The sequence below is a fragment of the Paractinoplanes aksuensis genome, assembly GCF_024137025.1.
Taxonomy (GTDB): domain Bacteria; phylum Actinomycetota; class Actinomycetes; order Mycobacteriales; family Micromonosporaceae; genus Actinoplanes; species Actinoplanes aksuensis.
Map to the genome: position 1 here is coordinate 56734 of NZ_JAMYJR010000039.1, position 112280 is coordinate 169013.

Consider the following 112280-nt stretch of genomic DNA (forward strand, 5'->3'; position numbering starts at 1 on the left):
CACCGTGCCTCCGCCGCCGGCCCACGACGTGCTCGGCGAGCCCTCGAAAGAAGAGGCCACGGCGGCGCGCAAGGCCGCCGGTCCGGGTGCGGCCACTGCCGCCAAGACCGCCAGACCCCCGGTACGCCGTCCCGAGGCGCCGGAGTCGGGCCGGTGACCGTAGCGGACGCGCTGATGCTGGCTCTCGGCGCGATCGCGGTCGGCTCCGCCGTCTTCGTCGTCACCAGCTCGCACCTGGTCCGCGCCGGGTTCTACCTGGTGGTGAGCCTGGGCGCGATCGCCGGCCTCTATCTCGTGCTCGGGGCCGAACTGGTGGCCTGGGTACAGATCCTGGTCTACGTCGGCGCCGTCGTCGTGCTGTTGCTGTTCGCGGTCATGCTGACCCGGGCCCCGATCGGCCCGTCCCCGGATCTCGACCGCCCCGCCCTGCCGGCCGCTCTGATCGGCGGCGGGGTCGGGCTGGGCCTGACTGTCCTGCTGGTCGACGCGTTCCGCTGGACCGAGTACGAGCTGCCCCCGCCCGGCACCGGCCGCCGCGTCGGCGAGCAGATCTTCGGCGCCTGGGTGCTGCCGTTCGAGGTGCTGTCGATCCTGCTGCTGGCCGCGCTGGTCGGCGCGATCGTGCTCTCCCGCCCGGACATCGGCGCCCGCCCCGACCCGAACGCCCCGGCCGACACCGACACACCCCCACCCGGCCCGGTGGACGAGTCGGACGAGGTGCGGGCCCGGCTCGAGCGGATCGCCGCCCGCCAGGCCGCCGCCCAGGACAGGCTCCGGGCCCAGCGCGCCGCCGAGACGGCCGCCGCCGAGAGCACCGGCGCCGCCCCGGTGAAGACCCGCGAGGACGTCCTCAAGGAGCAGGCTCACGACGTCGTCTTCCGCGCCCGCGAGGCCGGCCCCGCCCTGGGCGCCACCCAGCCGGAAATGTCCGATCAGGCGCGCCCGCGGGTCATTGAAGGCACGAGCCGCGAGAACCAGACTCGCGCCCTCCCACGCGGCGAGGACAAAGCGCTCCCGCGTGGCGAGGACAAAGCGCTGCCCGCCCCCTCGAAGAGGGAGCTGCCGAAAGCCCCCGACCGAGACGGCGAGGAGGCCTGATGCACGCGGTCATCCCGTACGTCATCGCCGGTCTGCTCTTCGCCCTCGGCGTCTACGGCGTCCTGCGCCGCCGCAACGCGATCCTGGTCCTGATGGCTGTCGAGCTGATGCTCAACGCGGTCAACCTGATCCTGGTCGCCGCCGACGCCACCATCAAGTCCGCGCTGTCCGGTGTCCAACCCGAGGCCTGGGCCTATCCCGTCCCCGAACCGCGGGCGGGCGCGATCTTCGCACTCTTCGTCATCGTGCTGGCCGCGGCCGAGGTCGGTGTCGGCCTGGCGATCATCCTGCAGTACTACCGCCTGCGTCGCGCCGTCGTCCTCGACGACGTGGCCCTGCACGAGCACGACCACGAGCGGGTGACCGGGTGAACGCCGCCGTCCTGATCCCTGCCGTACCCCTGCTCCTGGGCCTGGCCGGTCTTCTCCTCCCGGCCGGCGACGACGCCGGCCGAAGAAGACCCGCCGCCACTCTCGGTATCGCCGGCGCCGCCATCTCACTGCTGGTGACCCTCGGCGTCCTACTCTTCGCGACCAAGCCGATCGAGCTGTCCACACACTGGGTGAGCCTCGGCGACATCGACCTCACGCTCGGTATCTCCGTCGGTCATGCCGCTCTGTATGTGGCACTGGCCGTCGCTACCGTCGCGCTCTGCGTGCAGGTCTACTCCGTGGCCTACCTGCACGACGACCCGCGCTACGCCCCGTACGCCGCCCAGATCAGCCTCTTCACCGGGGCCATGCTGCTGGTGGTGACCAGCGGCGACCTGATCGGTGTGGTCGTCGGCTGGGAGATCATGGGTGCCTGCTCGTACCTGCTGATCGGCCACGACCGCCGCCTGCCCGAGGCCCCCGCCGCGGCCGTCAAGGCGTTCCTGGTCACCCGGATCGGCGACATCGGCTTCCTGCTCGGCGTGGCCTTCCTGATCGTCGACGCCGGCAGCAGCCGCCTGGCCGACGTCCTGGCCCAGCCCCCGCACACCGCCGCCCTGCTGCTCATCCTGGCTGGGGTGGCCGGCAAGAGCGCCCAGTTCCCGCTGCACACGTGGCTGCCCGACGCGATGGCCGGCCCGACCCCGATCTCGGCCCTGATCCACGCGGCCACGATGGTCGCGGCCGGCGTCTACGTCGTCTTCCGCCTCTACCCGCTGTTCGAGCAGTCCCCGGCCGCCCTGGCCGTGCTCGGCGTGATGGCCGCGATCACGATCCTGCTCGGCGCGTTGAGCGCGATGGCCCAGGACGACCTCAAACGTGTTCTCGCCTGGTCGACGGTCAGTCAGATCGGCTACATGACCGGCGCGCTGGCCGTCGGCTCACCCGCGGCCGCCCTGTTCCACCTACTCACGCACGCAGCGTTCAAGGCCCTGCTGTTCCTCGCGGCCGGCGCCGTCATCCACGCCGTCGGCACCAACTACCTGTCGCGCATGGGCGGCCTCCGCGAGCACATGCCGGTCACGTTCTGGTCGTTCGTCGCCGGGCTGGGCGCGCTGGCCGGCCTCCCGCCGCTGGCCGGCTTCTGGTCGAAAGAGAACGTGCTGACCGCGGCCGCGCACGCCACCGAGGGCGGCGAGACCGCGCCGATCTGGGTCGGCTGGCTGGTCTGGATCGCCGCGCTCTTCGCCGTCGCGATCACCGCCTGGTACGCGACGCGCCTGCTGCTCTGGGCTTTTCTCGGCATCTCGCGCGCGCACGGCCCCGACGGCCCGGACTGGGAGGTGGGCTTCGACGACGCCCGCTACACCCAGCCCGCGGCCCCGCACGATCCGCCGGGCGCGATGCGCTGGCCGATCCTGCTGCTGGCCGTCCCGTCGGTCCTGCTCGGCCTGGCCGCCTGGGCCCCGGGCTTCCGGACCGCTCTGGAACTGGACGAACCCCACCTCAGCGTGGCCGTCGTCCTGCCGTTGATCCTGCTCGCGGCCGGCGCCACCGCCGCCTGGTGGCTCTGGCGGGCGGTGCCCGGCGTCGATCCCGCGATGGCCCTGGGCCGCGCGCGTCCCCTGCTCGCGGCCGGTTTCCGCCTCGATGAAGTTCAAGACCGGTTTTTCGTACGACCGGTTCGGGCGCTCGCCCGAGCGGTGCTCACGGTCGACACCCGAGTGGTGGACGCCGCCGTCGAAGGCACCGGCACCACCACATCGCGCGTGGGCGCCGCGCTCGCCTACGCCCACCGCCTCCCGCTGCCCGCCGCGGCCGCGGCCGTCCTCGCCGGCGCCCTGCTCCTCGGCGCCGTGGCCGTCCTGTTCGGAGCCGCCGCATGACCGTGGCCCTGCTCGCCGTCCTGGTCGTCCCGGCTCTCGGGGCGGCCGTGCTCGCGCTGCTCCCGGCCCGGCACGACCACGCGGCCCGCATCACCGGCACGGTCTTCGCCGCGCTCACCCTGATCCCGATCGCGGTGCTGCCCTTCGGCCGGAACGACGGCTGGTCGGCCCTGTCGGCCCACCCCCTCGCCGTACTGCCGTGGGTTGACCTTGACGTGGCCTGGGTGCCCGCGCTGCGGCTCGATTTCCACCTGGGCGTCGACGGCGTCTCGTACCCGCTCGTCGCGCTCACCGGCCTGCTCACGGTGCTGTGTTGCGCGTACACAACGTGGCGGGTCCCGGCCGGTGGCTCCGGCCGCACCCTGGTCGCGCTGCTGCTGGTGCTCGAGGTCGGCATCCTCGGCACGTTCCTGGCCCTCGACCTGATCCTGTTCTTCCTGTTCTTCGAGGTCGTCCTGCTGCCCATGTACGCGGTGATCGCGGGCTGGGGCGGCGACGACCGGCGGCGGGCCGCGCGCAAGTTCGTGCTGTACACGCTGTTCGGCTCGGTGTTGCTGCTGCTCGGCGTCATCACCGTCACCGCCGCGGCCGGCACCGGCGACCTGGTCCAGCTGACCGGCAGCACCGACCTGTCGCGAGGCACCCAGTACGCCGCGTTCGCCCTGTTCGCCCTGGCTTTCGCCGTGAAGGCCCCGCTCTGGCCGCTGCACACCTGGCTGCCCGACGCGCACACCCAGGCCCCCACGGTCGGCTCGGTGATCCTGGCCGGCGTGCTGCTCAAGATGGGCACGTACGGCCTGATCCGGATCGGGGTCGGCGTCACGCCGCTCGGCGCGGAGTGGGCGGCGCCGCTGCTCGGCATCCTGGCCGTGGCCGCGATCCTGGCCGGCGCCCTGATCTGCCTGCGCCAGACCGAGCTCAAGCGCCTGATCGCCTATTCCAGCGTCGGCCACATGGGTTTCGTGCTGCTCGGCATCGCCACCCTCACCACCACCGGCCTGCAGGCGGCCCTGCTCGGCAACGTCGCCCACGGGCTGATCACCGGCCTGCTGTTCTTCCTGGCCGGCGCGATCAAGGACAGGGCCCACACCGGCGAACTGGCCGATCTCGGTGGCCTGCGCGAGACCGCTCCGCGACTGGCCGGCCTGCTCGGCTTCGCCGCCATCGCGTCGCTGGGCCTGCCCGGGCTGGCCGGCTTCTGGGGTGAGGCGTTCGCCGTGGTCGCGTCCGTGCAGCGCGGCGGCGGCCTGTGGGTGACGCTGGCCGTGCTGGCGGCCGTCGGCGGCGCGCTGACCGCGGCGTACTTCCTGCGTCTGCTGCGCAAGGTCACGCACGGCCGGGCGGTCGCGGTGGCCGAGCCGTACGCCATCAGCCGCGCCGAATGGCTGGCCTGGTCCCCGCTGGTGGTCCTCACGCTGGCCGTGGGCCTGGCGCCGACCCTGATCCTGGCCGCGACGAGCGCACCCGTACGAGCCCTGACGGAGGCACTCCGATGAGGGCGCAGACCGTGGACCACATCTCGCTGCTGCCGCTGTACGCCGCGGCCGGCACCGCCGTGCTGGTGCTGCTGGCCGACCTGCTGATCGCCCGCCGGGTCGTGACCATGGGCGTCCTCGCGTCCGGCGGCCTGGCCACCGTCGTCGCCGCGATCGTCACCGGCGCCCGGGTCGGCACGTTCTGCGACCCGAACGGCAGTGCCTGCTCCTGGGTCCCGACCCCGCTGGCGGCCACCTCGGCGGTCGTGTTCGCGCTGCTCACAGTTGGGGTGCTGGCCCTCTCGGCCCCCTCTCTGGGGCTGGGCACGGCGCCCGTGGGCGAGTTCTGCTTCCTGCTGGCCGCCTCGATGACCGGCGGCGTCGTGGTGGCGTACGCCGGAGATCTGATCACTTTGATCGTCGGTCTCGAGACCCTGACTTTGCCGCTGTACCTGCTGGTGGGCCTGCGCCGATTCGCCCCCGGCGAGCGCGTCACGACCTCGGGGGCCGCCGCCTCGGTCACGTTCTTCCTGATCAGCGTGATCTCCACAGCCATCGCGCTGCTCGGCGCGGCCCTCAACTACGCCGCCACCGGAGCCCTGCACTTCGACCGCCTGATCGAGGGGGCCGGCGTCACCGCGCCCGTGGCCACGGCCGGTGTGGCCCTGATGGTCATCGGTCTCGCGTTCAAGGTCGCGGCCGTCCCGCTGCACGCCTGGGCCCCGCCGACCTACGAGGGTTCCCCGCTGCCCGTCGCGGCCTACCTGTCGACCGCGTCCAAGCTGGGCGGCGTCCTGGCCCTGGCCGCGATCGTGACCCGCCTCGAGGCGGCCTCGCTGACCGCTTTCCTGGCCCTGCTCACCATGACCGTCGGCAACCTGGTGGCGCTGCGCCAGACCCGCATGGTCCGCTTGCTGGCCTGGTCGTCGATCGCCCAGGCGGGCTACATCCTGGCCCCGCTGGCCCTGGGCGCGGACGGCCTGGAAGCAGCCGCCGCGTACGCCGTCTTCTTCGTGGTTCTCGAGTTCATCGCCTTCGGCGTGGTCGCGGCCCTGCGCCCGCCGGGCGAGGACGGTGGCGACATCGCGTCCTACCGCGGCGCGGCGCGGCGATCCCCGTGGCTGGGGGCGGCGCTCGTGCTGGCCCTGGCCGGGCTGGCCGGTCTGCCGCCGGGCCTGGCCGGCCTGTTCGCCAAGGTCACCATCGTCGACGCCCTGATCGACCACGGCCAGACCTGGCTCGCCGTGGCGGTGGCCCTGAACGCGGTCATCGCACTGGCCTATTACGTACGGGTAGGTGCTCTGCTTTATGCCGCCCCACCGCAGGTGGGGATCTCGGTGGCCGATCCCGCCCTGCTCGAGGCGGCCCTGAACCCGCGCCGCCCGGTGACCCACCCCGTGGCCGCGGCCCTGATCACCGCCGCGGCCGCCGCCGTCGTGCTGGGCTTCGCCCCGCAGCTGCTGTTCGACGCGCTCTCCTAGAGCCCCCGGTAGCCGACGTAGTACTTGCCCTTCGAGTCGACCTCCATCCGGACCGCGATCGGCACGTTGTCCATGCCGTCCGAGGTCGCGGCCAGCCCCCGGCACGACAGCACGAGCTCGTGCTCCGACCCGGCCGGGAAAGCGAACGTCTTCCGGTTGTCCTTGTAGACCTCAAGATCGTGAACCTTGGTCACCTTGACCTTGAGTTTCGACTCCCGCGAGATCCGGACAGCCTCGTCCCCGAGCAGGTCGCAGTCGGTGTCCGTGGGCAGGGTGGCCCGCTGCTGGGCGGCCTTCTTCCGCGCGGCCGCCCGCTTCGCCGCCGCCTTCTTCTCGGCCGCCTTCTTGCGGGCCGCGGCCTTCTCGGCGGCCACCTTCTCGGCCGACCCCTTGCTCGTCGTGGCCGCCTTCTTGGCCGCCGTCTTGTCGCTCGGGGCTTTCTCGTCCGCGGTCGCCACCTCGTCGTCCGCCGTCTCCTCCTCGAGGATCGGCACCGGCGGCGGGGCAGCCTGCGCCACCGACGGCGACCCGGCGGACTTCTCGGCGATCACGCCGACCCCCACGAGCAAGCTGAGCCCCACGAGGCCCGCGGCCACGCCGCCGATGACCTTGTTCCGGGCGAGCCAGCTGCCCTTCTCCGCCCCGGCCCACATCTGGTCGCCCGGCGACCCGAGCCCCCAGGTCGGCGGCGGTGTCCGCCCACCGGGCGTCAGCCAGCCCTCAGGCGACGGCGAGGGGGAACGCGGGTCGTCGTTGCTCATCTGCCGTCCTCGGGTCGCATCCGTCCGTAGCCCCAGACGTTTCGGCCCCTACCTCGGCGATCTGAGGCCCGCAACCTCCCAGCGACCCGACGGCACCCCTGACCAGCCCACCCCACCCGACCTGGGGGCGGGCCCAAGCTATGCGACCGTCAAACGATCAAGGCGAGTTATCCACAGGCGGGCCCGGCCGGATTCGGTGATCACGTGGTCGCGTACAGCGAACTCACAGCCCGGCCCGGATGAAACCGCAGGCCGGCGGCGTTCCATCGGTGCGTGACCCCATCGGGTCGCAGATCGAAGGAGTTCCTGTTGCACAGCCATCACAACGGCCTCAAGACGGCCGCTCTGCTGGGTCTGCTGACGGCCATCATCCTGGGCGCCGGCTATTGGCTCGGCGGCAGTGGCGGTCTCGTGTTCGCGGTCTTCCTCTCGCTGGCCATGAACGCCGGCTCCTACTTCTTCTCGGACAAGCTGGCCCTGCGGGCGATGCGCGCGCAGCCCGTCAACGAGGCCGAGGCGCCCTGGCTCTACCAGACAGTGCGCGAGCTGGCGACCAGCGCCGGGCAGCCGATGCCCCGCCTGTACGTCTCGCCCACGATGCAGCCGAACGCGTTCGCGACCGGCCGCAATCCGCAGCACGCGGCCGTCGCCGTGACCACCGGCATCACCCAGTTGCTGAGCCGGCGTGAGCTGCGCGCGGTGATCGGGCACGAGCTGTCGCACGTCTACAACCGCGACATCCTGATCTCGAGCGTGGCCGGCGCCCTGGCCGGCATCATCACCAGCCTCGCCCATCTGGCGATCTTCCTGCCGCTCGGCGGTGGCGGGGACGACGAGGACAGCCCCAACCCGGCCGCCCTGCTGCTGATGCTCATCCTCGGCCCGCTGGCCGCGACGATCATCCAGCTGGCGATCAGCCGCAACCGCGAGTTCCAGGCCGACGCCGACGGCGCCACCCTCACCGGTGACCCGCTGGCCCTGGCCAGTGCGCTCGAGAAAATTTCGTACGGTGCTCAGCGCCTGCCGCTGCCGGCCGACAACCGCCTGACCAGCGCCGCGCACCTGATGATCGCCAACCCGTTCCGGGCCGGCGGCATCTCGAAGCTCTTCTCGACCCACCCGCCGATGGAGCAGCGCGTCGCCCGTCTGCGTCAGCAGGCCGGCGCCATCCAGTTCACCCGCTGACAAAGTTCCAGCGCAGGGCCGTCCCGCTCGCCGGGGCGGCCCCTTGTGTTTCCGCACACCACTCCCCATTTTTCGGATGTGTTGCGCCCACCCCCGGCGTTAAGGTCCGATAGCCCGTTGAGTCATTACCGAGGAGAGTGTGAAGTGACCGCGCTACGTCAGTACCTGGGCGTTTGGCATCTGCCGGGCGGACGGGTCCTCCTGAGCGTCGGGATCTTGGCCCGTCTCGGCATCGGCATGACCCCGCTCGCGTTGCTGCTGCTCGTCGAGCAGGCCACCGGCAGCTACGCCGTGGCCGGCCTGGCCGGCGGCCTGTACGCCCTGGCCGGCGCGGCGATCAGCCCCGTCGCGGGCCGCCTGGCCGACCGCATCGGCCCGTCCCCGATCCTGGTCACCACCGCGATCCTGCACCCGCTGGCCCTCGTCACGCTCGTGCTGCTCGGCACTCAGTCCGCGATCTTCGTGGCCGCCGCGGTGGCCGGCGCCACCTACCCGCCGCTGACCGCCGCGATCCGTCGCGCGTGGACAGACATGACCGAGCCCGGCAGCGGCCGGCACCATCTGCGGGGCGCCGCTATCGCCGCCGAGACCTCACTGTTCGAGCTGGTCTTCGTCCTGGGCCCGATCCTGGTGGCCGGCTTCGTCGTCGTCGCCAGCCCCGCCGCGGCCCTGCTCGGCGCGGCGGTCGCCACCCTGATCGGCACGCTGGTGATCTCCCGGCTGCCGGTCATGCGACGCCACCACCGCCACGCGGACGCCGCCGAGGCCCGCGGCCTGGGCCCGCTGAAGGTCTCCGGCTTCCCGGCCCTGCTGGTCTGCGTGATCGCCCTCGGCATCGGCTTCGGCGCGGCGGGCGTGATCGTCCCCGCCTACGCCGGCCAGCACGGCGGGGGCGACGGCCTGGGCGGCGTACTGCTGGGAATCTGGGGTGTGGGCAGCGCCATCGGCGGCATCTGGTTCGGCACCCGGCGGCCCGCGATGGCCCTGCCCCGGCAATTCGCCTGGCTGCTGGGCGGCGTCGCGCTGAGCTTCCTGGTGCTGGCCTTCATGCCCAGCCCTCTGTGGCTCGGGGCGGCGCTGGTGCTGGGCGGCGCGGTGATCGCCCCCGCCCTGACCGTCGAGACCAACCTGGTCGGCCGCCTCTCCCCACCGGCGATGCTGAACGAGGCCTACACGTGGGTCGTCACCGTCTCCGTGGCCGGCAGCGCCGCCGGCGGAGCCATCGCCGGCGCCATCGTCGACCAGCCCGGCGGCCTGAGCTGGGCCTTCGCCCTGGTCGCAGCCGTCCTGACAGTCGCCGCCCTGGTCGCCGCCGTCCCCCACGGTTCCATAGCCCGAGCCGACGAGCGCGCTACCGACCGCCTACGCGAAGCCCTGGCCGCCGAGCCCGTCTGACTTGGAGTTGACGGCATCGGGGGTCTTGTGACAAGTTGCTTCTTGACTAGCCTTCATGGGAAGGCGAGCTGAGCCGCTGACGGGTCAATCAGTAGATGTGGCGGCAAGTCACATGGGCGGCAACTACTACGCCGCGGTCGAGATCGCGGGTCCGGGTCAGGTGCTGACTTCGGAGGAGCCGTTCCCGTTCCGGCTCGAAGTCGCGTCGCTCCTACGCCGCCGCACCCGGTGACGGTTTGACCAGGGTCAGGGCTTGGAAGCGGCGGCCCGCCCCGTCGTCGTAGGCGTGGAAGTCGAGGATTTCGAAGGCTCGTTCGGCGTACGTCAGCAGTTGCTGGTCGGAGCGGAACGAGAAGAATCGGGGCGGCACGTGCACGTCGTCGGGGGCCACGCCCTCCTCGTCCTCGCCGCCGTAGACGCCGAGGAAGAACAGCCCGCCCGGCGCCAGCACCTGGCGGATCGCGGCCAGCGCGGCGTCCAGTTCCGCGTTCGGCACGTGCAGCAGCGTGTTGAGCGAGTAGACCGCGTCGAACGTCGACTCCGCGAAATCAAGAGCACGCACATCCCGTACGAAAGCCTCGAGCCCTTTCGCCCGGGCCCGCTCGACCATCGCGGGGGACAGGTCGACCGCCGTCACGGCCAGGCCCTGCTGCTGGAAGTGCAGGCTGTCCTGCCCGGTGCCGCAGCCCACCTCGAGCAGCGTCCGCGCCTCCGCCGCGCGTAAACGGTCGAGAAACGCCGCCCTTTCGTCCACTTTCCAGTGTTGCTTGACGTGGTTGTCGCGGTCGGCCGCGGCAGCGCCGTCGTACGCGGCCCGGTGCCGGGCCACCACGTCGTCGGATCCAACGTCTTCCAGGCGCAATCTCATGGTTTTCCCCCTGCCGGGCGGTCGTACGACTCCGATAGCCTGACCCGATCGACGGGGGTGCGCAAAGGAGCGGGCGTGGCGAAAGATGACATCGAGACGATGCGCGCGGCCGACACGGATCGGCAGAAGGTCGCCGACCAGTTGAAGAGCGCGCTCGACGAGGGTCGCCTGACCCTGCACGAGTACGACGAACGCGTCGCCCTGGCCTACTCCTCCAAGACGTACGAGGAGCTGTTGATGCTCCTCACCGACCTGCCCCGCCCCGGTCTGAGCGCCGCCGAGGTACGCGCCCGCCACGAGGCCGACCAGCGCCGCCGCGCCCGCCGGCTGCCGACCGCGATGCTCGTGCTGTGGACCATCTGGGCCGCCCTGGCCGTGGTCAACCTGGTCGTTTACGCGCTGGTCGCCGTGAGCGTCGAGACTGACATCTACCCGTGGCCGGTGTGGCTGGCCGTGCCCGGCGCCGCGCTGGCCGCGGTGACCGTCGGCGTCCAGGTCATCCGCAGCCAGCAGCGGCGTTAGCGCCGGGGCCAGAGGGCCTGCTCGACCACCGGGGCCAGCGCGCGGGCGTAATCGACGGTCAGGTGGCTGTTGTCCTTGTAGACCAGCGTGTTGCCGACGACGATCGGGCAGATGCCCCGGGCGCACAGCCACGGCGTCGGGTTGAGCACCCGTAGCCCTGAGGCCTGGGCCGCGTCGGCGACCAGGTCGCGCCGGGGCCGTTCGCTGATCGCCGTGGCCACCCGGCGGTCGCATTTGGCGAGCCGTCGCGCGTTCACGGCCGCGCACTCGGGGGCGTCGCCCTTGGGCAGCGGCGTGTCCTGCAGCAGCACCATCGGCGTGCCGCTGAGCCGGTGCCAGGTCTGCTGCCAGCCGCGCACCCAGAGCGGGTCGGCCCGGCGTGATCCGATCCGGCCGCCGGGTCCGATCAGGCCGCCGTTGTCGAGGTCGTTGGAGGCCATCACGACCAGGTCGGGCTGGTCCCGCACGATGCGCTGCAGCACCTGGTTCCGCCAGGTCACACATTCGGCGTACGGCCGCTTGAGCACCTCGTTGTAGGTCCGCACCTGCGGCAGCTGGCACGCGGCCTTGGTCAGCGCGATCAGCCGCCAGCCCTGGTTGCGCGCGGCCGCGTCGACGGCCGGGAACCAGTGGGCGGCGTGCGAGTCGCCGATCAGGTACATCGTGCGGGCGCCGGCCGGGTCGCCGTAGACGCAGGCCCGGTCGGGGCGCGTCTGCGTGTAGTTGAGGTGGCACTGGTCGCGGTAGATCTGCGGGCTCTGTTTCAGCGCGCCCGTCAGCTGCGGCGTCAGATTCTCGGGCAGGCGCTCGCGGCCGAGCGAGGTGGTGATCAGCTGCGTCAGTCGCGCCTGAGGTTCGTACGCCGTGGCCAGCTCGCCCCGCAGGTCGGGCGCGGCCGGTCCGGTCGGCAGGGCCGGCGTGAACTGCCCGGCGATCAGCGCCAGCACGGCCGCCGAGGCCGACAGCGCCACCCCCATCGCCACTCCCCGCCGAGCCCGCCGGCGCAGCCACGGCCGGTTCCGCACCGGGTTCTCGACCAGGTGATACGTGACCCAGGCGAGGCCGAGCGCGGCCGCCGCGAAGGCCAGATCGGACTTCACGCCGGGGTCGCGGCCGAGGGCGAGCGGCCAGATCATCAGCACCGGCCAGTGCCACAGGTACCAGCCGTACGAGAGCTTGCCGACGAACCGGAACGGCCCGGTCCCGATCACGCGACTCGCGCCCCAGCCGCCCGCGGCCGACCCTCCGGCGATCACCGCGGCGGTGCCGAGCACGGGCAGCAGCGCGGTGTAGCCCGGGAAAGGTGTCGACTTGTCGTAGGTGACGGCGGCTACGAGCACGGCCAGAAGTCCGGCCCACGTGAGCATCGCCGCCACCCCTTTCGGCGTACGCCGCAGAAAGCCCCCGGCAACGGCCACGAGCGCGCCGACGCCCAGTTCCCAGGCCCGCGTGTGCGATCCGAAATAGGCCCACGGCGCCGCGGCCGCGGTCTGCTGCACGCTGATCGCCAGCGACACCACGACCAGCACGGTCAGCGCCACCAGCACCCGGCGCCGGGCCCAGAAAGCAAGCAGCAGCAGCGGCCAGACCAGATAGAACTGCTCCTCGACCGCGAGTGACCACAGGTGCTGCAACGGCGAGGGGGCCGCGGTCGCGTTGAGATAGTCGGTGCCCTCGTAGGCCAGCCGCCAGTTGATCCCGTAGAACGTGCTGAACAGGGCGTCGGCCGAGATCGACGCGAACCGGGTGGCCGGCAGCCAGAACCAGGCCGCGACCACCGTGGCCACCAGCACCACGGTCGAGACCGGCAGCAACCGGAGCGCCCGCCGCGCGTAGAAGGCCCGCAGCGAGACCGTTCCCGTCCGGTCCAGCTCCTTGACCAGCAGCGTAGTGATCAGGAAGCCGGAGATCACGAAGAAGACGTCCACCCCGACGTAGCCGCCGGCGAACCGGTCTATCCCGGCGTGGCTGAGCACCACCAGCACGACCGCTATCGCCCGCAGGCCCTCGATGTCCGGCCGGAAACCGAGGTGCGGCCCGCCGGCCGGGCGCGCAGCGTCCTTGCCGTCGGGGGCCGGGGACGGCCGGCGCTGGCCGACGATGGTGGTGTGGACTGAGAAGCTCATGGTCTCCGTCTGGGCTGAACAGTGGCGAGCTAGGGTCGAGTCGTGACGCCGCCCGACCGTGTCCCCCTGTCCGTTCTCGACCTGGCCACGGTCCGCGAGGGGCACTCCAGTGCCGATGCGCTGCGCGGCACGATCGACATCGCACGCACCGCCGACGAGCTCGGCTACCAGCGCTTCTGGGTCGCCGAGCACCACAACATGCCGGCGGTCGCCTCGACCGCGCCGCCCGTTTTGATGGCATCGGTGGCGGCACAAACTGCAACGATTCGGGTGGGATCGGGTGGCGTGATGCTGCCCAACCACATGCCTTTCGTGGTGGCCGAGCAGTTCGCGTTGCTCGAGGCGCTGCATCCCGGTCGCATCGATCTGGGCATCGGCCGCGCCCCCGGCACCGACCAGGCGACGGCGGCCGCGCTGCGCGGGGTCTCGCCCTATCTGACCGTCGAGCAGTTCCCGGAACACCTGCGCACGGTGCTGGCGCTCCTCGGCGACGACCGGATCGACGTCGGGCCCGCCGCCCGCCTCCGCCCGACCCCGGTCGCCGAGAGCTATCCCGAGGTCTGGATGCTCGGTTCCTCCACGTACGGGGCTCAGGTCGCGGCCGCCCTGGGCCTGCCCTTCTGTTACGCGTATCACTTCGCGACCGGCACCGACGTGGCCGCCGCCCTGCAGCTCTACCGGGCCGGTTTTCAGCCGTCGCCGCGCTTTCCCGAGCCGTACGCGATGGTCAGCGCGTCGGTGATCGCGGCCGAGACCACCGACGAGGCCCACTACCTGGCCGGGCCGAGCCGGGTGATGCTCCAGAGCCTGCGTACGGGCCGTCTGGGGCCGATCGTGTCGCCCGAGCGCGCGGCCGGGATGGGCGTCGACGAGACGTTCCCCGGCACCCAGTACGCCGGCACCGCGGAAGAGGTGGTGGCCGACCTCGACGCGCTTGTCGCCCGTACGGGTGTGCAAGAGCTGATGCTGGCGGGAACGGTCTTCGATCCGGCGACTCGGCAAGAGTCACTGGCCCGCATAGCCAAGGTGTGGGGACTTTAAGGGGTCGCGCGTCACACAAAGCGACGACATGATCGCGCTATGGCCTGGCAACTGACCGAAGATGTCGAGACCTTCCACACCGCCGCGGGTGGCTTCCTGCGCTCCCGCCCGATCGAGCACACCAACCTGCTCACCCTGGTCGAGACGCTGCGGCGCGACCTGCGTTTCTACGGTCCGGAAGACCCGGTCTTCGGCTGGTGGAGCACGCCCGCCGGTCAGGTCTCCGGGGTGCTGCTCCAGACGCCGCCCTATCCGGTGATCTTCAGCGAGCTGCCGACCCCGGCCGTGTCGGCGGCCGTGCAGGCGCTGGCCGGCCGCCCGTTGCCCGGGGCCAACCTGCCCGCGAGCGCGGTCGACGGGTTCTCGGCGGGCTGGCGCACCCGGGCCGGGGTACGCACCCACGTCGTCCGGCGCACCCGCCTCTACCGGTTGGTCTCGCTGATCCCGCCGCCCCTGCCCCCGGGTGGCGTCCGCTACGCCGGTCCGGACGACGTGGACCTGCTGCGAGGGTGGTTCCGGGCCTTTCACGACGAGATCGGGGAGCGCCGCCCGGCCGATCCGGCCCGCTTTCTGGCGTACGGAGGAATTCTGCTCTGGGACGACGGCCGGAGCCCCGTCTCGATGGCGGCCCGGTCGCAGCCCGCCGCCGGAGCTGTCCGGATCCAGCTGGTCTACACACCGCCCGTGCAACGCGGCCGGGGCTACGCCGGAGCCGTCACGGTCGCCGCGGCCCGGACAGCGCAGGCGGAAGGAGCCGAAAGCGTGGTCCTCAACACTGACTTGGCCAACCCGACCAGTAATGCTTTGTATCAGCGGCTGGGCTTCCGCCCGGTCGAGGACCGAGTGATCGTGGAGTTCACGGCATGACAGACGGCAAGGTGCTCTCGGTGAACGTCGGCGTGGCCCGGCCCAACCCGGCCAAACGTTTCGGTGGCAACACCGGCATCGACAAGCTGCCGGTCGACCATGCGGTCGACGTGCGCGCCCCCGGCCCCAAGACCACCGGCCTGCACAGCGGCGTGGTCGGCGACCCCATCGGCGACGTCAAGCACCACGGCGGCGACGACCAGGCCGTGTACGCGTACTCCCGCGAGGACTACGACTGGTGGGCGGCGTCGCTGGGCCGCCCGCTGGCCAACGGCTGGTTCGGCGAGAACATGACCACCGAGGGCCTCGATCTCAACGCCACCCAGATCGGCGAGGTCTGGCGGGTCGGCGGCACCCTGGAGCTGCAGCCCACCTTCGGCCGCATCCCGTGCTCGACGTTCCAGGTCAAAATGGGCGAGAAGAAGTGGCTCAAGCGTTTCGCCGAGGCCACCCGCACCGGCACCTATCTGCGCGTCCTCACCCCCGGCCGGCTGCTGGCCGGTGACCCGATCGAGGTCGTGCACCGCCCGGCCCGCAGCATCGGCGTCTCCGAGGCCTTCGACATCTACATGCACCGCTCCGACGAGCTGGCTCGAATCCTGGACGCCGAAGCGCTGCCCGCCGACCTGCGGGAAGAGCTGGAGCGCCGCCTCGCCCGCCGGTGAAGCGTCACCCGGATGCGTGAACGCGCCCAAGCGTGAACGAGAACGGCCCCGGACTGCGTTTCCGCAAATTCCGGGGCCGTTCCTTTGCCTGTGGCGGGTAGAGGATTCGAACCTCTGTAGCTTTCGCGACGGATTTACAGTCCGCTCCCATTGGCCGCTCGGGCAACCCGCCTGGGCACACCACCACGGCTTCCCGTGGCAGCGGAGAACAGCTTAGCCGTACCGCGCGGCGGTTTCGCAACCGGGTACGGTCGGCATGTCGGAGCCCGGTCACCGGCCTCCGCCCCCATCGACGAGAGCCACCATCGCAGGAGTTCTGATCATGGCAGCGAGCCCGTCCTTCGACATCGTGAGCAAGGTCGACCAGCAGGAGGTGGACAACGCTTTCCACCAGGCGGAAAAAGAGCTCGGCACCCGGTTCGACTTCCGGGGCACCGGCACCTCGGTCGCCAAGTCGGGCGAGAACGGCATCACCATCACCTCCGAGACCGAGGAGCGGGCCGTCGCCGCGCTCGACGTCTTCAAGGAGAAGCTGGTCAAGCGGAACATCTCGCTGAAGTCCCTGGACGCGGGGGAGCCCCGGCAGTCGGGCAAGACCTACAAGATCGACTGCAAGGTCGTCGAGGGCATCGAGACCGACAAGGCCAAGGCGATCAGCAAGAAGATCCGCGACGAGGGCCCCAAGGGTGTGCAGGCCCAGATCCAGGGCGACCAGCTGCGCGTGACCGGCAAGAAGCGGGACGACCTGCAGGCCGTGATCGCCCTGCTCAAGGCCGAGGACTTCGGCGTCGCGCTCCAGTTCACCAATTACCGCTGACCGGCGCCGCCGGGGGCACAGACTGGGTGCATGAGCACCAGTGACTGGACCATGCTGGCGGGTGGGGTGGCCGGGGCCGTGCTGGCCCTGTACGGCCTGGTCATCCTGGTGACCGGCCGGGCCCCGGAGCCGACCGCGCGAACGTTCCGTTCGGTGCGGGACGCCGGTTTCTACCACTTTCTGTTCGGCACGGCCCTGGGGCTCGTGGTGGTCGCCACGGGCATCGGTCAGGGCGCCGTCTCCGTCACGATCACCGTGCTGGCGATCCTGGTGGCCGGCGTGGCGCTGGTCCGGTTCCGGCCGAGGGGCCGCAGCCGGCCGGTGAACAGACAGCTCTGACGCACGGGATCAGGCCGGTCATGGACGCCCCGCGGGGTCCACCGACCGGCCTGCCGCGACTTCGGCGCCCTGTCGTGCGTTGTAGCTCGGGGAGAAGATCGTCGAGAGGCCTTGACGGCACGCGAATTGCCCTCACTTCTCCCATTATTTCGGGCATAAAGTCGTCAATTCTGCGCTCACGCGTGGGGGAGCGAACTCAACCGTTCGGTCAGGATTTCGGAATGCGCGGTTTCGACCCGCCGATGGACACTCCCAGTCGCACAACGCGTGTGGCACCATCATGGAACCCCCCACCCGGAGCGCGTAACGAACGCAGGAGTCAAACATGTTCGCAAAGAAGCTGGGTCGAATTGCCGGCTTCGTTTTTGTGCTCTCCGTCGTCTTCGGTGGCGCCGGAGCTGCCCATGCTGATGCCGGTGACACCAACCGTGCCTCGGCCCAGGTCCAGCTCTCGAGCCAGGGAACTGACTGGGAGTGAGGCAGGTCGCTCGGCAGCCATCGGGCCTCCGCGCGCTTTGACTGACTGAGCGAGTCGATCGACGAGGAGCGTGATGGCCGAGCGGACAGCAGCACGGCCGCGTTCCCACGAGTATGCGTGGCTTCTCACCGGCCCGCTCGCCGTATTCGCGATCGCTTGTTTCGCGGGCCTCGCCCTGGCCGACCGTGACTGGTTCGATTCCTGGCAGGTGGGCCTGCTGGCTCTGGCCGGTGTCTGTCTGGTCCGGATCGGCGTCTTCAACGTCGTCATCCGAAGCAGCACCTACAGCGTCGTGCTGATCGAGGTTCCCCTCGTCCTGGCGCTCTATTACCTGCCGCCGGCCATGGTCATCTGTGTCGTGGCCCTGGGCACGATCATCACCCAGTTCCTGCGGTCGCCGGCGTTCACGCCGACCAAACTGTGGTTCAACGTCGCCAAGCACACCGCCGCCGTCGCGCTGGCCGCCCTGGTGATCGCCGTCCTGCCCGAGATGACCGACGCCGGCCCGGTGACCTGGCTGATCATCGCCGGCGCGCTGGTCGTCAACACTCTGGCCGACCTGCTCGGCACGGCCGGCGTGCTGAGCGTCGTGCAGGGCATCCGCGCTGGTCAGGACGTTTTGCGCGGGGCCGTTCCGGCCCTGGTCCTCGCCGGCATCAGTATCGTCATCGGTCTTCTGTTCCTGGTCGCCCTCGAGGCGACCTGGTGGTCCGTCGTGCTGCTGGCGCTGCTCACCGCCGCGCTCATCCTCATGCTGCAGTCGTTCGCCAAGTTCTTCCGCCAGCACCGCACTTTGGCCGACGTCTACGAGCTCACCAAGGCCGTGCGTGAGGTCAGCGCCGACGCGGGTCTGCCCGACGTGCTGCTCGGCCGGGTCCGGGCGCTGATGAGTTCCGAGTACGCGACGCTCTGGCTCGCGCCCCAGGAAAGGCACCCCGAGGTGCTGCTCACGGCCCGGGTCGAGAATCAGGGCCTGCTCGACATCTCGCCGACGCCCCCCTCGATCCGGGAGCGGGCGCTCGCCGCCGGCGGCACGATCGCCATCGGGCCACGGTTCGACGACCATCCGGACGTGCGCAAGGCGCTTCGCGCCAACAAGATCAAAGATGCCGTCATCGTGCCGTTGCGCTCGGGGCACACCACGGTCGGCACGCTCGAGGTGATCAACCGGCTCGGGGACCCCCGCACGTTCCGGGGCGCCGACGTGCAGGTGCTCGAGACCATCGCGGCCCACGCCACCGCCGCGGTCGAGAACTCGAGGCTGGTCGAGCGGCTGCGCTACGACGCCTACCACGACCGCCTGACCAGCCTGCCCAACCGCCGGCGACTGACCGACGCGCTGGCCGAGTCGGTCAAGGTGCGGGCCGAGGACGAAGTGGTCGCGGTGCTGCTGTTCGACGTCGACGGCCAGCGCGACGTCAACGAGTCCATGGGCCACGCCGCCGGCGACAAGCTGCTGGCCGAGGTGGCGAGCCGGCTGCGGGCCATCGCCGGCCCGGGCGCCCTGGTCGGCCGGATCGGCGGCGACGAGTTCGTGGTCACCCTGCGCGCCGAGAGCACGGACGCGACCGTGCAGCTGGCCACCGAGATGCGGGAGCAGCTGCGCGGCCCGATGACGGTCGGCACGCTCACCCTCGACGTCGACACCGCGGTCGGCGTGTCGGTCTATCCCGACCACGGCGGCGACCCCGAGACCCTGCTGCAGCGGGCCGAGCTCGCGGCCAATGCGGCCAAGGTCCTTCCGTACGGTGTGCAGCTCTTCCACCCCGCGCTCGAGTCCCGCGCCGTCCGGCGCCTGGGCATCGCGGCCGACCTGCGCACCGCGCTCGACACCGGTGCCCTCGACGTCTACTTCCAGCCCAAGGTCACGCTGACCGACCGGCACCTGGTCGGCGTCGAGTGCCTGGCCCGCTGGCAACACCCGGCCCAGGGCGAGGTGCTGCCGGAAGACTTCATCGCGGTCGCCGAGCACACCGGCCAGCTCTCCCGCCTGACCGAGGTGGTGCTGACCGAGGGCCTGCGGCGCTGCCGCGAGTGGGCCGACCAGGAGCGCCCGCTCTCGATCGCGGTCAACCTCTCGGTCCGCACCCTGCTCGACTCCCGCTTCCCCGACCAGGTGGCCGGCCTGCTCGAGCACTACGGCGTGGCCGCGGCCCAGGTGACCTTCGAGATCTCCGAGCCCGGCATGCTCGGCGACATCGAGCGGGTGCTGCCCACCCTCTACCGCCTGCGCGACCTCGGGGTGCGGCTCAGCGTCGACGACTTCGGCACCGGCGCCTCCTCGCTGTCCTATCTGCGTCAGTGGCCGGTGCACGAGGTGAAGATCGACGACAGCTTCGTGCAGGGCATGGCGACCGACACCGGCGACCTGGCCATCGTCCGCGCGGTGATCAGCCTGGCCCGTGAGTTCGGTCTCACCGTGGTGGCCGAGGGCGTCGAGAGCGAGCTGACCCTCGACCTGCTCGAAGAGATGGGCTGCGAGATCGGCCAGGGCTACCTGTTCAGCCGCCCCCTGCCGTACGAGCGGCTGGAGGCCTGGTTCAACGCCCAGACCGAGCCCGCGACCACCGAGACGGGTGAGGTCCGCCGGCTCCGCGCGGTCATCTGACCAGCAGCGACACGGGTTTCGGGGAGTCGATTTCACCCCCGGAGGCGGGCCGTGTAAGCTTTCGTCTGCGCGGCAAGCGAGCGATCGCGAGCAGGCGCAAGCCCCCTTAGCTCAGTCGGCAGAGCGTCTCCATGGTAAGGAGAAGGTCTACGGTTCGATTCCGTAAGGGGGCTCTACCGGGTTCGTTCCCGCCTCAGGCGCTGGACTTGATCCTGGCTCTGGCGGTGTAGCTCAGATGGCAGAGCAAGCGGCTCATAATCGCTGTGTCGCCGGTTCAAGTCCGGCCACCGCTACTGGTAACGAGGGATCCCACCCGGGGTCCCACTTTGCATGTCGGCGCTCCCAGGGCGTAATCTGGAGCGTCGTTAAGATTTCCCGTTAGCAGGAAGGCAACCCGTCGTGGCCAAGGCGACCGACGTCCGTCCGAAGATCACCCTGGCTTGTACGGAGTGCAAGGAGCGGAACTACATCACCCGGAAGAACCGTCGTAACGACCCCGACCGCGTCGAGCTGAAGAAGTTCTGCCCGCGCGACGGCCGTCACACGCTTCACCGCGAGACCCGCTGACACACCCCTCGAGCTTTCACCCTGCGCCGTCCGGTCCAACCGGGCGGCGCAGAGTCGTCTCCGGCTCCAGTAGGTTGTGGGGATGCCCCTCGACCAGTCTTTTGTCGGCCGCAGCTGGCCGGCCACCGAGCCGTACCAGGTCGGCCGCGAGAAGATCCGCGAGTTCGCTCGCGCGATCGGCGCCACCGACGCCGAGTATCACGATCCGGCCGCGGCCCGGGCCCTCGGCCACGCCGACGTGGTGGCCCCGCCCACCTTCCCCGTCGTGATCACGATGGCGGCCAGCCGGCAGATCGTCGAAGACCCGGCGCTCGGTCTCGACTACAGCCGCGTCGTGCACGGCGACCAGCGGTTCGCCTACACCCGCCCGGTCGTGGCCGGCGACGAGCTGGTCTGCGTCAACTCGGTCGACGAGATCACCTCGCGGGGCGGGCACGACTTCCTGACCACCCGCACCGAGGTCTCGACCGTGGCCGGCGAGCCGGTCGTGACGGTCTGGTCCAAGCTCGTGCAGCGAGGGGAGCACTGACATGAGCGACACACTCGAGCCGCAGACGTTCCGGGTCACCCGGGCCGACCTGGTGCGCTACGCGGGCGCCTCGGGCGACTTCAACCCGATCCACTGGAGCGACCGGGTCGCTACCGGGGTCGGGCTGCCCGGCGTGATCGCCCACGGCATGTTCACCATGGCGCTGGTCGGCCGGGCCGTCACCGCCTGGGCCGGCGCCGCCGACGCGGTCGTGGAATACAGCGTGCGGTTCTCGCGCCCGGTCCCGGTGCCCGACACCGACGAGGGCACCGAGGTCGTCGTCACGGCCACGGTGAAAGAGACCACCGACGAGGGCCTGACCAAGCTGGTGCTGACCGCCACCTGCCAGGGCGAGAAGGTTCTCAGCCTGGCTCAGGCGACCGTGCGGAAACGCTGAAGCGAGCCCGGGTTGGGCAAGGCCGGTGTGAACCCGTACACTGGTGCGCCGTGGGGCAATGACCCCTCTGAGGCACGCTGCCTCAGGGGTGTTCGAGCCTCGCACAGGGGTGTAGCTCAATTGGCAGAGCAGCGGTCTCCAAAACCGCAGGCTGCAGGTTCAAGTCCTGTCACCCCTGCGCAAACCTCCTAGACGTGCCCGCCCGGTGCGCGGTCACCATCCCCGCGCCCCGGCCCCGAGCGCCGACGGGGGACCCCCATCTCCATCGATGACGGAAGTAGGGCGCCATGGCCGAGAGGAACCGACCCGGTGACGCCGGCGACCCGGCCGACGACGAGGTGTTCAGCGACGATGTCGTCGACGACGACAAGGACGCCGCTGACGACGACGCCGAGCCGGTAGGCCGCGGCGGCACCGCCGTCGCCGAGCGTTCGGCCAAGCCCAAGAAAGAGGTCCGCCGCTCCGGCTTCTTCGGCCGCATCGGTGGTTTCTTCCGTGAGGTCGTCAGCGAGCTGCGTAAGGTCATCTGGCCGACCCGCAAGGAGCTCCTGACCTACACGACGATCGTGATCGTCTTCGTGGCGGTCATGACCACGATCGTCGGCCTTCTCGACCTCGGCCTGGGCAAGGTCATCCTCTGGGCCTTCGGCGGCTGACCCCGCTTTTGAGCAAGACTGATCTGGAAGTGAGCGAGCGTGCCTGAGTACGACGACGAGACCGCGCAGGCCGTCGACGAGCAGTCGTCCGTGGCCACGGCGGAAAACGACGAGTCGGTCGAGGCCGCTGAGTCCGAGACCGCCGACGAGGCTGTCCCCGAGGCCGCCGCCGCTGAGGTGGACGAGGACTTCGACCCGGTGCAGGAGCTGCGGCAGAAGCTGCGCTACGCCCCCGGCGACTGGTACGTGGTGCACTCCTACGCGGGCTACGAGAACAAGGTCAAGACCAACCTCGAGACCCGCATCACCAGCCTCGACATGGAGGATTTCATCTTCCAGGTCGAGGTCCCGACCCGCGAAGAGGTCGAGGTCAAGAACGGCAAGCGCCTCCAGGTCAACAACAAGGTCTTCCCGGGCTACATCCTGGTCCGGATGGATCTGAGCCCCGAGTCGTACTCCTGCGTGCGTAACACGCCTGGTGTGACCGGCTTCGTGGGTGCGACCGACCGGGTCGACCGTCCCGCCCCCCTCTCGCTCGACGAGGTGCTGAAGTGGCTCGCACCCGCCGTCGAGCAGGAGGAGAAGAAGGCCAAGCCCGAGGTCAAGGTCCTCGACTTCGAGGTCGGCGACTCGGTCACGGTCACCGACGGCGCGTTCGCCTCGCTGCCGGCCTCCATCTCGGAAATCAACGCCGACCAGCAGAAGTTGAAGGTTCTGGTCTCCATCTTCGGCCGTGAGACGCCGGTGGAGCTGAACTTCAACCAGGTCGCCAAGATCTGACCCTGTAATACAGCAGTCAGTGGGAGGGCTCGCGAAAGGGCGGGCCCGCCATCTACCACAGGAGTAAGTGAACATGCAGCGCAGCAAGGGCTACCGCAAGGGTGCCGAGACGATCGACCAGAACAAGCTCTACGAGCCGGCCGAGGCGGTCAAGCTGGCCAAGGACGCCAGCACCACCAAGTTCGACTCGACCGTCGAGGTCGCGATGCGCCTGGGCGTCGACCCCCGCAAGGCCGACCAGATGGTCCGCGGCACGGTCAACCTGCCCCACGGCACCGGCAAGACCGCCCGCGTGATCGTCTTCGCCCAGGGCGCCAAGGCTGAAGAGGCCGTGGCGGCCGGCGCCGACGAGGTCGGCACCGACGAGCTCGTGGCCCGCATCCAGGGCGGCTGGCTCGACTTCGACGCCGCGATCGCCACCCCCGACCAGATGGCCAAGATCGGTCGTATCGCCCGCATCCTCGGCCCGCGTGGTCTCATGCCCAACCCGAAGACCGGCACGGTGACCATGGACGTCACCAAGGCGATCAACGAGATCAAGGGCGGAAAGATCACCTTCCGCGTCGACAAGCACTCCAACCTGCACCTGATCATCGGCAAGGCCTCGTTCTCCGAGCAGCAGCTGGTGGAGAACTACGGCGCCGTGCTCGACGAGGTGCTCCGCTCCAAGCCGTCCGCGGCCAAGGGCAAGTACCTCCGCAAGGTTGTCGTCACCACCACCATGGGCCCCGGCGTGCCGGTTGACCCGAACGTGGTCAAGGGCCTCTCCGGCAACACCGAGGGGTAGTCCTCAACAGCACCTTCTGAACAGCCCTCGGGGGACATCCCCGGGGGCTTTTCTGTGGCAGTCTTCCGTGGTGCGTTTCGACGGGGTGTGGTTTCGGTACGGCCGGCGCACCGACTGGACTCTGCGCGAGGTGGAGGCGTCCGTCGAGCCGGGCGACACGGTGGTGGTGCTCGGTCGCAACGGCGCCGGCAAGTCGACGCTGCTGCAATTGGCCGCCGGTGTCCTGCGCCCTTCGCGCGGCCTGATCAAGGAGCGTCCGCCCGTCGTGGGCTGGGTTCCCGAGCGCTTCCCGGCCGATCAGCCCTTCACCGCCGGCGACTATCTCCACCGCATGGCCGCTCTTCGAGGCGTCAAAGCCGGCGATTGGATCGAGCGGCTCCTGCTGACCGAGCACACGGGAACCCGGCTGTCTGATTTGTCCAAGGGCACTGCCCAGAAGGTCGGCTTGGCCCAGGCTCTGATCGCACGGCCCGGTTTGCTGATCCTCGACGAGCCCTGGGAAGGATTGGACTCGGTCGCTCGCACCCTGATCCCCGAGATCGTTGCCGAGGTGACGGCGAGCGGGGGAATGGTCCTGGTCAGCGACCACCGCGGGGAGATCGACAACTTGCCGAAGGCAATCCACTGGCAGGTGTCCGACGCGCTCGTCGCGAGAGCGCCGGCTGCGCCGCCCACCGGCGAGGTGATCATCGAGGTCAAGGTCCGGCGGGCCGAGGCACCCCAGGCGGTGGCCAGGCTCAAAGCCGAAGGGCATCAGATCTTGGACGTACGCGACGTCGCCGCCCCACAACCGCACCAGGCCAGTTCCGGGCCTGGGTTGACTATCACCCCGGGTGCTTCCAGCGGCCGAGAGGGCGGCGCCGGCTCATGAGATCAGAATGGCCCGTAGGCGCGGAGCGGCCCCTGAGGGCGGAGTGGTCCCTGAGGGCGGAGCGGTTCGTCAGCGTGGAACGGCTGGTGGGCCGATGAGTGCGCTGGTCCGGATGCGGCTGGCCGGCTTTCTGCGGGGCGGGCGCATCCTGGCCCCGGCCATCGCCGTGCTGATCGTGCTCGGGGTCATCTACGGCGGGGGAGCGTCACCGGCCGCCGTCGCCTACGGGTACTCCGCGGCGGCCCTGTTCCCGGTGCTGGCGTGGCAGTCGAAGCTGCTGCTCGACACCGAGCCCGACGGGCAGCGCCGCCTGGCCCGGGTGGCCGTGGGTGGCCGCCGCGAGGCGCTGGCCGGTGTGTCGGCCGCCACTCTGCTCGCGCTGCTCGTCTGCGCCCTGGCCATGGTCGCCCCGTGGTTGTTCCGCGGCATCGAGACCGACAAAGCGGTCGTCAGCGGCGTCCTGCTCGGCCTCCTGGCCCACGTTCTCGCCGTGCCGCCGGCCGTGGCGCTCGGCGCGCTGGCCAGCCGGGCCATCACCCGCGGCGTCCGCAACGGCATCGCGGTGCTGGTCACCGCCGTCATCCTGGTCGTCGTCCTGGGCCTGCAGGGCTCGTTCGCCCCGTGGCTCGTCCCACCGGTCATGGCCACGGCCCGGGCCCTCAACGACGCCACCCCGCCGCCCGCCGCCACCCTGGCTGTGCTCATCGGCTGGGCCGTGCTCTGGGCCGTGGTCGCGTTCGGCACGTACGCCCGCCTGCGCCGCTTGCGCACCTGATTTGGCGGTCGATGCCCGGTCGCGTACAGTTGCTTCTCGAAGTTCCACCCACAGACCGCTGGTCATCGCGGTGCCGTCGTCAGACGAGCGCCGCGGTCGAAGGTCCCGCCGATGCGGGCGACCCGCGCAGGGGAGAACGGTTCGTGATCAGGCCGCGCGATTGTTCGCGCCAAGGTTCTGCTCCGCCCCGTGCGCCCTGCGCCGGGGCGTTTCTCATTGCGGCCCCTCCTTCGAGCTCGACCAGTGGTTCGAGCACTGAGAGAGGAGGGACATGGCGGACAAGCCGGTCCGGGCCGACAAGGCCACTGCCATCGCTGCGCTGACGGACAACTTCCGTAACTCGTCGGCCACCGTGCTGACCGAGTACCGCGGTCTCACGGTCAAGCAGCTCACCGAGCTGCGGCGTTCGCTGGGCGGCGACACCAAGTACGCGGTGTCGAAGAACACGCTGGCCAAGCGCGCAGCCACCGATGCTGGCATCGAAGGCCTCGACACGCTGTTCACCGGTCCTACCGCGCTCGCCTTCATCAACGGCGACCCGGTCGAGGCGGCCAAGAGCCTGCGGGCTTTCGCCAAGGCCAACCCCGCCCTGCAGATCAAGGGCGGTGTGTTCGAGGGCAAGGCGATCTCGGCGGCCGACGTCAACAAGATCGCTGACCTCGAGTCGCGTGAGGTTCTGCTGGCCAAGCTGGCCGGCGCCATGAAGGGCAACCTGACCAAGGCTGCGGGTCTGTTCCAGGCCCCGCTGTCGCAGGTGGCGCGCCTCGCGGCCGCTCTTCAGGAGAAGCGCGAGAAGGACGGTCCCGCGGAGGCCTGAGCCACCGCGCACCAGCACGACTTTTTCATCAGAAGCTAGGAAAGGTTGCCAGACATGGCGAAGCTCAGCACCGACGAGCTGCTCGACGCGTTCAAGGAAATGACGCTCATCGAGCTGTCGGAGTTCGTGAAGCAGTTCGAGGAGACCTTCGAGGTCACCGCGGCCGCTCCCGTTGCCGTCGCCGCCGCCGGTGGCGCTGCTGCCCCGGCCGAGGCCGCTGCGGAGCAGGACTCCTTCGACGTCGTCCTCGAGGGCGACGGCGGCAAGAAGATCCAGGTCATCAAGGTCGTGCGTGAGCTGACCGGCCTGGGCCTCAAGGAGGCCAAGGACGCCGTCGAGTCCGCCCCCAAGGCGATCCTCGAGGGTGTCAACAAGGAGAAGGCCGAGGCCGCCAAGGCCAAGCTCGAGGGTGAAGGCGCCAAGGTCACCCTCAAGTGATCTAACGCTCCACTGCATTCTCTTGCGAATGGCGAGGACCCGTGTACGGGTCCTCGCCATTTGTATATTTCCCTGAAAGCACCTGGTCAGGGCGTTCTGGCCGGCTGTCGGACGGCCGACGCACAAAGCGGGTCCAATCGGGCAAGCCGTGGAGTATGGTCGCTAGGACGCGCCGGGGAGTGGGCGGCGCGGGGCTGACCCGCCTCGCAGCCCTTGACTGTGTGTCCGCTGACAGGCACGCTGACAGCAGCAAGTTTCCGCGCTTGCGACAGCCACCCCGTGGGTAAGCCGGTTCCACCGGTCACTCGCGGCGGGGGCACCGAGGGAGAGTTGCCGCGTTCCGAGCGGCCCCGTGAGTTTGGCCCTGGCCATTAAGGCGCAGGTCAGAGGCCATCGGGGACACGTTCCGCAGGCGCCCTCAGGTGTGGGCTGGACAGCGGTTAGCCGAGCGGCTACACTGCTAGTTTGCGCTGCCTTCTGTCTTGAGCCCTGCTAGGACATCCATCCGGATGAATTCCTGGGGGCTCGTTGGAGTGCACGCAGACAGTTGCATACCGCAGCTGCAGCCGCATCAGCAGCACCGGTCCTCGGAAGGACGCATCTTGGCAGCTTCCCGCCCTGCGAAGACCAGCCGTACGTCGAGCGCTTACGCACCCCGCCGTGTCTCTTTCGGCAGGATCACCGAGCAACTTGAGGTCCCCAACCTCCTCGCCCTCCAGACGGAGTCCTTCGACTGGCTGGTCGGGAACGAGGCTTGGCAGGCCCGGTCGACGGACGACCCGCATGCCCACTCGGGCCTCGCAGAGATCCTCGAAGAGATCAGTCCCATTGAGGACTTCTCCGGCACCATGTCGCTGTCCTTCTCGGCTCCGCGATTCGACGAGGTCAAGGCCTCGATCGAGGAGTGCAAGGAGAAGGACCTGACTTACTGCGCACCGCTGTTCGTGACCGCGGAGTTCACCAACAACACGACTGGCGAGATCAAGAGCCAGACCGTGTTCATGGGCGACTTCCCGATGATGACCCCCAAGGGGACGTTCGTCATCAACGGCACCGAGCGCGTCGTGGTGAGCCAGCTCGTCCGGTCGCCGGGCGTGTACTTCACCAAGGAGCCGGACAAGACCTCCGACCGCGACCTGTCCAGCGTCAAGGTCATTCCCAGCCGGGGCGCCTGGCTGGAGTTCGACATCGACAAGCGCGACACGGTCGGTGTGCGTATCGACCGCAAGCGCCGGCAGGCCGTCACCGTCCTGCTCAAGGCGATCGGCTGGTCCGCCGACCAGATCCGTGAGCGGTTCGGCTGGTCCGAACTGATCATGACCACCCTCGAGAAGGACCACATCGCCGGTCAGGATGAGGCCCTACTCGACATCTACCGGAAGCTGCGCCCTGGCGAGCCCCCGACCCGGGAGAACGCGCAGACCCTGCTCGACAACCTCTTCTTCAACCCGAAGCGGTATGACGTAGCCAAGGTCGGCCGGTACAAGTTCAACAAGAAGCTCGAGATCGACGTCCCGATCGTCCGGGGCACGCTGACCGAGGAAGACATCGTCAAGACCGTGGACTACCTCGCCCGGCTGCACGCCGGTGAGGAGGGCTACGAGGCCGACGACATCGACCACTTCGGCAACCGCCGTCTGCGCACCGTGGGCGAGCTCATCCAGAACCAGGTCCGCGTGGGCCTGTCCCGGATGGAGCGCGTCGTCCGCGAGCGCATGACGACCCAGGACGTCGAGGCGATCACGCCGCAGACCCTGATCAACATCCGTCCCGTGGTGGCGGCGATCAAGGAGTTCTTCGGCACCTCGCAGCTCTCGCAGTTCATGGACCAGACCAACCCGCTGGCTGGTCTGACCCACCGTCGCCGCCTCTCGGCGCTGGGCCCCGGTGGCCTGTCGCGTGAGCGGGCCGGCTTCGAGGTCCGTGACGTGCACCCGTCGCACTACGGCCGGATGTGCCCGATCGAGACGCCCGAGGGCCCGAACATCGGCCTGATCGGCGCTCTGTCGACCTTCGCCCGCGTCAACCCGTTCGGCTTCATCGAGACGCCGTACCGGAAGGTCGAGAACGGCGTCGTCACCGACGACGTCAACTACCTGACCGCGGACGAGGAAGACCGGTACATCAAGGCGCAGGCGAACGCCACGCTGAAGAGCGACGGCACCTTCGCCGACGATCGCGTCCTGGTCCGCCGTAAGGGCGGTGAGGTCGACTACGTGCCCGGCACCGAGGTCGACTACATGGACGTGTCGCCGCGTCAGATGACCTCGGTCGCGACCGCGATGATCCCGTTCCTCGAGCACGACGACGCCAACCGGGCCCTGATGGGCGCGAACATGCAGCGTCAGGCCGTGCCGCTGGTCAAGGCCGAGGCTCCGCTGGTCGGCACCGGCATGGAGTACCGCGCCGCGGTCGACGCCGGTGACGTGGTCGTCGCCGAGGTCGGTGGCGTGGTCGAGGACCTGTGCGCCGACTACGTGACGGTGCACCAGGACGACGGTCACCGCCGTACGTACCTGCTGCACAAGTTCCGTCGCTCCAACGCCGGCTCCTGCGTCAACCAGAAGCCGGTCGTCTTCGAGGGTGACCGGGTCGAGGCCGGCCAGGTCATCGCCGACGGCCCGTGCACCGACGAGGGGGAGATGGCCCTCGGCCGCAACCTGCTCGTCGCGTTCATGTGCTGGGAGGGTCACAACTACGAGGACGCGATCATCCTGTCGCAACGCCTCGTCCAGCAGGACGTCCTCACCTCGATCCACATCGAGGAGCACGAGGTCGACGCCCGGGACACCAAGCTCGGCCCGGAAGAGATCACCCGCGACATCCCGAACGTCAGCGAGGAAATGCTCGCCGACCTCGACGAGCGCGGCATCATCCGGATCGGCGCCGAGGTCGTTCCCGGCGACATCCTGGTCGGCAAGGTCACGCCCAAGGGCGAGACCGAACTGACCCCGGAGGAGCGCCTGCTCCGCGCGATCTTCGGTGAGAAGGCCCGGGAGGTCCGGGACACTTCGCTGAAGGTGCCGCACGGTGAGACCGGCACGGTCATCGGTGTCCGCACGTTCTCGCGGGAGGACGGCGACGAGCTGCCCCCCGGCGTGAACGAGCTGGTCCGGGTGTACGTGGCCCAGAAGCGCAAGATCCAGGACGGTGACAAGCTCGCGGGCCGCCACGGCAACAAGGGCGTCATCTCCAAGATCCTGCCCGTCGAGGACATGCCGTTCCTCGAGGACGGCACCCCCGTCGACATCGTGCTCAACCCGCTCGGTGTGCCCTCGCGCATGAACATCGGCCAGGTTCTGGAGACCCACCTCGGGTGGATCGCCAAGACCGGCTGGGAGGTCGAGGGCGACGACGCCGAGTGGAAGCGCCAGCTGCGCGCGATCGAGGCGCACGAGTCCGTCGCGGACTCGAACGTCGCGACCCCCGTCTTCGATGGTGCGCAGGAAGAGGAGATCAAGGGCCTCCTCGAGTCGACGCTGGTCAACCGCGACGGTAAGCGGCTGGTCAACGGTGACGGCAAGGCGCAGCTGTTCGACGGCCGCTCCGGCGAGCCGCTGCCGGACCCGATCTCGGTCGGGTACGTCTACATCCTGAAGCTGAACCACCTGGTCGACGACAAGATTCACGCTCGGTCGACCGGCCCGTACTCGATGATCACGCAGCAGCCGCTGGGTGGTAAGGCGCAGTTCGGTGGCCAGCGGTTCGGCGAGATGGAGTGCTGGGCCATGCAGGCCTACGGCGCCGCCTACGCGCTGCAGGAACTGCTGACCATCAAGTCCGACGACGTCCTGGGCCGCGTGAAGGTCTACGAGGCCATCGTCAAGGGCGAGAACATCCCGGAGCCGGGAATCCCGGAGTCGTTCAAGGTGCTTCTCAAGGAGCTCCAGTCGCTGTGCCTGAACGTTGAGGTGCTCTCCAGCGACGGTGTGGCCCTCGAGATGCGCGAGACCGACGACGAGGTCTTCCGGGCCGCGGAGGAACTCGGCATCGACCTGTCCCGGCGCCCGAACGAGGGCGTCAGCAGCGTCGAAGAGATCTGACGGAAGCGTCCCCGGTCTCAGGCAACTGGGACCGGGGACGCCCCCGCCGGCCTTGAATTCACCCGAGCAACGAAACACGAGGGATAGTCCAAGTGCTCGACGTCAACTTCTTCGACGAGTTGCGCATCGGCCTTGCTACCGCTGACGACATCCGGCAGTGGTCGCACGGCGAGGTCAAGAAGCCCGAGACGATCAACTACCGCACCCTGAAGCCCGAGAAGGACGGACTCTTCTGCGAGAAGATCTTCGGTCCTCAGCGGGACTGGGAGTGCTACTGCGGCAAATACAAGCGGGTCCGGTTCAAGGGCATCATCTGTGAGCGCTGCGGCGTCGAGGTGACCCGGTCCAAGGTCCGCCGTGAGCGCATGGGTCACATCGAGCTGGCCGCGTCGGTCACGCACATCTGGTACTTCAAGGGTGTGCCGAGCCGGCTGGGCTACCTGCTCGACCTGGCTCCCAAGGACCTCGAGAAGATCATCTACTTCGCCTCGTACGTCGTGACGAGCGTGGACGCCGAAGCGCGTCACCGCGACCTCTCGACCATCGAGAACGAGATCTTCGCCGAGAAGCGCCAGTCGGAGAACAGCCGCGACTCGGAGATCGAGAAGCGCGCGGCGAAGCTCGAGCAGGACCTGTCCGAGCTCGAGGCCGAGGGCGCCAAGGCCGACGTGCGCCGCAAGGTCAAGGAAGCCGGCGAGCGCGAGATGCGCCAGATCCGGGACAAGGCCCAGCGCGAGATCGACCGCCTCGACGAGGTGCTCGACACCTTCCGCAAGCTCGACTCCAAGCAGCTGGTCACCGACGAGCTGCTCTACCGCGAGCTGCGGGACCGCTTCGGTGAGTACTTCACCGGTGGCATGGGCGCCGAGGCCATCAAGGCTCTGCTGCAGAACATGGACCTGGACGCCGAGGCCGAGAACCTGCGCGAGATCATTCGCACCGGTAAGGGCCAGCGCAAGATCCGTGCGCTCAAGCGCCTCAAGGTCGTCGCCGCGTTCCTGAACACCCGGAACTCGCCGCTCGGCATGGTGCTCGACTGCGTCCCGGTCATCCCGCCGGACCTGCGCCCGATGGTGCAGCTCGACGGTGGCCGCTTCGCGACCAGCGACCTGAACGACCTGTACCGCCGCGTCATCAACCGGAACAACCGTCTCAAGCGTCTGATCGATCTGGGTGCGCCCGAGATCATCGTGAACAACGAGAAGCGGATGCTCCAGGAGGCCGTCGACGCGCTGTTCGACAACGGCCGTCGTGGCCGGCCGGTGACCGGTCCGGGTAACCGCCCGCTCAAGTCGTTGTCCGACATGCTCAAGGGCAAGCAGGGCCGGTTCCGTCAGAACCTGCTCGGCAAGCGCGTCGACTACTCCGGCCGTTCGGTCATCGTCGTCGGCCCGCGCCTGAAGCTGCACCAGTGCGGTCTGCCCAAGCAGATGGCGCTGGAGCTGTTCAAGCCGTTCGTGATGAAGCGTCTGGTCGACCTGAACCACGCGCAGAACATCAAGTCGGCCAAGCGCATGGTCGAGCGTCAGCGGCCGGTCGTGTGGGACGTCCTCGAAGAGGTCATCAGCGAGCACCCGGTGCTGCTGAACCGCGCGCCGACCCTGCACCGCCTGGGCATCCAGGCCTTCGAGCCGCAGCTGGTCGAGGGCAAGGCGATCCAGATCCACCCGCTCGTGTGTACGGCGTTCAACGCCGACTTCGACGGTGACCAGATGGCGGTCCACGTGCCGCTGTCGGCCGAGGCCCAGGCCGAGGCCCGGATCCTGATGCTCTCGTCGAACAACATCCTCAAGCCGGCCGACGGCAAGCCGGTCACCATGCCGACCCAGGACATGGTCATCGGGCTGTACCACCTGACCCACGAGGTGCCCGGCACCAAGGGCGAGGGACGGGTGTTCAGCTCGGACGCCGAGGCGCGGATGGCCTTCGACAACGGCGAGCTGCACCTGCAGGCGCCGGTGAAGATCCGGCTGCGCGAGGTCATCGGGGTCGACAACGGCGCCAAGGCCGCGGCCTGGAACGCGCCCGAGGACTGGACCGAGGGCGAGCCGCTGCTCGTCGAGACCACCCTGGGCCGGGTCATCTTCAACGAGACGCTGCCCCCGGGCTACCGCTTCGTGAACTACGAGATCCGCAAGGGTCAGCTGTCGGCGATCGTCAACGACCTCGCCGAGCGCTTCCCCAAGGTCGCCCTCGCGGCGACCCTGGACGCGCTCAAGGAGGCCGGCTTCCACTGGGCCACCTGGTCCGGTGTGACGATCGGCATGGGCGACGTCATCGGTCCTCCGCGCAAGCCGGAGATCCTGGCCCGCTATCAGGTCGAGGCCGACCGCATCGACAAGCAGTACCAGCGTGGTCTGATGACCGCCGAGGAGCGTCGCGGCGAGCTCATCGAGATCTGGACCAAGGCGACCAACGAGATCTCCAAGGAGATGGAGACCGCGCTGCCGCAGGAGAACCCGCTCTGGGTGATGATCAACTCCGGCGCTCGCGGTAACCTCCTCCAGCTCCGGCAGATCGCCGCGATCCGTGGTCTGGTGGCCAACCCCAAGGGCGAGATCATCCCGCGCCCGATCACCTCGTCGTACCGCGAGGGTCTGACCGTGCTGGAGTACTTCATCTCCACCCACGGTGCTCGTAAGGGTCTGGCCGACACCGCGCTGCGTACCGCCGACTCGGGTTACCTGACCCGTCGTCTGGTGGATGTCTCGCAGGACGTCATCATCCGCGAGGAGGACTGCGGCACCGACCGCGCGATCCCGATGCAGGTGGGCGAGCGCGAGGCCGACGGCACGCTGGTCGTGCACGTCCACGCCGAGACCGGTGTGCACGCCCGTACGCTGGCCGACGACATCAAGGACGCCAACGGCAACCTGGTCGTCGCCCGCGGCTCGGACCTCAACTCGATCCTGGTCGACAAGCTCGTCGCGGCCGGTGTCGAGAACGTCCGGGTGCGCTCGGTGCTGACCTGTGAGTCGAAGCTCGGCGTGTGCGCGGCCTGCTACGGCCGTTCGCTGCCGACCGGCAAGGGCGTGGACATCGGTGAGGCGGTCGGCATCATCGCCGCCCAGTCCATCGGTGAGCCGGGTACCCAGCTGACGATGCGTACCTTCCACACCGGTGGTGTCGCGGGTGAGGACATCACCCAGGGTCTGCCCCGTGTGCAGGAGATCTTCGAGGCCCGCGTGCCCAAGGGCAAGGCGCCCATCGCCGACACCCCGGGCCGCATCCGCATCGAGGACGGCGAGCGGTCGCGCAAGATCATCGTGGTGCCGGACGACGGCAGCGAGGAGATCGTTTACGACAAGATCTCCAAGCGCGTCAAGCTCCGGGCCCACGACGGCGACCACGTCGGCGTCGGCGAGAAGCTGACCGAGGGCACCATCGACCCGCACGAGCTTCTGCGGATCATGGGTCCGCGGGCGGTCCAGGTCCACCTGACCAGTGAGGTCCAGGAGGTCTACCGCTCGCAGGGTGTGCTCATCCACGACAAGCACATCGAGATCATCATCCGCCAGATGCTCAAGCGGGTGACGGTCATCGACTCCGGCGCGGCCGAGTTCCTGCCGGGCGTGCTGGTCGACCGGGCGCTCTTCGAGTCGGAGAACCGCCGGCTCGTCGGCGAGGGTGGCGAGCCCGCCGCCGGTCGTCCCGTGCTCATGGGTATCACCAAGGCCTCGCTGGCCACGGATTCCTGGCTCTCGGCGGCCTCCTTCCAGGAGACCACCCGGGTGCTGACCGACGCGGCGATCAACTCGCGCAGCGACTCGCTCGTCGGCCTCAAGGAGAACGTGATCATCGGTAAGCTCATCCCGGCCGGTACCGGTATCTCCAAGTACCGCAACATCCGGGTCGAGCCGACCGAGGAGGCCAAGGCCAAGGTGTACTCGATGACCGGGTACCCCGAGACCGACTACGGCTTCGGGCCGGCCAGCGGGCAGGCAGTGCCGCTGGACGACTTCGACTTCGGGTCGTACCGCTAAGGGTCTGTAGTGCCGAAGGGCGACCGCGTTCTGCGCGGTCGCCCTTCGGCCTTTCTAGAATGGTTCTCGTGACGCTTCCGGCCGCAGTTCCCACCCGTCATCCGATGGACCCGGATCCGGCGCCCTCGTCGAAGGCGCGGGCGGTTTTCGCGCTGGGTCTGGCGGGCTTCCTGACCGGCGCGTTCATCGGCGGTGTGATTCCGGCCACCGTGGCCCTGATGCTGGCCCGGCAGACGGCCCGCCAGGCGTACGACTCCCAGGGCTACCTGACCGGCTCGGTGTGGGTCCGCCGCGGCCGCCGGCTGGCCTGGGCGGGCATCGTCCTGGCCCTCACCTCGCTGGTCGTGGCGTCCATCGCCGGTCTGTTGCACCTGGCCGGAGCGCCCGGTGGCCCCGACTTCGCGCCGGGCACCGACTGAGGCGGGGTGCCGTCCCCCTCGTACGAGTGACATGCTCTTCTCATGACCGTCCCACCCCAGCCACCGGCGCAGTACCCCGCCGCGGTGCCCCCACCGCCGCCCTCGGGCCGGTGGCAGCCGGAACGGGTCGACGCCATGCCCGGCACCGACTTCGGGCTGGTGCAGCTGCGGGTCGAGCCGATCACGTCCGGCCTGGCCATCGGCTCCCTGCTGGCCGGCATCGGGTCGATCCTGGTGTCGATGCTGGTGGTCTGCTTCGGCCTGGCCGGCGCCTCGGAGGGCTGGGGCGGCTGGGTGGCCGGCGCCTTCACACTGCTCAGCGTGGCCGCCGGTGGGGGAGCGGTGGCCATCGGTGTGGTGTCGCGCCGCCAGATCCGCCGGTCCGGCCAGACCGGTCAGGTGCGGTTCACCGGCGCCGGGCTGGGTATGGCAGGAATCGTATGCGGCTCGATCGGTGCGGGAATTGCTCTGCTGTCCCTCGCGTTGACCCTGGTGTTGCAAATTTCCGTGTGAGCCTGGATCCAGGCACCGCGCGTTGCCACCATCAGGCACCCGGTACACTTGTATCGGAGATATCCGTCGCGCGCTCCCAGTGCTCATTTTGACCTGGGTGCTTGTGGTAGGTAGGCTTTCCCCTCGTGCCCGGGCTTGCCCGGGCAACTCGTGCGTGCGCCCGAGTCGGTCTGCTCCAGCAGGACCAGGACGACGAGGCGGCGATGCGCCGAGCCGGCACCCCAGGGGTGTCGACCAAGACAAGACCCGGTGCGCGTGACGAACGCGCGGCGGGACCGTGAGCCGGGCGACACGCCCGACCGCGGGGGCCGGACAACTCCCCGGGTTCGGGGAGAAGACGGTGCACAGAGGAATATCTAAGACGGTGCGGCCGCCTAGGAAGCGGCCGAAGGGAGCGGAGAAACCCGGTGCCCACGATCCAGCAGCTGGTCCGAAAGGGCCGTCAGGCGAAGACGAGCAAGACCAAGACGCCGGCGCTGAAAGGCAGTCCTCAGCGGCGCGGCGTGTGCACGCGCGTGTACACCACCACCCCCAAGAAGCCGAACTCTGCGCTGCGCAAGGTCGCTCGTGTGAAGCTCAGCAGCCAGATCGAGGTGACGGCGTACATCCCGGGCGTCGGCCACAACCTGCAGGAGCACTCGATCGTGCTCGTGCGTGGTGGCCGTGTGAAGGACCTCCCCGGCGTCCGCTACAAGATCGTCCGTGGTTCGCTGGACACCCAGGGTGTCCGCAACCGCAAGCAGGCCCGCAGCCGTTACGGCGCGAAGAAGGAGAAGAGCTGACATGCCTCGTAAGGGCCCCGCTCCGCGCCACCCAGTGGTCGCGGACCCGGTTTACAACTCGCCGCTGGTCACCCAGCTGATCAACAAGATCCTGATCGGCGGCAAGCGTCAGCTCGCTGAGCGCATCGTGTACGGCGCCCTCGAGGGTGCCCGCGAGAAGAGCGGCACCGACCCCGTGGTGACCCTCAAGCGCGCCATGGACAACGTCAAGCCGACCCTCGAGGTCCGCAGCCGCCGTGTCGGTGGCGCGACCTACCAGGTTCCGGTCGAGGTCCGCACCCCGCGCCAGACCACCCTCGGTCTGCGCTGGCTGGTCCAGTACTCCAAGGCCCGCCGCGAGAAGACCATGATCGAGCGCCTGCAGAACGAGCTGCTCGACGCCAGCAACGGCCTCGGCGCTGCGGTCAAGCGGCGTGAGGACACCCACAAGATGGCGGAGTCCAACAAGGCCTTCGCGCACTACCGCTGGTAAGACCCCGCTGCTGTGGGCCCGGCTCCGGCCGGGCCGCAGCGCAAGTCGTACCGGTTCACGAGACGACGACGAAGAAAAGTAGGGATTGAAGTGGCCGCCGCAGACGCGCTCGCCAACGTACGCAACATCGGCATCATGGCGCACATCGATGCCGGTAAGACCACGACTACCGAGCGAATCCTCTTCTACACCGGTATCACGTACAAGATCGGTGAGGTTCACGACGGCGGCGCCGTCATGGACTGGATGGAGCAGGAGCAGGAGCGCGGTATCACGATCACTTCCGCCGCCACCAAGTGCGAGTGGAAGGGCCACACGATCCAGATCATCGACACGCCCGGCCACGTCGACTTCACGGTCGAGGTGGAGCGGTCGCTGCGGGTGCTGGACGGTGCGGTTGCGGTCTACGACGGTGTGGCCGGCGTGGAGCCGCAGACCGAGAACGTGTGGCGGCAGGCGGACAAGTACAACGTCCCCCGGATGTGCTTCGTCAACAAGCTCGACCGGACCGGCGCGGACTTCTTCCGCTGCGTGCAGATGATGATCGACCGGCTCAACGCCACCCCGCTGGTGCTCCAGATCCCGATCGGGCTCGAGGGCGACCACATCGGTGTCGTCGACCTGATCAACATGCGCGCGCTCACCTGGCGTGGGGAGACCCAGAAGGGTGAGGACTACGCGATCGAGGAGATCCCGGCCGACCTGGTCGACTCCGCGAACGAGTGGCGCGAGAAGCTGATCGAGACCCTGGCCGACGTCGACGACGCGGTCATGGAGAAGTACCTCGAGGGCGAGGAGCAGTCGGTCGACGAGATCAAGGCCGCCATCCGGCGCGCCACGATCGCCAGCAAGGCCAACCCGGTGCTGTGCGGCTCGGCGTTCAAGAACAAGGGCGTCCAGCCCATGCTCGACGCCGTGATCGACTACCTGCCGTCGCCGCTGGACATCCCGGCCATCGAGGGCACTGCCACCGACGGCGAGACGCCGCTGCTGCGCAAGCCGTCGAACTCCGAGCCCTTCTCCGGTCTGGCCTTCAAGATCCAGACCGACAAGCACCTCGGCAAGCTCACGTACGTCCGGGTCTACTCCGGCACGCTCGAGTCCGGTTCCCAGGTGGTCAACTCCACCAAGGACCGCAAGGAGCGGATCGGCAAGATCTACCAGATGCACGCGAACAAGCGTGAGGAGCGCGCCACCGCGCAGGCCGGCGACATCATCGCCGTCCAGGGTCTGAAGCAGACCACCACCGGTGACACGCTCAGCGACCCGGCCAACCAGGTCGTCCTCGAGTCGATGACGTTCCCGGAGCCGGTCATCCAGGTCGCCATCGAGCCGAAGACCAAGTCGGACCAGGAGAAGCTGGGCACCGCGATCCAGCGCCTGGCCGAGGAAGACCCGACCTTCCGCGTCTTCAACGACGAGGAGACCGGCCAGACGATCATCGCCGGCATGGGCGAGCTCCACCTGGACATCCTGGTGGACCGCATGCGCCGCGAGTTCAACGTCGAGGCCAACATCGGTAAGCCGCAGGTGGCGTATCGCGAGACGATCCGCGGCAGCGTGGAGAAGCTCACGTACGTCCACAAGAAGCAGACCGGTGGCTCGGGCCAGTACGCGAAGGTCGTCGTCACCGTCGAGCCGTTGTCGCTCGATGCGGACGGCCCCACGTACGAGTTCGTCAACGCGGTGACCGGCGGTCGCATCCCCAAGGAGTTCATCCCCTCGGTGGACGCGGGCGCGCAGGACTCGCTGCAGTACGGCGTCCTCGCCGGGTACCCGCTGGTCGGCGTGAAGTTCACGCTGGTCGACGGTCAGTACCACGAGGTCGACTCGTCCGAGATGGCGTTCAAGATCGCCGGCTCGATCGCGATGAAGGAAGCGGCCCGCAAGGCCGACCCCGCGCTGCTCGAGCCGATGATGTCCGTCGAGGTCACCACGCCCGAGGACAACATGGGCGACGTGATCGGCGACCTCAACTCCCGCCGTGGCATCATCCAGTCGATGGAGGAGCGCTCCGGCGCCCGCGTCGTCAAGGCTCTGGTGCCGCTGTCGGAGATGTTCGGCTACGTCGGCGACCTGCGGTCGAAGACGGCCGGCCGGGCCAGCTACAGCATGCAGTTCGACTCCTACGCCGAGGTTCCGCAGAGCGTCGCGAAGGAGATCATCGCGAAGGCCACCGGCGCCTGATGCGGTGAGGCGCGTGCGGTCCGTCGAGGACCGCACGCGCACGAGCAGTCGACAGAGTCCCCATCGCCTTATCGGGCGTGCCGGGAAAAAGTTATTCCACAGTCCACAGGAGGACACCAGTGGCGAAGGCGAAGTTCGAGCGGACTAAGCCGCACGTCAACATCGGCACCATTGGTCACATCGACCACGGTAAGACGACGCTGACTGCGGCCATCACGAAGGTCCTGCACGACGAATACCCGGACCTGAACCCGTACACCCCGTTCGACGAGATCGACAAGGCGCCTGAAGAGAAGGCCCGTGGTATCACGATCTCGATCGCGCACGTCGAGTACCAGACCGCGTCGCGTCACTACGCGCACGTGGACTGCCCCGGCCACGCCGACTACATCAAGAACATGATCACCGGTGCCGCGCAGATGGACGGCGCGATCCTGGTGGTCGCCGCGACCGACGGCCCGATGCCGCAGACCAAGGAGCACGTGCTCCTGGCCCGCCAGGTCGGCGTTCCGTACATCGTCGTCGCCCTGAACAAGAGCGACATGGTGGACGACGAGGAGCTCCTCGAGCTCGTCGAGCTCGAGGTCCGCGAGCTGCTCAGCACCTACGAGTTCCCGGGCGACGACCTTCCGGTCGTGCGTGTCTCGGCGCTCAAGGCGCTCGAGGGCGACAAGGAGTGGACCGGCAAGCTCCTCGAGCTGATGAACGCGGTCGACACCGCGATCCCGCAGCCCGAGCGTGACGTCGAGAAGCCCTTCCTCATGCCGATCGAGGACGTCTTCACGATCACCGGTCGTGGCACGGTCGTCACCGGTCGCGCCGAGCGCGGCATCCTCAAGCCGAACGAGGAGGTCGAGATCGTCGGCATCCGCGAGAAGTCGACGAAGACCGTCTGCACCGGCATCGAGATGTTCCGCAAGCTGCTCGACGAGGCCCGCGCGGGTGAGAACGTCGGTCTGCTCCTCCGCGGTATCAAGCGCGAGGACGTCGAGCGCGGCATGGTTGTTGTGAAGCCGGGCACCACGACTCCCCACACGGAGTTCGAGGGCCAGGTCTACATCCTCTCGAAGGAAGAGGGCGGCCGGCACACCCCGTTCTTCCAGAACTACCGCCCGCAGTTCTACTTCCGCACCACGGACGTCACCGGCGTCGTCACGCTGCCCGAGGGCACCGAGATGGTCATGCCGGGCGACTCCACCAGCATGTCGGTCAAGCTGATCCAGCCGATCGCCATGGAGCAGGGCCTGAAGTTCGCGATCCGTGAGGGTGGCCGCACCGTCGGCGCCGGCACGGTCACGAAGATCAACGTCTGAGAGGGCCGCTGACCCCGATTAGCATTGCCGGGGAGTTTCCGGCATACTAGTCAGGTTGCGTCCGAGCGGGGTGGTCAGCTGCCTTGTGCAGCTGGCCACCCTCGCCGGGTGTCTGGGTGTGTTTTTGGGCCACCGTGTGACACCTCAAGATCCCCGCGATCTAGAGAGCTGCCGTGCGCAGGTTTCTGAGCGACAGCGCGACACGCCCGACCGCGGGGGTCGGACAACGCAGGATTAATGGTCCTGCGGGCATGCGAGAGCCACCGCTTTCGCACGTAGCGGCATCGAAGAAAAGGAAACAGAAGCCACCATGGCGGGACAGAAGATCCGCATCCGGCTCAAGGCCTACGACCACGAGGTCGTCGACTCGTCGGCGCGCAAGATCGTCGAGACGGTCACGCGTACCGGTGCGTCGGTCGCAGGTCCGGTGCCGCTGCCCACGGAGATCAACCGTTTCTGCGTCATCCGTTCGCCGCACAAGTACAAGGACTCGCGCGAGCACTTCGAGATGCGCACGCACAAGCGGCTGATCGACATCATCGACCCGACCCCGAAGACGGTCGACTCGCTCATGCGCCTCGACCTGCCGGCTGGCGTCGACATCGAGATCAAGCTGTAGGGATCACGACTGATGGACAGGCAAGTTAAGGGGATCCTGGGCGCCAAGCTCGGCATGACCCAGGTCTGGGACAACAACAAGGTTGTCCCGGTGACCGTGGTGCAGGCCGGCCCTTGCGTCGTGACCCAGGTCCGCACAGATGAGAAGGATGGCTACGCCGCCGTCCAGCTGGCGTACGGCGCCATCGACCCGCGCAAGGTGAACAAGCCCGAGGGCGGTCACTTCGCGAAGGCGGGTGTGTCGCCGCGGCGCCACGTCGTCGAGCTGCGCACCACCGACGCCGGTGAGTACGAGCTCGGCCAGGAGATCACCGTCGAGGCGTTCGCGGTCGGTTCGCCGATCGACGTCACCGGTAAGACTCGTGGTAAGGGCTACGCCGGTGTCATGAAGCGGCACGGCTTCCACGGCCTCAAGGCCAGCCACGGTGTCGAGCGCAAGCACCGCTCGCCCGGTTCCATCGGCGCCTGCGCGACCCCCGGTCGCGTCTTCAAGGGCGTGCGCATGGCCGGTCGCATGGGTAGCCAGCGCTTCACCGTGCAGAACCTCACCGTGCAGGCGGTGGACACCGAGAACAACCTGATCCTGGTCAAGGGCGCTGTGCCCGGGCCCAAGGGCGCGCTTGTTCTGGTCCGCACCGCGGCGAAGAAGGGCGGTGCCCAGTGAGCTCGGTTGACGTGATCAACGTCGAGGGCAACAAGGCCGGCTCGGTCGACCTGCCGGACTCGGTGTTCGACGTCCAGGCCAACATCCCGCTGATGCACCAGGTCGTCGTGGCCCAGCTCGCCGCCGCCCGTCAGGGCACGGCCAAGGCCAAGACCCGCGGTGAGGTCGCCGGCGGCGGCAAGAAGCCGTACAAGCAGAAGGGCACCGGTCGCGCCCGTCAGGGCTCGATCCGCGCGCCGCAGTTCACCGGCGGTGGCGTCGTGCACGGTCCCGTGCCGCGCGACTACAGCCAGCGGACCCCCAAGAAGATGAAGGCCGCCGCCCTGCGTGGCGCCCTCTCCGACCGGGCCCGCGACGGCCGCGTGCACGTGGTCGAGGCGTTCGTCAGCGGTGACAAGCCGTCGACCAAGGCCGCGATCGCCACGCTGCGCAAGGCCACCGAGTCCACCAAGGTCCTGGTCGTGCTGAGCAGCACCGACGAGCTGAACTGGCTGTCGCTGCGCAACGAGGCGACCGTGCACCTGCTCGAGGCCGGTCAGCTCAACACGTACGACGTGCTGGTGGCCGACGAGGTGGTCTTCACCAAGGACGCGCTCGACGAGTTCCTGGGCGCGCCGGCGACCGCCGAGGGGGAGAACAAGTGAGCACCATCGCCGACCCGCGCGACGTCATCATCAAGCCGGTCGTCTCCGAGAAGAGCTACAGCGTTCTCGACCAGAACTGGTACACGTTCCTCGTCCACCCGGACGCGAACAAGACCCAGATCAAGATCGCGATCCAGCAGATCTTCAACGTCCGCGTGCTGACGGTGAACACCGCGAACCGCGAGGGCAAGCGCAAGCGCACCCGGACCGGCTTCGGTCAGCGCAAGGCGACCAAGCGCGCGATGGTCAAGCTGGCTGACGGTGACCGTATCGAGGCCTTCGGCGGCCCGGTCAGCTAAGGGGTTGTAAAACAATGGCTATCCGTAAGTACAAGCCGACCACGCCGGGCCGTCGCGGCTCCAGCGTCGCCGACTTCGCCGAGCTGACCCGGTCCACGCCGGAGAAGTCGCTCCTGGTCCCGCTGCCCAAGAAGGGTGGACGCAACGTCCACGGCCGCATCACCACGCGGCACCAGGGCGGCGGCCACAAGCGGCAGTACCGCCTGATCGACTTCAAGCGGGTCGACAAGGACGGCGTGCCGGCCAAGGTCGCGCACATCGAGTACGACCCGAACCGCACGTCGCGCATCGCGCTGCTGCACTACGCCGACGGCGAGAAGCGCTACATCCTCGCGCCGAAGGACCTCAAGCAGGGCGACCGGGTCGAGTCCGGCCCCGGTGCGGACATCAAGCCGGGGAACAACCTTCCCCTGCGCAACATCCCGGTCGGTACGACGGTCCACGGTGTGGAGCTTCGTCCCGGCGGTGGCGCCAAGCTGGCCCGCTCGGCCGGTGTCGGCATCCAGCTGCTCGGCCGTGAAGGCGCGTACGCCACGCTGCGTATGCCCTCCGGTGAGATCCGCCGGGTCGACATCCGTTGCCGCGCCACGGTCGGCGAGATCGGCAATGCCGAACAGTCGAACATCAACTGGGGCAAGGCCGGCCGTATGCGCTGGAAGGGCAAGCGCCCGACCGTCCGCGGTGTCGCCATGAACCCGATCGACCACCCGCACGGTGGTGGTGAGGGTAAGACCTCCGGTGGTCGCCACCCGGTCAACCCGGCTGGTAAGCCCGAGGGTCGTACCCGCCGCAAGGGCCAGGAGAGCGACAAGCTGATCGTTCGCCGCCGCTACGCCACCCGCAAGCGCGGGTAACGGGAGTTTAAAAGATGCCACGCAGCCTGAAGAAGGGCCCGTTCGTCGACGACCACCTGCTCAAGAAGGTGGAAGTCCAGAACGAGAAGAACTCGAAGAACGTCATCAAGACCTGGTCGCGGCGCTCGATGATCATCCCCGACATGCTCGGGCACACGATCGCCGTGCACGACGGTCGCAAGCACGTCCCGGTGTTCATCACCGAGGCCATGGTCGGTCACAAGCTCGGGGAGTTCGCTCTGACCCGCACGTTCAAGGGTCACGAGAAGGACGACCGCAAGAGCCGTCGTCGCTAGTCAGTCCACGGACAAGAAAGGGGTCACAGCGATGCCAGCAAAGAACGACGCTCCGGCGCTTCCGGGCAGTCGCGCGGTTGCGAAGCACGTCCGCATCTCGCCGAACAAGGCACGCCGTGTGGTCAACCTCGTCCGCGGACTGCCCGCGAAGGAGGCCCTGACCGTCCTGCAGTTCGCGCCGCAGAGCGCGAGCGAGCAGGTCTACAAGGTGCTCGCGAGCGCTATCGCGAACGCGGAGAACAACGAGCGGCTCGACCCGGATGCGCTCCTGGTCAGCGAGGCGTTCGTCGACGAGGGCCCGACGCTCAAGCGGTTCCGTCCGCGGGCGCAGGGCCGGGCGTACCGGATCCGCAAGCGCACCAGCCACATCACGATCGCCGTCGAGGCGGTCCAGGTCGCCCGGCCCGCCAAGAAGGCGGCCGCGGCGAAGAAGGCGGCGCCGGCCAAGTCCGCGCCCGCCGCGCAGTCCCAGACCACGGAGGAGTCCGAGTAATGGGCCAGAAAGTTCACCCCACCGGATTCCGCCTCGGTATCTCCACCGACTGGAAGTCCCGGTGGTTCGCCGACAAGCTCTACAAGGACTACATCGGCGAGGACGTCAAGATCCGCCGCATGATGTCCAAGGGCCTCGAGCGCGCCGGCATCTCCAAGGTGGACATCGAGCGCACCCGTGACCGGGTCCGCGTCGACATCCACACCGCCCGGCCGGGCATCGTCATCGGCCGCAAGGGCGCGGAGGCCGACCGCATCCGGGGCGAGCTCGAGAAGCTCACCGGCAAGCAGGTCCAGCTCAACATCCTCGAGGTGAAGAGCCCGGAGTCGGACGCTCAGCTGGTGGCGCAGGGCGTCGCCGAGCAGCTGTCCTCCCGGGTCAGCTTCCGCCGGGCGATGCGCAAGGCCATGCAGTCGGCCATGAAGAACCCGATCTGCAAGGGCATCCGGGTGCAGGTCTCCGGTCGCCTCGGCGGCGCGGAGATGAGCCGCACGGAGTTCTACCGTGAGGGTCGCGTCCCGCTGCACACGCTGCGCGCCAACATCGAGTACGGCTTCTTCGAGGCCCGTACGACGTTCGGCCGCATCGGCGTGAAGGTCTGGATCTACAAGGGCGACGCCGTGCCGGGTCGCGAGGTCGCCCCCGAGGCGCCCGCGCGTCCGCGCCGTGACCGCGCCGACCGGGCCGAGCGTCCGCGCCGTGGCCGTTCCGGTTCGTCCGGCACGACCGCCGGTGGGACCGAGGCCGGCCGTGCGGCCGCCGCCGCCCAGGCCAAGGGCGACACCACGACGGCCGAGCCGGCCGGCGACGCGGCTCCGGCCGCTGCCCCGGCCCCGGCCGAGACGCAGCAGGAGGGCTGACACATGCTGATGCCGCGTAAGCCCCCGAAGGGCTTCCGCAAGCCGCACCACCCGGACCGCCACGGCGCGTCCAAGGGCGGCAACCGGGTTGTCTTCGGTGAGTTCGGTATCCAGGCTCTGGAGCCGGCGTACGTGACCAACCGGCAGATCGAGTCGGCCCGTATCGCGATGACCCGTCACATCAAGCGTGGTGGCAAGGTCTGGATCTCGGTCTTCCCCGACAACGCTCTGACCAAGAAGCCGGCCGAGACCCGCATGGGTTCCGGTAAGGGTTCTCCCGAGTGGTGGGTGGCGAACGTCAAGCCGGGACGCATTCTCTTCGAGATGTCGTTCCCGAACGAGACGATCGCGCGCGAGGCGATGCGCCGTGCGATCCACAAGCTCCCGATGAAGTGCCGCATCGTGACACGCGAAGTGGGTGAAAGCTGATGGCAGCGGGCGTTAAGGCTTCCGAGCTGCGCGAACTCTCCGAGGAGGAGCTGGTTTCGCGGCTGCGGGAGGCCAAGGCGGAGCTGTTCAACCTTCGCGTGCAGGGCGCGACCGGCCAGCTCGACAATCACCGTCGGCTGCAGGTCGTCCGCAAGGACATCGCGAAGATCTACACGATCATGCGTGAACGTGAGCTCGGGCTCTCGGTTGCGCCGGATGAGGTGACAGCATGAGTGACGAGAGCACGGCCACTGTCCGCGCGAACCGCAAGGTTCGCGAGGGGCTCGTGGTCAGCGACAAGATGGACAAGACCGTCGTCGTCGAGGTCGAGGACCGTGTGAAGCACGCCCTCTACGGCAAGGTTCTGCGTCGCACCCGCAAGCTCAAGGTGCACGACGAGCAGAACGCGTGCGGCGTCGGCGACCGGGTTCTGCTCATGGAGACCCGTCCGCTGTCGGCCACCAAGCGGTGGCGTGTCGTGGAGATCCTCGAAAAGGCCAAGTGAGTGCGCGGGGCCGGTAACTGCCGGCCCCGCCCACCATCGTTCCGCCAAGCTTCGCCGAAACCCCAGCGGAGAACTGGCAGACATAGGAGACAGACGTGATTCAGCAGGAGTCGCGACTGCGCGTCGCTGACAACACGGGTGCCCGGGAAATCCTGTGCATCCGCGTGCTCGGTGGCTCCGGTCGCCGTTACGCGAGCATCGGCGACGTCATCGTGGCCACGGTCAAGGACGCCATTCCGGGCGCCGGTGTGAAGAAGGGTGACGTCGTCAAGGCGGTCATCGTCCGCACCGCCAAGGAGCGTCGCCGTCCCGACGGCTCGTACATCCGCTTCGACGAGAACGCCGCCGTCATCATCAAGGACGGCGGGGACCCCCGCGGTACCCGCATCTTCGGCCCGGTCGGGCGCGAGCTGCGCGACAAGCGGTTCATGAAGATCATCAGCCTGGCGCCGGAGGTGCTCTGACCGTGAAGATCAAGAAGGGCGACACGGTCGTCGTCATCGCCGGCAAGGACAAGGGCGCCAAGGGCAAGGTCATCGCGGCCTACCCGACGCGGGACAAGGTCCTGGTCGAGGGCGTCAACCGCGTCAAGAAGCACGAACGCATCCGCACCACCCAGCGTGGTTCGAAGACCGGTGGCATCGTCACCCAGGAAGCCGCGATCCACATCTCGAATGTGCAGATCGTGGACGACCAGGGCAAGCCGACGCGCATCGGTTACAAGGTCGACGAGAACGGCAACAAGGTCCGTATCGCGCGTACGACCGGTAAGGAACTCTGATGACTGCCGCTACCGAGACCAAGACTCTGCCTCGCCTGAAGCAGAAGTACCGCTCCGAGGTTGTCGCCTCGCTTCAGGAGCAGTTCAAGTACGGCAACCCCATGCAGGTTCCCGGCCTGGTCAAGGTCGTCGTGAACATGGGTGTGGGCGAGGCCGCCCGCGACGCCAAGCTGATCGACGGCGCCGTGCGCGACCTGACCACGATCACCGGTCAGAAGCCGCTGGTGCGGCGGGCGACCAAGTCCATCGCGCAGTTCAAGCTGCGTGAGGGCATGCCGATCGGCGCGAAGGTGACCCTGCGCAACGACCGGATGTGGGAGTTCCTCGACCGGCTGCTGTCGATCGCGCTGCCCCGTATCCGTGACTTCCGCGGTCTCGACGGGCGCAAGCTCGACGGGCACGGCAACTACACCTTCGGTCTGACCGAGCAGTCGGTGTTCCACGAGATCGACCAGGACCGGATCGATCGCACCCGGGGCATGGACATCACGGTGGTCACGACCGCCGACACCGACGACGAGGGCCGGGCGCTTCTGAAGCTCCTGGGCTTCCCGTTCAAGGAGAACTGAGCATGGCTAAGAAGGCGCTGATCCTGAAGGCGGCCGCGAAGCCGAAGTTCGCCGTGCGTGCGTACACCCGCTGCCAGAAGTGCGGACGCCCGCACTCGGTCTACCGCAAGTTCGGCCTGTGCCGCGTTTGCCTGCGGGACATGGCTCACCGTGGTGAGCTGCCCGGCGTGTCCAAGGCTTCCTGGTAACCCCATCCAACCGCCCCAACCGCCGCCCCTAAAGCGGACTAAAGGCTGGTTCTTGTACCACCGCTTCGCCGTAGGCCTGCCCACGGTGGGAACCCCGGCGAGAAAGGTTGACGAACACCCATGACGATGACGGACCCGATCGCAGACATGCTGACGCGTCTGCGTAACGCCAACCAGGCGTACCACGACAAGGTGACCATGCCCTTCTCGAAGATCAAGGCGAACATCGCCGAGGTCCTCAAGGCTGAGGGTTACATCGCCTCCTGGACGGCTGAGGAGCCCGAGGAAGGCGCCGTCGGCCGGCGCCTGGTCGTTGAGCTCAAGTACGGCCAGAACCGCGAGCGCAGCCTCGCCGGTATCAAGCGCGTCTCGAAGCCCGGCCTCCGGGTTTACGCCAAGTCCGAAGAGCTCCCTCGGGTGCTCGGCGGCCTCGGTGTCGCGATCATTTCGACGTCCCAGGGACTGCTGACCGACCGGCAGGCCCGCAAGCGGAGCGTTGGCGGGGAAGTCCTCGCCTTCGTCTGGTAACTGGAGACTGAGAAACCATGTCGCGAATCGGACGTAAGTCGATCCCGGTCCCGGCCGGCGTCGATGTCACCATCACGGGCCAGACCGTCAAGGTCAAGGGCCCCAAGGGCGAGCTCTCGCACACCGTCGCCGAACCGATCACGGTCGAGCAGGACGGTGCCGAGCTGCACGTCAACCGCCCCAATGACGAGCGTCGGGCCAAGGAGCTCCACGGTCTCTCCCGTACCCTGGTCGCCAACATGATCGTCGGCGTCACCGAGGGCTACAAGAAGACCCTGGAGATCAACGGCACCGGTTACCGGGTCACCGCCAAGGGCAAGGACCTCGAGTTCGCCCTCGGCTTCTCGCACCCGGTCAACGTCGTGCCGCCGGCCGGCATCAGCTTCTCGGTCGAGCGCCCCACGCAGTTCACTGTCGCGGGCATCGACAAGCAGCTCGTCGGTGAGGTAGCCGCCAACATCCGGAAGATCCGCCCGCCGGAGCCCTACAAGGGCAAGGGCGTCAAGTACCAGGGCGAGGTCATCCGCCGTAAGGCCGGAAAGGCAGGTAAGAAGTGACCGCCACGCTGCTCAAGCGTCGCAACGGCGCGGGTGTCTCCGCCAAGCGGGCTGTCGGAAAGGCGCGTCGGCACTTCCGGGTCCGTCGGAACGTCCGCGGCACCGCCGAGCGTCCCCGCCTGGTCGTCACCCGGTCGTCGCGGCACATCACCGCGCAGATCATCGACGACCTCAAGGGCCACACGCTGGCTTCGGCCTCCACGCTCGACACCTCCCTGCGGGGTGGCGAGGGTGACAAGAGCGCGCAGGCCGGCAAGGTCGGCGCTCTGCTCGCCGAGCGGGCCAAGGCCGCGGGCGTGTCCAAGGTCGTCTTCGACCGCGGTGGCAACAAGTACGCGGGGCGGATCGCCTCGCTGGCGACGGCCGCTCGCGAAGCCGGACTCGAGTTCTAGGAGGAATTGACCAATGCCTGGTCAGCAGCGCCGAGGCGGCGGGTCCGGCGGTAACACCGAGGGTGGCAACCGCCGGGACAACCGCCGTGAGGGCGGTCGCGGCAACGCGCCCGTCGACAAGACCCCGCATCTCGAGCGGGTCGTCGCCATCAACCGCGTCGCCAAGGTCGTCAAGGGCGGTCGTCGCTTCAGCTTCACCGCTCTGGTGATCGTGGGCGACGGCGACGGCACCGTCGGCATCGGCTACGGAAAGGCCAAGGAGGTGCCCGCGGCCATCGCCAAGGGCGTCGAGGAGGCCAAGAAGCACTTCTTCAAGGTTCCGCGGATCGGCGCCACGATCCCGCACCCGATCACCGGTGAAGCTGCCGCGGGTGTCGTGCTCCTCAAGCCGGCGTCCGCTGGTACCGGTGTTATCGCCGGTGGCCCGGTGCGCGCCGTCCTGGAGTGCGCGGGGATCCACGACATCCTGTCGAAGAGCCTCGGCTCGTCGAACCCGATCAACATCGTGCACGCGACGGTGGCCGCTCTCAAGGGCCTCGAGTCGCCGGAAGCGGTCGCGGCTCGCCGTGGCCTGCCGGTCGAGGACGTCGCGCCCGCCGCCATGCTGGCGGCCCGGGCGGAAGCGGCGGTGCGCTGATGGCACGCTTGAAGGTCACCCAGATCCGGTCCGGCATCGGCCGCAAGCAGAACCAGCGGAACTCGCTGCGGTCGCTCGGGCTGAAGCGGATCAACGATGTGGTGGTCAAGGAGGACCGCCCCGAGATTCGGGGCATGATCTTCGCCGTGAACCACCTCGTGACGGTTGAGGAGGTCGAGTAATGGCGATCAAGGTCCACCACCTGCGTCCGGCGCCCGGTGCCAAGACGGCCAAGACCCGTGTGGGTCGTGGTGAGGGCTCCAAGGGCAAGACCGCCGGCCGCGGCACCAAGGGCACTGGTGCCCGCAAGAACACCCCGGCCGCGTTCGAGGGTGGGCAGATGCCCATCCACATGCGTCTGCCGAAGATCAAGGGGCTCAAGAACCGGCCCCGCAACAAGGTCGTCTTCCAGGTCGTGAACCTGGACCGTCTCGCCGAGCTGTTCCCGAACGGTGGCGAGGTCGGACCGGACGAGCTGTTCGAGGCCGGCGCGGTTCGCAAGAACCAGCCGGTGAAGGTCCTGGGCTCGGGCGAGCTGGGCAACGTGTCGCTCACGATCAAGGCGCACGCGTTCAGCGAGTCGGCCAAGGAGAAGATCGCTGCAGCCGGTGGTTCCACCACCGAGCTGTGAGGCTTGTGGGGGTGCCTGCCCGGGCGGTGCGAACGCGTCGCTCGGGCAGTCATCCCCTTTGTGGCGTCTGACCTGGCCTTTTGTCGGCAGGCCAAATGCCTACGCGCGGTGCAGGCTACCGTGACACACCGCGCTCCAATAAGACTGTTAGAGTCCGTTCCCAGCTAGGGATATCGGTCGTCCGGACCGATGCCTTCCCCCACCCGCCGATTGCGGCGGTAACCTCGCGCAGGAGGAAGAAGTTGCTCTCCGCCTTTACCAGTGCGTTCCGGACGCCTGACCTGCGCAAGAAGCTGCTGTTCACGGTCTTCATCATCGCGTTGTACCGGCTCGGCGCCACCTTGCCCAGTCCCGGTGTCTCCTACACCAACGTGCAGCGATGCATCGACATCGTGAACTCCCAGAACGCCGACAACGGCGTGCTCAACCTGTTGAACCTGTTCTCAGGTGGCGCGCTGCTCCAATTGTCGGTGTTCGCGCTCGGCATCATGCCGTACATCACCGCTTCCATCATCCTGCAGCTGCTGACCGTGGTCATTCCCCGCCTCGAGCAGCTTCGCAAGGAAGGCCAGTCCGGCCAGGCGAAGATCACGCAGTACACCCGGTACCTGACGCTGGGCCTCGCGGTCCTGCAGTCCTCGGCCTTCGTGGCCCTGGCCCGCACCGGGCAGCTGTTCAACAACGCCTGCGACCAGAACGACCCGACGCTCCAGATCATCCCGGAGAACACCGGGCTGCCGATGTGGCTCACGCTCTCGATCCTGGTGCTGACCATGACGGCCGGCACGGGCATGGTGATGTGGCTCGGTGAGCTGATCACCGACCGCGGCGTCGGCAACGGCATGTCCGTCCTCATCTTCACCTCGATCGCGGCCCGCCTTCCCGGCGAGGGTTGGACGATCAAGGAGTCGAGCGGCGTCGGCAAGTTCGTTCTGGTGATCCTGCTGGTGCTGGTGATCATCGGGCTCGTGGTGTTCATCGAGCAGGCGCAGCGGCGCATCCCCGTGCAGTACGCGAAGCGCATGATCGGCCGCCGGATGTACGGCGGCACGTCGACCTACATCCCGCTCAAGGTCAACCAGGCGGGTGTCGTCCCGGTCATCTTCGCGTCGTCGCTGCTCTACCTCCCGCAGCTCTACTTGCAGTTCTTCGACCCGAACAACCTCAAGGGCTACCAGATCTGGATCCAGAAGTGGCTGGCCGACCCGACGAGTGAGCTGTACATCGGGGTCTACTTCCTGATGATCATCTTCTTCACGTACTTCTACGTCTCGATCACGTTCAACCCGACCGAGGTCGCGGACAACATGAAGAAGTACGGTGGCTTCGTGCCGGGTATCCGCCCGGGCAAGCCCACCGCGGATTATCTGGACTTCATCCTCAGCCGGATCACCCTCCCCGGTGCGCTGTACCTTGGTCTGATCTCGGTTCTGCCGAACTTCTTCTTCATCTGGCTCGACCAGCAGCAGTACCAGAACTTCCCGTTCGGTGGTACGGCAGTGCTGATCATGGTGGGTGTGGGTCTGGAAACGGTGAAGCAGATCGAGAGCCAGCTGATGCAGCGCAACTACGAAGGGTTCCTGCGGTAGTGGCGACGCGGAGCCGGGGGGCTCTTGCGTCGGGGATGTCAACAACTCACCTAAGCGAGGCGATGTAGGTGCGGCTGGTTCTGGTGGGCCCTCCGGGGGCCGGCAAGGGGACCCAGGCTGAGTTCATCGCCGCCCATCTCGCCGTACCGAAGATCTCGACCGGTGACATCTTCCGGGCCAACGTCTCCCAGGGCACGCCCCTGGGGGTCGAGGCCAAGCGCTACATGGACGCGGGCCAGCTCGTCCCGGACGAAGTGACCATCAACATGGTCCGGGACAGGCTGGCCGAGCCCGACGCCGGCGACGGCTTCCTGCTCGACGGCTTCCCGCGCACGGTGCCCCAGGCGTCGGCTCTCGACAAGCTGCTGGCCGACCTGGGCACCGCGCTCGACCTGGTGATGGAACTGGTGGTCGACGACGACGAGGTCATCCGGCGGCTGTCGGGCCGTCGCACCTGCCGGGGCTGCGGCAAGATCTGGCACGTCGAGTTCGACCCGACCAGCAAAGAGAACATCTGTGACCGCTGTGGGTCGGAATTGTTCCAGCGGGACGACGACAAGGCCGAGACGATCGCCAACCGGCTGGTCGAGTACGCCGACAAGACCGCGCCGCTGGTCGACTTCTACGGCGCCCAGGGCAAGCTGGTGGGGATCGACGCGACCGGGCCGGTCGAGGACGTCACGGTGCGTGCCATCGACGCCCTGCGGTCCTACGGGGGCTGACGTGCGCCGCCCCCAGCTGGACATCCAGCTGAAGACCCCTGAGCAGATCGAGAAGATGCGCGGCGCCGGCCTCGTCGTCGCCGCCGCGCTGCAGGCCATGCGCGAGATCGTGGCCCCCGGGGTCTCGACCGCCGACCTCGACGCGATCGCCGAGAAGGTGATCCGCGACGCCGGGGCGATCCCGTCGTTCAAGGGCTACCACGGCTTCCCGGCCTCGATCTGCGCCTCGGTCAACGAGCAGGTCGTGCACGGCATCCCCAGCGCCGAGCAGGTGCTGCGCGAGGGCGACCTGATCTCGCTCGACTGCGGGGCCATCCTCGACGGCTGGCACGGCGACTCGGCGATCACCGTGGGCGTCGGCGCGACCGACCCCGCCCTGATCAAGATGGCCGAGGTCGCCGAAGAGGCGATGTGGGCCGGCATCGCGGCCGCGGCCCGCGGTGCGGCCAACGGCCGGGGCAAGCTCACCGACATCTCGTTCAACGTCGAGAAGTCGGTCCGCAAGGCGGGGCGCTACGGCATAGTCGACGGCTACGGCGGGCACGGCATCGGCACCGAGATGCACCAGGACCCGCACGTGCTCAACCACGGCAAGCCCGGCAAGGGCCCGCGGCTGGTGCCCGGCCTGTGCCTGGCCATCGAGCCGATGATCACCCTGGGCTCGCCGCGGACGGCCGAACTGGCCGACGGCTGGACCGTGGTCACCCGCGACAACTCGATCGCGGCCCACGTCGAGCACACGATGTGCCTGTTGGAAGACGGCGTCTGGGTCACCACCGCGGTCGACGGCGGCCGGGGCAAGCTCGGCGACCTGGTCACCGCACGCCAGCCCTGATCCCGACTACCGGTCGGTGTTTCTCTCGGGCATGCTGGGACCCATGGGGCGGGAAGAGATGCGGGCCGGCGACGGCGACCGTAAGGCAGTCGCGGAACAGCTCAAGACAGCGCTCGACGAGGGCCGTCTCGACCTGCACGAGTACGACGAGCGCCTGCAGCGCACCTACGCCGCCAAGACGTACCGCGACCTCGACGGTCTGCTCGACGACCTGCCCGGCACCATCCCGGTCCAGCGCTCCCAGGTCGAGCCGGCCACCTCGGCGCCTCCGCCGGTGACGGCCCCGGCCAAGCCGAACCCCACACCGTGGCTGGGCCCGTACGCGGGCGTGGTGCTCGTGTGCACGCTGATCTGGCTGGTGACCAGCATCGCGTCGGGCGAGCTGCTGTACTTCTGGCCCGTCTGGACGATGATCCCGCTGATCCTGGGCTTCTTCGGGCAGCGCTACGGCGGCGGCCGCGGGCGCTGACGGGGCCGGACTGGATCGGGAGTGCCACCATGGCTGATGTGAGCCGGGAGCAGATGCGCGCCGCCGACGACGATCGCCGGCAGGTCGCCGACCAGTTGCGCCTCGCGCTCGAGGAGGGTCGCCTCGATCTCACCGAGTACGACGAGCGCCTCCAGGGGGCGTATGCCGCCAAGACCTACGCCGAGCTCGACCGCCTGCTGACCGATCTGCCCAACTCGGCCCCGCTCGTGCCCGCCCAGTCGGCCGAGGTCGTGGGGGTCGAGGCCGAGGGCACCCGGGCGGCCTGGCTGGGCCACGTGTGGGGCGGGTGGGCCAAGGCCGCGGTCTTCTTCACTCTGATCTGGGGCATCTCGTCGCTGGCCAGCACCGAGGCCATCTTCTACTGGCCGGTCTGGATCGTCGGCCCGTGGGGCGTGGTGCTGGTGTTCCGGACGATCGGGGGGCTGGCCTCCGGCGAGCCGCGCAAGCACGCCGCCGAGGAGGAGCACCGTCGCCGGCTGCGCGAGCACAAGCGCGACCGCAAGGCGCTCTACACGAAGGCCATCGCGGCCGGCGAGCTGCCCGACAAGCCGTCCAAGGAACAGCGCAAGGCCTTCATCGCCGAGGCCATGGCCCGCGGCGACCTGCCACCGAAGCCTCGACGGGATCAATAACCCCGTATGTCCGGTTTTTCGGGCAGCGACACACCCGACCCCGGGTAACGGCGACCTCGGTTTGGTGTCGCCGTGGAGGCGCGCGTACACTGGCTAGCTGGCGCGCAGCGTCCACTCCTGCATGTCCTCAGCGCTTCGAGGGCGGGCGGGAGCCGCGGCTGGTCCGGTGTCGGCGACGACCCGGAAAAGACGTTGTGCGGCTAGCCCCGAACCCCAATGTCAGGTAGCGGAGGACATGCCTAAGAAAGACGGAGCCATCGAGATCGAGGGCCGTGTGATCGAGCCCCTGCCGAACGCTATGTTCCGCGTTGAGCTCGCCAATGGTCACAAGGTTCTTGCACACATCTCAGGCAAGATGCGGCAGCACTACATCCGCATCCTTCCCGAGGACAGAGTCGTCGTCGAGCTCTCGCCGTACGACCTCACCCGTGGGCGAATCGTCTACCGCTACAAGTAACCGCGGGGGCGGGGGACTGCTAACCCGTCCGTACTGAGAGTTAAGGCAAACCGTGAAGGTCAAGCCGAGCGTCAAGCGGATCTGCAACAACTGCCGGGTCATCCGGCGGCACGGCCGCGTCATGGTCATCTGCAAGACCGACGCGCGCCACAAGCAGCGCCAGGGCTGAGTCCCGGCAACGCGGCCAGATCCGGCATCACGAACAAGCTCGTCCCAGCCACGCGAGTGGCACACCCCCGGCGCGGAGGCCGGGGCCCGTCCGGGCAGACGGGGTGGGAGGGGCACAGACCTCCGAACGATTCTGAGGAGCACGCCCGCTTATGGCACGTCTCGTCGGCGTCGATCTGCCCCGCGAAAAGCGGATGGAGATCGCGCTCACCTACGTCTACGGAATCGGTCGCACCCGTGCTGTCGAAGCACTGACCGCTACCGGGATTGACCTGAACAAGCGCGCCAAGGACCTCACGGACGAGGAGCTGGTCCAGCTCCGCGACTACATCGAGGGCAATTTCAAGGTTGAAGGTGACCTTCGCCGCGAGGTCGCCGCGGACATCCGCCGCAAGGTCGAGATCGGCTCTTACGCCGGCATCCGCCACCGCCGGGGTCTCCCCGTGCGGGGTCAGCGCACCCGGACCAACGCGCGTACGCGCAAGGGTCCGAAGCGCACGGTCGCTGGTAAGAAGAAGCCGGGTCGGAAGTAATAGGAGCGCACTGACTTATGCCACCGAAGGCACGCGCAGGGGCCGCAGTCAAGAAGGTCCGGCGCAAGGAACGCAAGAACGTCGCCCACGGGCAGGCGCACATCAAGAGCACCTTCAACAACACCATCGTGTCGATCACCGACCCGACCGGTGCTGTCATCTCCTGGGCCTCGTCCGGCCAGGTGGGCTTCAAGGGCTCCCGCAAGTCGACCCCGTTCGCCGCGCAGCTGGCCGCCGAGGCCGCCGCTCGCCGGGCGATGGAGCACGGCATGCGCAAGGTCGACGTGTTCGTCAAGGGTCCCGGCTCCGGCCGCGAGACCGCGATCCGCTCGCTGCAGGCCGCCGGCCTCGAGGTCGGGCAGATCAGTGACGTCACGCCGCAGCCGCACAACGGATGCCGTCCGCCGAAGCGCCGCCGGGTCTAAGGGAGAGACAGAAGCATGGCTCGTTACACAGGGGCGGACTGCAAGCGCTGCCGCCGCGAAAAGATGAAGCTGTTCCTCAAGGGCAGCAAGTGCGACGGGCCCAAGTGCCCGTTCGAGTCGCGTCCCTTCCCGCCCGGCCAGCACGGCCGCGGTCGGACCAAGGAGACCGAGTACCTGCTCCAGCACCGCGAGAAGCAGAAGGCCCGCCGCGTCTACGGCGTGCTCGAGAAGCAGTTCCGCGGTTACTACGAGGAGGCTGTCACCAAGCCCGGCAAGACCGGTGAGGTGCTGCTGCAGATCCTCGAGTCGCGTCTCGACAACGTCGTCTACCGGAGCGGCCTCGCGCAGTCCCGGGACATGGCCCGCCAGTTGGTCAAGCACGGCCACTTCCTGGTCAACGGCGTCAAGGTCGACATCCCGTCGTACCGCGTCAAGGAGCACGACATCGTGACCACGCGGGAGAAGTCGAAGGAGATGACCCCCTTCGTCGTCGCCCAGGCCCAGGCCGGTCAGCGGCCCGTGCCGGCGTGGCTCGAGCCCATCCCGAGCGAGATGAAGGTTCTCGTTCACTCGCTCCCGGCCCGGGCTGTCATCGACACCCAGGTCCAGGAGCAGCTGATCGTCGAGCTCTACTCCAAGTAGCGCTCCGGCCGGGGGCGCCGATCGTGGCGCCCCCGGTGCATCAATTGGACGGCCATCAAATAGCGGATGGCCTGACAGAAAGAAGAAAACAGCGTGCTCATCAGCCAGCGGCCGACCCTCTCCGAAGAGTCGATCAGCGAGACCCGCTCCCGGTTCACCATCGAGCCGCTCGAGCCGGGCTTCGGCTACACCCTCGGCAACTCGCTCCGGCGGACCCTGCTGTCATCCATCCCGGGCGCGGCGGTCACGAGCATCAAGATCGACGGCGTTCTGCACGAGTTCACCACCATCCCCGGTGTCAAGGAGGATGTGGTCGAGCTGGTCATGAACGTCAAGGAGCTCACCGTCAGCTCCGAGCACGACGAGCCGGTCAGCATGTACCTGCGCAAGCAGGGCCCGGGCGACGTCACCGCCGGTGACATCCAGCCCCCGGCCGGCGTGTCCGTGCACAACCCCGACCTCAAGCTGGCCACGCTCAACAGCAAGGGCCGGCTCGACATGGAGCTCACCGTCGAGCGGGGCCGTGGCTACGTCACGGCGGCGCAGAACAAGAGCGCCGGCGCCGAGATCGGCCGCATCCCGGTCGACTCGATCTACTCGCCGGTCATGAAGGTGACCTACCGCGTCGAGGCGACCCGTGTCGAGCAGCGCACCGACTTCGACCGCCTGATCATCGACGTCGAGTCCAAGGCTTCCATCTCGCCGCGCACCGCGCTGGCCTCGGCCGGTTCCACGCTGGTCGAGCTGTTCGGCCTCTGCCGCGAGCTGGACGAGACCGCCGAGGGCATCGACATCGGCCCGTCGCCGCAGGACGCGCAGCTCGCGGCCGACCTGGCGCTGCCGATCGAGGAGCTGGACCTGACCGTCCGGTCGTACAACTGTCTCAAGCGTGAGGGCATCAACAGCGTTGGTGAACTCATCGGGCGGACGGAGGCCGACCTTCTGGATATAAGGAATTTCGGTCAGAAGAGCATCGACGAGGTCAAGATGAAGCTCGCCGGAATGGGCCTGGGCCTCAAGGACAGCGCGCCGTCCTTCGACCCCGCGCACGTCGTGGATTCGTTCGGCGACGTGGACTACGACACCGACGACTACCGCGAGACCGAGCAGCTCTAAAGAGCCCCCCGGTACGCCATTAACAAGGAGCATTTGAAATGCCCACGCCCACCAAGGGAGCCCGCCTCGGCGGCAGCCCGGCGCACGAGAAGCTCATCCTGGCCAACCTGGCCACCGAGCTCTTCCGGCACGGGAAGATCAAGACCACCGAGGCCAAGGCGCGCCGGCTGCGCCCCCTGGCTGAGCAGCTCATCACCAAGGCCAAGCGCGGCGACCTGCACAACCGTCGCCGGGTGCTGGCCACGGTGAAGGACAAGGACGTCGTGTACGCCCTGTTCGAGCAGATCGCTCCGCGTTACGGCAACCGGCCGGGTGGCTACACCCGCATCACCAAGACCGGCCCGCGCAAGGGGGATGCTGCTCCTATGGCGGTTATTGAGCTGGTCGAAGAGTTGCAGGTTGCAGCCACGACGGCTCCGGCTAAGAAGGCCGCTCGTAAGGCCACCGCGCAGCAGGACAAGGTTGAGGCGCTGGCTCGCGAGGACGAGGCTCCGGCTTCGACTTCGACCTCCACCGCGGTGGGCACCGAGGCCACCACGGACCAGGACGCCGAACCGCCGGTGAACGCTTCCGGCGACAAGGGTGCCGAGGGCCCCGGCGACAAGGCCGAGGGCGAAGACACGGACGCCAAGTCCTGAGTTTTCTCTGAATCGAGCCCGGCACCGGTTGGTGTCGGGCTCTTTTCTTGTACGAGCCATGGGGAGAAACCCGCATGGGCCGGGTTCCCCCGGCTTGGTGGGTGGTTCGGGCCGAGAAGGGGCGCGGCGGCTTATGAGATCCATCCGCTTACGACTGGACGTCTCCTATGACGGCGCTGATTTTTCGGGGTGGGCGATTCAACCCGAGCGGCGGACCGTCGCCGGCGTGCTGGTCGAGGCGCTGGGCCGGCTGGTCGGGGTGGACACTGCCCTCGGGTTGACGGTCGCCGGTCGTACGGACGCGGGGGTTCATGCCTCGGGGCAGGTGTGCCATGTGGACCTGCCGGAGTCCCAGTGGGAGCAGCTGGAAGGGTCGTTGTTGCGCCGGTTGGCCGCGCTGATGCCGCCCGATGCCCGGGTCAAGGCGATCACACCGGTGCCGCAGACGTTCGACGCCCGGTTCTCAGCGACGTTCCGGCGGTACGAGTACCGGGTGGCCGACACGGTGTGGGGGCCCGAGCCGTTGCGGCGCAGCGACACGATCCAGTGGGTGCGGCCGCTCGATGTGGACCGGCTCAACGGGGGGTCGTTCGGGCTGACCGGTGAGCACGACTACGCCGCCTACTGCAAGCGCAAGGAGCACGCGACGACCATCCGGGCCATCACGCGGTTCGACTGGCGGCGCGACCCGGACGGCGTCGTCGTGGCCACCGTGCAGGCCGACGCGTTCTGCCAGTCGATGGTGCGCAGCCTGGTCGGGGCGGTGCTGACCGTGGGGGACGGGCGGCGCGACCCGGGCTGGCCGTCGACCCTGCTGGCCCTGTCCGAGCGGTCGAGCGCGGTCACGGTGGCGCCCGCGCACGGACTCACGCTGATCGCGGTCGGCTACCCGGACGAGAGCGACTATGCCGCACGGGCCGAAGCGACCCGCCGCCTGCGGGCTTAACCCGCGGCGAGCATGCCGGGCGGCCGTGGGGGAGCCGCCCGGCCGCCCAGCACCGACTCGCCGAGGTGGGTGTCGACGAGTTCGGCCGTGATCCGGGCCGCGTACGGGTCGTCGGCGGGCACCACGTGCCCGTCGGGCCGCGTGATCACGCAGTAGAGCAGGAAGTTGCCGCGGGTGCGCCAGCCGACCTGGGCCGCCGACGCGTCGCCGGGCCCGGCCGGGAAGGAGCTGAACCCGCCCTCCCCGCCTTCGACCAGCCCCCGCACCAGATCGTCGACCTCGGCCGCGCCGGCCGCGTCGGCCAGGGTGAACACCCCGGCGGTGACCTGGTAGCCGCCGTACGGCGCGGTCAGCCCGGCCCGGACCACCTGGCTGCACCCGCGCCCCACGAGCACCGGCCCCAGCCGGCCGGTGGTGGCCGTGCCGCAGTCGGCGTCGAGGTGGCGCAGCTCGATCCGGTAGGCCCCCGTGGCGCCCGCCGGTCGAACCTCGTCACCCGCGAAGACCTGGCCCAGATCGGGTTCGGCCGGGGCCAGGGTGGTCACCGACTGCCGCTGATGCCGGTCGGAGGCCAGCACCAGGAAGCCGATGGTCAGCGCGAGCCCGAGCAGGATCACCCCGGCGATGCCCTGGGTGAGCCAGAGGATGGCGCGCTGCGGCTCGACGGCCGCCCGGCGCCGGGCCGGTGACCGCCGGGCCCGCGGCGGGGGTGGCGCCGGCGGCGGCCGGTGCTGACCACCCGATCCGATGCCGCGGACCAGGAGCACCAGGCCGCCGTCGGCGGTCGCGCGGTGGGCTGGACGAGGAGGGGTGCCGTACCGCATGGCGAAGAGGCTAGGAGCGCACCGTGATCTATGGACGCACAGAATGTGCGGCACCCCGATTGCTGTTCGCGCGTTGCCCGGCGGCAGACTGGTGCGGTGACCGCCGACCATTACTTCAGCGCCGAGCCCGCCGCGCCCGAGGTGCGCAGTGAGATCGTGTTCAACGTCGCGGGCCGCGACTACCGGCTGACCGTCGCGTCCGGCGTGTTCAGCGCGGGCCGGCTCGACCCCGGCACGGCCGTGCTGCTGCGCAAGGGCGACCTGCCCGGGGCCGGCGCCGCCGGCACGTTCCTCGATCTCGGCTGCGGCTACGGGCCGATCGCCTGCGTGCTGGCCGCCGAGGCGCCGGGGGCGGTGGTGCACGCGGTCGACGTGAACGCCCGCGCCCGCGAGCTGACCAGCCTGAACGCCCAGGCGCTGGAGCTGGGCGACCGGGTCCGGGTGTACGCGCCCGACGACGTGCCGGGCGGGACGACGTACGACCAGATCTGGAGCAACCCGCCCACCCACGTCGGCAAGGCCGAGCTGCACGCGCTGATGGAGCGCTGGTTGCCGCGGCTCGCGCCCGACGGGGTGGCCTGGCTGGTGATCAACCGGAACCTAGGTGGTGACTCGCTTCACGCGTGGCTGGTCGGCCTGGGCTGGTCGGTGGAGCGAATGGCCAGCCAGCGGGGCTTCCGCGTGTTGAAAGTGACGCGAAAAACCGACTGACGTTCCCGGCCGTCGCAGGGATGATTGCGGCCATGGGTTACGTGGATGTCTCCGGGGCCGGATTCGTGCTGCCCGACGGGCGCCGGCTCTTCGGCGACGTCGCGTTCCGGGTCGGCGAGGGGGCCAAGGTCGCGCTGGTCGGCCCGAACGGTGCGGGCAAGACGACGTTGCTGCGCATGGTGGCGGGCGACCTCGCGCTGCCCGAGGGCACGATCGCGCGGTCCGGCGGGCTCGGCGTGATGCGCCAGTTCATCGGCATGATCGGCGACGACCGTACGCTCGAGGACCTTGCTTTGTCGCTGGTCAAGGCCGATCTCGGGGCGGCCGGTGAGCGGCTGGCCAAGGCGGCGGCCGCGCTCGACGACACCGAGCGCACCCAACTGGCGTACGCCAATGCCCTGGCTTTCTGGGGTGAGGCCGGTGGCTACGAGATCGAGGTGCTCTTCGACACCGTCGCCGTCGCTATTCTCGGCAAGCCGTGGGACGAGGTGCGCCACCGTCCGGTGCGGACACTCTCGGGTGGCCAGCAGAAGCGGTTCGCGCTCGACCTGCTGCTGCGCGGCGACGACGAGGTGCTGCTGCTCGACGAGCCCGACAACTTCCTCGACGTGCCCGGCAAACGCTGGCTCGAGACCCGGCTGCGCGAATCGCCGAAGTCGGTGCTCTACGTCTCGCACGACCGGGAACTGCTGGCCCAGACGGCCGGCCGGGTGGTCACGGTCGAGGGCGGCAGCGCGTGGACGCATCCCGGCGGTTTCGCGTCGTGGCACGAGGCCCGGCTGCACCGCCACGACCGCATGGAAGAGAACAAGCGGCGCTGGGACGAGGAACACCAGAAGCTGAAAGACCTGGTGTTCACGCTCAAGCAGAAGGCCACCTTCAACGACGGCCTGGCCTCGCGCTACCAGGCGGCCCAGACCCGGTTGCGCAAGTTCGAAGAGGCCGGCCCGCCGCCGGTCCCGCCCAAGGAACAGTCGCTGCGGATGAATCTGCGCGGTGGGCGTACGGCCAAGCGCGCGGTGATCTGCGAGCAGCTCGAGATGGAAAATCTGACGTTCCCGTTCGATCTGGAGATCTGGTACGGCGACCGGGTGGCCGTGCTGGGCGCCAACGGCACCGGCAAGTCGCACTTCCTGCGGCTGTTGGCGGCCGGGGGCAGCGATCCCGAGGCCGAGAACAAGCCGGTCGACGGCGCGCCGCTGTCCCATGTGGCCCATCAGGGCGTGGCGCGGCTCGGCGCCCGGGTCCGGCCGGGTCACTTCTCGCAGACCCACGACCGGCCCGAGCTGCTCGAACGCACGCTGGTCGAGATCCTGTGGCGCGGCGACGACCACCGGTCGGGAATGGACCGGGCCGGGTCGATGAAGGCGCTCAACCGGTACGAGCTGGCCGAGCAGGGTGACCAGCGGTTCGGCACGCTGTCGGGCGGTCAGCAGGCGCGTTTCCTGGTGTTGTTGCTCGAGCTGTCGGGGGCGACGGTGCTGCTGCTCGACGAGCCGACCGACAACCTCGACCTGGCCTCGGCCGAGGCGCTGGAGGAGGGCCTGAACAAGTTCGAGGGCACGGTGATCGCGGTCACTCACGACCGCTGGTTCACCCGCTCGTTCGACCGCTTCGTGCTGTTCCAGGGCGACGGCGAGGTCGTGGAGACCCCCGAGCCAGTTTGGGACGTGCGCTAGCCATCACGACGAAGGACCGGTTATGGTCGCAAGGCAACACAACCCCACGGGAGTCCGGTGCACCGGGCTGAGAGGGGGGCTGACGCGGCCCCCGACCGTCGAACCTGATCCGGATCATGCCGGCGCAGGGAGGAGCGTCCGTTGTCTTTTCCACGTCTCCATATCGTCACCGACTCGCTCGACGTCGTCCGCGGCGTGCTCGGGCACGGGCCGGTGGCCGTGCAGGTCCGGGTCAAGACCAACGACCGCGAGGCGTACGCGCTGACCGTGGCCGCCCTCGAGCTGTGCCGCCCGGCCGGGGCGCTGTGCCTGGTCGACGACCGGGTCGGGGTCGCCCTCGCGGCCGGCGCCGACGGGGTCCACGTGGGTGCCGACGACCTGCCGGTGGCCGCGGCCCGGCGCGCGCTCGGGCCGCACGCGATCCTGGGCGCCACTTGCCGCAACCCCTTCTCCGCGCGCACAGCCGTCGCCGATGGCGCGACCTACCTCGGTGTCGGCCCGGCCTTCGCCACCAGCAGCAAGACCGGGTTGCCGGATCCGATCGGGCCCGACGGCGTCGCCGCAGTGACCCGGGCCGTACCGGGAACACCGGTCATCGCCATCGCCGGCATCACTCCCGCGCGGGTCGCGGAGCTGGACTGCTACGGCGTGGCCGCGATCTCGGCCGTGGCCACCGACCCGGCCGGCGCGACGGCGGCCTTCCTGAAGGAGCTAGCCGCTCATGAGTGACATCGTGGTGGTCGGGGGCGGCATCATCGGGCTGTCCATCGCCTGGCGGCTGGTCGAGCGGGGCGCCGACGTCACGGTGCTCGACGGCGGGGACGACGGCGCCTGGCACGTCGCGGCCGGCATGCTCGCGCCCGGCGGCGAGTCCGAACACGAGGATCAGCGGCTGATCCGGCTGTTCGAGCGGTCGGCCGAGCTGTGGCCCGGGTTCGCGGCCGAGTTGGGCGTCGACGTCGGCTACGACGACACCGGCACCCTCGGCCTGGCCCTGACGGCCGACGACGTGGCCGAGCGGTCGCGCCTCTGGACCGCGCAGCAGTTGCCGTTGCTGCGCCCGTCCGAGCTGCGCGAGCTCGAACCGGCGCTTTCTCCCCGCGTACGGCTGGGAGCTCTGTCCCGGGCCGAGCGGCAGGTCGATCCGCGCAAGGTGGTCGCGGCCCTGCGGAACCGGCTCGGCTCGCGCATCGAGGCTTCGCGGGTCACGGGGTTGTCCGAAGTGGATGCCCGCACGGTGGTGGTGGCGGCCGGCTGTGGCACGGCCGCGCTCACCGGGCTGCCCGTCCGGCCGGTGAAAGGCCAGGTGCTGCGGCTGCGCGGCGAACCCGGCCTGCTGCGGCACGTGCTCGACGCGGCGGTCGACGGCCGCGACGTCTACCTCGTGCCGCGGGCCGACGGCGAGGTCGTGGTCGGCGCGACCCAGGAGGAACGCACCGACCGGCTGATCACCGCGGGCGGCGTGCACGACCTGCTGCGGGCGGCCCTGGACCTGGTGCCGGCGCTGGCCGAGCACGAACTGACCGAGACCACGGTCGGGCACCGGCCCGGCACCCCCGACAACGCGCCGCTGCTCGGCCGGCTCGACGAACGCGTGATCGTGGCGGCCGGGCACTTCCGCAACGGGGTGTTGCTGGCGCCGGTCACGGCCGAACTGATCGCCGGGCTGGTGCTCGACGGCGCGGCCGACCCGATGCTGGGCGACTTCTCGCCGAGGAGGTTCTGATGCGGCTCACGGTCAACGGGCAGAGCTCGGACGGATTTGTACGCGATCTCTCCGTACGGGAACTGGTCGAAACCCTCACCGAGGCGCGACGCGGCGTGGCGGTGGCGGTGAACGGCGAGGTGGTTCCCCGGTCGACCTGGGAGGACACCGCGTTGGCCGAGGGCGACTCGGTCGAAGTTCTCACCGCGGCCCAGGGAGGCTGACGATGCTGTTCGACCGATCACGGCTGATCCTCGGCACGGGCGGGGCGAACAGCCTGGCCGCGCTGGAGGAGGCGATCGTCGCCTCCGGGACCGACCTGGTGACCGTGGCCCTGCGCCGGGTCGACGCGGCCGGGCCCGGGCTGCTGCCGATGCTCGACCGGCTCGGCGTGCGGGTGCTGCCCAACACAGCCGGCTGCTACACCGCGGGCGACGCGGTGAAGACGGCCCACCTGGCCCGCGACGCCTTCGAAACCGACCTGATCAAGCTCGAGGTGATCGGCGACGAACGGACGCTGCTGCCCGACGGGGTCGAACTGCTGCGGGCGGCCGAGACCCTGGTCGGCGACGGGTTCACGGTGCTGCCCTACACCAGCGACGACCCGATCCTGGCCCGCCGGCTGGCCGACGTGGGCTGCGCGGCGGTGATGCCGGCCGGCTCGCCGATCGGGTCCGGGCTGGGCATCTCGAACCCGCACCACATCCGGCTCATCCGGCAGAGCGTGGACGTGCCGGTGGTGCTCGACGCGGGCATCGGCACGGCCTCGGACGCGGCGCTGGCGATGGAACTGGGCTGCGACGCGGTGCTGGTGGCGAGCGCGATCACCCGATCCGACGAGCCGGGGGTGATGGCCGAGGCCATGCGGCACGCGGTGATCGCGGGGCGGCTGGCTTTCACGGCGGGGCGGATCCCGCGGCGGTTCCACGCGCTGGCCTCCACATCGGACAAAGGGCTGGCCCAGTGGTGACGCCGGGTGGCCTGGTGGTGCTCACCGGCCGGGGTCTGGTCGGCCGGTCGCTGATTTCGGTGGTGCGGGCGGCGGTACGCGGCGGCGCGGGGTGGGTCATTCTGCGGGAGCGGGATCTGGCGTACGGGGAACGGCTGCGGCTCGCGGCGGAGTTGCGCGAAGTTGTCCCGCCGGGGCGGCTCATCGTGGCCGGGCCGGATCCGCTCGGGGGCGAGGCCGTGCACCTCGCCGAACGTGACCCGCTGCCGAGCGGCGAGGTGAGGTTGGTCGGCCGCTCCCGGCATGGGCGGCTGTCCGATGAGGACTATGCGACGTTGTCGCCGATCTGGCTGACCGGGACGAAGCCGGGGTATGGGCCGGCGCTCGGACTGGCGGAGGCGGCGCGGCTGGCGGGTGACGTGCCGTGGTTGGCGTTGGGCGGGGTCGACTCGGGGGCGCGGGCCGCGGAGTGCGCGAGGGCCGGAGCGTCTGGGGTCGCGGTGCTGGGCGCGATCATGCGGTCCGGCGATCCGGAACGGACGGCCGCCGAGTTGTCCGAAGCTTTCGCTGCGGCAGAAGCAGCAACCGCCGCCGCCCCACCCAGGGTGGGGAGCTTAGTGGGCCGCGCTGGGAAAAGCCTGAAGTTGTCCACAGGCACGCGCAGCGGCTCAACCGCGGCCGACCGGCGGTCCAAGTTATCCACAGGCGTGGTGAGGTCGTCGTGACGCCGCCGGTGGTGTTGACGATCGCGGGCTCGGATTCCGGTGGGGGAGCGGGGATCCAGGCCGACCTCAAGACGTTCGCCGCGCTGGGCGCCTTCGGGGTCTCCGTGATCACTGCGGTGACAGCCCAGAACACGCTGGGCGTGACCGCCATCCACCCCATTCCGATCGACATAGTGGCCGCGCAGCTCGATGCCGTGCTCGACGACTTCCCGCTGGCGGCGGTCAAGGTCGGCATGATCGGCGACCCGGCCGTGGCCGAGCTGATCGCCGCGCGGGCCGACCGTCTGCCCCATCTCGTGGTCGATCCGGTGCTGGTCGCCACCTCGGGGGCCCGGCTGGCTGAGACGGCCTCGGTGGCGCCCCTGGTGTCGTACCCCTGTGTGCTGACCCCGAATCGGCAGGAGGCGGCCGCCCTTGTCGGCCGCCCGGTCGAGACGGCCGAGCAGATGGCCGTGGCGGCGGAGCAGTTGGCCGATCGGGGCGCACGAGCCGTCGTGGTGACCGGGAGCGAGCTGGCTCTCGACGTGCTGCGTTTTGACGGTACGACCGAATTGCTGCGCGGGGAGACGGTGCGTACGGCCAACAATCACGGGTCGGGGTGCACCTTCTCGTCGGCCATTGCCGTGCGGTTGGCCTGCGGGGATTCGCTGCCTATTGCCGTACGTAATGCCAAGAAATATGTGACGGCAGCGCTCCTCGGTGGGCGGGCGTGGCGGCTGGGTGCGGGGCCCGGGCCGCTGGACCACTTCGTTTTCTAGGTAGTCGGCAAGAGGCGGTGCCGGGGATCCGTACGCCCTGGGGCTGCCTGGTTTGTACCGATAGGGGAGGAAACATGAGGCGCAAGGTGTACGTCGAGGGACCGGGTGTGCGGGTGCCGTTCGTGGAGGTGGGGCTGAGCGGCGGCAATGATCCCGTCCGGCTCTACGACACGTCGGGACCGGGCAGCGACCCCGAGGTCGGTCTGCCGCCGCTGCGGAAGCCGTGGGCGACCGGTCGTACGCAATTGGCCGCGGCCCGGGCGGGCGAGGTGACCCCGGAGATGGAGTTCGTCGCGGTCCGGGAGAACGTGCCGGTCGAGCTCGTCCGGGACGAGATCGCGGCCGGGCGGGCCGTGCTGCCGGTCAACCGCAACCATCCCGAGTCGGAGCCGATGATCATCGGGTCGCGGTTCCTGGTGAAGGTCAACGCGAACATCGGCACCTCGGCGGTCACGTCCTCGGTGGCCGAAGAGGTCGAGAAGCTGACCTGGGCCACGCAGTGGGGCGCGGACACGGTGATGGACCTGTCGACCGGGCCGCGCATCCACGAGACGCGCGAGGCGATCATCCGGAACTCGCCGGTGCCGATCGGGACCGTACCGATCTATCAGGCGCTCGAGAAGGTCAAGGGCGACCCGGTCAAGCTGACCTGGCCGCTGTTCCGGGAGACGATCCTCGAGCAGGCCGAGCAGGGCGTCGACTACATGACGATCCACGCCGGGGTGCTGCTGCCGTACGTGCCGCTGGCCGCCGACCGGGTCACCGGCATCGTCTCGCGCGGCGGTTCGATCATGGCGGCCTGGTGCCTGGCCCACCACGAGGAGAACTTCCTCTACACGAACTTCGCCGAGCTGTGTGAGATCTTCGCGGCGTACGACATCACGTTCTCCCTGGGCGACGGCCTGCGCCCCGGTTCCATCGCCGATGCCAACGACGAGGCCCAGTTCGCCGAACTTCGTACGCTCGGGGAACTGACCCACCTGGCCTGGGAGCACGACGTGCAGGTGATGGTCGAGGGCCCGGGCCACGTGCCGATGCACAAGATCAAAGAGAATGTGGACCTGCAGGTCGACCTGTGCGGCGGCGCGCCGTTCTACACGTTGGGGCCGCTGACGACCGACATCGCGCCGGCCTACGACCACATCACGTCGGCCATCGGCGCCGCGATGATCGGCATGTTCGGCACCGCGATGCTCTGCTACGTCACTCCCAAGGAGCACCTGGGCCTGCCCGGCAAGGACGACGTGAAGGCCGGGATGATCGCGTACAAGATCGCGGCGCACGCGGCCGACCTGGCCAAGGGGCATCCGGGCGCGCAGGCCTGGGACGACGCGCTGTCCAAGGCCCGGTTCGAGTTTCGCTGGGAGGACCAGTTCGAGCTGGCCCTCGACCCGGGGACGGCCCGCGCGTACCACGACGAGACGTTGCCGGCCGAGCCCGCGAAGACGGCCCACTTCTGCTCGATGTGCGGGCCGAAGTTCTGCTCCATGAAGATCAGCCACGACCTGAAGAAGCAGGGCATGGGCCTGAAGTCGGCCGAGTTCGTGGCCGGCGGGAGCCAGGTCTATGTGCCGTTGACCGAGGTCAGCGGCCCAGGCCGCTGACCCAGTCCGAGATCTCGCCGTCGGGGTGGCCCTGCTTCGGCGCCGGCGACGGGGGTTGCTGCGGCGTGAAGCCGTCGAACGGGGGCATCGTGATGACCCCGGTGTCGGACGGACGCAGCTCGTCGTCGGGACGCTGGGCCGCCACCGCGGCGCGGGCGGCGACGGTGGCCCGGGCGGCCACCGTCGCGCGGCCGGTGGCCACGGGCGGCAGGCCGGGGCCCGACTTGGTGGCGGCCTTGGCGATGGCTGACTCGGGCTGCGCGTCGCGCTGCGGCAGCGGCGGGCGGTCGGGAGTGGGCTCGGCCGGGGCCGGCTTCTCGGGGCGGGCGGTGGCCGGGCCGCGACCTAGCACGGCCGCCAGCACCGAACCGAGGACGCCGGCGCCGGCCGCAGTCATCGCGCCCCAGTACGGCATCTCCTGGGCCCGGGTCGAGCCGGGACCGGCGATCAGGTAGGCCAGGGTGAGCAGGGCCGGGCCGGGCAGGCCGGCCAGCGCGATCGCCACGATGGACAGTTGGCGGCGACGGGCGATCAGGCCCACGACCACGCCGCAGATCAGGGCGACGGCCGGCATGACGAACAGCGAGGCCCGCTCGGCCAGGTCGTCGGGCACGAAGCCGGCGTCGAGCACGCCCAGGCGTACGGGGGAACCCGGCTCGCCCGACCGCAGCGACGGGGCCACCGAGACGATCGCGAGCAGCCAGGCCACCGCGCTCAGCGTCAGCAGGCTCCAGCGGGCGGCGTTGCGGCCCAGGGCGGCCCAGGCGGCGAAGATGCCGGCCGCCGCGCCCAGCACCGCGCAGGCGCCGATCACGAAGACCTCGTTGACGCCGGCGACCTGGGCGCTGCGGGCCGGCTGCATGGTCAGCGGCACGATCGTGGCGGCGCCCAGACCGGCCGCGATGCCGCCGATCAACCGGGTGCCGGCCCCGGCTCGCGGGGTGAGCCGGGGCCGGGCCGCCAGCCCGCCGGCCGCGGCTGCGGTCAGGGCGAACCAGGAGACCCAGGCCAGCTCAGCGGTCCACGCGTCACGCGCGGTGACCTCGACGACACGGGAGAAGTTCAGGACGCCCAGCCCGTAGGCCAGGCCCAGCTGACCGGCCCCCACCAGCGCAGCGGCGCCGAATGCGGTTCCCACCAACTTCGCCCAGGTGCGAAAAGCCATGCCCGGCACGTTACGGTTTCCTCGCCTACGCGCTCAACAGCGGGGGTCGATTCTTAAAATCCCGCTTAGATATTTATACGGAGAGTGTCTGTTCAGGCCATCAAAAGATCATGGAGAAGCGCGCTGCTGCGCGCCACCTCGTCGGAGTGCGCCGTCCGCCCCAGGGTGCGCGGGCGGGGGATCTGCACCTCGACGATCTCGCGGACCCGGCCCGGTCGCGGGCTGAGCACGACGACCCGGTCGGCCAGCAGCACCGCCTCGTCGATCGAATGGGTGACGAAGACCGTGGTCGCTTCCTGCTCCATGTGGATGCGCTGCAGCTCGATCGAGAGCTCTTCCCGGATCAGCGGGTCGAGGGCCGAGAACGGCTCGTCCATCAGCATCACCTGAGGCTTGCCGATCAACGCGCGGCACAGCGCCACCCGCTGCTGCATGCCGCCCGAGAGCTCGTGCGGCAGCCGCTTCTCGAAGCCGGTCAGGCCGGTCAGGGCGAGCAGCTCGTGGGCGCGGTCGCGGTACTGCGCCTTGCGCCAGCCGAAGATCTGCACCGGCAGCAGCACGTTGTCGAGCACCGTGCGCCACGGCAGCAGGGCCGGGCGCTGGAACATCATGGACACGTCGCGCCGCGGCTTGATCACTTGCTCGCCACCCACGTCGACGCGGCCCGCGGTCGGCGGCAGCAGACCCGCGATCAGGCGCAGCAGCGTCGACTTGCCGCAGCCGGAGCGGCCGACCACGGCCACGAACTCGCCGTTGCCGACCTCGAGGCTGACGTCGCGCAGCGCCTCGACCGTGCCCGAGCGCCCGGTGAAGGTGCGCGAGACCTGGTTGATCCGGATCATGACGCCAGCCGCCAGCGACCGCTACGCGCGACCAGCAGGGTCAGGGCCTGCGGCATCAGCCCGGAGTGGTTGTCGGGCGTGAGGCGGATCGGACCGGACAGCCCGTCGACCTGGGAGGTCTCGATGATCTCGCGGATCCGCGGGCGGTCGGCGCCGACCCGGGCCACCGCGTCGGCGATCAGGTCGGCCGCGTCGGCTGCGAACGAGGCCACGCCCGAGTAGCTGCCGTACCGGGACGTGTAGTCGCGGAACCACTGCTTGCGCGAGGACTTGGCCGGGGTCGTCGCGATCACGTCGTCGATCGCCAGGATCTGGGTGAACACCATCGTCGCGTTGGCTGTCGCGCTTGCGGCGCCGCGCGGGATGAACAGGTCGCTCGCCGCGGCCGAGTCGAAGTACATGCGCCCGCGGAAGTCCGCGGCCCGGGCGTCGATGGCGGCCTGCTGAGCCAGGTCGGGCGGGGTGAGCACGACCAGGGCGTCGGGCTCGGTGTCGGTCAGGGTGCCGACCGACTGGGCGATGTCGCTGGCGGCCGGCTTGACCGCGCGGGTCGCCGTGACCGCGATGGTTCCGCCCTGCAACGCGTCGGTCAGGGCGGCGCTGGCGCCCCGGCCGTAGAGGTCGTTGGTGTGCAGCACCGCGATTTTTTTGTAGCGGGCCCGGTTGAACTCAGTGACCAGCGCGGCGGCGCTGTCGGCCGAGTTGGGCCCGAGTTTGAAGACGTACTGCCGCTCGGTGACCGGGTTGGTGACCTCGTCCGAGGCGGCCAGCGCGATCGTCGGGATCGTCTTGTCGTTGATCGTCTTGGCCGCGCCGACCACGCACTGGTCGCAGGTGCCGGTGACGACGGCGGCGACCCGCGGGTCGTCGGCGAACGTGCTGATGTTGCGCAGCGACGACGTCGGGTCGTTCCGGTTGTCCTGGGTGCGCAGTTCCAGTTTGCGCTCGCCCAGCTGGCCCGAGGCGTTGATCTGCTCGATCCGCAACTGCAGGGCGCGGGCGTACGCGGTGTCGACCGCCGACGAGTTGTTGAGGTCGGCCGCGATCACCACGGTGTCGCTGCCACCGTCGGCGCTGTCGTCGTCGGACGTGCAGCCGGCCGCGCCGGCGAGAAGCATCGATGCCACGGCAGTGGCCGCCGTGATGCGGGGGAGCCGCACGGGAGGTGCCTCCTAGAGGGGCGGGAAGGCGAAGGGGACGGCAGCATCGTGGTCCGGCGGCGGGCACGCCGACACGGACAGCGTGTCCGTTCGATCGCGCCAAACCTTGCCAACGTGAAGGCCCCTGGTCAAGCGGCGCCCCATCGATGGAGCGAGACGCTTGTCTCACATACTGGTAGAAAAATGGGGGATAAGCGGTGACCAGGTCGTCACTTAATGTCGCGGTCGATATATTCGTGCACGTCAAAGCGCTAATCGTGTCGAAAGTAGAACGCGCGAGTTTCCTTGCAGTCGGACACGAAGTTCGTTTCCGGGTGTTTCCAGACTTCCCAAAGGGATGTCCGTTCTGATGAAATTCCCGGGCCGCGCGAGGTTCTGCGGGCGAAGAGCCATGGGGAAGACCACGGAGGAGAAGTCTTGAGCACCGGATCCTCGACCCAGGTGGCGCGTCGTGGTGTCTTTCCTCGTCTGAGAGACGCCCGGATCCGCGCCAAGCTGGCTCTGATCCTGGTCGTTCCCCTCGTCGCCGTCGTCGCACTGGCCACCACCCGGTTGGTCGACGTCGGACAGCGCGCCGCCGAGGCGGGCACGGTCGAGGAACTGACCAAACTCGAGACCGACATCTCGGGTCTCACCCAGCTGCTGCACGTCGAGCGCATGGCGGCCGCCGCCTATGTCGGCAACCCCCGCAGCGGGGCCGACGCCTACCAGACGGCCGTCCGCAACAGCGACGCGCAGATCCAGGTCTACCGGGCCAACCGGGCCGGCATCGACGATCCGCCGGGCGCCGTCCGCGACCGCCTGGCCCGCATCGACGACCACCTGAACACGATGGACGCCACCCGCACGGCGGTCGGCGACCGGAACGGCATCGCCGTCGCCGAGGCCGTGTCCCGCTACAGCGTGGTCATCACCGACCTCGTCGCGTACGGCGAGGCGGTCAGTCAGTACGCCGGTGACGGCGAGGTGGCCGACCGGCTGCGCGCCATCGCCGCGTTCGCCCGGGCCAAGGCCGGCACGGCCGATCAGGAGGCGGTGTCGTACGCCGCCCGGATCACCAACGACCTCAGCGCCGAGCAGCGCACCGCGTTCATCGCCAGCCAGACCAGCCAGCAGGAGGCGCTGCTGGCCTTCTCGCTGGTTGCCGACCCGGCCCAGCGCTCCCTGGTCGACAACGTGGTCAGCGGCGACGCCGTCAACCTGGTCGACAACGTGGCCACCCGGCTCGCCCGGGCCGGCGCCGGCGGCTCGGTCACGGCGCTCGAGATCACCGAGTCCTTCGGCGCGGTGGTCGACCTGATGCGCTGGGCCGAGCAGGAGCTCGAGTCCGACGTGGTCGAGCAGGCCTCGGCCGACCGCGACAGCGTCGTCCGCCAGGCCGCGATCGAGTCGGCCCTGGTCGTGCTCGTGCTGATCATCGCCATCGTGCTCGCCGTCATCCTGGCCCGCTCGCTCAACCTGTCGCTGCGCCGGCTGCGGGAGGGCGCGCTGGCCGTGGCCAACCGCGACCTGCCCGACGCCGTGGCCAAGCTGCGCGACGCCCGCAACCTCGGTGAGGGCGGCGCCGACGACATCGTGCGCCAGGTCCGCGACCCCATCAAGCTGCCCAACCGCGACGAGATCGGCCAGGTCGCCCAGGCCTTCAACGTGGTCCACCGCGAGGCCGTCCGCATCGCGGCCGAGCAGGCCGCCCTGCGCACCAGCGTCTCGACGATGTTCCTCAACCTGGCCCGCCGGTCGCAGTCGCTGGTCGACCGGATGATCGGCGAGCTCGACCAGATCGAGCGCACCGAGGAAGACCCGAAGCGGCTCGCGCAGCTCTTCGAGCTCGACCACCTGGCCACCCGGATGCGCCGCAACGACGAGAACCTGCTGGTGCTGGCGGGCGCCGACTCCAGCGCCCCCCGACGCGAGGACGCGCTGCTGGTCGACGCGCTGCGGGCCTCCCAGTCCGAGGTCGAGCTCTACAACCGCATCGAGTTCGGCACGGTCGACACCGACATCTCGATCGCCGCCCTCGCCGTCAACGACGTGGTGCGCCTGGTCGCCGAGCTGCTCGACAACGCCACCCGGTTCTCCCCGCCCAACACGATCGTGGTCGCCGACGGCCGGCGCATCCGCGACTACGTGGTGATCCAGGTGGAGGACCGCGGTCTCGGCATGTCCGAGGAGCAGATGGACCAGCTCAACCGCCGCCTGGCCGAGCCGCCCAGCGTCGACGTGGCCGCGTTCCGCCTGATGGGTCTGGCCGTGGTCGGCCGGCTCGCCTCGCGCTACGGCATCCGGGTCGAGCTGCGGGCCAACATCGAGGGCGGCACGGTCGCCCAGGTCACGCTGCCGAGCAGCATCGTCGTGCTGCCGTCGCGGCGCCTCGACCCGCCGGCCCGGCCGCAAGAGCTGGGCAGCACCCCGTACTCCGGTGGCAGCTGGGACTCTCAGGTGGGCCGGGCCGCCACCGCGACGCTGCCGACGATCGCGGCCGAGCCGTGGCGCGAGCCGACCCCGCAGCCGCACAACGCGCACCCGCAGCTGCCGATGTTCCCGTCCCAGCGCCCGCCGTCCGACCCCGAGGTGCAGCCGACGCCGAACCGGCCCCCGCTGCCGACCCGGATCTCCAAGACCGTCGACGCCACGGCGAGCTCGACGACGATGAACGGCTTCGCCGCCGCGACCGCGGCCACCCCGGTCATCCCGGCCCCGGCCCCGGTCGTGCCCGAGCCGGTGTCCCCGCCGGCCCCGCCGACCGGCAGCTCCTGGGGCGCCGCGCTGGCCGCGATGCCGCCGGTGCCCGCGCCACCGCTCACCCCGACGCCGGACGAGCGCAACGACGCTCCGATCTTCGTGAAGATGCAGCAGAGCTGGTTCCGCGATCACGAGGCGGCGAGCCAGGAGGAGTGGGGCATGCCGACCGCCGGCTACGCCCCGCCCCCGAACAGCCCGCCGGCTCAGGCGAACCCGGTCCCGGAGGCCCCGGCCCCCGCGCCGGTCTCACCGCCGCCCGCTCCGCCCGCCCCAGCGGCCCCGGCGGCCGCCCCGGCGAGCACCGGGCACAATGGACCGTCCGTGCCGAAGCCGCGCCCCGCGGCCGAGGACAGGTGGCGGACAACGGCCGACGAGGGGTGGCAGAAGGCAATGGCAGCGGCGGAACCCGTCGACGCCGGCACCACGCGGTCCGGCCTCCCCAAACGAGTCCCCCAAGCGCAGCTGGTGCCCGGCGGCGTACAGCCCGGGCCGCGCAACCAGAACAGGCGCAGTCCCGACGAGGTCCGCGGACTCCTCTCCGCGTACCACCGGGGTGTGCAACGTGGACGGACGGACGGCTCCGCCGAGTCCGCCACCCAGGCTAAGGAGAACTAACGGTGACCAGGCCCCCCACCATGCAGGACATGGGCTGGCTGCTCAACAACTTCGCCAACAGCGTCGCCGGCATCGCTCACGTCGTGGCGGTGTCCGCCGACGGTCTGCTGCTGGCGGCGTCGCGCGACCTGCCGGCCGACCGCGCCGACCAGCTCGCCGCGATCACCTCCGGCGTGGTCAGCCTGACCGACGGCGCCTCCCGCATGTTCAGCGCGGGCGCGGTCAACCAGACGATCATCGAGATGGACAGCGGTTACCTGTTCCTCATGTCGATCAGCGACGGCTCCTCGATGGCCGTGCTGGCCGCCCGCAGCTGCGACGTGGGCCAGGTCGGCTACGAGATGGCCCTGCTGGTCGAGCGGGTCGGCGCCTCGTTGTCGCCGGCGGCACGCGAAGCAGTCAGTCATTAGTCGCCGGCTCGACGGAAGGGGGTGAACGCGCGTGGGCCAGCCACAGGACCCGAGAGGCAACCTGGTACGCCCGTACGCGGTCACCCGCGGACGCACGGAGCCGCGTCGGGACATCCCGATCGAGGCGGTCCTGGTCGCCAGCCAGGCCGGTCTGCAAGAGGCCCGGTTCGCCGGGCATGACAAATACCGCATCGCCGTGCTGTGCGAGGCGAAGGCGCAATCGTTGGCCGAGCTCGCAGCGCTCTCCCGGCTTCCGCTGGGTGTGGCGCGAGTGCTCGTCGCGGACATGGTGGCCGACGGGCTGCTGTCGTTGCACAGCGCCGCTCCCAAAACTGGGTTCACGGAGCGGATGGATCTGCTGGAAAGGGTGTTGAGTGGACTTCGCAAGCTCTGAGCGGGCGGGGGCGCAACCCAAAGAGATCACCTCGGCGAAGATCGTCGTCGCCGGTGGTTTCGGTGTGGGCAAGACGACGCTGGTCGGAGCGGTCTCCGAGATCGAGCCGCTGACCACCGAGGCCGTGATGACCTCGGCCGGGCAGGGGATCGACGACGCGTCCAAGGTGCCCGGCAAGGGGACCACCACGGTGGCGATGGACTTCGGCCGCATCACGATGGCCGACGACCTGATCCTCTACCTTTTCGGCACCCCCGGGCAGACCCGGTTCTGGTTCATGTGGGACGAGCTGATCCGCGGTGCGGTCGGCGCGGCCGTGCTGGTCGACACACGGCGCATCGCCGACGCGTTCGCCCCGCTCGACTACTTCGAGAACCGGCATCTGCCGTACCTGGTCGCGTTGAACTGCTTCGACGGCGCGCCCCGGTACGAGCCGGACGAGGTGCGGGAAGCCCTGGCCATTCCGGCCCACGTGCCGCTGGTCATGTGCGACGCCCGCCACCGCGACTCGGTCAAGCAGGTTTTGGTCGGGGTTGTGGAACATGCGATGGCGACACTGGTCGCTGAGCAGAGTGGTGGGTATCCGGCGACCGTCGGATAAATCAAACGCAGATGTCGTAGCGGGGCGGTGGGTGACGCCGCTCCTGCTAAGTCAAAATCGTATGTCGTGGCGGGGCGGTGGGTGACAGGCCGCTGCTCCCGCCGAGGGCCGCGGCGGGGTGAGCTGGGCGCTGGCGCGCCCAGAACGCTCACCCCACCACGGCGACGTGCGTGAATGGTTGCGCCCAAAGGCAAAGGTCAAAGACGGCAGCGTCAGACCGGCAGGCGGTAGCCGCGCTTGACCACGGTTTGCACGACCCCGGGGACGCTCAGGCCCGCGCGTAGGCGGGCCACAGCCATTTCCACGGCGTGTTCGTCGGCGCCGCGCGGAAGCGCGTGCAGCAGGGCCGCTCGGGACAGCACCCGGCCCGGCACCGCGGCCAGCGCGCGCAGCACCGCCATCGGGGCCGGCGCCAGTGGCCGAAGCTCGCCGTCGACTATGGCCGCGTGGCCCCGCAGGATCAGGGCGTGACCGGCCACTTCGAGCGACAGCGCCCGTTTCGGCAGCTCGTCGGCGATCGTGCGGACCAGCGAGCTCAACCGGGCCCGGGTCGGCGTGACCACCGGAACGTCGTGGCGGCGCAGGGGAGCGGCCGTCACCGGCCCCACGCAGGCGGCCAGCACATCACCCCGCAGGGCGGCCAGCACGGCGTCCGAGCTCGGGCCGGCCGTGCGCAGCAGTGCCTGGACCGCCGGCGCGGCGGTGAACGTGACCGCGTCGACCAGGCGGGCCGTGATCAGGTCGACCAGGCGGTGCAGCGGCGCGGGGTCGGTGGGCGCGGCCCAGCGGTACACCGGCACCTCGATCACCCGGGCCCCGGCCTGTTCCAGGGCCTCGGTGTACTCGGGCTGGCTCTCGCCGTGCAGCTGCATCGCCACGGTCAGACCGTCGAGGCCGCGGGCCCGCAGATGATCGGCGACCTCTTCGTAGCTCTCGCCCTCGGGCGACCACTGCTCGTGCAGGCCGGCCGCGCGCACCGCGGCCCGCGCCTTCGGCCCGCGGGCGACCAGGTAGGCCTGGGCGAGCACGGCCCGCAAGGGCTCGGCCAGGCCCCAGCCCTCGGCCGCCTCGAGCCAGCCCCGCATGCCGATGCCGGTGTTGACCAGCACGATGTCGGGCGGGGTGTCGAGACAGGCGCGGGTGGCCGCCCGCAGTTCGGCGTCGTCGGCGATCGGGACGATCCGCAGGGCCGGGGCGAGCACCACCCGGGCGCCGCGGCTCTCGAGCAGGTGGGCCAGCTCGTCCCGCCGGCGGTCGGCGGTGACCCCCACCGTGAACCCGGAGAGAGACGCGGCCGGCTCGGCCAGGGCGGCGGCCGGGATGATCATCCGGGCTCTTTTTTCGTCATCAGAAGTCGTGGCGGGGCCGTCCGGTCCACCGAAGGGCACGCTCGGATCCCGCCGTCCTCAGCGTCGACCCGCTCCCATGTCACGCCTGCGGTCTCCGCCGTACCTCCGGCCGGCCCGCGCCACGACTCCTCTTCGCCGGACCGGGAAGCCGGTCCAGCGGTCACCGTCAGGTCCGTCCTCAACCCTGACGGTGGCCTATCTATAGTGCGTCCCCGGCGCACGCCTGGGCCACGCTGGGCCCGCGTCGTCGAGGTGTCCGCACCATTGGCCATGCCGGAAGCGTGCCGGTGAGGAATTTCGCCCTTGCGTCCCGTTTGTTTCAAGCCTGCTAAGACGCACCGACCTGTGACCTACGTGACGCCCGATCCCGGTGTCGGGCGCGTCTCCGAGGGCGGGTATGCTTGGCAACGGTTATTCTTGGAGGTCGCGTCCGTACCCATCTGGGGTCCGTGGGCGGGGCCACCGATCGTGTTGCTCCTCGCACGTTTTGACCACGCGCCGCGCAGGCGGGTATTGTTGCCTGCTGTTGTGCGACAGCTGCGAGTCCGCCTTCACAGGTAGGCTTGACGCTCGCGTTCGCCGCGACCAGCGCGCGACCCCAGACCGACGACAAGACAAGGTAATTCTGTGCGTACGTACAGCCCGAAGCCGGGTGAGATCGAGCGTCAGTGGCACATTATCGACGCTTCTGACGTCGTTCTGGGTCGCCTGGCCACCCACACCGCCACTCTCCTGCGCGGCAAGCACAAGCCCACCTTCGCCCCGCACGTCGACACCGGCGACTTCGTGGTGATCATCAACGCGGGCAAGGTCGCTCTGACCGGCAACAAGCGGCAGACCAAGGTCGCCTACCGCCACTCGGGTTACCCGGGCGGCCTCAAGCAGGTCGGCTACGAGGAGCTGCTGAGCAAGCGCCCCGAGAAGGCGATCGAGCTGGCCGTCAAGGGCATGCTCCCGCACAACAAGCTCGCGCGGCAGATCATCAAGAAGCTGAAGGTCTACCCGGGCGCTGAGCACCCGCACGCCGCGCAGCAGCCCCAGCCGTTCGAGATCACCCAGATCGCGCAGTGAGCGCGGGAGAAGGCAGCAGCATGTCCGACAGCACCGAGCCCGAGGTCGTCGAGACCGTCGAAGAGCCCGCTGAGGCGGCCGTCGTCGTCGAAGAGCCCGCCGAGACCGTCGTCGTGGTCGAGACGCCCGCGCCGGCTGCGGTCCGCGCCCCGCGTCCCGGTGGTCGTCCGATCCAGACCGTCGGCCGCCGCAAGGAGGCCATCGTCCGGGTGCGCCTCGTCCCCGGCACCGGCAAGATCACCTGCAACAACCGCGACCTCGAGGCCTACTTCCCCAGCAAGGTGCACCAGCAGCTCATCCGTGAGCCGCTCGTCACCGCGGAGAAGGAAGAGCAGTTCGACGTCATCGCGAACCTGCGGGGCGGCGGCATCACCGGCCAGGCCGGCGCGCTGCGCCTCGGCATCGCCCGGGCTCTGATCACCAACGAGCCCGACGACCGTCCCGCTCTCAAGAAGGCCGGCTTCCTCACCCGTGACGCCCGCGTCAAGGAGAGCAAGAAGTACGGTCTCAAGAAGGCCCGTAAGGCTCCGCAGTACTCGAAGCGCTGATTTTGCGCCGAGTCTGACACGGCCGGGTTGCGCCCCCTGGTGTTCTTCAGGAGGCCGGCCCGGCCGTTTTGCGTTCCCACCCCTTCTCAGCGCACCCGGCGCGCCTCCCCTCAGGGGTGAATCCGGGGAAAGGAAGCCGCCATGGGGCGTCTGTTCGGCACCGACGGCGTACGCGGGCTCGCGAACGGCGAGCTTCTCACCCCGGAACTGGCCCTCAGCGTCGCCGTCGCGGCCGCGCGGGTGCTGGTCGAGAGCGACAGCAGCCACCAGCCGCTGGCGATCGTCGGGCGTGATCCGCGGGCCAGCGGCGAGATGCTCGAGGCGGCCGTGGTCGCCGGGCTGACCAGTGCCGGGGCCAACGTCGTGCGGGTCGGCGTGCTGCCCACCCCGGCCGTGGCCTTCCTGGTCGGCCAGACCAACGCCGACCTCGGCGTGATGCTGTCGGCCTCGCACAACCCGATGCCCGACAACGGGATCAAGCTCTTCGCCGCCGGTGGCACCAAGCTGCCGGACGAGCTGGAGGAGCGGATCGAGCAGGCCGTCGCGGACGGGCACGGGCTGATCGGCCGCCCGACCGGCGCCGGCATCGGACGGGTGCACGACCTGCTGGACGGGGCCGAGCACTACGTGAAGCACCTGGTCGGCTCGACCCCGCACAGCCTGGCCGGCGTCAAGGTCGTGGTCGACTGCGCGAACGGCGCGGCCAGCGAGGTCGCGCCGGTCGCCTACGAGGAGGCGGGCGCCGAGGTCATCGCGATCCATGCCGACCCCGACGGCCTGAACATCAACGACGAGTGCGGCTCGACCCACCTCGACCAGGTCCGCGAGGCCGTGCTGGCCGAAGGGGCCGACCTGGGCCTGGCCCACGACGGCGACGCCGACCGTTGCCTGGCCGTGACGGCTTCGGGCGACGTCGTCGACGGCGACCAGATCATGGCCATCCTGGCCCTGGCCATGCGCGACGCCGGCACGCTGACCGACGACACCCTGGTCGCGACCGTGATGAGCAACCTCGGGCTGCGGATCGCCATGAAGCAGTCCGGCATCAAGCTGATCGAGACCAAGGTCGGCGACCGCTACGTGCTCGAGGAACTGGGAGCCCGGGGCCTGGCCCTGGGCGGCGAGCAGAGCGGGCACATCGTCATGCCGGCCTACGCCACCACCGGCGACGGCGTGCTGACCGGCCTGCACCTGATGGCCCAGCTGGCGTCGACCGGCAAGTCGCTGGCCGACCTGGCCGCGGTCGTGCACCCGCTGCCGCAGGTGCTGATCAACGTCCGCGTCGGCGACCGGGACGCGGGCGCCTCGGCCCCCGCCGTGCAGGCCGCCGTGGCGCTGGCCGAGAACGAGCTGGGCGAGACCGGCCGGGTGCTGCTGCGCCCGTCGGGCACCGAGCCCCTCGTCCGGGTGATGGTCGAGGCCGCCACCGAGGAGCAGGCCCGCGATGTGGCCGAGCGGATCGCCGAAGAAGTCCGGGCGGCGTCCCCCGCCTGATCGACAGACGACGAGCACGGGCCGGTCCTTTCGAGGGCCGGCCCGTTCGCTATCCCCGGCCCAGCTTGGCCAGCCGCTGGGCCGCCTCGTCGATCACGGATTCGCGCTTGCAGAAGGCGAACCGGATCAGATGGCGGCCGGCGGCCCGGTCGTCGTAGAACACCTGGGTCGGCACAGCCACGACGCCGCACCGCTCGGGCAGCCCGCGGCAGAACTCGATGCCGTCCGTCCCGCCCAGCGGCCGGATGTCGGCCGTCACGAAGTACGTGCCGTCCGACGGCTGTACCGCGAACCCGGCCTCGGTCAGCCCCGCCGTCAGGTGGTCGCGCCGGGCCTGGAGCTCGTCGCGGAAGCCGGTGAAGTAGTCGTCGCCGAGCCCCAGCGCCACGGCCACGGCCGGCTGCAGCGGGCCGGCGTTGACGAAGGTCAGGAACTGCTTGACCCGCGTCAGGGCGGACACGAGGCGGGCCGGACCGGTCGCCCAGCCCACCTTCCAGCCCGTGCACGAGAAGGTCTTGCCGGCCGACGAGATGCGCAGCGTGCGCTCGTGCATGCCGGGCCGGCCGGCCAGCGGCATGTGCGGCTCGGCGGCGTCGGTGAAGACCAGATGCTCGTACACCTCGTCGGTGACGGCGTAGGTGTCGTGCTGCCGGCAGAGCGCGGCTATCAGGTCGAGCTCGGCCCGGGTGAAGACCTTGCCGGTCGGGTTGTGGGGCGAGTTGAGCAGCACCAGCCGGGTGCGCGGCCCGAACGCGGCCCGCAGCTCGGCCTCGTCGAACTCGTAGCGCCCACCGGCCCCCGGCCGCAGCGTCACCGGCCGCCGGACGGCTCCGGCCAGCGTGATCGAGGCGGCGTAGGAGTCGTAGTACGGCTCGAACGTGACGACCTCGTCGCCGGGCTCGCAGAGCGACAGGATCGCGGCCGCGACGGCCTCGGTGGCGCCGGCGGTGACGACCACCTCGGTGCCGGGGTCGCGGGGCAGGGCCCAGAAGCGCCGCTCGTGCTCGGCGATCGCCTCGCGCAGGGCGGGGATGCCGGGCAGGGGCGGGTACTGGTTGGCGCCCTGCTGAAGGGCCCGCGCGGCCGCGGCCAGCATCTCGGGCGGGCCGTCGGTGTCCGGGAAGCCCTGGCCCAGGTTGATCGACCCGGTGCGGGTGGCCAGGGCCGACATCTCGGTGAAGATGGTGGTGCCGAACGGCCGCATCCGTTCGACCAGCGGGTCGCTCGTCACGTGTGGTCGCCTCCTGCTCAGCAGTTCCCGCTCAGTCTTCCAGTCGCCCGCGTGGCCGGGTTCCGCGCTCAGTCGATCGCGAAGTGCGTGCACGAAGCCGTGGCCACGGTGCTCGCGCTCGACGTGCGCTGTTTGACCTCGGCCCCGTCGACCACGGCCCGGCAACTGATCGTGCCCTCCGACGTGCCGATCCGCATCGCGACCACCGAGACCAGCGTCGGCGTCTCCATCTTGGTGGTGAACTTCCACGGCAGATCGACGTTCTCGAGCCGCTTCGGGCTGCCGCCCAGCTTCTCGACGTACAGGATCTGCGACGCCTGGCCCTCGCCGGTCACCTCGTAGGTCACCGAGATCTGCCGGCTGTCGAGACCGGGGGCGGCGGGCAGGCTGGGTAGTTCGGTCGGCAGGTCGGGGATCTGCGGCGCTTCGGTGGGGAATTCCGGGAGCTGGGGCACGGCCGACGGCAGGGAGTCGACCGCCTTCTCAGCCCGGTCGGCCACGTTGCGCGCGATGAGCACGCCCGCGGTGGCCACGCCGCCGCAGAGCAGCAAGGTGATCGCCACGAGGACGGCGACGATCGGCAGCTTGCTCTTGCGCGGCGGGCGGCCGGGCGGGCCCGGATAGGGCGGCTGCGGCGGGTAACCGGGCTGGGCGTAACCCGGCGGCGGACCGTAACCGGGCGGCGGGCCGTACCCCGGTGGTGGGCCGTACGCCTGCGGCGGGAACTGGTCCGTCGGGGTGGCCGGGAACTCCGACGTCGGCGGGTAGTCGGGATTCGGCGGCTGGGGCAGCGGCGCCGACCCGGGCCGGAACGACGGCGGGCGAGGCGAAGCCGGCTCAGAAGTGCCGTCTGGCTGCCGATTGTCGGGCTGATTGCTCAACATGTCTCCCGAAGCGAGCGCGCAGTTGTGGCGCGGTAGCCGACGGTACGCCAACGACGCCAGCCGTCCGAGGGCGCCGTCGGCCTTTCGGTCTGTTCTGCGCAGACCGTGTGCTCGAAAGGGTGCTTCTCGCGCATGACGGGTGAGCATTCGTCGGCTAGAGTCGCGGCCATGTGTGGCATCGTGGGGTACGTCGGCGGTCGTCCGGCGCTCAGCATCGTTATTGACGGACTGCGCAGGCTGGAATACCGCGGGTACGACTCCGCCGGTGTCGCCGTGGTGGACGACGGCGCCCTGTTGACCGAGAAGAAGGCAGGCAAGCTCGCCAACCTCGAGAAGGCGCTGGCCGAGGCGGCCGAGCCCGGCATCGCGGCCGGTCACATCGGCATCGGGCACACCCGGTGGGCGACGCACGGCGGCCCGACCGACCGCAACGCCCATCCGCACGTCTCGCAGGACGGCCGGGTCGCGGTCATCCACAACGGCATCATCGAGAACTTCGCCCGGCTGCGGGCCGAGCTCGAGGCGACCGGCGTCGAGTTCACGAGCGACACCGACACCGAGTGCGCCGCCCACCTGCTCGCGGCCGAGATGCGCGCGCTGCGCGAGTCGGGTCAGGCCGAGGGACCGCAGCTGCTGGCCGAGGGCATGCGCCGCACCGTGCGCCGGCTCGAGGGCGCCTTCACCCTGCTCGCCATCGACGTCGAGGTGCCCGACGCGGTCGTCGCCGCCCGGCGCAACTCGCCGCTCGTGGTGGGCCGCGGCGATGGCGAGAACTTCCTGGCCAGCGACGTGTCGGCCTTCATCGAGCACACCCGTGAGGCGATCGAGCTCGGCCAGGACCAGGTGGTGCTGATCACGCCGGCCGGCATCGAGATCACCGGCTTCGACGGCTCGCCCCAGGACGGCAAGGAGTTTCACGTCGACTGGGACGCGGCCGCCGCCGAGAAGGGCGGCTACGACTACTTCATGCTCAAAGAGATCGCCGAGCAGCCCCAGGCGATCGCCGACACGCTGCTGGGCCGGCTCTCCGACCGCGGCGAGATCGTGCTCGACGAGGTGCGCCTGACCGACCAGGACCTGCGCGACGTCGACAAGATCTTCATCATCGCCTGCGGCACCTCGTACAACGCGGGCATGGTGGCCAAGTACGCGATCGAGCACTGGGTGCGGCTGCCCTGCGAGGTCGAGCTGGCCAGCGAGTTCCGCTACCGCGACCCGATCCTCGACCGCTCGACGCTGGTCATCGTGATCAGCCAGTCCGGCGAGACGATGGACACGCTGATGGCGCTGCGCCACGCCAAGGAACAGAAGGCCCGCGTGCTGGCCATCTGCAACACCAACGGCTCGACCATCCCGCGCGAGTCGGACGCGGTGCTCTACACGCACGGCGGCCCCGAGATCGCGGTCGCCTCGACCAAGGCCTTCCTGACCCAGCTGGCCGCCTGCTACCTGATCGGCCTGCACCTGGCCCAGATCCGCGGCGTCATGTACGCCGACGAGGTCGCCGCCGTGGTCGAAAAGCTGCAGAGCACCCCGGACAGCCTGCGCCGGCTGCTGGGCTCGATGGAGGACGTGCGCGCGCTCGGCCGCGACCTCAAGACCGCCTCGACCGTGCTCTTCATCGGCCGGCATGTCGGCTACCCGGTGGCCCTGGAGGGCGCGCTCAAGCTCAAGGAGCTCGCCTACATGCACGCCGAGGGCTTCGCCGCCGGTGAGCTCAAGCACGGGCCGATCGCGCTGATCGACGAGGGCACGCCGGTGGTCTGCGTGGTGCCGTCGCCGGCCGGCCGCGGCGTCATGCGGGACAAGGTCGTCTCGAACATTCAGGAGGTCCGGGCCCGTGGCGCCCGCACGATCGTGATCGCCGAGGAGGGCGACGACAGCGTGGCCGCGTACGCCGACCACCTGATCCCCGTGCCGGCCACGCCGACCCTGCTGGCCCCGCTGATGACCACCGTGCCGCTGCAGATCCTGGCCTGCGAGATCGCCTCGGCCCGCGGCCACGACGTCGACCAGCCCCGCAACCTGGCGAAGTCGGTCACCGTCGAGTAGTCCACCGCCGCGCCTCATGGCCGTCATCGCGCTGTGCCCAGCGTGATGGCGGCCATCGTGTCGAGCGAGGGCGTGCCGCGGTCCCAGTAGCCGGCGTGGCCGCTGCCGGGGGCGCTCGCGAACACCCGGGCCCCGAATTCCGGGTCGCTGGGGTTGGGGCCGAACCACAGGTCGTGCTCGGGCCGCCCGAAGGCCAGCCACGGGCCGGTCACCGGCACCGCCGCCGCCACCGCCAGATCGCGGACGAACCCGCCGGGCGCGACCGCCGCGTACTGGATGACGTCGCTGCGCGAGGTGGTCGACCAGACCTCGCCGGTGGGCATGCGCAGCTCCCGGGCCGAGTCGGACCCGACGCCGGGCGAACCGACGAAAACGACGCCGTCGGCCGCGAACCCGCCCGCGGCCGCCGCCTGACCGACCACCAGCGAGCCGTAGCTGTGGCCGAGCACCACCTGGCGGGCCGGCGGGCCCTCGTGCGCGGCCCGCAACCCCTCCTGGAAGTGGCGCAGCACGGGCCCGGCGGCCTCGGCCCGGCGCGCGCTCGCGGCCTCGTCGACGAAATCGGGGGCGTCGTAGCCGAGCCAGAGCACCGCGCTGGTCGAAGCCTGCGGGCTGAGCTCGGCGGCCCGCCCGGCCACCCGCTCGGCCCGGGCCAGCTCACCGCCGAACGAGGCCAGGTCGGCCGTCATCCCCGGCACGTGGGTCAGCACGTTGGTGGCCCGGTCGGGGTCGCCGAGCGCCACCACCGCCTGCCCCTCCTCACCGATGTCGAGACGTAGCAGGTAGGCCCGCGGGCCGGTCTCGTCGGCCAGCCGGTCGCTCAGGGCGGCCAGCCCGTCGCGCACCGCGCGCAGCCGGTCGCGGTCGCGCCCGGTGGCGCCGGCGATCGCCCGGTCGAGCTCGGCCCGGAGGTCGTCGAGCCGCAGGCGGTTGGCGATGTCCCGGTCGGCGGCGGGCAGGCCGTCGAGCCCGGCCAGCCAGGCCGCCTCGGTGGCCAGCAGCCAGTTGCGCTCCTCGGTGGCCAGCCCGGACCACCAGCGGTGGACCTCGGCCGGCGAGGTGGTGCAGTCGGGCCGGCCGGACCCGGGTGGCGGCTGCGGCGGGGTGCGCAGGGCCATGGTCAGCTGCCCGAGCCGGTCGGCGGCCTCGTGGTCGGCCCGGTCGGCCAGCGCGAGGGCGGCCGCCCGGTCGTGGCCGAGCAGCGCCCGGGCCCGGCTCAGGGCGGCCGCGAACTCGCTGGCCACCTGGTCGGCGAGCCAGCAGTGCAGCCGGAACAGGGTGAGCCGGCGCCGCAGGTCGTCGAGCCGGCGGGCCGCGGCGGCCGACGCGGCGCCCCGCCACCCGGCGCCGACCGCGACCACCCGGGGTCCGAACTCGGCGGCCAGCCGGCCGGCGAGAGCGGCCCAGCGTCGCCAGGAGAGCGCGAGGGCCTGCCAGCGCGCCGGGTCGGTGACGCGCAGGCGCAGGTGCACGGCCTCGGTGGTCATCGGGCGAGCCGCAGGCGGGAGGCGGCCCGGTCGTCGGCCCGTTCGTAGGCCGCGGCCGACTCGGCGAGTCGGCGGGCCGTCTCGGCGACCTCGGCGCCGAGCAGCGCCAGTTGTCCCCGGGCGGCCTCGGCGGCCTGCTGAGCCGCGTCGGCGGCGCCCCAGCGCGGGACGGCCGGGGTCGCCGGTTCGGCCGCCGTCGCCGCGGTGACCCGGTCACCGGTGGTGGCCAGGCCGGCCGCCGCGCGTCGCAGCGCTTCAAGGTCGACTTCGAGCTCGGGGTTCATCGGGGGCCTCCCTGGATCCGGCTTGGGGATGCGCCGACGTTAGGGGCCGCGGGGCGGGCGTGGGACGGCCTGTGGACGACGGCCACCGGTTGTCCACAGGCCGTCGTCCGCGGCTCGGCCCCGTGCTAGAGGGCGGCGACCGCTAGGGTTGTGGCCGTGATCGTGGCTGTCGGCATCGATGTGGTCCTGGTGGAACGCTTCGCGCGGGCCCTCGACCGGACGCCCTCGCTCGCGGTGCGGCTGTTCACCGAGGGCGAGCGACTGAGCGGGTCCGGCAACCCGAGGTCGGCCGAGTCGCTGGCCGCCCGGTTCGCGGCCAAAGAGGCGGTGGCCAAGGCACTCGGCGCGCCCGCGGGCATGCTGTGGCACGACTGCGAGATCGTGGCCGACCCCGACGGGCGGCCCTGGCTGACCGTCTCCGGCACCGTGGCCGCGGTGGCCGTCGAGCGTGGCATCAACCGGTGGCACCTCTCGCTGTCGCACGACGGCGGAATCGCCTCGGCCATGGTCGTCGCGGAATCCTGAGGCTGTTCCGGCCGGCGCGGGCGCGAAAATGTCGGTGCCGTGCGCTGGAACAGTCGGCATCGTCTCGTCGGAGAGGGTTGGAGGACAGGTGCGGCAGGCATGGCGGGTCGCGGATGTGCGCGCGGCCGAACGAATCCTGATGGCGGCGCTGCCCGAGGGCACGCTGATGCAGCGGGCCGCGGCCGGGCTGGCGCGGCGGTGCGCGCTGCTGCTCGAGGCCTCCGGCGGGGTCTACGGCGCCCGCGTGCTGTTGCTGGTGGGCAGCGGCGACAACGGCGGCGACACGCTCTATGCGGGCGCGGCCCTGGCCCGGCGGGGCGCTCAGGTGCGGGCGCTGCTGCTGCGGCCCGAGCGCGTCCATCTGGCCGGCCTGCAGGCGTTGCGCGCGGCCGGCGGCTTCACCGTGCGCGAGCTGCCGGAAAACGCCGACCTGGTGCTCGACGGCATCGTCGGCATCGGGGCCAGTGGCGGCCTCCGCGCGCCGGCCGCGGCCCTGGTCAAGCGGCTGGACGGGTTGCGCGGGCGGTCGGGGGCCCGAGCCGCGGTGGTCGCCGTGGACGTGCCGAGCGGCGTGGCCGTCGACACCGGCGACGTGCCCGGCGAGGCGGTGACGGCCGACGTCACGGTCACCTTCGGCTGCCTCAAGCCGGCCCACGTGGTCGGCCCGGCCGCGGTCCACTGCGGCCAGGTCGAGCTGGTCGACATCGGTCTCGGGCCGGCCATGCGGGCCGATCCCGCGCTCTCCGTGCCCGACGCGGCCGACGTCGCGCAGTGGTGGCCGCAGCCCGGTCCGGCCTCCGACAAATACACCCGGGGCGTGGTCGGCATCGCCACCGGTTCCGCCACCTATCCGGGCGCCGCGCTGCTCGGGGTCAGCGGCGCCCTGGCCGGTCCGACGGGCATGGTCCGTTATGCCGGCAGCGCCCACGAAGAGGTCGTCCGGGCCCATCCGTCGGTGGTTGCCGCGCCCCGTATGGCCGAGGCCGGGCGGGTGCAGGCCTGGGTCTGCGGCTCCGGCCTGGGCACCGACGACGAGGCGCGCACCACCCTGCGCAGCGTGCTGGCCACGTCGTTGCCGGTGGTGCTCGATGCCGACGCGCTGACCCTGTTGATCGACGGCAAACACGCCAAAGACCTGCGCCGGGACGCGCCGATGGTGCTCACCCCGCATGACGGCGAGTTCAAGCGCCTGGCCGGCGAGGCGCCCGGCGCCGACCGGGTCGGGGCGGCCCTCAAGCTGGCCGCCTGGACCAACGCGGTGGTGCTGCTCAAGGGCGACCGCACGATCGTGGCCACCCCGGCCGGCGAGGCGCTGGTCAACCCGACCGGCTCGGCCGCGCTGGCCACGGCGGGCAGTGGTGACGTGCTGGCCGGGCTGCTGGGGTCGCTGCTGGCGGCCGGGGTGCCGCCCGAGCGGGCCGCGGCCGCGGCGGCGTACGCCCATGGGCTGGCCGGGCGGCGGGCCGCCGAGGCGGGCCCGGTGACCGCGCCCGACATAGCCGCCGCGCTGCGCGCGACGGTGGGTGAACTCGCCCTTGAGCAGCCGTAACAGAAACTGTCATACCGATCAGTAGGCTGGAAGGCATGTGGCAGGCCGAGGTCCGGGTTGATCTGGACGCCATCCGGGACAACGTCGCGTTGCTGCGCGCCGGCACCACCGCTGAGGTCATGGCGGTGGTCAAGGGCGACGGCTACGGGCACGGCATGCTGCCGTCGGCCCGGGCCGCGCTGGCCGGCGGCGCGAGCTGGCTCGGGGTGGCGACCCTCGACGAGGGCCTCGCGCTGCGCCGGGCCGGGTTCGAGGTTCCGGTGCTGGCCTGGCTGCACTCGCCCGGCCTGCCGCTGCACGAGGGTGTGGCGGCCGGCATCGACCTCAACGCGGGCAGCCTCGAGCTGCTGGGCGAGCTGGTGACCGCGGCCCGCCGGGCCGCGCGCACGGCTCGGGTCCATCTCAAGCTCGACACCGGCCTGTCCCGGGGCGGCGCGACCGCGGCCGAGTGGCCCGCGCTGCTCGAGGCGGCGGCCAAGGCCCAGGTCGACGGCGAGATCGAGGTCGTCGGCGTCTGGAGCCACTTCGTCTACGCCGACGTGCCGACCCACGAGACGGTCGACCACCAGCTGGCCGCGTTCGCCGACGGGCTGGCCGTGGCCGAGCGCTCCGGCATCACCCCGCGCTACCGGCACATCGCCAACTCGGCGGCCACCCTGACCCGGCCCGACGCCCACTACGACCTGGTCCGACCGGGCATCGCGGTCTACGGGCTGTCCCCGGTCGAGGGTGAGACGTTCGGGCTGCGCCCCGCCATGACCGCCCGGGCCCGGGTTGCCCTGACCAAGCGCGTGCCGGCCGGCCAGGGCGTCTCCTACGGGCACACCTACTTCACCGAGCGCGAGACGACGCTGGCCCTGGTGCCCCTGGGTTACGCCGACGGCGTGCCCCGGGCGGCCTCCAACACCGGGCCGGTGCAGCTCGGCGGAAAGCGCCGCACTGTCGCCGGTCGTGTGTGCATGGACCAGATCGTGCTCGACGTCGGCGACGACCCGGTGGTCGCGGGCGACGTGGCGACACTGTTCGGTCCGGGTGACGACGGCGGCCCGACCGCCGACGACTGGGCCGCCGTGACCGGCACGATCAACTACGAGATCGTGACCCGGTTCGGCAGCACCCGGGTCCCGCGGGTCTACGACGGGGGTGCGGCATGAGCAAGGGGCCGTCGAAGCGGGCCAAACAGGTCGGCATCGCCGGCGCCGCCGTCGGCGTGCTCGCGGCCGGCCTGGCCACGGCGTTCGCGGTGGAACGGGTGCTGGTGCGCCGCTCGGTCAACGCCCCCGGCGACCCGCACGTCGACGAGCCCTTCGGCGACCAGCCGTTCGACAGCGAGATGACCGTCACCGCGGCCGACGGCACCGAGCTGCACGTCGAGATCGTCGAGCCGGCCGGGTCCGAGGCCAAGCCGACGATCGTTTTCGTGCACGGCTTCGCGCTCGACATGGGCACCTTCTATTTCCAGCGCCAGGCGCTGACCGAGCAGGGCGAGCACCGCCTGGTCTTCTACGACCAGCCCGGGCACGGCCGGTCGAGTCGGCTGCAGTCCGGCGAGTACGACATCGCCGCGCTGGGCAAGTCGCTGGCCGCGGTGCTCGACGCGGCGGTGCCGGAGGGGCACATCATCCTGGTCGGGCACTCCATGGGCGGCATGACGATCATGGCTTTCGCTGAGCAGTACCCGGAATGGTTCGGTAAGCGGGTCACCGGTGTCGTGCTCATGTCCACGTCGGCCGGTCTGATCGACAAGACCAAGCTGGGCCTGCCGACGCTGGTGGCCCGGGCCAGCGCGCCCTTCTTCCCGCTGTGGGGCAAGGCGGCCAACCTGGGCGGCAGCACGATCGACCGGGCCCGGGTGGTGTCGTCCGACCTGGCCTGGCTGCTGACCCGGCGCTACGGGTTCGGTGAGCCCAAGCCCAGTCCGTCGTTGGTCACGTTCGTGGAGCACATGAACTCCAAGACCTCGGTCGAGACGCTGACGAAATACCTGCACACCCTCTACACCCACAACCGCTTCCCGGCCCTGTCGGCCCTGCGCGGGGTGCCGGTGCTGGTGATCGTCGGCACCCGGGACTATCTGACCCCGGTGACCCACTCGGAAGAGATCCTGCGGCACCTGCCCGAGGCCGAACTGATCAAGGTGGACAACAGCGGCCACGTGGTGATGCTCGAGAAGGCCGACGAGGTCAACGCCGCGCTGCTGCCGTTCCTGGAGAAGATCTCGTGAAGCTGCCCACCGTCGACGACACCCGCGAGTTCGGGCGGCGCCTGGCCACGATCCTGCACCCGGGCGACCTGGTGCTGCTGACCGGCCCGCTCGGCGCCGGCAAGACCGCGCTGGTGCAGGGCATCGGGGCCGGGCTCGAGGTGACCGGGCCGATCACGTCGCCCACGTTCGTCATCGCCCGGGTCCATCGGGGCCGCACCCCGCTGGTGCACGCCGACGCGTACCGGTTGGGCGACAGCCCCGATCCCCGGGCCGAGATCGACGACCTCGACCTGGACGCCTCGGCCGACGACGCGGTCACCGTGGTCGAGTGGGGCGTGGGCCTGGTCGAGCAGCTCAACGACGAATACCTGCAGGTGCGGATCGACCGCCTCGACGATGACACCCGCGTGGTCGAGCTGGTGCCGCACGGCGGCGCCTGGGCCACGCGAATCGCACAATTCACCGAGTGACAAATACAGAAAGGGAGACCGTGAATCTGGCGGAGATGCTGCCGGCCCCATGGCGGGCCGAGCTGGCCGGCTTTCTCGACGAGAAGGCAACGGCCGCGTTGGGCGAATTCGTGGCCGCGGAGTACGCGGAACACACCGTCTATCCGCCGATCGAGGATCTCTTCGCGGCCTACCGGCTGTGCCCGCCCGAGCAGACCCGGGTGCTGATCCTGGGGCAGGACCCGTATCACGGTCCCGGGCAGGCGCACGGCCTCAGTTTCAGCGTGCGGGAGGGCGTACGCATCCCGCCGTCGCTCCGCAACGTGTTCAAGGAGCTGGCAGCCGACGTCGGGGTGGCGCCGCCGAAGGCCGGGGATCTCACCGGCTGGGCCCGCCAGGGTGTGCTGCTGCTCAACGCGGTACTGACCGTCCGGGCCGGTGCCGCGGGCTCGCACGGCGGCAAAGGCTGGGAGGCCTTCACCGACGCCACCATCCAGGCCCTGAACGCCCGCGATGACCGGGTGGTGTTCCTGCTCTGGGGTGGTTACGCCCGCAAGAAGGCGGCGCTGATCACCAACCCGGCCCACGTCGTGCTGGAGGCCGGCCACCCGAGTCCGCTCAACCGAGTGGGCTTCCTGGACTCCCGTCCCTTCAGCGCGGCCAACAAGGCCCTGGCCGACGGCGGCCGCGAGCTCATCGACTGGGACCCGCGCGCCTAGCCGTCGCCGTCGCCGTCGCCGTGTGGGTGGTTGGTGCGCCGGGCGGGGGTGGCCGCGCGTTAGGGTCGGTGCGTGCTTGTGCTGGCTCTTGACACTGCTACCCCCGCTTCCACCGCCGGCCTGGTCGAGGTGACTGCCGACGGCCTGGTCGGGGTGGCCGAGCGACGGACCGTCGACCCCCGCGCGCACGGCGAGAAACTGGCTCCCGAGATCGAGGGCACCCTGGCCGAGGCCGGGGTGCGCCCGGCTGATCTCGGCGCCGTCGTCGCCGGGCTCGGGCCGGGACCGTTCACCGGGCTGCGCGTCGGCCTGGCCACGGCCGCGAGCATGGCTCAGGCGCTGGGCATCCCGGCGTACGGGGTCTGCTCGCTCGACGGCCTGGGCCGGGCCGCCGGGCCGGGCCGGGTGCTGATCGCGACCGACGCCCGCCGGCGCGAGGTCTACTGGGCCACCTACCTCGACGGCGTCCGCGTTCTCGGACCCGACGTGTCCCGCCCGGCCGACGTGGCGTCCCGGATGGTGCGGGCCGGCACCGCCACCAGCAGCCGCGCCCGCAACCGGGCCGCGACCGAGGCGGCCGCCCTGGCCCAGTCCGAGATCCTCGAGGCGGCCACCGCGCTGGCCGGCGCCGACGCCGCCCGGGTCGCTGCCGCTCTGGCCCGGGCCGAGGCGGACAACCTGATCGGCCAGGCCACCGCCCGCGACGACGGCGTGGACGTGACCGGGCGGGAACCGGTGGCACAGCCGTCCAGTGTGCACGCCCTGGTCGACCGGGTGGCGGGGGAGGGCGGCCTCAAGTACGGCGAGATTCTCGGCGTACCGGTGGAGGAACACCTGCTCTACCCGCCCGCCGCCGCCCTGGTGGCGCTGGCCGCCGACCGGATCCGCGCCGGCGCGCCCAGCGAGGTGCTCACCCCGCTCTATCTGCGCCGCCCCGACGCGGTCGAGCCGGCCGGGCGCAAATCGGTGCTGACCTGATGATGATCGAGCGTTTCCGCTGGTGGCACATTGCCGAGGTGCTGCCGATGGAGGCCGATCTGTTCGGTGACGAGAAGTGGACGGGCGCCATGTTCTGGAACGAGCTGGCGCAGCACAATTTCTACGTCGTGGCCACCGAGGGTGACGAGCTTCTCGGGTATGCCGGTCTGGCCGCGACCCCGGACGAGGCCTGGGTGCAGAACATCGCCGTCCGCCGCACCGGTCAGCGTCGCGGCACCGGGCGCGCCCTGCTCGAGTCGCTGTTGGCCGAGGCCGGCCGGCTCGGCATCAAGCAGACGCTGCTCGAGGTCGCGGTCGACAACGCGCCGGCCCAGCACCTCTACGCCAGGTACGATTTCGAGCCCGTCGGAGTCCGGCGCGGCTACTACCAACCGAGCAACACGGACGCCCTGGTGATGATGCGTAATGGCTGACGAGCCCCTGGTTCTCGGCATCGAGACCTCCTGCGACGAGACCGGTGTCGGCATCGTGCGCGGGCACACCCTGCTGGCCGACGCGCTGGCGTCCAGTGTGGATCAGCACGCCCGGTTCGGCGGGGTGGTGCCCGAGGTGGCCAGCCGGGCCCACCTCGAGGCGATCGTGCCGACCATGCAGCGGGCGCTGGCCGAGGCCCAGGTCACCCTGGCCGACATCGACGCCATCGCGGTGACCAGCGGGCCCGGTCTCGCGGGGGCGCTGCTGGTCGGGGTGGCGGCGGCCAAGGGATACGCGCTGGCCGCCGAGAAGCCGATCTATGGCGTCAATCACCTCGCCGCGCACGTGGCCGTGGACACACTTGAGCACGGCCCGCTGCCCGAGCCGGCCGTCGCGATGCTCGTCTCGGGCGGGCACTCCTCGCTGCTGCTGGTCGACGACCTGACCAACGGCGTCACCCCGCTCGGGGCCACGATCGACGACGCCGCCGGTGAGGCGTTCGACAAGGTCGCGCGTCTGCTGGGGCTCGGCTTCCCCGGTGGGCCGGTCATCGACCGTACGGCGAAAGAGGGTGACCGCAGGTCGATCGCCTTCCCGCGCGGCCTGACCGCGCCGAAAGACCTGGCCGCGCACCGGTTCGACTTCTCGTTCTCGGGACTCAAGACCGCGGTCGCGCGCTGGGTCGAGGCGCGCGAGCGGGACGGCGAGCCGGTGCCGATCGCCGACGTCTCGGCCTCGTTCCAAGAGGCGGTGTGCGACGTGCTCACGGCCAAGGCCATCGACGCGTGCCGTTCCCAGGGTGTGCGCACGCTGCTGATCGGTGGTGGCGTCGCGGCCAACTCGCGGCTGCGGGTGCTGGCCGGGGAGAGGGCGGCCAAGCACGGCATCGAGGTGCGGGTGCCCCGGCCGCAGCTCTGCACCGACAACGGCGCCATGGTCGCCGCCCTCGGGTCGCGTCTGGTCGCGGCCGGGGTCGCCCCGAGTCGTCTCGATCTGCCCGCCGATTCCGCGATGCCATTGACCGCGGTCAGCGTGGCGGGGTAGGAACCTCCCATGATCGCTCGGATGTGGGAGATACGGGCCTCGCTCAACGGCCTCGACGAGTTGCTGGCCTGGGTCTGCGACGTGGCCGTGCCCCGCATCGAGGTCCTGCCGCAGCACGTGTCGAGCGACGTCTACTCGTCCACCGACAACCGCATCGTCGTGATCTCGAAGTGGCGCCACAACCCGCAAGACCTGCCGGCCCCACCGGCCAAACTGATCGCCCGCTCGCCCCATGTATGGGACTTCACACCGGTCGATCGCTAGGCCGCTCGCGTACGGCGGAAAAGCCGTCGCAAACTGTCGGACCCTTTCCGTAGCGTCGGGGTCACGATGCGAAACCTGCCCGACGCCGAGCCCGGCGTCCCCGACGATCGATCAGCCGTCGCCTACCTGCGATGGGTGATCCGCCGCGCCTGGCAACCGGTCTACGCTGCGGTCGCGTTCGCCGTGCTCTGGATGTTGTGCCAGGCCCTCGTCCCGGCCCTGGTCGGCCGGGCGATCGACGCCGCCACCGCCCGCGACCGCCGCGAGCTGCTGATCTGGAGCCTGGTGCTGCTGGCGGCCGGTCTCGGGCAGGCCGCGTTCGGCATCGTCCGGCACCGGTTCGCGGTGGTCAACTTTCTGGGCGCCATGTTCACGACGGTGCAGGTCACGGTCCGCCACGCCGGGCGGCTCGGGTCGGCGCTCTCCCGCCGCCTCGACACCGGTGAGGTCGTGGCCATCGGCACCTCCGACATCCGCCAGATCGGCTCCGCGGTCGACATCACCGCCCGCGGCACGGGCTCGCTCATCGCGGTCGTCACGGTGACGGTCATCCTGCTCACCACCTCGGTGCCGCTCGGGCTCGTGGTGGTGCTCGGTGTGCCGCTGCTGATGGCGGTGGTCGGCCTGCTGATCCGTCCGCTGCACCGGCGTCAGGCGGCTTCGCGGGAACAGCAGGGCCTGCTCACCGGCCGGGCCGCCGACCTGGTCGGCGGGCTGCGGGTGCTGCGCGGCATCGGCGGCGAGGCGGTGCTGGGCGAGCGCTACCGGCACGAGTCGCAGAAGCTGCGCGTGGCCGGGGTGCGCACGGCCCGGGTCGAGTCGCTGCTCGAGGCGGCCCAGGTGCTGCTGCCGGGCGTCTTCCTGGTGCTGGTGACCTGGCTCGGGGCCCGGTTCGCGCTGACCGGCCGGATCACCGTCGGTCAGCTGGTCTCCTTCTATGCGTACGCGGCCTTCCTGGTCACTCCGCTGCGGCAGCTGACCGAGGCGATCGACAAGCTGACCCGTGGTCACGTCTCGGCCCGCCGGGTCGTGGGGCTGCTGGGCTCGGCGACCGACCTGCCCGACCCCGCGGTCGCCGTGCCGGCCGAGCGGTTCCGCGGCGAGCTGGCCGACCCGGCGTCCGGGGTGACGGTCCGGCCCGGCGAGATCACCGCGATCGTCGCCGTGGTGCCGCCCGAGGCCGCCGCGATCGCCGACCGGCTGGGCCGCTACGCCGACGGCGCCACCGTCGACGGTGTGCCGCTGGGCGAGTTCGAGCTGGCCACCGTCCGGGCGCGGGTGCTGGTGGCCGACAACGACGCCCGCCTGTTCACCGGGCCGATGCGGGCCGACCTCGATCCGTACGACAGCGGCCGGCTGCCCGCGGCGCTGCACACCGCGGCCGCCACCGACATCGTCGAGGCGCTGCCCGACGGCCTCGACAGCGAGGTCGCCGAGCGGGGCCGCACCTTCTCGGGCGGCCAGCAGCAGCGCCTGCGACTGGTGCGGGCGCTGGTCGCCGACCCCGACGTGCTCATCCTGGTCGAGCCGACCAGCGCCGTCGACGCGCACACCGAGGCCCGCATCGCCGACCGGCTGATCACCGCCCGGGCCGGTCGCACCACGGTGATCTGCACGTCCAGCCCGCTGGTGCTCGACCGCACCGACCGCGTGCTCTTCGTCGAGCAGGGCCGGGTGGTGGCCGAGGGCAGCCACCACACCCTGCTGGCCGGCGAACCCGGCTACGCCCGCACCGTGCTGCGCGAGGAGGACCAGTGACCAACCTGCTGCCGGTGGCCGACGGCGCCCAAGTGCGGCGATACGCCCGCGACCTGATCCGGCGCTATCCGCGGGCGCTCGGGCTCACCCTCGGGCTGCACGTGCTGGCCGCGGTGGCCGGGTTGGTCGGGCCGAAACTGCTGGGCGATCTGGTCGAGGCGATCCGGCACGGCCAGGGTGTCGGCGTCGTCGACCGGTTGGCCGCGGCCATCGCCGGGTTCGTGGTGCTGCAGGCGGTGCTGACCAGGTTCGCCCATCTGGCCTCGGCCCGGCTCGGCGAGCGGGTGCTGGCCCGGCTGCGCGAGGAATTCGTCGATCGGGTGCTCACCCTGCCGCTCTCTACTGTGGAGCGCGCGGGGTCGGGTGACCTGCTGACCCGGACGACCCGGGACGTCGACGCGCTGTCGCGGTCGGTGCGCCTGGCCGTGCCCGAGACGATGATCGGCCTGATCACGGTCGTGCTGGTGGTCGCGGCGATGGTGATCACCAGTCCCGTGCTCGCGGTGCCGTTGCTGATCGCGGTGCCGATCATCGTGGTCGGCACGAGGTGGTACCTGCGCCGGGCGCCCGCGGGGTATCTGCGGCAGAACGCGGTCTACTCGACGGTGACCGACGGGCTGGCCGAGACGGTCGAGGGGGCGCGCACGGTCGACGCGCTGCGCCGCCAGCGCCAGCGGGTCGAGCGGTCCGATGCCGATCTGCGCCGGTCGTGGGTGGCCGAGAAATACACCCTGTTCCTGCGTACGGCGTATTTCCCCGTCATCGACATCAGCTATGTGCTGCCGGTGTTCGCCACGCTGTTGGTCGGCGGGTGGCTCTATCTACGGGGTGCGGTGTCGCTGGGCGAGTTGACGGCCGCGGTGATCTACGTGCAGATGCTGATCGACCCGCTCGACCGGTTGCTCGGCTGGCTCGACGAGGTGCAGATCGGGGCCGCCTCGCTGGCCCGGCTGCTCGGGGTCGCGGCCGGCGCCGATACCTCCGGCGCGCGGGGCGCCGAGCCGGTGGGGTCGCGGATCGAGGTACGCGACCTGCGATTCTCCTATGTGGCCGGTCGCGAGGTGCTGCACGGTCTCGACCTGACCCTCGAACCGGGGGAGCGGCTGGCCGTGGTCGGCCCGTCCGGGGCGGGCAAGTCGACGCTGGGCCGGCTGCTGGCCGGGGTGCACGAGCCGACCAGCGGCACGGTCCGGGTCGGTGGGGTGCCGTTGCACGACCTGCCGCTCGACAAGCTGCGCACCGAGGTGGCCCTGGTGACGCAGGAGCACCACGTCTTCATCGGCACGGTGCGCGACAACATCGCCATGGTGCGTCCCGGTGCGGGCGACGACGAGGTGCGGGCGGCGCTGGCCGCGGTGCACGCGCTGGACTGGGCGCTCGCCCTGCCCGAGGGGCTCGAGACGGTGGTCGGGGTGGGCGGGCACGCGCTGTCGGCGGCCCAGGCGCAGCAGTTGGCGCTGGCCCGCCTGGTGCTGGCCGACCCGCACACGCTGGTGCTCGACGAGGCGACGTCGCTGCTCGACCCGCGGGCGGCCCGCGACCTGGAACGTTCGCTGGCCGCTGTGCTGCACGGGCGCACGGTCGTGGCCATCGCCCACCGCCTGTTCTCGGCCCACGACGCCGACCGCGTCGCCGTCGTCGAGGACGGCCGCATCACCGAGCTGGGCTCCCACCACGACCTGGTCGCGGCCGACGGGCCGTACGCGGCCCTGTGGCGCTCCTGGCACGGCGAGCGCGTCCCCGACCCGGGCGACTCTTCGGACGAAACCGCTTCGCGGGCCGGGGCCGCCCGCTGACAACCGCTCGAAGGATCCCGTGTTGCGTGAGGGCACCGCGGGGTGGGGTCGGGTGCGTATCAGGCGCGGATCATGGCGATGAAGACGCCGAGCAGGATCAGGGTCGCGGCGGCCACGGCGAACAGGATCAACAGTTCGCGGCTGGGTTCGGCGGTCACGGCGGCGCCGGCGGTCTCGGCCGGCAGGTCGCCGGTGATGGCGGCCAGCTCGTCGAGGGTGCGGGCGTTGTGGGCGACCTGGGCCCGCTCGGCGAACTCGTCCAGCGTCAGGCGGCCGGCGCCGGCGTGCCGCTCCAGGGCGGCCACGGTGCGCTGCCGGTCGTCGTCGGAAGCCCGGATGTCCACGGGCGCACTCTACCGCCGCCACGCGAGGCCCGGCACATAACAAAAGGGCGCGCCCCCCGACGGGGGCGCGCCCTTTTCTTGGCGTTGCTGTGGGTCAGAAGCCCGGGCCGTGCTGGTGGCCGTGGCCACCGTGGCTGTGCCCGTGGCCGCCGGCCGCAGCCGGCTCCGGCTCGGCCGGCTTGTCGACCACGAGGCTTTCCGTGGTCAGCAGCAGGGCCGCGATCGACACGGCGTTGGAGACCGCGTTACGGGTCACCTTCACCGGGTCGATGATGCCGGCGGCAGCCAGGTCGACGTACTCGTCGGTGGCGGCGTTCAGGCCGTGACCCCACCCGAGCTCGGCCACCTTGTTCACCGCGACATAGCCGTCGTGGCCCGCGTTCTGCGCGATCCAGCGCAGCGGCTCCACCAGCGCCTTGCGGACGATGGAAACGCCGACCGCCTCCTCGCCGGTGAGGCCCAGACCGCCGTCGAGCTCCGTGGCCACCTGGGCCAGGGCGGCGCCGCCGCCGGGGACGGTGCCCTCCTCGACCGCGGCCTTGGTCGCCGCGATGGCGTCCTCGATGCGGTGCTTGCGCTCCTTCATCTCGACCTCGGTGGCCGCGCCGACCTTGATCACCGCGATGCCGCCGGAGAGCTTCGCGAGGCGCTCCTGGAGCTTCTCGCGGTCCCAGTCGGAGTCGGACGCCTCGATCTCCTTGCGGATCTGCTGGACCCGGTCGGAAACCTCGGACGACTGACCGCCGCCGTCGACGATCGTGGTGTTCTCCTTGTCGACCACGACGCGCCGGGCCGAGCCCAGCATGTCGAGGGTGACCTGGTCGAGCTTGTAGCCGAGCTCGGGAGCGACCAGCTCACCGCCGGTGGCGATGGCCATGTCCTGCAGCATCGCCTTGCGGCGGTCGCCGAAGCCGGGCGCCTTGACGGCGGCCACCTTCAGCGTCTTGCGCAGCGCGTTGACCACCAGGGTGGACAGGGCCTGGCCCTCGACGTCCTCCGCGATGATCAGCAGCGGCTTGCTCGACTGCAGAACCTTCTCGAGCAGCGGCAGCATCTCTTCGATGCTGGAGATCTTCTGAGTCGTGATCAGGATGTGCGCGTCCTCGAGGACGGCTTCCTGCGACTCGGCGTCGGTCACGAAGTTCGGGGAGATGAAGCCCTTGTCGAACTGCAGACCCTCGGTGACCTCGAGCTCGGTCGCCATGGCCGAGCCCTCCTCGACGGTGATGACACCGTCGCGGCCGACCCGGTCCATCGCCTCGGCGATGAGCTCGCCGATCGTGGCATCCTGGGCCGAGATGGTGGCCACGTTCGCGATCGCCTTGTGATCGGCGACCTCGACCGCCTTGCCGAGCAGCGCCTTGGAGACCGCCTCGGCGGCCAGGTCCATGCCCCGCTTGAGCGCGATCGGGTTGGCCCCGGCCGTCACGTTGCGCAGACCCTCGCGCACCAGCGCCTGGGCCAGCACGGTGGCGGTGGTGGTCCCGTCGCCGGCGACGTCGTTGGTCTTGGTCGCCACCTCTTTGACCAGCTGCGCGCCCAGGTTCTGGTACGGGTCGGAGAGCTCGATCTCCTTGGCGATGGTGACGCCGTCGTTGGTGATCGTGGGAGCGCCGAACTTCTTGTCGAGGACGACGTTGCGGCCGCGCGGGCCGAGGGTGACCTTGACCGTGTCAGCGAGCGCGTTGACGCCGTGCTCGAGCAGGTGGCGCGCGTCGTCCGAGAAGCTGAGAATCTTCGCCATTGTTCAATAGCCCTTCACGCACCACCGCCCTGACCCGTGTGCACGGGCCAGGGCGATTAGCACTGTCAGTAGGTCACTTCTCGATGACCGCGAGGACGTCGCGGGCGGAGAGCACCAGGTACTCCTCGCCGGCGTACTTGACCTCGGTGCCGCCGTACTTCGAGTAGAGGACCGTCTCGCCGACCTTGACGTCAACCGGGATGCGGTTGCCCTTGTCGTCGATGCGGCCGGGGCCGACGGCGAGGACGGTGCCCTCCTGCGGCTTCTCCTTGGCGGTGTCGGGGATCACGATGCCCGACGCCGTGGTCGTCTCAGCCTCGTTCGCCTGGACCACGATGCGGTCCTCGAGCGGCTTGATCGCAACCTTGGTCGCGGTAGTCACGGGCATACCCTCCTGGGTATCGTTTCGCCGGCCAGGACTGGCCGGCAGCTGCCTCATGCCACCGGGCGGGACCGTCGTCGCGGGTGCCGGTCCGCCTGGTGCCCACCGAACACCCGGGACGGGGCTCGGCTGGCACCCTCATGTTGAGAGTGCTAATCGGAGATTAGGCCGGAACTAGCACTCCGTCAACCAGAGTGCCAGACCCGGTGCGCCGTGGAGAATGCCTGCGTGACTGCCGAGTCAACTGCCCGTTTCCGTACGCCCGAAGGGGTGACCGCCCTGGCCCTGGCGGCCGAGTCGGCCGGCCGGGATCCGCTCGCCGCCGCCTCCGCGCTGCGCTCGGCCGGGGTCGAGCCCGATCTGGCCGCCGCCGCGCTGACGCAGGTCGATCTGCGCCGCCGCGCCGTGGCCAAATTCGGCCCGGACGCCGCCGAGATGTTCTTCACCCGGGCCGGCCTCGAACAGGCGACCCGCGCGGTGGTGGCCGACCGCCGCGCGGCCCGGCTGGCCGCCGCCGGTGTCAAGACCCTGGCCGATCTCGGCTGCGGGCTGGGTTCGGATGCGCTCGCCGCGGCCCGGGCCGGCATTTCCGTGTACGCCGTCGACGCCGACCCGGTGACGGCCGAGTTCGCGGCGGCCAACGCCCGGGCGCTGGGCCTGGCCGACCGGATCACGGTCGAGTGCGCCGACGCCACAACCGTGCGCGTCGAGGACTACGACGCGGTCTTCGCCGACCCCGCACGCCGCAAGGCCGGCCGCGGCCGGGTGTTCGACCCCAAGTCGTACTCGCCGCCCTGGGACTTCATCGCCGGCCTGGCCGAGCGGGTGCCCCGCACAGTGCTCAAACTCGCCCCCGGCATCGACCACGACCTGCTGCCGGCGGGCGCCGAGGGGGAGTGGACGAGCGTCGGCGGCGACCTGGTCGAGGCCGCCTTCTGGTGCGGCCCCCTGGCCGAAGTGCCACGCCGAGCCTCGCTGCTGCCGGGCCGCTCCGAGTTGACCGGCAGCGGTGACCGTCTCGCGGAGGTGGGTGGCGTGGGGGCGTACCTCTATGACCCGGACCCGGCCGTGGTGCGGGCCCATCTGGTGGCCGAGTTCGCCGACACGGTCGGCGGGCGGCTGGCCGACCCGTCGATCGCCTACGTCTACACCGATGATCCCGTCGACACCCCGTTCGCCCGCCGCCTGACGATCACTGACGTGCTGCCGTTCTCACTCAAGCGCCTGCGGGCCCTGTTGCGCGAGCGTGGGGTGGGGCGTCTGGAGATCCGCAAGCGCGGTTCCGCCTTGGAGCCGGAGCAGCTGCGCAAGGATCTGCGCCTGGGCGGCCCGAACGCCGCCTCGTTGGCGCTGACCCGCGTGGCCGGCGCCCCGACCGTGATCCTCTGCGAGGCCTGACGGGCGGCGGGAGTAGCGTGCGCGGCATGGCTAAGAAGGCCGCCGCCGGGACGCCGGCCACCGCGCTGCTGACCGCGCAGAAGGTCGAGCACACCCTGCATCCGTACGACGTCTCGCCCGACGCCCCCAACTACGGGGCGCTCGTCGCCGAGGCGCTCGGCGTCGCTCCCGAGCGGGTCTTCAAGACGCTGGTGGCCGAGGTGGACGGCGCGCTCGTGGTCGGGGTGGTGCCGGTGACCGGCGACCTCGATCTGAAGGCGCTCGCGCACGCCGCCGGGGGCAAACGGGCAGTCCTGGCCGAGCGGGCGGCCGCCGAGCGCAGCAGTGGTTACGTACGCGGGGGAATCAGCCCACTGGGGCAGCGCAAGAAGCTGTTCACCGTGGTCGACGACTCGGTTCAGGCTCTTGATCTGATGTACGTCTCGGCCGGTCGGCGGGGTCTGCAGGTCAGCCTGAGGCCGGCCGATCTCATCCACCTCACCGACGCCGTAGCCGCCCCAATCCGGACATAGAGTCCGAAACCACAGGATGGCCGCGAGCCGTTACGACAACGTTACGCGCCGAGAGGATCTTTCTCTCGAGAACGGGGCGAACCGGTCAGAGAGCTGACTTAGCGTCACCTGGTGAGCCACGTCAGCGATCGACGGAGACGGCGGACCTGCCCTCACCAGGGCCGTTCGGCTCCTATCACCGCCGTGTTGCCGGATTGTTATGCCGGGTTACGAGATCGCCCGCCGACACCGCTTGTGTAACCGGTACCGACGGGAATACGTTGCCGGACACAACAAACTAGCTCCTGATCACTCTCGATCACTTGGCGTCTCGGGGAGCGACACTCCCGCAGCGCACACCATCGAATCCGATGTAGGCCCGGATTTACCCGAAAGGACACTAGGAATGCGTAAGGGACTGTTCGCCCTTGCCGCGGTCAGCCTTCTGGCGACCGGCAGCATTGCCGCTTGCGGCGACGACAGTGGCAGCGACTCCGGCAGCACCAGTGGCGGCAGCGCCGCCGCGGGCAAGGTCGGCATCATCCTGCCCGACACCAAGAGCTCGCAGCGCTGGGGCACCGACGACCCGAAGTTCCTGAAGGCGGCGTTCGACGCGGCCGGCGTTCCGGTTGAGATCCAGAACGCGCAGGGCGACAAGACCCAGTTCCAGACCATCGCCGACGGCATGATCTCGAGCGGCGTCGCCGTCCTGATGATCGTCAACCTCGACTCCGGCACCGGTAAGGCCGTTCTCGAGAAGGCCAAGAAGGCCGGTATCGCGACGATCGACTACGACCGTCTGACCCTGAGCGGTGGCGCTGACTACTACGTGTCGTTCGACAACGTGGCGGTCGGCAAGCTCCAGGGCGAGGGCCTGGTCAAGTGCCTCGAGGAGAAGAAGTACACCAAGCCGGTCGTGGCCGAGCTCAACGGCTCGCCGACCGACAACAACGCCACCCTGTTCGCCCAGGGCTACGACGGCGTCCTCGACCCGAAGTACGCGGACGGCACCTTCATCAAGGGCCCGAACCAGGACGTTCCGGACTGGGACAACGCGCAGGCCGGCACGATCTTCGAGCAGATGCTGACCTCGAACAAGCAGATCAAGGGCGTTCTCGCCGCGAACGACGGTCTCGGTAACGCGGCCATCTCGGTGCTGAAGAAGAACAAGCTGAACGGCCAGGTCCCGGTGACCGGCCAGGACGCCACCGTTCAGGGCCTGCAGAACATCCTCGCCGGCGACCAGTGCATGACGGTCTACAAGGCGATCAAGAAGGAGGCCGACGCGGCCGCCGAGCTCGCGGTCGCCCTGGCCAAGAAGCAGAAGCCGACCACGGCCACCGGCACCACCAAGGACCCGGAGTCGAACGCCGACGTCCCCTCGGTGCTGCTCGAGCCGCAGTCGATCACCAAGGAGAACGTCAAGGACGTCATCGCCGACGGCTTCGTGACCAAGGACGCGGTCTGCACCGCCGACTTCGCCAAGGCCTGCACCGACGCGGGAATCAGCTGAATTTCCTCAACTGATGACGGGCTAGACCCGAACTGACGACGGCGCCGCTCTCACCTGCCCAAACGGGGTTGGGGGCGGCGCCGGAGTTGGGTTTCCCCCCATCTGCCGCCCCTCGGGGCGGCAAACCGGTCACTTAGCGAAGGAGAACCACCGTGGCCGCGACACCCCTCTTGGAGCTGAACGGGATCAACAAAGGCTTCGGTCCCGTTCAGGTCCTGCACGACGTCAACTTGAGCGTTTATCCCGGTGAGGTCACCGCCCTCGTGGGCGACAACGGCGCCGGCAAGTCGACGATGGTCAAGTGCATCAGTGGCATCTACCAGATCGACTCGGGCACGGTCACCTTCGAAGGTAACCAGGTGGCCATCCACGGCCCGAGCGACGCCTCCGCCCTGGGCATCGAGGTCGTTTACCAGGACCTCGCCCTCTGCGACAACCTGGACGTCGTCCAGAACATGTTCCTCGGCCGCGAGAAGAAGCGCGGCATCGTGCTGGACGAGCCGACCATGGAACAGATGGCCGGCGATGCCCTCGCCAGCCTCTCGGTGCGCACCTTGAAGTCGCTGCGGCAGCTCGTCGCCAGCCTTTCCGGTGGGCAGCGACAGACCGTGGCGATCGCCAAGGCCGTGCTGTGGAACTCCAAGGTCGTGATCCTGGACGAGCCGACCGCCGCCCTCGGCGTCGCGCAGACCGCGCAGGTGCTCGAACTGGTCCGCCGCCTGGCCGACAACGGTCTCGGCGTCGTGCTGATCTCGCACAACATGAACGACGTGTTCGCGGTCTCCGACCGCATCGCGGCGCTCTACCTCGGCCGGATGGCGGCCCAGGTCAAGACCACCGACGTGACCCACTCCCAGGTGGTCGAGCTCATCACCGGCGGCCGCAGCGGCAACATCGGCCTGCCTCCCGAGAAGCCGGCTGACTTCGGCGGGGACGTCGTCGACATCACGCCGGGAGGCGACAAGTGACCACCACGACCACCACGGCGGGCGGCGTCAAGGTCGTCAAGCCGACCGTCGCCAGTTACATCAACGACTACTGGGGCCGGGTTCGCGGCGGTGACCTCGGCACCCTGCCCGCCATCCTCGGCCTGATCGTCCTGAGCCTGATCTTCGGCATCGCGCGGGACACGTTCTTCAGCGGCCTGAACTTCGCGAACCTGTTCAACCAGAGCGCGCAGGTCGTGTTCATCGCGATGGGCCTGATCTTCGTCCTGCTGCTGGGCGAGATCGACCTCTCGGCCGGTTTCGCCTCCGGCGTCTGCGGCGCGGTCGTCGCGATCCTGCTGACCAACCACGGCTGGGACTGGTACACCGCCATCCCGGCCGCGCTGGTCACCGGTGTCGTCATCGGCTTCGTGCTGGGCCTGCTGGTGGCCAAGCTGGGCATTCCGTCGTTCGTGGTCACCCTGGCCGCGTTCCTCGCCTTCCAGGGCGTTCTGCTGGTGCTGCTCGGCGGTGGCACCAACATCTCGACCCGCAACGAGTTCTTCAACGCGCTCAACAACAACAACCTGTCGGTGGCGTGGAGCTGGATCCTCGCGATCGTCGCCATCGTCGGGTATGCCGCGGCGCAGCTCAACGCGATGCGCAGCCGGGCCAAGCGGGGCCTGGTGACCGACCCGATGGGCATCGTGCTGATGCGCATCGGCGGTCTGGCCGTGCTGATCGTGGTGGCGACCGTGGTCCTCACCCAGGAGCGCGCGATCAACCCCGCGATCAACTCGCTCAAGGGCGTGCCGATCGTGGTGCCGATCATCGGCTTCTTCCTGGTGCTGTGGACCTTCGTCCTGGGCCGCACCGCCTACGGCCGGCACGTCTACGCGGTCGGTGGCAACACCGAGGCGGCCCGTCGCGCCGGTATCCCGGTCGACCGGATCCGCATCTCGGTCTTCGTGATCGGCTCGTTCATGGCCGCGATCGGCGGCATCATGGCGGTCAGCCGGGCCAGCTCGGTCGACCCGAACACCGGTGGCAGCAACATCCTGCTCTACTCGGTGGGCGCGGCCGTCATCGGCGGCACGAGCCTCTTCGGCGGCAAGGGCAAGATCATCAACGCCGTCATCGGTGGCGCGGTGATCGCCGTCATCGACAACGGCATGACCCTGATGGGGTTCAACTCCGGAACCAAGTTCATTGTGACCGGTCTGATCCTGCTGGTCGCCGCGAGCGTCGACGCCCTGGCCCGGCGCAGAGCGGCCGCAACCGGCAACCGATGAACGAGATCCACCTGGTTCTGGGGACGGCACGCTGATGCGGGCCGGCCCCAGCCAGGAGGAGGTTCGCCGGCACAACCTCGGGACGCTGCTGCGGTACGTACACGTGCACGGCGCCACCTCCCGGGCGGAACTCACCAACCGGCTCGGCCTGAACCGAAGCACCATCGGGGCCCTGACCGCCGACCTGACCACCGCTGGGCTGGTCACCGAGGCGGCGCCACGAGAGACCGGCCGGGCCGGACGACCGTCGCTGGTCGTCCGGCCCGAGTCGTCCAAGGTGTACGCGTACGCGCTGAGCATCGAGGTCGACCGCCTGCGGGCGGCCCGGGTCGGGCTGGGCGGCCGCATCCTGGACCGCCGCGAGACCGACCGGCCGCGCGGCATGCAGGTGCTGGACGCGGTGCAGCCGCTGGCCGGGTTCGTCCACGAGATGCGGGCCGACGTGCCGGGTGACGCCCGCTACGTCGGCACCGGGGTGGCGGTGGCCGGCATGGTGCGCCGGGCGGACGGGATGGTCCGCCTGGCTCCCACGATCGGCTGGGTCGAGGAACCGGTCGGCGCCGCGCTCCGCGCCGAACTCGGTGACGTGGGGAAGCTGACGCTGGGCAACCACGCCGACGTCTCCGCGCTGGTCGAACACAGCCGGGGCGCCGCCGCCGGCTGCGACAACGTCATCTACCTGTACGGCGACGTCGGGGTGGGGGCCGGCATCATCGCTGACGGCCGCCGGGTGGCCGGGCACGGCGGGTACGGCGGCGAGGTCGGCCACATGGTGGTCAACCCCTACGGCCGCGAGTGCAGTTGCGGCTCGCGGGGCTGCTGGGAGACCGAGATCGGCGAGTACGCCCTGCTCAAGCACGCCGGCCGGGGCGAGCTGACCGGACGCGAGGCGGTGCTGGGAGTGGTCGAGGCGGCGATGCGCGGCGACAGCCAGGCCCAGTTCGCGGTGCGCCAGGTCGGCGAGTGGATCGGGTTCGGTGTCGGCAACCTGGTCAACATCTTCAACCCGGAATCGGTGATCTTCGGCGGCACCCTCCGCGACGTCTACCTGGTCGCCGCGGCCCAGATCCGCAGCCGGCTCACCGCCATCGCGCTGCCGGCCTGCCGCGAGCACATCCGCCTGCGTACCCCCGAACTAGGCACCGACGCCGCGCTGATCGGCGCGGCCGAGCTGGCCTTCGAACACCTTCTTGAAGATCCACTGCTCAATTAGACGTACGGGATCCCGGTCGCCCCCGACCGCACCGAGGCCGTTCCGCCGATGCGGAACGGCCTCGTCGTTTCTCCCGGCCGTCCCCGGCTTCCGGCGGCACCCGGTGGGCACGCGACGGTTGATCAAGATCGTCTATGCTCCCCGCCGTGAATGGGTCAGATAACGTCCTTCTGGATCCCGCGGACGCTTATCCGGAGATAGCCGCCGTGCGCGCGCGGCTGACCGCGAAGGACTGGACCGGTGTCCGCGCCGTGGTCGACAACCTGTCGCCGTCGGCGCGCACCAAGATCGTCCGGCACGGCGGATCGGCCGACGGGTCCGAGCAGGTGTTGCGCGAGGTGCTCGACCGCGATCCGGCCGACGGGACGGCCGCGGCCATGCTCGGTCACTGCCTCATCGACATCGGCTGGAAAGCCCGGTCGTCCTACGGCGCCGAGCACGTGAGCCGGGACCAGTTCAAGGAGTTCCACGCCTGGCTGCGCCAGGCCGAGGCGGTGCTGATCGACGGGGCCGCCCGCAACCCCCGCGATCCGGCGATCTGGGCCGCCCGCCTGGTGTCGGCCCGCGGCCTCGAGCTGGGCCTGGCCGAGGCCCGGCGCCGCTACGACCGGGTCAAGGCGCTCGACCCGCACAACTTGACGGCCCAGTTCCAGATGCTGCAGCAGCTCTGTCCCAAGTGGGGCGGAAGCTGGGAGTTGCTGCATCCCTGGGCCCGCGCGGAGATGCTGGCGGCGCCGCCCGGCGCCGCGCAGGGCGTGCTGGTCGCCGAGGCCCATATCGAGCACTGGCTCGAGTTGCCGGCCGGCACCCGGACGGCGTACCTCAACGGAGCTTCCGTCCGCCGCGAACTCCAGGAGGCGGCCGACAGGTCGGTGCTGCACCCGGACTTCGGCCGCGACAACGGCTGGGTCGAGGCCACCAGCGCCTTCGCCTTCGTCTTCAGCCTGCTCAACGACCGCCGGTCGGCGGCCCGGCTCTTCGTTCTCTTGGGCGAGCTGGCCACCGAATACCCCTGGCAGTACCTCGGCGGCGACACCGCCGAGCAGATTCGCAACCACCGCCGGCGCGCACTGGCCGGAGCGGCCCGATGATCAAGCAGATCGAGATCGACGGGGTGCCGGCCCTGCTGGCCCCGGCGGCCGGAGCAGGGCATGCCGGCCTGGCCTTCCGGGTCGGATTCGCCGACGAGCCGCTGGCCCGGCGCGGCATCACCCACCTGATCGAGCATCTGGCCCTCTTCTCCACGGGAGTGGCCGACTACCACTACAACGGCGCCACCGGGGTCGAGTACACGTTCTTCCACATGCACGGTTCGGCCGACGAACTCGGCGAGTTCCTCACGGCGGTCTGCACCTCGCTGCGCGGCCTGCCGATGCACCGGCTCGCCGTCGAGAAGGACCTGCTGCGGGCCGAGGCGAACGGGCGCAGCTCCGGCCCGGCCGACCCGATGGGGCTGTGGCGGCACGGAGCGCGGGACTACGGCCTGCCCAGCTATCCCGAGTGGGGCCTGCCCGCGATCACCGAGGACGACCTGCGGGACTGGGTGCAGCGCTACTTCACGCGGGAGAACGCCGTGCTGTGGGTCGCCGGTGACGAAGTGCCGGCCGGCCTGCGACTGGACCTGCCGACCGGCGTACGCCGGAAGCCGCCGGCGATGTCGTCGGCGCTGCCCGTCACCCCGGCCTGGTTCCCGGGCGGATCAGGAGTGCTGGTCTGGGACGCCCTGGTGCCCCGGGCGCCCCGCTCGGCCGTCTTCGCCGGGGTGCTCGAGCGGGTGATGTTCCGCGAGCTGCGCCAGGAGGGCGGTCTGTCGTATGCCGCCCATGCTGCCTACGAGCCGGTCGGCGTGGACCACGCGCAGGTGACCGCTGTCGCCGATGCCCTGCCCGACAAGCAGGGGGCCGTGCTCGGCGGTTTTGTCGACGTGCTCGCCGGGCTGCGGGTGGGCCGGATCGACGAGGCCGACGTGGCCGCCGTGGTCAAGAAGCAGACCGAGGCGCTGCGGCACGCCGACGAGCAGGGCGCGCGGCTGCCCGGCCAGGCGCTCAACCTGCTCTGCGGACGCGAGGTGCTCGAGGCGGACGAGGTGATCGACGGACTGCGTGCGGTCACTGCGGCCGAAATCGCTCAGGTGGCGGCCGAGGCGTGGGAGGCCGGGCTGTTGATGACCCCGCACACCCGGGCCGACTGGGCCGGCTTCACGGCCGCGCCCACCCACTCCGAGACTGCCGTGGCCGGTACGAGCTACCGCTCGCGGGACACGCCCGACGAGAAGCTGATCGTCGGGGCCGAGGGCGTCAGCATCGTCTCGGACACCAACCGTGTGACCGTGCGCTTCGACGACTGCGTCATCATGCGGGCCTGGCCCGACGGCGGTCGTCACCTGGTCGGCGCGGACGGGATCGTGGTCTTTGTCGAGCCCACTCTGTACAAGGGGGCCCGGGACGCGGTCGAGCGGCTGGACGCCTCGATCCCGGCCGCGGTCCGGGTCGAGCAGCCCGCCCGCGACCCCGGCCAGATCCCGCAGCCGGTGCAGCCGGTGCCGGGTACCGCGCCGTCGGCGTCGCCGCGACCGTGGCGCAGGGTGATCGTCCTCGCTCTGGTGGCTTCGGCCGGGTTGGCCATGACCAGCCGGATCGGCTACGAGCTGGCCCACGACCTGGTCGACGTCCAGACCGGCCTGGTCGGTCTGGCCGCGACGCTGGCCGTCACCGTGCTGTGCGGGGCCGGCGCCGTCCGCGCCCTCCGCACGCGCTGATCGGGAACTTCGCATGTGGCGTTGCTTACGGGTTGCTTACGCGACGGCCTGAACTGTCGCCGCCGGCCCGCACCGGGAGCACGATGAGAAGGTGAAGCTTTCGGTGGGGGCCGGGCTGGCCGGGGTGGCCGCCGCGGCGGTGGCGGTGGGCACGTCCGAGGTGGTGGCCGTGCTGACCGGGCCCGTGACGGCGCCGCTGCCGGCCGTGGGTGGCGTGGTGATCGACAACGTGCCCGGGCCGGTCAAGGACTTCGGCATCAGTGTGTTCGGGGTGCACGACAAGACCGCCTTGATCGTGGGCACGGGGGTGTTGCTCGCCCTCTACGCGTACGCCGTGGGTGTGCTCGCCCGTCGGTCGTGGCGCCTGGGCCTGGCCGGGATCGGGTTGTTCGCGGCCATCGGCGTGGCCGCCGCACAGACGCGGCACGATGCGAGCGTCTTCGCCTGGCTGCCGACGGTGGTGGGGGCGGCGCTGGCCGTCCGGGTGCTGCGGCTGCTGCTCGACCGCGTGGGCGAGCCGGTTCCGGCGCCGGCGTCGGTGCTGGTGGGCGTGGGCGGTCCGGGCCCCGGAGCGGGAGCACCGCCATCGGCTGCGCCCGTCACCGCGTACGTGGAGGATCGTCGGTATTTCCTGAAGGTGCTCGGCATCGCCTTCGGTTCGGCGGCGGTCGCGGGGTTCGGCGGGCGCTGGCTGGGCTCGCGGCAGGCGGTGAGCGCGGCCCGCAACGACGTCGTGCTGCCGGCGCCCCGGCAGACCGCGCCGCCGCTGCCGACCGGCGTACAGGTGCCGGGGGTGACGCCGTACATCTCGCCCAACAAGGACTTCTACCGGATCGACACCGCCTTGATCCCGCCCCAGGTCGACCCCGCGACCTGGCAGTTGCGCATCCACGGCATGGTGCGCAACCCGATCACCCTGACCTGGGAGCAGCTGCTGCAGCGGCCCATGATCGAGCGGTACGTGACGCTGGCCTGTGTGTCCAACGAGGTCGGCGGCGACCTGGTCGGCAACGCGCTGTGGCTGGGCACCCCGATTCGGGAACTGCTGGCCGAGGCGGATCCGCTGCCCGGCGCCGACCAGGTCGTGCAGCGCTCGGTCGACGGCTGGACCTGCGGCAGCCCGACGTCGGTGCTGATGGACGGGCGGGACGCGCTGCTCGCGGTCGGCATGAACGGCGAGCCGCTGCCGGTCGATCACGGTTTCCCGGCCCGCCTGGTGGTGCCCGGCCTGTACGGCTACGTCAGCGCCTGCAAGTGGATCACCGAGATCGAGCTGAGCCGGTTCAGCGACTTCGACGCCTACTGGGTGCCGCGCGGGTGGGCCCAGCAGGCGCCGATCAAGACGGCCTCGCGGATCGACACGCCGCGCGACGGCGCCTCGCGTAAACCCGGCAGCGTGGTTGTGGGCGGCGTGGCCTGGGCACAGCACCGCGGCATCGATAAGGTCGAGGTCCAGGTCGACGACGCGCCCTGGGCCGAGGCCACGCTGGCCGCGACGGTGTCGAGCGACACGTGGCGCGAGTGGAGCTTCGGGTGGCAGGCGACGCCGGGCCGGCACCGGCTGCGCGTGCGGGCCACCGACGGCTCAGGGGCGACGCAGACGAGCACACCGGCGGCGCCGGCGCCCGACGGGGCCGCGGGCTGGCACTCCATCGAGGTCGAGGTCGACTGAGTGCCGATTAGTTGAAGGCCGCACCAGCGGTCCGTCGTTCGTGTTCAAGTCGCTCATACGGTGGCTTGCATGTCCACCAATGCGGTTGAT

At 70.1% G+C, this 112280-nt stretch carries 120 protein-coding genes, 4 tRNA genes, 2 pseudogenes and 1 riboswitch (1 of these 127 running past the window's edge); of the genes and pseudogenes, 110 read left to right on the forward strand and 16 right to left on the reverse strand.

The annotated features are described in order from the left end of the window. From M1L60_RS34230 to M1L60_RS34255, 6 genes and pseudogenes are all read left to right on the forward strand, one after another. Positions 1-157: the final stretch of a NuoI/complex I 23 kDa subunit family protein gene (locus M1L60_RS34230; protein WP_256517748.1), read on the forward strand. The gene continues 416 nt to the left of window position 1, outside the view; 157 of the gene's 573 nt are visible here — the last part of the coding sequence; the start codon falls outside the window, past its left edge; its stop codon occupies positions 155-157. Then, positions 154-723: pseudogene (locus tag M1L60_RS34235) on the forward strand (NADH-quinone oxidoreductase subunit J family protein); the annotation flags it as partial. The gene M1L60_RS34230 and the pseudogene M1L60_RS34235, both read left to right, overlap by 4 nt. Positions 724-1097: 374 nt before the next feature. Then, positions 1098-1469 (forward strand): NADH-quinone oxidoreductase subunit NuoK, encoded by a 372-nt coding sequence (gene nuoK, locus M1L60_RS34240; protein ID WP_253241713.1) that lies wholly within the window; start codon positions 1098-1100, stop codon positions 1467-1469. Next, a complete protein-coding gene (locus M1L60_RS34245) occupies positions 1466-3355 on the forward strand; it encodes an NADH-quinone oxidoreductase subunit 5 family protein (protein ID WP_253241714.1) in 1890 nt (629 codons plus the stop codon). The genes nuoK and M1L60_RS34245 overlap by 4 nt, the downstream gene beginning before the upstream one ends. Further along, positions 3352-4851, forward strand: a complete 1500-nt coding sequence (locus M1L60_RS34250; RefSeq protein ID WP_253241715.1) for a complex I subunit 4 family protein — start codon at positions 3352-3354, stop codon at positions 4849-4851. Before M1L60_RS34245 ends, M1L60_RS34250 begins: the two co-directional genes overlap by 4 nt. Further along, positions 4848-6311: an NADH-quinone oxidoreductase subunit N gene (locus M1L60_RS34255; RefSeq protein WP_253241716.1), complete on the forward strand. Its 1464-nt coding sequence runs from the start codon at positions 4848-4850 to the stop codon at positions 6309-6311. Before M1L60_RS34250 ends, M1L60_RS34255 begins: the two co-directional genes overlap by 4 nt. Here the strand turns inward: M1L60_RS34255 and M1L60_RS34260 are convergent. Then, positions 6308-7072 carry a hypothetical protein gene (locus M1L60_RS34260; protein WP_253241717.1) on the reverse strand — a complete coding sequence of 255 codons (765 nt, stop codon included), beginning with the start codon at positions 7070-7072 and terminating at the stop codon, positions 6308-6310. The two genes, M1L60_RS34255 and M1L60_RS34260, sit on opposite strands and share 4 nt — an antisense overlap. A 309-nt stretch (positions 7073-7381) precedes the next feature. On the opposite strand from M1L60_RS34260, the gene htpX reads away from it, so the two are divergent. The 3 genes from htpX to M1L60_RS47295 all read left to right on the forward strand — a co-directional run bounded on the left by htpX (position 7382) and on the right by M1L60_RS47295 (position 9884). Beyond that, positions 7382-8257 carry a zinc metalloprotease HtpX gene (htpX, locus tag M1L60_RS34265; RefSeq protein WP_253241718.1) on the forward strand — a complete coding sequence of 292 codons (876 nt, stop codon included), beginning with the start codon at positions 7382-7384 and terminating at the stop codon, positions 8255-8257. Between the two features lie 144 nt (positions 8258-8401). After that, positions 8402-9652 carry an MFS transporter gene (locus M1L60_RS34270; RefSeq protein ID WP_253241719.1) on the forward strand — a complete coding sequence of 417 codons (1251 nt, stop codon included), beginning with the start codon at positions 8402-8404 and terminating at the stop codon, positions 9650-9652. A 97-nt stretch (positions 9653-9749) separates the two neighbouring features. Next, a complete protein-coding gene (locus M1L60_RS47295; protein ID WP_256517715.1) occupies positions 9750-9884 on the forward strand; it encodes a hypothetical protein in 135 nt (44 codons plus the stop codon). Here M1L60_RS47295 and M1L60_RS34275 read toward each other — a convergent pair. Next, positions 9864-10520: a class I SAM-dependent methyltransferase gene (locus M1L60_RS34275; protein ID WP_438862183.1), complete on the reverse strand. Its 657-nt coding sequence runs from the start codon at positions 10518-10520 to the stop codon at positions 9864-9866. The two genes, M1L60_RS47295 and M1L60_RS34275, sit on opposite strands and share 21 nt — an antisense overlap. Positions 10521-10619: 99 nt before the next feature. On the opposite strand from M1L60_RS34275, the gene M1L60_RS34280 reads away from it, so the two are divergent. Further along, positions 10620-11042, forward strand: a complete 423-nt coding sequence (locus M1L60_RS34280) for a DUF1707 SHOCT-like domain-containing protein (protein WP_256517751.1) — start codon at positions 10620-10622, stop codon at positions 11040-11042. Here the strand turns inward: M1L60_RS34280 and M1L60_RS34285 are convergent. After that, entirely contained in the window at positions 11039-13168 is a 2130-nt protein-coding gene (locus M1L60_RS34285; protein ID WP_253241721.1) for an acyltransferase family protein, read from the reverse strand. The genes M1L60_RS34280 and M1L60_RS34285 overlap by 4 nt on opposite strands. Positions 13169-13210: 42 nt before the next feature. On the opposite strand from M1L60_RS34285, the gene M1L60_RS34290 reads away from it, so the two are divergent. From M1L60_RS34290 to M1L60_RS34300, 3 genes are read left to right on the forward strand one after another with little or no spacing between them, the layout of a single operon-like run. Continuing rightward, entirely contained in the window at positions 13211-14209 is a 999-nt protein-coding gene (locus M1L60_RS34290; RefSeq protein ID WP_253241722.1) for an LLM class flavin-dependent oxidoreductase, read from the forward strand. 39 nt (positions 14210-14248) lie between these two features. Next, positions 14249-15076 carry a GNAT family N-acetyltransferase gene (locus M1L60_RS34295; RefSeq protein ID WP_253241723.1) on the forward strand — a complete coding sequence of 276 codons (828 nt, stop codon included), beginning with the start codon at positions 14249-14251 and terminating at the stop codon, positions 15074-15076. After that, positions 15073-15741, forward strand: coding sequence for an MOSC domain-containing protein (locus M1L60_RS34300; RefSeq protein ID WP_253241724.1), 669 nt, complete (start codon positions 15073-15075; stop codon positions 15739-15741). Before M1L60_RS34295 ends, M1L60_RS34300 begins: the two co-directional genes overlap by 4 nt. A 91-nt stretch (positions 15742-15832) precedes the next feature. Here M1L60_RS34300 and M1L60_RS34305 read toward each other — a convergent pair. Next, positions 15833-15913: transfer RNA gene (locus M1L60_RS34305), tRNA-Tyr, on the reverse strand. Between the two features lie 150 nt (positions 15914-16063). Here M1L60_RS34305 and M1L60_RS34310 point away from each other — a divergent pair. From M1L60_RS34310 to truA, 59 genes are all read left to right on the forward strand, one after another. Next, complete coding sequence (locus tag M1L60_RS34310; protein WP_253241725.1) at positions 16064-16558, forward strand: YajQ family cyclic di-GMP-binding protein; 495 nt, start codon at positions 16064-16066, stop codon at positions 16556-16558. Positions 16559-16588: 30 nt separating this feature from the next. Further along, positions 16589-16897 carry a hypothetical protein gene (locus tag M1L60_RS34315; protein ID WP_253241726.1) on the forward strand — a complete coding sequence of 103 codons (309 nt, stop codon included), beginning with the start codon at positions 16589-16591 and terminating at the stop codon, positions 16895-16897. A 325-nt stretch (positions 16898-17222) separates the two neighbouring features. Next, the gene (locus tag M1L60_RS34320; RefSeq protein WP_253241727.1) at positions 17223-17375 is read left to right on the forward strand and encodes a hypothetical protein; all 153 of its coding nucleotides are present in this window, start codon (positions 17223-17225) and stop codon (positions 17373-17375) included. A gap of 73 nt (positions 17376-17448) precedes the next feature. Next, positions 17449-19983 (forward strand): putative bifunctional diguanylate cyclase/phosphodiesterase, encoded by a 2535-nt coding sequence (locus M1L60_RS34325; RefSeq protein ID WP_253241728.1) that lies wholly within the window; start codon positions 17449-17451, stop codon positions 19981-19983. A 100-nt stretch (positions 19984-20083) separates the two neighbouring features. After that, positions 20084-20156 (forward strand) — tRNA-Thr (locus M1L60_RS34330). Between the two features lie 47 nt (positions 20157-20203). Then, positions 20204-20276 (forward strand) — tRNA-Met (locus M1L60_RS34335). 106 nt (positions 20277-20382) lie between these two features. Further along, the gene (gene rpmG, locus M1L60_RS34340) at positions 20383-20550 is read left to right on the forward strand and encodes a 50S ribosomal protein L33 (protein ID WP_203803251.1); all 168 of its coding nucleotides are present in this window, start codon (positions 20383-20385) and stop codon (positions 20548-20550) included. Between the two features lie 82 nt (positions 20551-20632). Continuing rightward, complete coding sequence (locus M1L60_RS34345; protein ID WP_253241729.1) at positions 20633-21079, forward strand: MaoC family dehydratase N-terminal domain-containing protein; 447 nt, start codon at positions 20633-20635, stop codon at positions 21077-21079. A gap of 1 nt (position 21080) precedes the next feature. Beyond that, a complete protein-coding gene (locus M1L60_RS34350; RefSeq protein WP_253241730.1) occupies positions 21081-21476 on the forward strand; it encodes a MaoC family dehydratase in 396 nt (131 codons plus the stop codon). 105 nt (positions 21477-21581) lie between these two features. Beyond that, positions 21582-21654, forward strand: a tRNA-Trp gene (locus tag M1L60_RS34355). 109 nt (positions 21655-21763) lie between these two features. Continuing rightward, on the forward strand, positions 21764-22132 hold the full coding sequence (secE, locus tag M1L60_RS34360) for a preprotein translocase subunit SecE (protein WP_253241731.1): 369 nt from the start codon (positions 21764-21766) through the stop codon (positions 22130-22132). 39 nt (positions 22133-22171) lie between these two features. Beyond that, complete coding sequence (gene nusG, locus M1L60_RS34365; RefSeq protein ID WP_253241732.1) at positions 22172-22912, forward strand: transcription termination/antitermination protein NusG; 741 nt, start codon at positions 22172-22174, stop codon at positions 22910-22912. Between the two features lie 73 nt (positions 22913-22985). Further along, positions 22986-23699 (forward strand): 50S ribosomal protein L1, encoded by a 714-nt coding sequence (gene rplA, locus M1L60_RS34370; RefSeq protein WP_253241733.1) that lies wholly within the window; start codon positions 22986-22988, stop codon positions 23697-23699. A 67-nt stretch (positions 23700-23766) separates the two neighbouring features. Then, entirely contained in the window at positions 23767-24570 is an 804-nt protein-coding gene (locus M1L60_RS34375) for an ATP-binding cassette domain-containing protein (protein WP_253241734.1), read from the forward strand. Between the two features lie 94 nt (positions 24571-24664). Further along, complete coding sequence (locus tag M1L60_RS34380) at positions 24665-25345, forward strand: hypothetical protein (protein WP_253241735.1); 681 nt, start codon at positions 24665-24667, stop codon at positions 25343-25345. 271 nt (positions 25346-25616) lie between these two features. Next, positions 25617-26162 carry a 50S ribosomal protein L10 gene (rplJ, locus tag M1L60_RS34385; protein WP_253241736.1) on the forward strand — a complete coding sequence of 182 codons (546 nt, stop codon included), beginning with the start codon at positions 25617-25619 and terminating at the stop codon, positions 26160-26162. A gap of 54 nt (positions 26163-26216) precedes the next feature. Next, the gene (gene rplL / locus M1L60_RS34390; protein WP_253241737.1) at positions 26217-26600 is read left to right on the forward strand and encodes a 50S ribosomal protein L7/L12; all 384 of its coding nucleotides are present in this window, start codon (positions 26217-26219) and stop codon (positions 26598-26600) included. A gap of 602 nt (positions 26601-27202) precedes the next feature. Then, positions 27203-30643 carry a DNA-directed RNA polymerase subunit beta gene (rpoB, locus tag M1L60_RS34395; protein WP_253241738.1) on the forward strand — a complete coding sequence of 1147 codons (3441 nt, stop codon included), beginning with the start codon at positions 27203-27205 and terminating at the stop codon, positions 30641-30643. Between the two features lie 92 nt (positions 30644-30735). After that, a complete protein-coding gene (locus tag M1L60_RS34400; RefSeq protein WP_253241739.1) occupies positions 30736-34626 on the forward strand; it encodes a DNA-directed RNA polymerase subunit beta' in 3891 nt (1296 codons plus the stop codon). Positions 34627-34685: 59 nt separating this feature from the next. Then, positions 34686-35045 (forward strand): hypothetical protein, encoded by a 360-nt coding sequence (locus M1L60_RS34405; RefSeq protein WP_253241740.1) that lies wholly within the window; start codon positions 34686-34688, stop codon positions 35043-35045. A gap of 42 nt (positions 35046-35087) precedes the next feature. Further along, on the forward strand, positions 35088-35558 hold the full coding sequence (locus M1L60_RS34410) for a hypothetical protein (RefSeq protein WP_253241741.1): 471 nt from the start codon (positions 35088-35090) through the stop codon (positions 35556-35558). A gap of 407 nt (positions 35559-35965) precedes the next feature. Continuing rightward, complete coding sequence (rpsL, locus tag M1L60_RS34415; RefSeq protein ID WP_014440718.1) at positions 35966-36340, forward strand: 30S ribosomal protein S12; 375 nt, start codon at positions 35966-35968, stop codon at positions 36338-36340. A gap of 1 nt (position 36341) precedes the next feature. Then, positions 36342-36812: a 30S ribosomal protein S7 gene (gene rpsG / locus M1L60_RS34420; protein WP_127499794.1), complete on the forward strand. Its 471-nt coding sequence runs from the start codon at positions 36342-36344 to the stop codon at positions 36810-36812. Positions 36813-36902: 90 nt separating this feature from the next. Next, complete coding sequence (fusA, locus tag M1L60_RS34425) at positions 36903-38999, forward strand: elongation factor G (RefSeq protein ID WP_308208581.1); 2097 nt, start codon at positions 36903-36905, stop codon at positions 38997-38999. A 119-nt stretch (positions 39000-39118) separates the two neighbouring features. After that, a complete protein-coding gene (gene tuf / locus M1L60_RS34430) occupies positions 39119-40312 on the forward strand; it encodes an elongation factor Tu (protein ID WP_253241742.1) in 1194 nt (397 codons plus the stop codon). A 310-nt stretch (positions 40313-40622) separates the two neighbouring features. Continuing rightward, complete coding sequence (gene rpsJ / locus M1L60_RS34435) at positions 40623-40931, forward strand: 30S ribosomal protein S10 (protein WP_097322778.1); 309 nt, start codon at positions 40623-40625, stop codon at positions 40929-40931. 12 nt (positions 40932-40943) lie between these two features. Then, a complete protein-coding gene (gene rplC / locus M1L60_RS34440; protein WP_253241743.1) occupies positions 40944-41594 on the forward strand; it encodes a 50S ribosomal protein L3 in 651 nt (216 codons plus the stop codon). Further along, positions 41591-42238 (forward strand): 50S ribosomal protein L4, encoded by a 648-nt coding sequence (gene rplD / locus M1L60_RS34445; protein ID WP_253241744.1) that lies wholly within the window; start codon positions 41591-41593, stop codon positions 42236-42238. Before rplC ends, rplD begins: the two co-directional genes overlap by 4 nt. Next, complete coding sequence (gene rplW / locus M1L60_RS34450; RefSeq protein WP_203379157.1) at positions 42235-42537, forward strand: 50S ribosomal protein L23; 303 nt, start codon at positions 42235-42237, stop codon at positions 42535-42537. Before rplD ends, rplW begins: the two co-directional genes overlap by 4 nt. A 14-nt stretch (positions 42538-42551) precedes the next feature. Next, entirely contained in the window at positions 42552-43391 is an 840-nt protein-coding gene (gene rplB, locus M1L60_RS34455) for a 50S ribosomal protein L2 (RefSeq protein ID WP_097322774.1), read from the forward strand. A 14-nt stretch (positions 43392-43405) separates the two neighbouring features. Then, a complete protein-coding gene (rpsS, locus tag M1L60_RS34460) occupies positions 43406-43687 on the forward strand; it encodes a 30S ribosomal protein S19 (RefSeq protein ID WP_097322773.1) in 282 nt (93 codons plus the stop codon). Between the two features lie 31 nt (positions 43688-43718). After that, complete coding sequence (gene rplV, locus M1L60_RS34465) at positions 43719-44180, forward strand: 50S ribosomal protein L22 (RefSeq protein WP_253241745.1); 462 nt, start codon at positions 43719-43721, stop codon at positions 44178-44180. Next, entirely contained in the window at positions 44180-45040 is an 861-nt protein-coding gene (rpsC, locus tag M1L60_RS34470) for a 30S ribosomal protein S3 (RefSeq protein WP_253241746.1), read from the forward strand. Before rplV ends, rpsC begins: the two co-directional genes overlap by 1 nt. Before the next feature lie 3 nt (positions 45041-45043). Next, a complete protein-coding gene (gene rplP / locus M1L60_RS34475; protein WP_097322770.1) occupies positions 45044-45469 on the forward strand; it encodes a 50S ribosomal protein L16 in 426 nt (141 codons plus the stop codon). Then, on the forward strand, positions 45469-45702 hold the full coding sequence (rpmC, locus tag M1L60_RS34480) for a 50S ribosomal protein L29 (protein ID WP_097322769.1): 234 nt from the start codon (positions 45469-45471) through the stop codon (positions 45700-45702). Before rplP ends, rpmC begins: the two co-directional genes overlap by 1 nt. Continuing rightward, positions 45699-45974 (forward strand): 30S ribosomal protein S17, encoded by a 276-nt coding sequence (rpsQ, locus tag M1L60_RS34485; RefSeq protein ID WP_133873220.1) that lies wholly within the window; start codon positions 45699-45701, stop codon positions 45972-45974. Before rpmC ends, rpsQ begins: the two co-directional genes overlap by 4 nt. 95 nt (positions 45975-46069) lie before the next feature. Beyond that, positions 46070-46438 carry a 50S ribosomal protein L14 gene (gene rplN / locus M1L60_RS34490; RefSeq protein ID WP_023358185.1) on the forward strand — a complete coding sequence of 123 codons (369 nt, stop codon included), beginning with the start codon at positions 46070-46072 and terminating at the stop codon, positions 46436-46438. Then, positions 46435-46755, forward strand: a complete 321-nt coding sequence (rplX, locus tag M1L60_RS34495; protein ID WP_203730306.1) for a 50S ribosomal protein L24 — start codon at positions 46435-46437, stop codon at positions 46753-46755. Before rplN ends, rplX begins: the two co-directional genes overlap by 4 nt. Then, a complete protein-coding gene (rplE, locus tag M1L60_RS34500; protein WP_253241747.1) occupies positions 46755-47324 on the forward strand; it encodes a 50S ribosomal protein L5 in 570 nt (189 codons plus the stop codon). The genes rplX and rplE overlap by 1 nt, the downstream gene beginning before the upstream one ends. A 2-nt stretch (positions 47325-47326) precedes the next feature. Then, positions 47327-47512: a type Z 30S ribosomal protein S14 gene (locus M1L60_RS34505; protein WP_203681340.1), complete on the forward strand. Its 186-nt coding sequence runs from the start codon at positions 47327-47329 to the stop codon at positions 47510-47512. A 120-nt stretch (positions 47513-47632) separates the two neighbouring features. Beyond that, the gene (gene rpsH / locus M1L60_RS34510) at positions 47633-48040 is read left to right on the forward strand and encodes a 30S ribosomal protein S8 (RefSeq protein WP_253241748.1); all 408 of its coding nucleotides are present in this window, start codon (positions 47633-47635) and stop codon (positions 48038-48040) included. Positions 48041-48057: 17 nt separating this feature from the next. After that, on the forward strand, positions 48058-48597 hold the full coding sequence (gene rplF, locus M1L60_RS34515; protein ID WP_253241749.1) for a 50S ribosomal protein L6: 540 nt from the start codon (positions 48058-48060) through the stop codon (positions 48595-48597). Further along, positions 48594-48989, forward strand: a complete 396-nt coding sequence (gene rplR, locus M1L60_RS34520; protein WP_438862184.1) for a 50S ribosomal protein L18 — start codon at positions 48594-48596, stop codon at positions 48987-48989. Before rplF ends, rplR begins: the two co-directional genes overlap by 4 nt. 13 nt (positions 48990-49002) lie before the next feature. Next, positions 49003-49626 (forward strand): 30S ribosomal protein S5, encoded by a 624-nt coding sequence (rpsE, locus tag M1L60_RS34525; RefSeq protein ID WP_253241750.1) that lies wholly within the window; start codon positions 49003-49005, stop codon positions 49624-49626. Next, entirely contained in the window at positions 49626-49808 is a 183-nt protein-coding gene (rpmD, locus tag M1L60_RS34530; RefSeq protein WP_253241751.1) for a 50S ribosomal protein L30, read from the forward strand. Before rpsE ends, rpmD begins: the two co-directional genes overlap by 1 nt. Beyond that, on the forward strand, positions 49808-50257 hold the full coding sequence (gene rplO, locus M1L60_RS34535; RefSeq protein WP_253241752.1) for a 50S ribosomal protein L15: 450 nt from the start codon (positions 49808-49810) through the stop codon (positions 50255-50257). The genes rpmD and rplO overlap by 1 nt, the downstream gene beginning before the upstream one ends. 242 nt (positions 50258-50499) lie before the next feature. Next, on the forward strand, positions 50500-51846 hold the full coding sequence (gene secY, locus M1L60_RS34540) for a preprotein translocase subunit SecY (protein WP_253241753.1): 1347 nt from the start codon (positions 50500-50502) through the stop codon (positions 51844-51846). Positions 51847-51914: 68 nt separating this feature from the next. Then, complete coding sequence (locus M1L60_RS34545) at positions 51915-52568, forward strand: adenylate kinase (RefSeq protein ID WP_093618747.1); 654 nt, start codon at positions 51915-51917, stop codon at positions 52566-52568. A 1-nt stretch (position 52569) separates the two neighbouring features. Continuing rightward, entirely contained in the window at positions 52570-53403 is an 834-nt protein-coding gene (gene map / locus M1L60_RS34550; protein WP_253241754.1) for a type I methionyl aminopeptidase, read from the forward strand. A gap of 43 nt (positions 53404-53446) precedes the next feature. Then, the gene (locus tag M1L60_RS34555) at positions 53447-53872 is read left to right on the forward strand and encodes a DUF1707 SHOCT-like domain-containing protein (protein ID WP_253241755.1); all 426 of its coding nucleotides are present in this window, start codon (positions 53447-53449) and stop codon (positions 53870-53872) included. A gap of 53 nt (positions 53873-53925) precedes the next feature. After that, a complete protein-coding gene (locus M1L60_RS34560; RefSeq protein WP_438862186.1) occupies positions 53926-54525 on the forward strand; it encodes a DUF1707 SHOCT-like domain-containing protein in 600 nt (199 codons plus the stop codon). Positions 54526-54760: 235 nt separating this feature from the next. After that, positions 54761-54982, forward strand: coding sequence for a translation initiation factor IF-1 (gene infA / locus M1L60_RS34565; RefSeq protein WP_007073013.1), 222 nt, complete (start codon positions 54761-54763; stop codon positions 54980-54982). 52 nt (positions 54983-55034) lie between these two features. Further along, the gene (gene rpmJ, locus M1L60_RS34570; RefSeq protein ID WP_015619018.1) at positions 55035-55151 is read left to right on the forward strand and encodes a 50S ribosomal protein L36; all 117 of its coding nucleotides are present in this window, start codon (positions 55035-55037) and stop codon (positions 55149-55151) included. A gap of 151 nt (positions 55152-55302) precedes the next feature. Further along, on the forward strand, positions 55303-55683 hold the full coding sequence (gene rpsM / locus M1L60_RS34575) for a 30S ribosomal protein S13 (protein WP_221376849.1): 381 nt from the start codon (positions 55303-55305) through the stop codon (positions 55681-55683). A 17-nt stretch (positions 55684-55700) separates the two neighbouring features. Then, positions 55701-56108, forward strand: coding sequence for a 30S ribosomal protein S11 (rpsK, locus tag M1L60_RS34580; RefSeq protein ID WP_014440747.1), 408 nt, complete (start codon positions 55701-55703; stop codon positions 56106-56108). Between the two features lie 15 nt (positions 56109-56123). Further along, a complete protein-coding gene (gene rpsD, locus M1L60_RS34585; protein WP_253241757.1) occupies positions 56124-56750 on the forward strand; it encodes a 30S ribosomal protein S4 in 627 nt (208 codons plus the stop codon). Positions 56751-56843: 93 nt separating this feature from the next. After that, positions 56844-57866 (forward strand): DNA-directed RNA polymerase subunit alpha, encoded by a 1023-nt coding sequence (locus M1L60_RS34590; RefSeq protein ID WP_097322755.1) that lies wholly within the window; start codon positions 56844-56846, stop codon positions 57864-57866. Between the two features lie 38 nt (positions 57867-57904). Then, positions 57905-58504 (forward strand): 50S ribosomal protein L17, encoded by a 600-nt coding sequence (gene rplQ / locus M1L60_RS34595; RefSeq protein ID WP_253241758.1) that lies wholly within the window; start codon positions 57905-57907, stop codon positions 58502-58504. A gap of 133 nt (positions 58505-58637) precedes the next feature. Next, on the forward strand, positions 58638-59450 hold the full coding sequence (gene truA / locus M1L60_RS34600; RefSeq protein WP_253241759.1) for a tRNA pseudouridine(38-40) synthase TruA: 813 nt from the start codon (positions 58638-58640) through the stop codon (positions 59448-59450). Here the strand turns inward: truA and M1L60_RS34605 are convergent. Continuing rightward, positions 59447-60274, reverse strand: coding sequence for a hypothetical protein (locus tag M1L60_RS34605; protein WP_253241760.1), 828 nt, complete (start codon positions 60272-60274; stop codon positions 59447-59449). The two genes, truA and M1L60_RS34605, sit on opposite strands and share 4 nt — an antisense overlap. A gap of 96 nt (positions 60275-60370) precedes the next feature. Between M1L60_RS34605 and M1L60_RS34610 the strand changes: the two genes are divergently transcribed. From M1L60_RS34610 to thiC, 9 genes and pseudogenes are all read left to right on the forward strand, one after another. Then, complete coding sequence (locus M1L60_RS34610; protein WP_253241761.1) at positions 60371-60985, forward strand: class I SAM-dependent methyltransferase; 615 nt, start codon at positions 60371-60373, stop codon at positions 60983-60985. Positions 60986-61017: 32 nt separating this feature from the next. Then, entirely contained in the window at positions 61018-62664 is a 1647-nt protein-coding gene (locus tag M1L60_RS34615; RefSeq protein ID WP_253241762.1) for an ABC-F family ATP-binding cassette domain-containing protein, read from the forward strand. A 36-nt stretch (positions 62665-62700) separates the two neighbouring features. Next, positions 62701-62812, forward strand: a riboswitch (TPP riboswitch). Continuing rightward, positions 62806-63393: a thiamine phosphate synthase gene (locus M1L60_RS34620; protein WP_256517728.1), complete on the forward strand. Its 588-nt coding sequence runs from the start codon at positions 62806-62808 to the stop codon at positions 63391-63393. Its footprint overlaps the riboswitch before it by 7 nt. Continuing rightward, positions 63386-64390 carry a glycine oxidase ThiO gene (gene thiO / locus M1L60_RS34625; RefSeq protein ID WP_253241763.1) on the forward strand — a complete coding sequence of 335 codons (1005 nt, stop codon included), beginning with the start codon at positions 63386-63388 and terminating at the stop codon, positions 64388-64390. The genes M1L60_RS34620 and thiO overlap by 8 nt, the downstream gene beginning before the upstream one ends. Then, complete coding sequence (thiS, locus tag M1L60_RS34630; RefSeq protein ID WP_253241764.1) at positions 64390-64593, forward strand: sulfur carrier protein ThiS; 204 nt, start codon at positions 64390-64392, stop codon at positions 64591-64593. The genes thiO and thiS overlap by 1 nt, the downstream gene beginning before the upstream one ends. A 2-nt stretch (positions 64594-64595) precedes the next feature. Next, positions 64596-65339 (forward strand): thiazole synthase, encoded by a 744-nt coding sequence (locus tag M1L60_RS34635; protein ID WP_253241765.1) that lies wholly within the window; start codon positions 64596-64598, stop codon positions 65337-65339. Then, positions 65333-65902 (forward strand): annotated as a pseudogene (locus M1L60_RS48050) (thiamine phosphate synthase); the annotation flags it as partial. The gene M1L60_RS34635 and the pseudogene M1L60_RS48050, both read left to right, overlap by 7 nt. Before the next feature lie 137 nt (positions 65903-66039). Further along, on the forward strand, positions 66040-66801 hold the full coding sequence (gene thiD / locus M1L60_RS34645) for a bifunctional hydroxymethylpyrimidine kinase/phosphomethylpyrimidine kinase (RefSeq protein ID WP_253241767.1): 762 nt from the start codon (positions 66040-66042) through the stop codon (positions 66799-66801). Between the two features lie 74 nt (positions 66802-66875). Continuing rightward, positions 66876-68405 (forward strand): phosphomethylpyrimidine synthase ThiC, encoded by a 1530-nt coding sequence (gene thiC / locus M1L60_RS34650; protein WP_253241768.1) that lies wholly within the window; start codon positions 66876-66878, stop codon positions 68403-68405. Here the strand turns inward: thiC and M1L60_RS34655 are convergent. The 3 genes from M1L60_RS34655 to M1L60_RS34665 form a co-directional block, all read right to left on the reverse strand. Beyond that, positions 68386-69570 carry a hypothetical protein gene (locus tag M1L60_RS34655; protein WP_253241769.1) on the reverse strand — a complete coding sequence of 395 codons (1185 nt, stop codon included), beginning with the start codon at positions 69568-69570 and terminating at the stop codon, positions 68386-68388. The two genes, thiC and M1L60_RS34655, sit on opposite strands and share 20 nt — an antisense overlap. 92 nt (positions 69571-69662) lie before the next feature. Beyond that, the gene (locus tag M1L60_RS34660; RefSeq protein ID WP_253241770.1) at positions 69663-70412 is read right to left on the reverse strand and encodes an ABC transporter ATP-binding protein; all 750 of its coding nucleotides are present in this window, start codon (positions 70410-70412) and stop codon (positions 69663-69665) included. Next, the gene (locus tag M1L60_RS34665; protein ID WP_256517762.1) at positions 70409-71530 is read right to left on the reverse strand and encodes an ABC transporter substrate-binding protein; all 1122 of its coding nucleotides are present in this window, start codon (positions 71528-71530) and stop codon (positions 70409-70411) included. Before M1L60_RS34665 ends, M1L60_RS34660 begins: the two co-directional genes overlap by 4 nt. Before the next feature lie 459 nt (positions 71531-71989). Here M1L60_RS34665 and M1L60_RS34670 point away from each other — a divergent pair, with 459 nt between their 5' ends. Genes M1L60_RS34670 through M1L60_RS34685 form a run of 4 tightly spaced genes read left to right on the forward strand, consistent with a single transcriptional unit; the run spans position 71990 to position 76334 of the window. Next, on the forward strand, positions 71990-74929 hold the full coding sequence (locus M1L60_RS34670; protein WP_253241772.1) for a sensor histidine kinase: 2940 nt from the start codon (positions 71990-71992) through the stop codon (positions 74927-74929). Between the two features lie 2 nt (positions 74930-74931). Next, entirely contained in the window at positions 74932-75339 is a 408-nt protein-coding gene (locus M1L60_RS34675; RefSeq protein WP_253241773.1) for a roadblock/LC7 domain-containing protein, read from the forward strand. Positions 75340-75370: 31 nt separating this feature from the next. Further along, positions 75371-75733, forward strand: coding sequence for a DUF742 domain-containing protein (locus M1L60_RS34680; RefSeq protein ID WP_253241774.1), 363 nt, complete (start codon positions 75371-75373; stop codon positions 75731-75733). Continuing rightward, the gene (locus tag M1L60_RS34685; protein ID WP_253241775.1) at positions 75714-76334 is read left to right on the forward strand and encodes a GTP-binding protein; all 621 of its coding nucleotides are present in this window, start codon (positions 75714-75716) and stop codon (positions 76332-76334) included. The genes M1L60_RS34680 and M1L60_RS34685 overlap by 20 nt, the downstream gene beginning before the upstream one ends. Positions 76335-76546: 212 nt before the next feature. On the opposite strand, the gene M1L60_RS34690 is transcribed toward M1L60_RS34685, so the two are convergent. Then, positions 76547-77662 (reverse strand): uroporphyrinogen-III synthase, encoded by a 1116-nt coding sequence (locus tag M1L60_RS34690; RefSeq protein WP_253241776.1) that lies wholly within the window; start codon positions 77660-77662, stop codon positions 76547-76549. A gap of 648 nt (positions 77663-78310) precedes the next feature. Here M1L60_RS34690 and rplM point away from each other — a divergent pair. The 3 genes from rplM to glmM all read left to right on the forward strand — a co-directional run bounded on the left by rplM (position 78311) and on the right by glmM (position 80796). Further along, on the forward strand, positions 78311-78754 hold the full coding sequence (rplM, locus tag M1L60_RS34695; RefSeq protein WP_215792927.1) for a 50S ribosomal protein L13: 444 nt from the start codon (positions 78311-78313) through the stop codon (positions 78752-78754). Positions 78755-78774: 20 nt separating this feature from the next. Next, positions 78775-79302, forward strand: coding sequence for a 30S ribosomal protein S9 (gene rpsI / locus M1L60_RS34700; protein WP_256517731.1), 528 nt, complete (start codon positions 78775-78777; stop codon positions 79300-79302). 141 nt (positions 79303-79443) lie between these two features. Continuing rightward, on the forward strand, positions 79444-80796 hold the full coding sequence (gene glmM, locus M1L60_RS34705; RefSeq protein ID WP_253241777.1) for a phosphoglucosamine mutase: 1353 nt from the start codon (positions 79444-79446) through the stop codon (positions 80794-80796). A 49-nt stretch (positions 80797-80845) separates the two neighbouring features. Here glmM and M1L60_RS34710 read toward each other — a convergent pair whose 3' ends face one another. Both M1L60_RS34710 and M1L60_RS34715 read right to left on the reverse strand, forming a co-directional pair. Continuing rightward, the gene (locus M1L60_RS34710; protein ID WP_308208582.1) at positions 80846-82027 is read right to left on the reverse strand and encodes a pyridoxal phosphate-dependent aminotransferase; all 1182 of its coding nucleotides are present in this window, start codon (positions 82025-82027) and stop codon (positions 80846-80848) included. Positions 82028-82095: 68 nt separating this feature from the next. Next, positions 82096-82911, reverse strand: a complete 816-nt coding sequence (locus tag M1L60_RS34715) for an MmpS family transport accessory protein (RefSeq protein ID WP_253241778.1) — start codon at positions 82909-82911, stop codon at positions 82096-82098. A 168-nt stretch (positions 82912-83079) separates the two neighbouring features. Here M1L60_RS34715 and glmS point away from each other — a divergent pair, with 168 nt between their 5' ends. Further along, complete coding sequence (glmS, locus tag M1L60_RS34720) at positions 83080-84963, forward strand: glutamine--fructose-6-phosphate transaminase (isomerizing) (RefSeq protein WP_253241779.1); 1884 nt, start codon at positions 83080-83082, stop codon at positions 84961-84963. A 23-nt stretch (positions 84964-84986) separates the two neighbouring features. Here glmS and M1L60_RS34725 read toward each other — a convergent pair whose 3' ends face one another. After that, a complete protein-coding gene (locus M1L60_RS34725; RefSeq protein ID WP_253241780.1) occupies positions 84987-86450 on the reverse strand; it encodes an alpha/beta hydrolase in 1464 nt (487 codons plus the stop codon). Continuing rightward, a complete protein-coding gene (locus tag M1L60_RS34730; protein WP_253241781.1) occupies positions 86447-86734 on the reverse strand; it encodes a type VII secretion target in 288 nt (95 codons plus the stop codon). The genes M1L60_RS34725 and M1L60_RS34730 overlap by 4 nt, the downstream gene beginning before the upstream one ends. Before the next feature lie 156 nt (positions 86735-86890). Here M1L60_RS34730 and M1L60_RS34735 point away from each other — a divergent pair, with 156 nt between their 5' ends. The 12 genes from M1L60_RS34735 (at position 86891) to M1L60_RS34790 (ending at position 98457) form a co-directional block, all read left to right on the forward strand. Then, complete coding sequence (locus tag M1L60_RS34735) at positions 86891-87259, forward strand: holo-ACP synthase (RefSeq protein ID WP_221376821.1); 369 nt, start codon at positions 86891-86893, stop codon at positions 87257-87259. Between the two features lie 88 nt (positions 87260-87347). Beyond that, positions 87348-88808, forward strand: coding sequence for an NAD(P)H-hydrate dehydratase (locus M1L60_RS34740; RefSeq protein ID WP_253241782.1), 1461 nt, complete (start codon positions 87348-87350; stop codon positions 88806-88808). A gap of 35 nt (positions 88809-88843) precedes the next feature. Further along, entirely contained in the window at positions 88844-89962 is a 1119-nt protein-coding gene (gene alr / locus M1L60_RS34745) for an alanine racemase (RefSeq protein WP_253241783.1), read from the forward strand. Next, positions 89959-91032: an alpha/beta fold hydrolase gene (locus M1L60_RS34750; protein WP_253241784.1), complete on the forward strand. Its 1074-nt coding sequence runs from the start codon at positions 89959-89961 to the stop codon at positions 91030-91032. The genes alr and M1L60_RS34750 overlap by 4 nt, the downstream gene beginning before the upstream one ends. Then, positions 91029-91484, forward strand: coding sequence for a tRNA (adenosine(37)-N6)-threonylcarbamoyltransferase complex ATPase subunit type 1 TsaE (gene tsaE / locus M1L60_RS34755; RefSeq protein ID WP_253241785.1), 456 nt, complete (start codon positions 91029-91031; stop codon positions 91482-91484). The genes M1L60_RS34750 and tsaE overlap by 4 nt, the downstream gene beginning before the upstream one ends. A gap of 35 nt (positions 91485-91519) precedes the next feature. Then, on the forward strand, positions 91520-92182 hold the full coding sequence (gene ung / locus M1L60_RS34760) for a uracil-DNA glycosylase (RefSeq protein WP_253241830.1): 663 nt from the start codon (positions 91520-91522) through the stop codon (positions 92180-92182). A 72-nt stretch (positions 92183-92254) separates the two neighbouring features. Further along, positions 92255-93160 (forward strand): tRNA (adenosine(37)-N6)-threonylcarbamoyltransferase complex dimerization subunit type 1 TsaB, encoded by a 906-nt coding sequence (gene tsaB, locus M1L60_RS34765; protein WP_253241786.1) that lies wholly within the window; start codon positions 92255-92257, stop codon positions 93158-93160. Beyond that, a complete protein-coding gene (gene rimI / locus M1L60_RS34770; RefSeq protein ID WP_253241787.1) occupies positions 93160-93594 on the forward strand; it encodes a ribosomal protein S18-alanine N-acetyltransferase in 435 nt (144 codons plus the stop codon). The genes tsaB and rimI overlap by 1 nt, the downstream gene beginning before the upstream one ends. Then, positions 93587-94639, forward strand: a complete 1053-nt coding sequence (gene tsaD / locus M1L60_RS34775) for a tRNA (adenosine(37)-N6)-threonylcarbamoyltransferase complex transferase subunit TsaD (protein ID WP_253241788.1) — start codon at positions 93587-93589, stop codon at positions 94637-94639. The genes rimI and tsaD overlap by 8 nt, the downstream gene beginning before the upstream one ends. A gap of 9 nt (positions 94640-94648) precedes the next feature. Further along, positions 94649-94903, forward strand: a complete 255-nt coding sequence (locus tag M1L60_RS34780) for a hypothetical protein (RefSeq protein ID WP_253241789.1) — start codon at positions 94649-94651, stop codon at positions 94901-94903. Positions 94904-94969: 66 nt separating this feature from the next. Continuing rightward, entirely contained in the window at positions 94970-96661 is a 1692-nt protein-coding gene (locus tag M1L60_RS34785) for an ABC transporter ATP-binding protein (RefSeq protein WP_253241790.1), read from the forward strand. Beyond that, positions 96658-98457, forward strand: a complete 1800-nt coding sequence (locus M1L60_RS34790) for an ABC transporter ATP-binding protein (RefSeq protein ID WP_253241791.1) — start codon at positions 96658-96660, stop codon at positions 98455-98457. The genes M1L60_RS34785 and M1L60_RS34790 overlap by 4 nt, the downstream gene beginning before the upstream one ends. A 59-nt stretch (positions 98458-98516) precedes the next feature. On the opposite strand, the gene M1L60_RS34795 is transcribed toward M1L60_RS34790, so the two are convergent. The 3 genes from M1L60_RS34795 to groES all read right to left on the reverse strand — a co-directional run bounded on the left by M1L60_RS34795 (position 98517) and on the right by groES (position 100927). Beyond that, positions 98517-98801: a DUF1707 SHOCT-like domain-containing protein gene (locus M1L60_RS34795; protein WP_253241792.1), complete on the reverse strand. Its 285-nt coding sequence runs from the start codon at positions 98799-98801 to the stop codon at positions 98517-98519. A gap of 94 nt (positions 98802-98895) precedes the next feature. Beyond that, positions 98896-100545, reverse strand: a complete 1650-nt coding sequence (groL, locus tag M1L60_RS34800; RefSeq protein WP_253241793.1) for a chaperonin GroEL — start codon at positions 100543-100545, stop codon at positions 98896-98898. 73 nt (positions 100546-100618) lie between these two features. After that, entirely contained in the window at positions 100619-100927 is a 309-nt protein-coding gene (gene groES / locus M1L60_RS34805) for a co-chaperone GroES (protein WP_015619077.1), read from the reverse strand. A 228-nt stretch (positions 100928-101155) separates the two neighbouring features. Between groES and M1L60_RS34810 the strand changes: the two genes are divergently transcribed. The 9 genes from M1L60_RS34810 (at position 101156) to M1L60_RS34850 (ending at position 112190) form a co-directional block, all read left to right on the forward strand. Then, positions 101156-102325 carry a class I SAM-dependent methyltransferase gene (locus M1L60_RS34810; RefSeq protein ID WP_253241794.1) on the forward strand — a complete coding sequence of 390 codons (1170 nt, stop codon included), beginning with the start codon at positions 101156-101158 and terminating at the stop codon, positions 102323-102325. A gap of 26 nt (positions 102326-102351) precedes the next feature. Further along, entirely contained in the window at positions 102352-102837 is a 486-nt protein-coding gene (gene ybaK, locus M1L60_RS34815) for a Cys-tRNA(Pro) deacylase (RefSeq protein ID WP_253241795.1), read from the forward strand. Positions 102838-103222: 385 nt separating this feature from the next. After that, positions 103223-104329 carry a sugar ABC transporter substrate-binding protein gene (locus tag M1L60_RS34820; RefSeq protein WP_253241796.1) on the forward strand — a complete coding sequence of 369 codons (1107 nt, stop codon included), beginning with the start codon at positions 103223-103225 and terminating at the stop codon, positions 104327-104329. A 152-nt stretch (positions 104330-104481) separates the two neighbouring features. After that, complete coding sequence (locus M1L60_RS34825; protein ID WP_253241797.1) at positions 104482-105297, forward strand: ATP-binding cassette domain-containing protein; 816 nt, start codon at positions 104482-104484, stop codon at positions 105295-105297. Then, the gene (locus tag M1L60_RS34830; RefSeq protein ID WP_253241798.1) at positions 105294-106547 is read left to right on the forward strand and encodes a sugar ABC transporter permease; all 1254 of its coding nucleotides are present in this window, start codon (positions 105294-105296) and stop codon (positions 106545-106547) included. Before M1L60_RS34825 ends, M1L60_RS34830 begins: the two co-directional genes overlap by 4 nt. Positions 106548-106581: 34 nt before the next feature. Continuing rightward, a complete protein-coding gene (locus M1L60_RS34835) occupies positions 106582-107760 on the forward strand; it encodes an ROK family transcriptional regulator (protein WP_253241799.1) in 1179 nt (392 codons plus the stop codon). Positions 107761-107906: 146 nt separating this feature from the next. Next, positions 107907-108851: a hypothetical protein gene (locus M1L60_RS34840; RefSeq protein ID WP_253241800.1), complete on the forward strand. Its 945-nt coding sequence runs from the start codon at positions 107907-107909 to the stop codon at positions 108849-108851. After that, the gene (locus M1L60_RS34845) at positions 108848-110518 is read left to right on the forward strand and encodes a M16 family metallopeptidase (RefSeq protein ID WP_253241801.1); all 1671 of its coding nucleotides are present in this window, start codon (positions 108848-108850) and stop codon (positions 110516-110518) included. The genes M1L60_RS34840 and M1L60_RS34845 overlap by 4 nt, the downstream gene beginning before the upstream one ends. A gap of 91 nt (positions 110519-110609) precedes the next feature. Then, positions 110610-112190 carry a molybdopterin-dependent oxidoreductase gene (locus M1L60_RS34850; RefSeq protein WP_253241802.1) on the forward strand — a complete coding sequence of 527 codons (1581 nt, stop codon included), beginning with the start codon at positions 110610-110612 and terminating at the stop codon, positions 112188-112190. The last annotated feature ends 90 nt before the right edge of the window (positions 112191-112280 follow it).

Excerpts from the sequence above, each read along its gene's own strand:
- nuoK (WP_253241713.1), top strand. The coding sequence starts at position 1,098 with ATGCACGCGGTCATCCCGTACGTCATCGCCGGTCTGCTCTTCGCCCTC.
- M1L60_RS34250 (WP_253241715.1), top strand. The coding sequence starts at position 3,352 with ATGACCGTGGCCCTGCTCGCCGTCCTGGTCGTCCCGGCTCTCGGGGCG.
- M1L60_RS34255 (WP_253241716.1), top strand. The coding sequence starts at position 4,848 with ATGAGGGCGCAGACCGTGGACCACATCTCGCTGCTGCCGCTGTACGCC.
- M1L60_RS34260 (WP_253241717.1), bottom strand. The coding sequence starts at position 7,072 with ATGAGCAACGACGACCCGCGTTCCCCCTCGCCGTCGCCTGAGGGCTGG.
- M1L60_RS34275 (WP_438862183.1), bottom strand. The coding sequence starts at position 10,520 with ATGAGATTGCGCCTGGAAGACGTTGGATCCGACGACGTGGTGGCCCGG.
- M1L60_RS34280 (WP_256517751.1), top strand. The coding sequence starts at position 10,620 with ATGCGCGCGGCCGACACGGATCGGCAGAAGGTCGCCGACCAGTTGAAG.
- M1L60_RS34285 (WP_253241721.1), bottom strand. The coding sequence starts at position 13,168 with ATGAGCTTCTCAGTCCACACCACCATCGTCGGCCAGCGCCGGCCGTCC.
- M1L60_RS34295 (WP_253241723.1), top strand. The coding sequence starts at position 14,249 with ATGGCCTGGCAACTGACCGAAGATGTCGAGACCTTCCACACCGCCGCG.
- M1L60_RS34300 (WP_253241724.1), top strand. The coding sequence starts at position 15,073 with ATGACAGACGGCAAGGTGCTCTCGGTGAACGTCGGCGTGGCCCGGCCC.
- M1L60_RS34310 (WP_253241725.1), top strand. The coding sequence starts at position 16,064 with ATGGCAGCGAGCCCGTCCTTCGACATCGTGAGCAAGGTCGACCAGCAG.
- M1L60_RS34315 (WP_253241726.1), top strand. The coding sequence starts at position 16,589 with ATGAGCACCAGTGACTGGACCATGCTGGCGGGTGGGGTGGCCGGGGCC.
- M1L60_RS34320 (WP_253241727.1), top strand. The coding sequence starts at position 17,223 with ATGTTCGCAAAGAAGCTGGGTCGAATTGCCGGCTTCGTTTTTGTGCTC.
- M1L60_RS34325 (WP_253241728.1), top strand. The coding sequence starts at position 17,449 with ATGGCCGAGCGGACAGCAGCACGGCCGCGTTCCCACGAGTATGCGTGG.
- M1L60_RS34345 (WP_253241729.1), top strand. The coding sequence starts at position 20,633 with ATGCCCCTCGACCAGTCTTTTGTCGGCCGCAGCTGGCCGGCCACCGAG.
- M1L60_RS34350 (WP_253241730.1), top strand. The coding sequence starts at position 21,081 with ATGAGCGACACACTCGAGCCGCAGACGTTCCGGGTCACCCGGGCCGAC.
- secE (WP_253241731.1), top strand. The coding sequence starts at position 21,764 with ATGGCCGAGAGGAACCGACCCGGTGACGCCGGCGACCCGGCCGACGAC.
- rplA (WP_253241733.1), top strand. The coding sequence starts at position 22,986 with ATGCAGCGCAGCAAGGGCTACCGCAAGGGTGCCGAGACGATCGACCAG.
- M1L60_RS34380 (WP_253241735.1), top strand. The coding sequence starts at position 24,665 with ATGAGTGCGCTGGTCCGGATGCGGCTGGCCGGCTTTCTGCGGGGCGGG.
- rplJ (WP_253241736.1), top strand. The coding sequence starts at position 25,617 with ATGGCGGACAAGCCGGTCCGGGCCGACAAGGCCACTGCCATCGCTGCG.
- rplL (WP_253241737.1), top strand. The coding sequence starts at position 26,217 with ATGGCGAAGCTCAGCACCGACGAGCTGCTCGACGCGTTCAAGGAAATG.
- M1L60_RS34405 (WP_253241740.1), top strand. The coding sequence starts at position 34,686 with ATGGTTCTCGTGACGCTTCCGGCCGCAGTTCCCACCCGTCATCCGATG.
- M1L60_RS34410 (WP_253241741.1), top strand. The coding sequence starts at position 35,088 with ATGACCGTCCCACCCCAGCCACCGGCGCAGTACCCCGCCGCGGTGCCC.
- rpsG (WP_127499794.1), top strand. The coding sequence starts at position 36,342 with ATGCCTCGTAAGGGCCCCGCTCCGCGCCACCCAGTGGTCGCGGACCCG.
- rpsJ (WP_097322778.1), top strand. The coding sequence starts at position 40,623 with ATGGCGGGACAGAAGATCCGCATCCGGCTCAAGGCCTACGACCACGAG.
- rplC (WP_253241743.1), top strand. The coding sequence starts at position 40,944 with ATGGACAGGCAAGTTAAGGGGATCCTGGGCGCCAAGCTCGGCATGACC.
- rplB (WP_097322774.1), top strand. The coding sequence starts at position 42,552 with ATGGCTATCCGTAAGTACAAGCCGACCACGCCGGGCCGTCGCGGCTCC.
- rpsS (WP_097322773.1), top strand. The coding sequence starts at position 43,406 with ATGCCACGCAGCCTGAAGAAGGGCCCGTTCGTCGACGACCACCTGCTC.
- rplV (WP_253241745.1), top strand. The coding sequence starts at position 43,719 with ATGCCAGCAAAGAACGACGCTCCGGCGCTTCCGGGCAGTCGCGCGGTT.
- rpsC (WP_253241746.1), top strand. The coding sequence starts at position 44,180 with ATGGGCCAGAAAGTTCACCCCACCGGATTCCGCCTCGGTATCTCCACC.
- rplP (WP_097322770.1), top strand. The coding sequence starts at position 45,044 with ATGCTGATGCCGCGTAAGCCCCCGAAGGGCTTCCGCAAGCCGCACCAC.
- rpmC (WP_097322769.1), top strand. The coding sequence starts at position 45,469 with ATGGCAGCGGGCGTTAAGGCTTCCGAGCTGCGCGAACTCTCCGAGGAG.
- rpsQ (WP_133873220.1), top strand. The coding sequence starts at position 45,699 with ATGAGTGACGAGAGCACGGCCACTGTCCGCGCGAACCGCAAGGTTCGC.
- rplE (WP_253241747.1), top strand. The coding sequence starts at position 46,755 with ATGACTGCCGCTACCGAGACCAAGACTCTGCCTCGCCTGAAGCAGAAG.
- M1L60_RS34505 (WP_203681340.1), top strand. The coding sequence starts at position 47,327 with ATGGCTAAGAAGGCGCTGATCCTGAAGGCGGCCGCGAAGCCGAAGTTC.
- rpsH (WP_253241748.1), top strand. The coding sequence starts at position 47,633 with ATGACGATGACGGACCCGATCGCAGACATGCTGACGCGTCTGCGTAAC.
- rplF (WP_253241749.1), top strand. The coding sequence starts at position 48,058 with ATGTCGCGAATCGGACGTAAGTCGATCCCGGTCCCGGCCGGCGTCGAT.
- rpsE (WP_253241750.1), top strand. The coding sequence starts at position 49,003 with ATGCCTGGTCAGCAGCGCCGAGGCGGCGGGTCCGGCGGTAACACCGAG.
- rpmD (WP_253241751.1), top strand. The coding sequence starts at position 49,626 with ATGGCACGCTTGAAGGTCACCCAGATCCGGTCCGGCATCGGCCGCAAG.
- rplO (WP_253241752.1), top strand. The coding sequence starts at position 49,808 with ATGGCGATCAAGGTCCACCACCTGCGTCCGGCGCCCGGTGCCAAGACG.
- M1L60_RS34555 (WP_253241755.1), top strand. The coding sequence starts at position 53,447 with ATGGGGCGGGAAGAGATGCGGGCCGGCGACGGCGACCGTAAGGCAGTC.
- M1L60_RS34560 (WP_438862186.1), top strand. The coding sequence starts at position 53,926 with ATGCGCGCCGCCGACGACGATCGCCGGCAGGTCGCCGACCAGTTGCGC.
- infA (WP_007073013.1), top strand. The coding sequence starts at position 54,761 with ATGCCTAAGAAAGACGGAGCCATCGAGATCGAGGGCCGTGTGATCGAG.
- rpsM (WP_221376849.1), top strand. The coding sequence starts at position 55,303 with ATGGCACGTCTCGTCGGCGTCGATCTGCCCCGCGAAAAGCGGATGGAG.
- rpsK (WP_014440747.1), top strand. The coding sequence starts at position 55,701 with ATGCCACCGAAGGCACGCGCAGGGGCCGCAGTCAAGAAGGTCCGGCGC.
- rpsD (WP_253241757.1), top strand. The coding sequence starts at position 56,124 with ATGGCTCGTTACACAGGGGCGGACTGCAAGCGCTGCCGCCGCGAAAAG.
- rplQ (WP_253241758.1), top strand. The coding sequence starts at position 57,905 with ATGCCCACGCCCACCAAGGGAGCCCGCCTCGGCGGCAGCCCGGCGCAC.
- truA (WP_253241759.1), top strand. The coding sequence starts at position 58,638 with ATGAGATCCATCCGCTTACGACTGGACGTCTCCTATGACGGCGCTGAT.
- M1L60_RS34605 (WP_253241760.1), bottom strand. The coding sequence starts at position 60,274 with ATGCGGTACGGCACCCCTCCTCGTCCAGCCCACCGCGCGACCGCCGAC.
- M1L60_RS34615 (WP_253241762.1), top strand. The coding sequence starts at position 61,018 with ATGGGTTACGTGGATGTCTCCGGGGCCGGATTCGTGCTGCCCGACGGG.
- thiO (WP_253241763.1), top strand. The coding sequence starts at position 63,386 with ATGAGTGACATCGTGGTGGTCGGGGGCGGCATCATCGGGCTGTCCATC.
- thiS (WP_253241764.1), top strand. The coding sequence starts at position 64,390 with ATGCGGCTCACGGTCAACGGGCAGAGCTCGGACGGATTTGTACGCGAT.
- M1L60_RS34635 (WP_253241765.1), top strand. The coding sequence starts at position 64,596 with ATGCTGTTCGACCGATCACGGCTGATCCTCGGCACGGGCGGGGCGAAC.
- thiC (WP_253241768.1), top strand. The coding sequence starts at position 66,876 with ATGAGGCGCAAGGTGTACGTCGAGGGACCGGGTGTGCGGGTGCCGTTC.
- M1L60_RS34655 (WP_253241769.1), bottom strand. The coding sequence starts at position 69,570 with ATGGCTTTTCGCACCTGGGCGAAGTTGGTGGGAACCGCATTCGGCGCC.
- M1L60_RS34660 (WP_253241770.1), bottom strand. The coding sequence starts at position 70,412 with ATGATCCGGATCAACCAGGTCTCGCGCACCTTCACCGGGCGCTCGGGC.
- M1L60_RS34665 (WP_256517762.1), bottom strand. The coding sequence starts at position 71,530 with ATGCTTCTCGCCGGCGCGGCCGGCTGCACGTCCGACGACGACAGCGCC.
- M1L60_RS34690 (WP_253241776.1), bottom strand. The coding sequence starts at position 77,662 with ATGATCATCCCGGCCGCCGCCCTGGCCGAGCCGGCCGCGTCTCTCTCC.
- rpsI (WP_256517731.1), top strand. The coding sequence starts at position 78,775 with ATGTCCGACAGCACCGAGCCCGAGGTCGTCGAGACCGTCGAAGAGCCC.
- glmM (WP_253241777.1), top strand. The coding sequence starts at position 79,444 with ATGGGGCGTCTGTTCGGCACCGACGGCGTACGCGGGCTCGCGAACGGC.
- M1L60_RS34715 (WP_253241778.1), bottom strand. The coding sequence starts at position 82,911 with ATGTTGAGCAATCAGCCCGACAATCGGCAGCCAGACGGCACTTCTGAG.
- glmS (WP_253241779.1), top strand. The coding sequence starts at position 83,080 with ATGTGTGGCATCGTGGGGTACGTCGGCGGTCGTCCGGCGCTCAGCATC.
- M1L60_RS34725 (WP_253241780.1), bottom strand. The coding sequence starts at position 86,450 with ATGACCACCGAGGCCGTGCACCTGCGCCTGCGCGTCACCGACCCGGCG.
- M1L60_RS34730 (WP_253241781.1), bottom strand. The coding sequence starts at position 86,734 with ATGAACCCCGAGCTCGAAGTCGACCTTGAAGCGCTGCGACGCGCGGCG.
- alr (WP_253241783.1), top strand. The coding sequence starts at position 88,844 with ATGTGGCAGGCCGAGGTCCGGGTTGATCTGGACGCCATCCGGGACAAC.
- M1L60_RS34750 (WP_253241784.1), top strand. The coding sequence starts at position 89,959 with ATGAGCAAGGGGCCGTCGAAGCGGGCCAAACAGGTCGGCATCGCCGGC.
- ung (WP_253241830.1), top strand. The coding sequence starts at position 91,520 with ATGCTGCCGGCCCCATGGCGGGCCGAGCTGGCCGGCTTTCTCGACGAG.
- rimI (WP_253241787.1), top strand. The coding sequence starts at position 93,160 with ATGATGATCGAGCGTTTCCGCTGGTGGCACATTGCCGAGGTGCTGCCG.
- tsaD (WP_253241788.1), top strand. The coding sequence starts at position 93,587 with ATGGCTGACGAGCCCCTGGTTCTCGGCATCGAGACCTCCTGCGACGAG.
- M1L60_RS34780 (WP_253241789.1), top strand. The coding sequence starts at position 94,649 with ATGATCGCTCGGATGTGGGAGATACGGGCCTCGCTCAACGGCCTCGAC.
- M1L60_RS34785 (WP_253241790.1), top strand. The coding sequence starts at position 94,970 with ATGCGAAACCTGCCCGACGCCGAGCCCGGCGTCCCCGACGATCGATCA.
- groL (WP_253241793.1), bottom strand. The coding sequence starts at position 100,545 with ATGGCGAAGATTCTCAGCTTCTCGGACGACGCGCGCCACCTGCTCGAG.
- ybaK (WP_253241795.1), top strand. The coding sequence starts at position 102,352 with ATGGCTAAGAAGGCCGCCGCCGGGACGCCGGCCACCGCGCTGCTGACC.
- M1L60_RS34820 (WP_253241796.1), top strand. The coding sequence starts at position 103,223 with ATGCGTAAGGGACTGTTCGCCCTTGCCGCGGTCAGCCTTCTGGCGACC.
- M1L60_RS34835 (WP_253241799.1), top strand. The coding sequence starts at position 106,582 with ATGCGGGCCGGCCCCAGCCAGGAGGAGGTTCGCCGGCACAACCTCGGG.
- M1L60_RS34845 (WP_253241801.1), top strand. The coding sequence starts at position 108,848 with ATGATCAAGCAGATCGAGATCGACGGGGTGCCGGCCCTGCTGGCCCCG.